At 70.1% G+C, this 112,311-nt stretch carries 110 protein-coding genes (1 of these 110 running past the window's edge); 66 read left to right on the forward strand and 44 right to left on the reverse strand.

The annotated features are described in order from the left end of the window. Positions 1–69: 69 nt before the first annotated feature. Positions 70–639, reverse strand: a complete 570-nt coding sequence (locus MME74_RS01635; protein WP_267416906.1) for a TetR/AcrR family transcriptional regulator — start codon at positions 637–639, stop codon at positions 70–72. Between the two features lie 33 nt (positions 640–672). Here MME74_RS01635 and MME74_RS01640 point away from each other — a divergent pair, with 33 nt between their 5' ends. From MME74_RS01640 to MME74_RS01650, 3 genes are all read left to right on the forward strand, one after another. Beyond that, positions 673–1,896 carry an MFS transporter gene (locus MME74_RS01640; RefSeq protein WP_267416907.1) on the forward strand — a complete coding sequence of 408 codons (1,224 nt, stop codon included), beginning with the start codon at positions 673–675 and terminating at the stop codon, positions 1,894–1,896. Positions 1,897–2,003: 107 nt separating this feature from the next. After that, positions 2,004–2,477, forward strand: a complete 474-nt coding sequence (locus tag MME74_RS01645) for an SRPBCC domain-containing protein (protein WP_267416908.1) — start codon at positions 2,004–2,006, stop codon at positions 2,475–2,477. Continuing rightward, complete coding sequence (locus tag MME74_RS01650; RefSeq protein ID WP_324170124.1) at positions 2,474–2,791, forward strand: metalloregulator ArsR/SmtB family transcription factor; 318 nt, start codon at positions 2,474–2,476, stop codon at positions 2,789–2,791. Before MME74_RS01645 ends, MME74_RS01650 begins: the two co-directional genes overlap by 4 nt. A gap of 3 nt (positions 2,792–2,794) precedes the next feature. On the opposite strand, the gene MME74_RS01655 is transcribed toward MME74_RS01650, so the two are convergent. Further along, a complete protein-coding gene (locus MME74_RS01655) occupies positions 2,795–3,547 on the reverse strand; it encodes an SDR family NAD(P)-dependent oxidoreductase (RefSeq protein WP_267416909.1) in 753 nt (250 codons plus the stop codon). Between the two features lie 148 nt (positions 3,548–3,695). On the opposite strand from MME74_RS01655, the gene MME74_RS01660 reads away from it, so the two are divergent. The 3 genes from MME74_RS01660 (at position 3,696) to MME74_RS01670 (ending at position 6,571) form a co-directional block, all read left to right on the forward strand. Next, on the forward strand, positions 3,696–4,085 hold the full coding sequence (locus tag MME74_RS01660) for an ArsR/SmtB family transcription factor (protein ID WP_267416910.1): 390 nt from the start codon (positions 3,696–3,698) through the stop codon (positions 4,083–4,085). 1 nt (position 4,086) lies between these two features. After that, positions 4,087–5,064, forward strand: a complete 978-nt coding sequence (locus MME74_RS01665; protein WP_267416911.1) for an SRPBCC family protein — start codon at positions 4,087–4,089, stop codon at positions 5,062–5,064. A 154-nt stretch (positions 5,065–5,218) separates the two neighbouring features. Beyond that, positions 5,219–6,571, forward strand: coding sequence for a flavin monoamine oxidase family protein (locus MME74_RS01670; RefSeq protein WP_267416912.1), 1,353 nt, complete (start codon positions 5,219–5,221; stop codon positions 6,569–6,571). Between the two features lie 36 nt (positions 6,572–6,607). On the opposite strand, the gene MME74_RS01675 is transcribed toward MME74_RS01670, so the two are convergent. The 5 genes from MME74_RS01675 to MME74_RS01695 form a co-directional block, all read right to left on the reverse strand. Beyond that, the gene (locus MME74_RS01675) at positions 6,608–7,360 is read right to left on the reverse strand and encodes a Pr6Pr family membrane protein (RefSeq protein ID WP_267416913.1); all 753 of its coding nucleotides are present in this window, start codon (positions 7,358–7,360) and stop codon (positions 6,608–6,610) included. A 43-nt stretch (positions 7,361–7,403) separates the two neighbouring features. Next, positions 7,404–8,183, reverse strand: coding sequence for a ribonuclease H (locus MME74_RS18345; protein WP_324170125.1), 780 nt, complete (start codon positions 8,181–8,183; stop codon positions 7,404–7,406). 56 nt (positions 8,184–8,239) lie between these two features. Further along, positions 8,240–8,485: a hypothetical protein gene (locus MME74_RS01685; RefSeq protein WP_267416914.1), complete on the reverse strand. Its 246-nt coding sequence runs from the start codon at positions 8,483–8,485 to the stop codon at positions 8,240–8,242. A gap of 80 nt (positions 8,486–8,565) precedes the next feature. Further along, positions 8,566–8,871: a protealysin inhibitor emfourin gene (locus MME74_RS01690; protein WP_267416915.1), complete on the reverse strand. Its 306-nt coding sequence runs from the start codon at positions 8,869–8,871 to the stop codon at positions 8,566–8,568. Further along, positions 8,846–9,916: a M4 family metallopeptidase gene (locus MME74_RS01695; RefSeq protein WP_267416916.1), complete on the reverse strand. Its 1,071-nt coding sequence runs from the start codon at positions 9,914–9,916 to the stop codon at positions 8,846–8,848. The genes MME74_RS01690 and MME74_RS01695 overlap by 26 nt, the downstream gene beginning before the upstream one ends. Before the next feature lie 216 nt (positions 9,917–10,132). On the opposite strand from MME74_RS01695, the gene MME74_RS01700 reads away from it, so the two are divergent. Together MME74_RS01700 and MME74_RS01705 are read left to right on the forward strand one after the other, a co-directional pair. After that, entirely contained in the window at positions 10,133–11,377 is a 1,245-nt protein-coding gene (locus MME74_RS01700; RefSeq protein WP_267416917.1) for a hypothetical protein, read from the forward strand. Positions 11,378–11,443: 66 nt separating this feature from the next. Next, positions 11,444–12,652 carry a hypothetical protein gene (locus tag MME74_RS01705; protein WP_267416918.1) on the forward strand — a complete coding sequence of 403 codons (1,209 nt, stop codon included), beginning with the start codon at positions 11,444–11,446 and terminating at the stop codon, positions 12,650–12,652. 53 nt (positions 12,653–12,705) lie between these two features. On the opposite strand, the gene MME74_RS01710 is transcribed toward MME74_RS01705, so the two are convergent. Next, positions 12,706–13,149 carry a hypothetical protein gene (locus MME74_RS01710; RefSeq protein WP_267416919.1) on the reverse strand — a complete coding sequence of 148 codons (444 nt, stop codon included), beginning with the start codon at positions 13,147–13,149 and terminating at the stop codon, positions 12,706–12,708. A 62-nt stretch (positions 13,150–13,211) separates the two neighbouring features. Here MME74_RS01710 and MME74_RS01715 point away from each other — a divergent pair, with 62 nt between their 5' ends. From MME74_RS01715 to MME74_RS01755, 9 genes are all read left to right on the forward strand, one after another. Then, positions 13,212–13,559 carry a hypothetical protein gene (locus MME74_RS01715; protein WP_267416920.1) on the forward strand — a complete coding sequence of 116 codons (348 nt, stop codon included), beginning with the start codon at positions 13,212–13,214 and terminating at the stop codon, positions 13,557–13,559. A 76-nt stretch (positions 13,560–13,635) separates the two neighbouring features. After that, positions 13,636–14,808 carry an ROK family transcriptional regulator gene (locus MME74_RS01720; protein WP_267416921.1) on the forward strand — a complete coding sequence of 391 codons (1,173 nt, stop codon included), beginning with the start codon at positions 13,636–13,638 and terminating at the stop codon, positions 14,806–14,808. An 82-nt stretch (positions 14,809–14,890) separates the two neighbouring features. Further along, complete coding sequence (locus MME74_RS01725; RefSeq protein WP_267416922.1) at positions 14,891–16,378, forward strand: M81 family metallopeptidase; 1,488 nt, start codon at positions 14,891–14,893, stop codon at positions 16,376–16,378. 156 nt (positions 16,379–16,534) lie between these two features. Beyond that, entirely contained in the window at positions 16,535–18,343 is a 1,809-nt protein-coding gene (locus tag MME74_RS01730) for a peptide ABC transporter substrate-binding protein (RefSeq protein WP_267416923.1), read from the forward strand. Positions 18,344–18,355: 12 nt separating this feature from the next. Further along, entirely contained in the window at positions 18,356–19,375 is a 1,020-nt protein-coding gene (locus MME74_RS01735; RefSeq protein WP_267416924.1) for an ABC transporter permease, read from the forward strand. Further along, positions 19,372–20,250, forward strand: a complete 879-nt coding sequence (locus MME74_RS01740) for an ABC transporter permease (protein WP_267416925.1) — start codon at positions 19,372–19,374, stop codon at positions 20,248–20,250. The genes MME74_RS01735 and MME74_RS01740 overlap by 4 nt, the downstream gene beginning before the upstream one ends. Continuing rightward, positions 20,247–21,914: an ABC transporter ATP-binding protein gene (locus MME74_RS01745; protein WP_267416926.1), complete on the forward strand. Its 1,668-nt coding sequence runs from the start codon at positions 20,247–20,249 to the stop codon at positions 21,912–21,914. The genes MME74_RS01740 and MME74_RS01745 overlap by 4 nt, the downstream gene beginning before the upstream one ends. A gap of 32 nt (positions 21,915–21,946) precedes the next feature. Continuing rightward, on the forward strand, positions 21,947–22,855 hold the full coding sequence (locus MME74_RS01750; protein ID WP_267416927.1) for an ROK family protein: 909 nt from the start codon (positions 21,947–21,949) through the stop codon (positions 22,853–22,855). 158 nt (positions 22,856–23,013) lie between these two features. Then, positions 23,014–24,531: an SDR family NAD(P)-dependent oxidoreductase gene (locus MME74_RS01755; RefSeq protein WP_267416928.1), complete on the forward strand. Its 1,518-nt coding sequence runs from the start codon at positions 23,014–23,016 to the stop codon at positions 24,529–24,531. A gap of 10 nt (positions 24,532–24,541) precedes the next feature. Here MME74_RS01755 and MME74_RS01760 read toward each other — a convergent pair whose 3' ends face one another. From MME74_RS01760 to MME74_RS01770, 3 genes are all read right to left on the reverse strand, one after another. Then, a complete protein-coding gene (locus MME74_RS01760) occupies positions 24,542–26,074 on the reverse strand; it encodes a polysaccharide deacetylase family protein (RefSeq protein WP_267416929.1) in 1,533 nt (510 codons plus the stop codon). Next, a complete protein-coding gene (locus MME74_RS01765; RefSeq protein ID WP_267416930.1) occupies positions 26,071–26,634 on the reverse strand; it encodes a hypothetical protein in 564 nt (187 codons plus the stop codon). Before MME74_RS01765 ends, MME74_RS01760 begins: the two co-directional genes overlap by 4 nt. A 145-nt stretch (positions 26,635–26,779) precedes the next feature. Continuing rightward, a complete protein-coding gene (locus tag MME74_RS01770) occupies positions 26,780–27,118 on the reverse strand; it encodes a winged helix-turn-helix transcriptional regulator (protein ID WP_267416931.1) in 339 nt (112 codons plus the stop codon). Positions 27,119–27,194: 76 nt separating this feature from the next. Here MME74_RS01770 and MME74_RS01775 point away from each other — a divergent pair, with 76 nt between their 5' ends. Further along, a complete protein-coding gene (locus MME74_RS01775) occupies positions 27,195–27,851 on the forward strand; it encodes an FMN-dependent NADH-azoreductase (RefSeq protein WP_267416932.1) in 657 nt (218 codons plus the stop codon). Between the two features lie 26 nt (positions 27,852–27,877). On the opposite strand, the gene MME74_RS01780 is transcribed toward MME74_RS01775, so the two are convergent. Beyond that, complete coding sequence (locus tag MME74_RS01780; protein WP_267416933.1) at positions 27,878–28,957, reverse strand: sensor histidine kinase; 1,080 nt, start codon at positions 28,955–28,957, stop codon at positions 27,878–27,880. A gap of 13 nt (positions 28,958–28,970) precedes the next feature. Next, on the reverse strand, positions 28,971–29,642 hold the full coding sequence (locus MME74_RS01785; RefSeq protein WP_267416934.1) for a response regulator transcription factor: 672 nt from the start codon (positions 29,640–29,642) through the stop codon (positions 28,971–28,973). Positions 29,643–29,729: 87 nt separating this feature from the next. Between MME74_RS01785 and MME74_RS01790 the strand changes: the two genes are divergently transcribed. Genes MME74_RS01790 through MME74_RS01810 form a run of 5 tightly spaced genes read left to right on the forward strand, consistent with a single transcriptional unit; the run spans position 29,730 to position 33,954 of the window. After that, positions 29,730–30,398 (forward strand): M15 family metallopeptidase, encoded by a 669-nt coding sequence (locus tag MME74_RS01790; RefSeq protein ID WP_267416935.1) that lies wholly within the window; start codon positions 29,730–29,732, stop codon positions 30,396–30,398. Continuing rightward, entirely contained in the window at positions 30,395–31,519 is a 1,125-nt protein-coding gene (gene alr, locus MME74_RS01795) for an alanine racemase (RefSeq protein WP_267416936.1), read from the forward strand. The genes MME74_RS01790 and alr overlap by 4 nt, the downstream gene beginning before the upstream one ends. Continuing rightward, the gene (locus MME74_RS01800; protein ID WP_267416937.1) at positions 31,516–32,466 is read left to right on the forward strand and encodes a D-alanine--D-alanine ligase family protein; all 951 of its coding nucleotides are present in this window, start codon (positions 31,516–31,518) and stop codon (positions 32,464–32,466) included. The genes alr and MME74_RS01800 overlap by 4 nt, the downstream gene beginning before the upstream one ends. Beyond that, entirely contained in the window at positions 32,463–33,524 is a 1,062-nt protein-coding gene (locus tag MME74_RS01805; protein WP_267416938.1) for an acyltransferase family protein, read from the forward strand. Before MME74_RS01800 ends, MME74_RS01805 begins: the two co-directional genes overlap by 4 nt. A 40-nt stretch (positions 33,525–33,564) precedes the next feature. Next, positions 33,565–33,954 carry a VOC family protein gene (locus MME74_RS01810; RefSeq protein ID WP_267416939.1) on the forward strand — a complete coding sequence of 130 codons (390 nt, stop codon included), beginning with the start codon at positions 33,565–33,567 and terminating at the stop codon, positions 33,952–33,954. A gap of 183 nt (positions 33,955–34,137) precedes the next feature. Here the strand turns inward: MME74_RS01810 and MME74_RS01815 are convergent, their stop codons facing one another. The 8 genes from MME74_RS01815 to MME74_RS01850 form a co-directional block, all read right to left on the reverse strand. After that, positions 34,138–36,666, reverse strand: a complete 2,529-nt coding sequence (locus tag MME74_RS01815) for a DEAD/DEAH box helicase (protein WP_267416940.1) — start codon at positions 36,664–36,666, stop codon at positions 34,138–34,140. 48 nt (positions 36,667–36,714) lie between these two features. Then, positions 36,715–37,425 carry a purine-nucleoside phosphorylase gene (gene deoD, locus MME74_RS01820; protein WP_267416941.1) on the reverse strand — a complete coding sequence of 237 codons (711 nt, stop codon included), beginning with the start codon at positions 37,423–37,425 and terminating at the stop codon, positions 36,715–36,717. Between the two features lie 42 nt (positions 37,426–37,467). Next, the gene (locus MME74_RS01825) at positions 37,468–37,986 is read right to left on the reverse strand and encodes a roadblock/LC7 domain-containing protein (protein ID WP_267416942.1); all 519 of its coding nucleotides are present in this window, start codon (positions 37,984–37,986) and stop codon (positions 37,468–37,470) included. Next, the gene (locus MME74_RS01830) at positions 37,983–38,633 is read right to left on the reverse strand and encodes a hypothetical protein (RefSeq protein ID WP_267416943.1); all 651 of its coding nucleotides are present in this window, start codon (positions 38,631–38,633) and stop codon (positions 37,983–37,985) included. The genes MME74_RS01825 and MME74_RS01830 overlap by 4 nt, the downstream gene beginning before the upstream one ends. Then, positions 38,630–39,001, reverse strand: coding sequence for a hypothetical protein (locus MME74_RS01835; protein WP_267416944.1), 372 nt, complete (start codon positions 38,999–39,001; stop codon positions 38,630–38,632). Before MME74_RS01835 ends, MME74_RS01830 begins: the two co-directional genes overlap by 4 nt. 187 nt (positions 39,002–39,188) lie before the next feature. Further along, the gene (hpaD, locus tag MME74_RS01840) at positions 39,189–40,184 is read right to left on the reverse strand and encodes a 3,4-dihydroxyphenylacetate 2,3-dioxygenase (RefSeq protein ID WP_267416945.1); all 996 of its coding nucleotides are present in this window, start codon (positions 40,182–40,184) and stop codon (positions 39,189–39,191) included. 34 nt (positions 40,185–40,218) lie between these two features. Then, positions 40,219–41,508, reverse strand: coding sequence for a DUF3500 domain-containing protein (locus MME74_RS01845; protein WP_267416946.1), 1,290 nt, complete (start codon positions 41,506–41,508; stop codon positions 40,219–40,221). A gap of 4 nt (positions 41,509–41,512) precedes the next feature. Next, complete coding sequence (locus MME74_RS01850; protein ID WP_267416947.1) at positions 41,513–42,562, reverse strand: amidohydrolase family protein; 1,050 nt, start codon at positions 42,560–42,562, stop codon at positions 41,513–41,515. A 220-nt stretch (positions 42,563–42,782) separates the two neighbouring features. Here MME74_RS01850 and MME74_RS01855 point away from each other — a divergent pair, with 220 nt between their 5' ends. From MME74_RS01855 to MME74_RS01895, 9 genes are all read left to right on the forward strand, one after another. Next, the gene (locus MME74_RS01855; protein ID WP_267416948.1) at positions 42,783–44,309 is read left to right on the forward strand and encodes an ABC transporter substrate-binding protein; all 1,527 of its coding nucleotides are present in this window, start codon (positions 42,783–42,785) and stop codon (positions 44,307–44,309) included. Between the two features lie 63 nt (positions 44,310–44,372). After that, complete coding sequence (locus tag MME74_RS01860) at positions 44,373–45,317, forward strand: ABC transporter permease (protein WP_267416949.1); 945 nt, start codon at positions 44,373–44,375, stop codon at positions 45,315–45,317. Next, a complete protein-coding gene (locus MME74_RS01865; RefSeq protein WP_267416950.1) occupies positions 45,314–47,224 on the forward strand; it encodes a dipeptide/oligopeptide/nickel ABC transporter permease/ATP-binding protein in 1,911 nt (636 codons plus the stop codon). The genes MME74_RS01860 and MME74_RS01865 overlap by 4 nt, the downstream gene beginning before the upstream one ends. Beyond that, positions 47,221–48,078 carry an ATP-binding cassette domain-containing protein gene (locus tag MME74_RS01870; protein ID WP_267416951.1) on the forward strand — a complete coding sequence of 286 codons (858 nt, stop codon included), beginning with the start codon at positions 47,221–47,223 and terminating at the stop codon, positions 48,076–48,078. Before MME74_RS01865 ends, MME74_RS01870 begins: the two co-directional genes overlap by 4 nt. Before the next feature lie 75 nt (positions 48,079–48,153). Then, positions 48,154–49,053: a LysR family transcriptional regulator gene (locus MME74_RS01875; RefSeq protein ID WP_267416952.1), complete on the forward strand. Its 900-nt coding sequence runs from the start codon at positions 48,154–48,156 to the stop codon at positions 49,051–49,053. A gap of 184 nt (positions 49,054–49,237) precedes the next feature. Then, positions 49,238–50,521: an FAD-dependent monooxygenase gene (locus tag MME74_RS01880; protein WP_267416953.1), complete on the forward strand. Its 1,284-nt coding sequence runs from the start codon at positions 49,238–49,240 to the stop codon at positions 50,519–50,521. Beyond that, complete coding sequence (locus MME74_RS01885) at positions 50,518–50,970, forward strand: YybH family protein (protein WP_267416955.1); 453 nt, start codon at positions 50,518–50,520, stop codon at positions 50,968–50,970. The genes MME74_RS01880 and MME74_RS01885 overlap by 4 nt, the downstream gene beginning before the upstream one ends. Then, complete coding sequence (locus MME74_RS01890; protein WP_267416956.1) at positions 50,967–51,809, forward strand: fumarylacetoacetate hydrolase family protein; 843 nt, start codon at positions 50,967–50,969, stop codon at positions 51,807–51,809. Before MME74_RS01885 ends, MME74_RS01890 begins: the two co-directional genes overlap by 4 nt. Continuing rightward, entirely contained in the window at positions 51,806–52,192 is a 387-nt protein-coding gene (locus tag MME74_RS01895; RefSeq protein ID WP_267416957.1) for a RidA family protein, read from the forward strand. The genes MME74_RS01890 and MME74_RS01895 overlap by 4 nt, the downstream gene beginning before the upstream one ends. Positions 52,193–52,198: 6 nt before the next feature. Here MME74_RS01895 and MME74_RS01900 read toward each other — a convergent pair whose 3' ends face one another. Together MME74_RS01900 and MME74_RS01905 are read right to left on the reverse strand one after the other, a co-directional pair. Then, on the reverse strand, positions 52,199–52,867 hold the full coding sequence (locus tag MME74_RS01900; protein ID WP_267416958.1) for a DNA alkylation repair protein: 669 nt from the start codon (positions 52,865–52,867) through the stop codon (positions 52,199–52,201). Between the two features lie 29 nt (positions 52,868–52,896). Then, positions 52,897–53,934 carry an FUSC family protein gene (locus tag MME74_RS01905; RefSeq protein ID WP_267416959.1) on the reverse strand — a complete coding sequence of 346 codons (1,038 nt, stop codon included), beginning with the start codon at positions 53,932–53,934 and terminating at the stop codon, positions 52,897–52,899. A gap of 115 nt (positions 53,935–54,049) precedes the next feature. On the opposite strand from MME74_RS01905, the gene MME74_RS01910 reads away from it, so the two are divergent. The 9 genes from MME74_RS01910 to MME74_RS01950 all read left to right on the forward strand — a co-directional run bounded on the left by MME74_RS01910 (position 54,050) and on the right by MME74_RS01950 (position 63,830). Continuing rightward, positions 54,050–55,108, forward strand: coding sequence for a hypothetical protein (locus MME74_RS01910; RefSeq protein WP_267416960.1), 1,059 nt, complete (start codon positions 54,050–54,052; stop codon positions 55,106–55,108). Between the two features lie 94 nt (positions 55,109–55,202). After that, entirely contained in the window at positions 55,203–55,439 is a 237-nt protein-coding gene (locus MME74_RS01915; protein ID WP_267416961.1) for a hypothetical protein, read from the forward strand. Between the two features lie 56 nt (positions 55,440–55,495). Beyond that, positions 55,496–58,384, forward strand: coding sequence for a helix-turn-helix transcriptional regulator (locus tag MME74_RS01920; protein ID WP_267416962.1), 2,889 nt, complete (start codon positions 55,496–55,498; stop codon positions 58,382–58,384). 74 nt (positions 58,385–58,458) lie between these two features. Further along, positions 58,459–58,662, forward strand: coding sequence for a cold-shock protein (locus MME74_RS01925; protein ID WP_017831237.1), 204 nt, complete (start codon positions 58,459–58,461; stop codon positions 58,660–58,662). 246 nt (positions 58,663–58,908) lie between these two features. Beyond that, a complete protein-coding gene (locus MME74_RS01930) occupies positions 58,909–59,934 on the forward strand; it encodes an iron-siderophore ABC transporter substrate-binding protein (RefSeq protein ID WP_267416963.1) in 1,026 nt (341 codons plus the stop codon). A 33-nt stretch (positions 59,935–59,967) separates the two neighbouring features. Then, positions 59,968–61,011, forward strand: a complete 1,044-nt coding sequence (locus MME74_RS01935; protein WP_267416964.1) for a FecCD family ABC transporter permease — start codon at positions 59,968–59,970, stop codon at positions 61,009–61,011. Then, the gene (locus tag MME74_RS01940; protein WP_267416965.1) at positions 61,008–62,081 is read left to right on the forward strand and encodes a FecCD family ABC transporter permease; all 1,074 of its coding nucleotides are present in this window, start codon (positions 61,008–61,010) and stop codon (positions 62,079–62,081) included. The genes MME74_RS01935 and MME74_RS01940 overlap by 4 nt, the downstream gene beginning before the upstream one ends. Then, positions 62,078–62,878, forward strand: coding sequence for an ABC transporter ATP-binding protein (locus MME74_RS01945; protein ID WP_267416966.1), 801 nt, complete (start codon positions 62,078–62,080; stop codon positions 62,876–62,878). The genes MME74_RS01940 and MME74_RS01945 overlap by 4 nt, the downstream gene beginning before the upstream one ends. Continuing rightward, complete coding sequence (locus MME74_RS01950) at positions 62,868–63,830, forward strand: siderophore-interacting protein (RefSeq protein WP_267416967.1); 963 nt, start codon at positions 62,868–62,870, stop codon at positions 63,828–63,830. The genes MME74_RS01945 and MME74_RS01950 overlap by 11 nt, the downstream gene beginning before the upstream one ends. On the opposite strand, the gene MME74_RS01955 is transcribed toward MME74_RS01950, so the two are convergent. Continuing rightward, entirely contained in the window at positions 63,797–64,771 is a 975-nt protein-coding gene (locus MME74_RS01955) for an aldo/keto reductase (protein ID WP_267416968.1), read from the reverse strand. The genes MME74_RS01950 and MME74_RS01955 overlap by 34 nt on opposite strands. Positions 64,772–64,887: 116 nt before the next feature. Here MME74_RS01955 and MME74_RS01960 point away from each other — a divergent pair, with 116 nt between their 5' ends. The 4 genes from MME74_RS01960 to MME74_RS01975 all read left to right on the forward strand — a co-directional run bounded on the left by MME74_RS01960 (position 64,888) and on the right by MME74_RS01975 (position 69,174). Next, positions 64,888–65,907 carry a hydroxyacid dehydrogenase gene (locus MME74_RS01960; protein WP_267416969.1) on the forward strand — a complete coding sequence of 340 codons (1,020 nt, stop codon included), beginning with the start codon at positions 64,888–64,890 and terminating at the stop codon, positions 65,905–65,907. Positions 65,908–66,019: 112 nt separating this feature from the next. Further along, positions 66,020–67,315 (forward strand): ABC transporter substrate-binding protein, encoded by a 1,296-nt coding sequence (locus MME74_RS01965; protein ID WP_267416970.1) that lies wholly within the window; start codon positions 66,020–66,022, stop codon positions 67,313–67,315. Positions 67,316–67,372: 57 nt separating this feature from the next. Beyond that, positions 67,373–68,311: a carbohydrate ABC transporter permease gene (locus MME74_RS01970; RefSeq protein WP_267416971.1), complete on the forward strand. Its 939-nt coding sequence runs from the start codon at positions 67,373–67,375 to the stop codon at positions 68,309–68,311. Next, positions 68,308–69,174: a carbohydrate ABC transporter permease gene (locus MME74_RS01975; protein ID WP_267416972.1), complete on the forward strand. Its 867-nt coding sequence runs from the start codon at positions 68,308–68,310 to the stop codon at positions 69,172–69,174. The genes MME74_RS01970 and MME74_RS01975 overlap by 4 nt, the downstream gene beginning before the upstream one ends. Positions 69,175–69,203: 29 nt before the next feature. Here the strand turns inward: MME74_RS01975 and MME74_RS01980 are convergent, their stop codons facing one another. After that, positions 69,204–70,241: a LacI family DNA-binding transcriptional regulator gene (locus MME74_RS01980; RefSeq protein ID WP_267416973.1), complete on the reverse strand. Its 1,038-nt coding sequence runs from the start codon at positions 70,239–70,241 to the stop codon at positions 69,204–69,206. A 122-nt stretch (positions 70,242–70,363) separates the two neighbouring features. On the opposite strand from MME74_RS01980, the gene MME74_RS01985 reads away from it, so the two are divergent. Then, positions 70,364–71,809, forward strand: coding sequence for an NAD-dependent succinate-semialdehyde dehydrogenase (locus MME74_RS01985; RefSeq protein ID WP_267416974.1), 1,446 nt, complete (start codon positions 70,364–70,366; stop codon positions 71,807–71,809). A gap of 3 nt (positions 71,810–71,812) precedes the next feature. Then, positions 71,813–72,517 carry a ThuA domain-containing protein gene (locus MME74_RS01990; RefSeq protein ID WP_267416976.1) on the forward strand — a complete coding sequence of 235 codons (705 nt, stop codon included), beginning with the start codon at positions 71,813–71,815 and terminating at the stop codon, positions 72,515–72,517. Positions 72,518–72,623: 106 nt separating this feature from the next. Here the strand turns inward: MME74_RS01990 and MME74_RS01995 are convergent, their stop codons facing one another. Next, on the reverse strand, positions 72,624–73,466 hold the full coding sequence (locus MME74_RS01995; RefSeq protein WP_267416977.1) for an alpha/beta fold hydrolase: 843 nt from the start codon (positions 73,464–73,466) through the stop codon (positions 72,624–72,626). A gap of 96 nt (positions 73,467–73,562) precedes the next feature. On the opposite strand from MME74_RS01995, the gene MME74_RS02000 reads away from it, so the two are divergent. Then, a complete protein-coding gene (locus tag MME74_RS02000) occupies positions 73,563–74,129 on the forward strand; it encodes a TetR/AcrR family transcriptional regulator (protein WP_267416979.1) in 567 nt (188 codons plus the stop codon). A gap of 101 nt (positions 74,130–74,230) precedes the next feature. Further along, on the forward strand, positions 74,231–75,022 hold the full coding sequence (locus tag MME74_RS02005; RefSeq protein ID WP_267416980.1) for a tryptophan-rich sensory protein: 792 nt from the start codon (positions 74,231–74,233) through the stop codon (positions 75,020–75,022). 62 nt (positions 75,023–75,084) lie between these two features. On the opposite strand, the gene MME74_RS02010 is transcribed toward MME74_RS02005, so the two are convergent. From MME74_RS02010 to MME74_RS02035, 6 genes are all read right to left on the reverse strand, one after another. Further along, positions 75,085–75,756 carry a response regulator gene (locus MME74_RS02010; RefSeq protein ID WP_267416981.1) on the reverse strand — a complete coding sequence of 224 codons (672 nt, stop codon included), beginning with the start codon at positions 75,754–75,756 and terminating at the stop codon, positions 75,085–75,087. After that, a complete protein-coding gene (locus tag MME74_RS02015; RefSeq protein WP_267416982.1) occupies positions 75,753–78,314 on the reverse strand; it encodes an ATP-binding protein in 2,562 nt (853 codons plus the stop codon). Before MME74_RS02015 ends, MME74_RS02010 begins: the two co-directional genes overlap by 4 nt. Next, positions 78,311–78,913: a potassium-transporting ATPase subunit KdpC gene (gene kdpC, locus MME74_RS02020; protein ID WP_267416983.1), complete on the reverse strand. Its 603-nt coding sequence runs from the start codon at positions 78,911–78,913 to the stop codon at positions 78,311–78,313. Before kdpC ends, MME74_RS02015 begins: the two co-directional genes overlap by 4 nt. A gap of 75 nt (positions 78,914–78,988) precedes the next feature. Next, positions 78,989–81,271 carry a potassium-transporting ATPase subunit KdpB gene (kdpB, locus tag MME74_RS02025; RefSeq protein WP_267416984.1) on the reverse strand — a complete coding sequence of 761 codons (2,283 nt, stop codon included), beginning with the start codon at positions 81,269–81,271 and terminating at the stop codon, positions 78,989–78,991. Positions 81,272–81,273: 2 nt separating this feature from the next. After that, on the reverse strand, positions 81,274–82,953 hold the full coding sequence (kdpA, locus tag MME74_RS02030) for a potassium-transporting ATPase subunit KdpA (RefSeq protein ID WP_267416985.1): 1,680 nt from the start codon (positions 82,951–82,953) through the stop codon (positions 81,274–81,276). Next, positions 82,953–83,042 carry a potassium-transporting ATPase subunit F gene (locus tag MME74_RS02035; protein ID WP_036292752.1) on the reverse strand — a complete coding sequence of 30 codons (90 nt, stop codon included), beginning with the start codon at positions 83,040–83,042 and terminating at the stop codon, positions 82,953–82,955. The genes kdpA and MME74_RS02035 overlap by 1 nt, the downstream gene beginning before the upstream one ends. A gap of 292 nt (positions 83,043–83,334) precedes the next feature. Between MME74_RS02035 and MME74_RS02040 the strand changes: the two genes are divergently transcribed. The 3 genes from MME74_RS02040 to MME74_RS02050 all read left to right on the forward strand — a co-directional run bounded on the left by MME74_RS02040 (position 83,335) and on the right by MME74_RS02050 (position 85,409). Further along, positions 83,335–83,559 (forward strand): hypothetical protein, encoded by a 225-nt coding sequence (locus tag MME74_RS02040; RefSeq protein WP_267416988.1) that lies wholly within the window; start codon positions 83,335–83,337, stop codon positions 83,557–83,559. 97 nt (positions 83,560–83,656) lie between these two features. After that, the gene (locus MME74_RS02045) at positions 83,657–84,163 is read left to right on the forward strand and encodes a hypothetical protein (protein ID WP_267416990.1); all 507 of its coding nucleotides are present in this window, start codon (positions 83,657–83,659) and stop codon (positions 84,161–84,163) included. Between the two features lie 82 nt (positions 84,164–84,245). Then, positions 84,246–85,409: an SLC13 family permease gene (locus MME74_RS02050; protein WP_267418505.1), complete on the forward strand. Its 1,164-nt coding sequence runs from the start codon at positions 84,246–84,248 to the stop codon at positions 85,407–85,409. A gap of 22 nt (positions 85,410–85,431) precedes the next feature. On the opposite strand, the gene MME74_RS02055 is transcribed toward MME74_RS02050, so the two are convergent. Next, entirely contained in the window at positions 85,432–86,376 is a 945-nt protein-coding gene (locus MME74_RS02055) for an alpha/beta fold hydrolase (protein ID WP_267416991.1), read from the reverse strand. Positions 86,377–86,525: 149 nt separating this feature from the next. Between MME74_RS02055 and MME74_RS02060 the strand changes: the two genes are divergently transcribed. Continuing rightward, positions 86,526–86,978 (forward strand): hypothetical protein, encoded by a 453-nt coding sequence (locus MME74_RS02060; protein ID WP_267416992.1) that lies wholly within the window; start codon positions 86,526–86,528, stop codon positions 86,976–86,978. A gap of 7 nt (positions 86,979–86,985) precedes the next feature. Here the strand turns inward: MME74_RS02060 and MME74_RS02065 are convergent, their stop codons facing one another. Together MME74_RS02065 and MME74_RS02070 are read right to left on the reverse strand one after the other, a co-directional pair. After that, complete coding sequence (locus tag MME74_RS02065; protein WP_267416993.1) at positions 86,986–87,591, reverse strand: FMN-binding negative transcriptional regulator; 606 nt, start codon at positions 87,589–87,591, stop codon at positions 86,986–86,988. After that, on the reverse strand, positions 87,591–88,547 hold the full coding sequence (locus MME74_RS02070; RefSeq protein ID WP_267416994.1) for a DMT family transporter: 957 nt from the start codon (positions 88,545–88,547) through the stop codon (positions 87,591–87,593). Before MME74_RS02070 ends, MME74_RS02065 begins: the two co-directional genes overlap by 1 nt. On the opposite strand from MME74_RS02070, the gene MME74_RS02075 reads away from it, so the two are divergent. Next, positions 88,546–89,952, forward strand: coding sequence for a PLP-dependent aminotransferase family protein (locus MME74_RS02075; protein ID WP_267416995.1), 1,407 nt, complete (start codon positions 88,546–88,548; stop codon positions 89,950–89,952). The two genes, MME74_RS02070 and MME74_RS02075, sit on opposite strands and share 2 nt — an antisense overlap. 15 nt (positions 89,953–89,967) lie before the next feature. Here the strand turns inward: MME74_RS02075 and MME74_RS02080 are convergent, their stop codons facing one another. Then, positions 89,968–90,357: a hypothetical protein gene (locus MME74_RS02080; protein ID WP_267416996.1), complete on the reverse strand. Its 390-nt coding sequence runs from the start codon at positions 90,355–90,357 to the stop codon at positions 89,968–89,970. Between the two features lie 35 nt (positions 90,358–90,392). After that, positions 90,393–92,498: an APC family permease gene (locus MME74_RS02085; protein ID WP_267416997.1), complete on the reverse strand. Its 2,106-nt coding sequence runs from the start codon at positions 92,496–92,498 to the stop codon at positions 90,393–90,395. 83 nt (positions 92,499–92,581) lie between these two features. Between MME74_RS02085 and MME74_RS02090 the strand changes: the two genes are divergently transcribed. Continuing rightward, complete coding sequence (locus tag MME74_RS02090; RefSeq protein WP_267416998.1) at positions 92,582–93,679, forward strand: VanZ family protein; 1,098 nt, start codon at positions 92,582–92,584, stop codon at positions 93,677–93,679. On the opposite strand, the gene MME74_RS02095 is transcribed toward MME74_RS02090, so the two are convergent. Further along, positions 93,642–94,001: a nuclear transport factor 2 family protein gene (locus MME74_RS02095; protein WP_267416999.1), complete on the reverse strand. Its 360-nt coding sequence runs from the start codon at positions 93,999–94,001 to the stop codon at positions 93,642–93,644. The two genes, MME74_RS02090 and MME74_RS02095, sit on opposite strands and share 38 nt — an antisense overlap. Before the next feature lie 107 nt (positions 94,002–94,108). Between MME74_RS02095 and MME74_RS02100 the strand changes: the two genes are divergently transcribed. After that, positions 94,109–94,843 carry a GTP pyrophosphokinase gene (locus MME74_RS02100; RefSeq protein WP_267417000.1) on the forward strand — a complete coding sequence of 245 codons (735 nt, stop codon included), beginning with the start codon at positions 94,109–94,111 and terminating at the stop codon, positions 94,841–94,843. 134 nt (positions 94,844–94,977) lie between these two features. Here MME74_RS02100 and MME74_RS02105 read toward each other — a convergent pair whose 3' ends face one another. From MME74_RS02105 to MME74_RS02115, 3 genes are all read right to left on the reverse strand, one after another. Continuing rightward, the gene (locus tag MME74_RS02105; RefSeq protein ID WP_267417001.1) at positions 94,978–96,351 is read right to left on the reverse strand and encodes a D-alanyl-D-alanine carboxypeptidase family protein; all 1,374 of its coding nucleotides are present in this window, start codon (positions 96,349–96,351) and stop codon (positions 94,978–94,980) included. Between the two features lie 173 nt (positions 96,352–96,524). Next, complete coding sequence (locus MME74_RS02110) at positions 96,525–97,754, reverse strand: amidohydrolase (RefSeq protein ID WP_267417003.1); 1,230 nt, start codon at positions 97,752–97,754, stop codon at positions 96,525–96,527. A gap of 53 nt (positions 97,755–97,807) precedes the next feature. Continuing rightward, a complete protein-coding gene (locus MME74_RS02115; RefSeq protein ID WP_267417004.1) occupies positions 97,808–98,455 on the reverse strand; it encodes a TetR/AcrR family transcriptional regulator in 648 nt (215 codons plus the stop codon). 157 nt (positions 98,456–98,612) lie between these two features. Between MME74_RS02115 and MME74_RS02120 the strand changes: the two genes are divergently transcribed. The 6 genes from MME74_RS02120 to MME74_RS02145 all read left to right on the forward strand — a co-directional run bounded on the left by MME74_RS02120 (position 98,613) and on the right by MME74_RS02145 (position 106,532). Next, the gene (locus tag MME74_RS02120) at positions 98,613–100,286 is read left to right on the forward strand and encodes an ABC transporter substrate-binding protein (protein WP_267417005.1); all 1,674 of its coding nucleotides are present in this window, start codon (positions 98,613–98,615) and stop codon (positions 100,284–100,286) included. 170 nt (positions 100,287–100,456) lie between these two features. Beyond that, on the forward strand, positions 100,457–101,281 hold the full coding sequence (locus MME74_RS02125) for an ABC transporter ATP-binding protein (protein WP_267417006.1): 825 nt from the start codon (positions 100,457–100,459) through the stop codon (positions 101,279–101,281). Further along, the gene (locus MME74_RS02130; protein WP_267417008.1) at positions 101,278–102,084 is read left to right on the forward strand and encodes an ABC transporter ATP-binding protein; all 807 of its coding nucleotides are present in this window, start codon (positions 101,278–101,280) and stop codon (positions 102,082–102,084) included. Before MME74_RS02125 ends, MME74_RS02130 begins: the two co-directional genes overlap by 4 nt. Beyond that, positions 102,081–103,169: an ABC transporter permease gene (locus tag MME74_RS02135; RefSeq protein WP_267417011.1), complete on the forward strand. Its 1,089-nt coding sequence runs from the start codon at positions 102,081–102,083 to the stop codon at positions 103,167–103,169. Before MME74_RS02130 ends, MME74_RS02135 begins: the two co-directional genes overlap by 4 nt. A gap of 1 nt (position 103,170) precedes the next feature. Further along, the gene (locus MME74_RS02140) at positions 103,171–104,286 is read left to right on the forward strand and encodes an ABC transporter permease (RefSeq protein ID WP_267417012.1); all 1,116 of its coding nucleotides are present in this window, start codon (positions 103,171–103,173) and stop codon (positions 104,284–104,286) included. Continuing rightward, entirely contained in the window at positions 104,286–106,532 is a 2,247-nt protein-coding gene (locus MME74_RS02145) for a glycoside hydrolase family 3 N-terminal domain-containing protein (protein ID WP_267417014.1), read from the forward strand. Before MME74_RS02140 ends, MME74_RS02145 begins: the two co-directional genes overlap by 1 nt. A gap of 106 nt (positions 106,533–106,638) precedes the next feature. Here MME74_RS02145 and soxR read toward each other — a convergent pair whose 3' ends face one another. Then, positions 106,639–107,088 carry a redox-sensitive transcriptional activator SoxR gene (gene soxR, locus MME74_RS02150; RefSeq protein ID WP_267417015.1) on the reverse strand — a complete coding sequence of 150 codons (450 nt, stop codon included), beginning with the start codon at positions 107,086–107,088 and terminating at the stop codon, positions 106,639–106,641. 119 nt (positions 107,089–107,207) lie between these two features. Here soxR and fdxA point away from each other — a divergent pair, with 119 nt between their 5' ends. Genes fdxA through MME74_RS02170 form a run of 4 tightly spaced genes read left to right on the forward strand, consistent with a single transcriptional unit; the run spans position 107,208 to position 110,037 of the window. Beyond that, positions 107,208–107,534 carry a ferredoxin gene (gene fdxA, locus MME74_RS02155; protein WP_267417016.1) on the forward strand — a complete coding sequence of 109 codons (327 nt, stop codon included), beginning with the start codon at positions 107,208–107,210 and terminating at the stop codon, positions 107,532–107,534. Then, a complete protein-coding gene (locus MME74_RS02160; protein ID WP_267417017.1) occupies positions 107,531–108,889 on the forward strand; it encodes an FAD-dependent oxidoreductase in 1,359 nt (452 codons plus the stop codon). Before fdxA ends, MME74_RS02160 begins: the two co-directional genes overlap by 4 nt. Beyond that, complete coding sequence (locus MME74_RS02165) at positions 108,886–109,395, forward strand: flavin reductase family protein (protein WP_267417018.1); 510 nt, start codon at positions 108,886–108,888, stop codon at positions 109,393–109,395. The genes MME74_RS02160 and MME74_RS02165 overlap by 4 nt, the downstream gene beginning before the upstream one ends. A gap of 12 nt (positions 109,396–109,407) precedes the next feature. Further along, the gene (locus MME74_RS02170) at positions 109,408–110,037 is read left to right on the forward strand and encodes a superoxide dismutase (protein WP_267417019.1); all 630 of its coding nucleotides are present in this window, start codon (positions 109,408–109,410) and stop codon (positions 110,035–110,037) included. A 27-nt stretch (positions 110,038–110,064) separates the two neighbouring features. Here the strand turns inward: MME74_RS02170 and MME74_RS02175 are convergent, their stop codons facing one another. Together MME74_RS02175 and MME74_RS02180 are read right to left on the reverse strand one after the other, a co-directional pair. Continuing rightward, positions 110,065–111,072: a LacI family DNA-binding transcriptional regulator gene (locus MME74_RS02175; RefSeq protein ID WP_267417020.1), complete on the reverse strand. Its 1,008-nt coding sequence runs from the start codon at positions 111,070–111,072 to the stop codon at positions 110,065–110,067. 93 nt (positions 111,073–111,165) lie between these two features. Beyond that, a protein-coding gene (locus tag MME74_RS02180; RefSeq protein ID WP_267417021.1) for a glycoside hydrolase family 13 protein crosses the window boundary here: on the reverse strand, positions 111,166–112,311 show its 3' portion. Its footprint extends 516 nt past the window's final position; 1,146 of the gene's 1,662 nt are visible here — the last part of the coding sequence; the start codon falls outside the window, past its right edge; it ends in the stop codon at positions 111,166–111,168.

Raw genomic sequence — 112,311 nt, forward strand, 5'->3', positions numbered from 1 at the left:
CCGCCCGGGCGGGGGAGGAACGGGGTTGCGGGCGTCGTCGTCGATGGGTAGGCGGGCCCGGGGCGCGCGTCAGCCGACGCGGGTGATCCGCTCGATCGCGATGCGGGCGACCTCGGGATCGTGCGGAGCGGTGTCGAGGGCGCGGTGCAGGGTGAGGCCCTCGATGAGCGCGTCGATCAGGCGGGCGGTCAGCGGGTCGAAATGGCGCTCGAGGGCGGCGCGGCTGCGCGCCATCCAGGAGCTCGTGAGGTCGCGGTAGTCCTCGTCGCGGGCGGCGAGCGTGTACAGCTCGTGCAGCAGCACCAGGTCGCGGTCGGTGCCGAGCACCACGTCGGTGATGAGGGTCACGACGGCGGCGCGCGCCTCGTCGACGTCGGATGCCGCCTGCATCCGCTCCTCGAACTGCGCGGACACCGACTCGGCGTAGCGCGTGAACGCCGCGCGCAGCAGCTCGTCGAACCCGTCGAAGTGATACGTCATCGAGCCGAGGGGGACGCCGGCGGCTGCGGCGACCTTGCGGTGCGAGGTGCCGGCCAGCCCGCGCTCGGCGATCACGTCGAGGCAGCTGTCGATGATGCGATCGCGCCGCGTGGGGTCGTGTCGGGGGTTCGTCGCGCGACGTTCGTCGACTCCGTTCACCACGCACCCCTCTCCACATGTACGATCGTACACATGTCATCCATCGAATCGATTCGACGACCTGCGCCGGACCGGGCATCCCGGCGCGCACGCATCGCTGTCTCCGCCCTGTTCCTGACCAACGGGGCGCTGTTCGCGAACATCCTGCCGCGGTATCCGGAGATCAAGTCCGCGCTCGGGCTCGACAACCTCGGCTACGGCTTCGCGATCGCCGCATTCCCCGCCGGGGCGATCGCGGCCGGTCTCCTGGCGGCGGTGCTGATCCGTCGGTTCGGTTCGGCGCGTATCGCGGTCATCGGCACGGTACTCACGAGCCTCGGGCTGCTGTCGGCGGCCCTCGCGCCGTCGGGGGTGCTGTTCGCCGTCGCGCTGTTCCTCGGCGGTGCGTCCGACGCGATCACGGATGTCGCGCAGAACGCGCACGGACTCCGCGTGCAGCGGCGCTACGGCCGCTCGATCATCAACGGGTTCCACGCGATCTGGTCGATCGGCGCCGTGCTCGGCGGGGCGATGGCCGCGCTCGCGATCGCCCTGCAGCTGCCGCTGGGTGTGCACCTCGGCATCTCCACCGCCGTGTTCGCGACCGTTTCGCTGATCGCCCTCGGCTTCTGCCTGCCCGGCCGCGACGACGAGGCCGAGGCGGAGGTCACGGCCGAGCCCGCCGAGCTCACCGGGGCGGTGCGCCGCGGGCTGAGCCCCCGGACCGTGATCGCGATCGTCGCGCTGACGCTCATCGCCATGGCCGGAGCGGTCGCGGAGGATGCCGGCAACTCGTGGGCGACGCTCTACCTCGCCGACTCGCTCGGGGCTGCGGCGGCGGTCGCGCCCCTCGGCTTCATCGCCCTCGTCGGGGCGCAGTTCGTCGGCCGCATCATCGGCGATCCGCTCACCGACCGGTTCGGTCAGCGGTGGGTCGCACGGGTCGGCGGGGTCATCGCCGCCGTGGGCATGACGCTCGCGCTGGCCTTCCCCAGCGTGCCCGGCACGATCCTCGGATTCGCGGCGGTCGGCTTCGGCATCGCGACCCTGATCCCGGCGGCGATGCATGCCGCCGACGAGCTCCCGGGGCTCCGAGCGGGCGTCGGACTCACCATCGTGTCGTGGCTGCTGCGTCTCGGCTTCCTGCTGTCGCCGCCGTTCGTCGGATACATCGCCGAGAACGAGAGTCTGCGAGCCGGACTCCTCGTGGCGCCGGTCGCCGCTCTCGTCGCCGTGCTGCTCGCCGGGTTCCTGGGGAAGCGCCGCCCGCGGAGCTGAACTGCAACTTACGGGTTGCTTTTGAGGGTCATGAGTGCAACCCTGGGATTGCAGTTGGTCGACCGGCCGGCATGCACGAGATCCCGAAAGGACCCATCATGGTGAGCATGACCCACAACGACGCATCCGTCGTCGACGAGGAGACCTTCTCCGTCCGACGCAGCATCCAGATCGCGGCATCCGTCGACAAGGTGTGGCGCGCGGTTGCCGAGCCCGAGCACGTGTCGCGCTGGTTCGGACGCACGGTGCTCGACGGCGTCGGCGTCGGTGCGACCGGCACGATGACCTTCCCCGACTACGACGTGATCCCGCTGCGGGTCGAGGAGTGCGACGAGCCGCGGCGCATCACCTACCGCTGGAACAACGACGATGCGCTCGGCACGTTGCCCGACGGTATCGACGAGGCGACATCGACCGTCTTCACTTTCACGCTCGAGGAGTCCGACGGCGGCACGCGCCTCACGGTCGTGGAGACCGGCTTCGAGCGCACGTCCGACCCGCGCGGCAACCTCGAGTCGCACCGCACCGGCTGGGACCTGGAGCTCGACAAGATGGTCGTCCTGGTGGAAGGCGAAGCGTGACCGCAGAGACCCTCATGCCCATGTTCGCGGCGCTCGCGGACGAGACGCGCTGGAGCATTCTGGAAGCTCTCGGCGAGGGGGATGCGTCGGCATCCGCCCTCGCCGGGCGCCTTCCGGTGTCGCGACAGGCGATCGCGAAGCACCTCGCCGTCCTACAGGAGGTCGGCCTCGTCGAACCCGTGCGGGTGGGGCGCGAGGTGCGCTTCCGCGTGGTCGGTGCCGAGCTCTCCGCCACGGCGGCGAAGCTCGACGTGATCGGCCGCGAGTGGGACCGTCGCCTCGCCGCGATCAAGGAGATCGCGGAAGGGCTGTAGGCCTCAGAGGGCGGTGTAGCCGCCGTCGACCAGGTGGTAGCTGCCGGTGATGAAGCTCGCGGCGTCGCTGGCGAGGAACGCGACGAGGTTCGCGACCTCGTCGGCCTGACCCAGGCGTCCGATCGGGTGCTTGCTCACGAGGAACTCCTTCGCCTCATCGCCCATGTTGGCGAGCAGCGGGGTGTCGATGAAGCCGGGGCCCACCGAGTTCACGCGGACGCCCTTGGCGGAGTACTCGAGCGCGGCCGACTTGGTCATGCCGACCACGCCGTGCTTGGCGGTGACGTAGGCCGGGGATCCGGCGAAGCCGACGCTGCCGAGGATCGACGCGATGTTCACGACCGATCCGCCGCCGTTGGCGAGGATCGAGGGGATCTGCGCCTTCATATTGCGGAACACCGCGTTGAGGTTGATCGCGATGACCTTGTCCCACGCCTCGTCCTCGTACTCGGCGGTGGGGGCGGATGCGCCGCCGATGCCGGCGTTGTTGACGCCGATGCGCAGCGGGGCGAGCGAGTTCGCGAGCTCGATGGAAGACGCGATCCAGGCTGCATCGGTGGCATCGCCCACCGAGGCCTCCGCCGTGCCGCCGGCCGCGCGGATCTCTTCGACGACCGCGTTCGCGTGCTCGGCGTTCAGGTCGTTGACCACGACGGATGCGCCGTTCTTCGCCAGCAGGAGGGCGGTCGAGCGTCCGATTCCGCTGCCCGCTCCCGTCACGATCGCCGAGCGGTTCGAGACGTCGTACTGAGCCACGAGGGACTCCACTTCCGGGCGGGCACGGTGCCGGGAGATCTTCTCGGACGGTCCGTCCTTCCCTCCACCCTACGCCCGGAGCGGGGTGGTGGATTCACCTGAATGGACCTCTTGACACATGTTCTCCGCGGGCATAACGTACAACCAAATGGTTGCACAAAGAGAACTGAGCGAAGCGGAGGTCGACCGTGTCTTCCACGCACTGGCGACGTCGACCCGGCGCGACATCCTGCGCCGGACGATCGAGCGGGAGCAGTCCGTCTCGACCCTCGCCGCCGACTACGAGATGTCGTTCGCCGCGGTGCAGAAGCACGTCGCCGTGCTCGAGGCCGCGAACCTCATCGTCAAGCGCGCCGAGGGACGCGAGCGGCTCGTCCGCGCGAACCCCGAGATGATCGCCCGCGCCCGGGCGCTCCTCGCCCGATACGAAGAGCTGTGGCGGTCGCGCATCGCCCGGCTCGACGACCTGCTGGCCGAGACTCCTCGGTCCGGCTCATCCGACAACAGCGATACCGACAAGAACGAACAAGGAGACTGAAATGCCTGTCACCGACGTCACCACCGATGCCGAGAACCTCACCATGACCGTGGTCGCCGACTTCGCGGCTCCGATCGATCGCGTCTGGAACGCGTACACCGACCCGGAGCAGCTCAACCGCTTCTGGGGTCCTCCCGGATGGCCGGCCACTTTCACCGCCTGGGACCACACGGTCGGAGGGCGCGCCGTCTACTCGATGAACGGTCCGCGCGGCGAGAAGTCGTCCGGCGCCTGGGAGTTCGTGTCGATCGACGCGCCGAACGGCTTCGAGGTCATCGACTCCTTCGTCGACGACGAGGGCAAGCCGCTCGAGGGTTTCCCCGCGCAGCGGATGTCGTTCGCGTTCGAGCCCACCGCCGAGGGCACCCGCATGGTCACGACGAGCCACTTCGACTCGGTCGACGCGCTGGAGCAGGTCGTCGAGATGGGCCAGGTCGAGGGCATCAAGATGGCGATGGCGCAGCTCGACACCGTGCTGCAGGACCTCCGCGAGTACGCGCAGGGCAAGGGCACCCGGGTAGAGCTGCTGGACGACACCCACGTGCGCATCACGCGTCTGGTCGAGGGGCCGCGCGAGCTGGTCTGGCGCGCCCACTTCGAGCCCGACCTGATCCGCAAGTGGATGCTCGGCCCCGACGGCTGGGAGATGACGGAGTGCGTCGCCGCCACCGAGGTGGGGCAGTCGTACCGCAACTCCTGGGCGCCGGTCGGCGACACCGAGGGGCAGCCGTTCGGATTCGAGGGCGAGGTGCTCCTGGTCGAAGCCCCGCGCCGCGCGGTCACGACCGAGCGCATGCAGGGCATGCCGACCGAGACGCTCAACGACCTGAACCTCTACGAAGAGGACGGCGCGACCCTCGTCACGCTGCTCATCGAGTACCCCGACAAGGAGACGCGCGACATGATCCTCGCCACCGGCATGGCCGACGGCATGGAGTCCTCGTTCGCCCGCCTGGAGCGGGAGCTGCTCACGGTCTGACGCCGTCGCCGCATCCGCTGCATCGGCACCGCCGACGCCGGGCCGGGCAGATCTCCTCGGAGACCGCCCGGCCCGGCGTTTTCGTCCGCAGGGGCGGGGCCGAGTCGCCGTCCGCCGACGCGGAACCCGCCGGGCGGGATAAAGTGGCGACACGATGAGGATCACGCGCCGCACTCTGCTCCTCGGCGCCGGAGCCGGCGTCGCCTCGGTGCTTCTCGCCTCCTGCACCCCGGAGCCCGCGCCCACCCCGACGCCCACCCGCACGCGTGAGCCCGAGCCGCCGCCGGGTGTGCCGGCCCCGGCCGCCAGCATCCGCAGCACCTGGACCAGCGACCCGTTCGCCCTCGGCGCCGCCAGCTTCACGCCGGTCGGAGTCCTGGGCGCGACCCGCACCGCCCTGGCACGACCGATCGACGACCGGCTGTTCTTCGCGGGGGAGGCGACCGACGAGGATGCTCCCGGCACGGTGCGCGGCGCGATCAGCTCCGGCACGCGTGCGGCGGAGGAGCTCATGGGCCCCGGAGTCCCGGGGGAGCGGGTGGCCGTGGTCGGCGCCGGCCTCTCGGGTGCGACCGCCGCCGCGCTGCTCGCCGCCCGCGGCATGCAGGTCACGGTGTTCGAGGCGCGGGACCGCGTCGGCGGGCGCGTGTTCTCCCGCGTCGACGACGCGTGGCCGGTGCCGGTGCAGCTCGGAGCCTGGCTCTTCGGCGAGGATGACGCCGACGTGCTCGACCGCCTGACCAGCGGCGAGGTCGGCATCCTCGACCTGGCGGGCGAACTGTGGCGCACACCGGACGGAGACATCGATCCGGTCGACCCGAAGCCGTTCACCGCAGCCCTGACCGCGGCGCAGGCCGCTCCGGAAGATTCCTCGGTCGCCGACGCGTTGACCACTGCCGGTATCGATCCGGCCGATCCCGGGACAGCCGCGCTGCTCGCCATCCTCGCCGCCCGCACCGGTGCCGACGCGGACGAACTCTCCAGCTGGTTCGCCCCGCCGCTGCCCACGGGAGACCCCCGGGCCGCGGGCGACAGTCTCACCCCCTTCGTCGAGCACGCGCTCGACGGGGTGCAGGTCGGCCTCAGCTCGCCGGTCGCGCGGGTCGCGTACGACGACACGGGCGTGAGCGTGCGACTCGGCACGGGGGAGGCCCTCTCGTTCGACCGCGTCGTCGTGACGGTGCCGCTGGGAGTGCTGCAGGAGCGCAGCATCGAGTTCGACCCGCCGCTGCCCTTCGCCAACCGCGGCGCGATCTCGGCCCTCGGCATGGGCGCGATCGAGACCGTCTGGCTGCGGTGGGACGAGCCGTTCTGGGGCAGCGAGGAGTCGATCTGGCACGCGGTCGGCGGCCACGTCATGATCCCGACCTGGATCAACCTGCGCCCGGCGACGGGGGAGAACGTGCTCGTGGGCATCGTCGGAGGCGCCTCGGCCGCGGCTTTCGCGGAACTCGACGAGGATGCGGCGCTCGACGCGGCGCTCGCCTCCCTCTCGATCTACGTCTGACCGCGCCTGCCGCGGGTGCGCAGAGGCACCACGTCGCTAGGCGCGCACCGGGGTCTTCTCCCGTGCGTCCTCCGGCTCGCGATCTCCGTCCACCGTGGGGTCCTCGTCCGGCGGGCCGGGCGTCTCGTCGGCGTCCGCGCGCAGCCGTCTCGGCAGCGGCATCCGACTGATCAGCACGAGCAGGGAGGCGACCGCCGCGAAGGTGCCGAGCGCGATGGCGGACGAGACCAGGAACTCCAGCGGCCCGCTCACCTGTCGCGGGTCGAGGAAGTAGTACGGGTACCAGCCGATCAGCGGCCCGCGGATCATGGTGGCCACGCCCCAGAGGATCGGGTACGCGAGCGTCACCGGAACCACGCGCCACGGCACGGACTGGTGCCCCGGCGCCAGCGCCCAGGCCGCGACCGTCACGGCCGGCAGCCAGAAGTGCAGCACCTGATCCGACCAGGGCACGTCGATGCGGATGCCGCGGACCCCCGCCTGCCAGACGAGGATCGCGAACACCAGCCCGGCCGTGATCGTCCACGTCAGCACGAGCGCCAGCGCCACGGTGAGCCAGCGCGGATCCCTGGCGCGGCGCAGGGCGATGATGCCGGCGACCGTCAGGAGCACCACGAACGCGATGTTCGACTGGTTCGTCAGGTAGGCGAAGAAGTTCTGGCTCGCGACCGTGTGCGAGGCGAGCCCCCAGCTGAGCCGGTGAATGAGCGCCACCAGGCAGACGGCGGCCGCGCTGAGGCGGAGCAGGCCGAAGACCGTGCGGGCCTTCACCGCCGCGTCACCGCCCATTCCCTCATCCGCCGAGTCTACGGATCCGGCGCTGCACGGACCCTCAGATCAGGCGGCGGAGCGCCTCTTCCAGCGTGACACCCTGGGCTTCCGCGCGGTCGCGCAGCCGGGCGTGCTCGTCGCTGGAGAGCGGGAGGCTGAGGACGATCGGGTCGTCCTCCGGCGCATCGAGGCCGTCGAGCAGGTCGGAGGCCTCGGCCCACAGCGGCTCCGCGAGCGAGGCCGATGCCGCGGGGGACGGCGTGGATGCCGCAGCCGCGGCGACCGATGCGCCGGACCCGCGCGCCTGACCCGACACCGCGGCGGGTGCGGACGCGGCGACCGGTGCGGAGGCCGCCACCGCAGCGCCGGCATCCGTTCCGAGGGTGAAGCCAGGACCCCGGCGCGGCTCCTGCTTCGCCTGGTACGCCTTCGCGGCGGCGTTCGCGCGTTCGTCGGCGGCTTCGTTCAGCGGGTGCCCGGCGTGGCCCTTGACCCAGGAGAATTCGACGTCGCGCCCGCGGATCGCCTCGTCGATGCCCTCCAGCAGGTCGCGGTTGAGCACGGGGCCGCCGTCGGATTTGCGCCAGCCCTTGCGCTTCCAGCCCGGCATCCACTTCGTCACGGAGTCGATCACGTAGCGGCTGTCGCACTCGATCAGCAGCTTCTCGTCGGTGCGGGCCGTCGCGCGCAGCAGTTCGAGCACGGCACGCAGCTCACCCTGGTTGTTGGTGCCGTGCGGGGAGCCGCCGGCCGCCCAGTTGTCGTCGTCGATGTACCAGGCCCAGCCGTTGGGGCCGGGGTTGCCCAGGGCGGAGCCGTCTGCGGCGGCGGTGATCGTCATCCCTCCACCGTAACGGTGGGGGAACCGCTGCCCCGTCGCCGGGCGCGGACGATCGCTCAGTCGTCCGCGGGCTCGTCGTCTTCCGGCTCGGTATCGGCTGTCGACGCGGCCTCCGGTGCGGGAGGCGCAACCGGGAACAGCACCGAGCTCAGGTCACCGCTGGCTTCCGCGCCGAGGCCGATCGACAGCGGGTCGACGACCGGGGCCGTGTCGAGGACCTCCGACTCGGAGCGCTCGAGCGGCTCAGAGGGCAGCACCCACTGGTTCTCTTCTTCTTCCGACTTCTGCTGGAACAGTCCCATGGGTTCCATTGTGAACCCGCGCTCGCCGGGGAGCACCGGATTCACACGGGATTGATCGGATGCGTCGCCCGCGCCGGTCGTCAGGCAGAAGCCGCGCGCACCGCTTCGACGAGCGCGCGCCACGGGCCGTCGAGGGCGGAGTCGGGCAGCTCGCGCTCCCGGCGCTCCGACGGTGTGCGGGCACGGATGCTCCACACGAACTGGTCGGCGCCGGCGTCGGCATCCAGGTCCTGGTCCCAGGGACAGCGGTCGATCAGGTCGATCCACTCCACCGCATCGTCGGGTGCCGCCTCCACGCGCCACTGACGGCGGACACCGGCGATCCCGCCGGTGCGCACCACCGCGATCACGACCTGCGTGTCAGTCGGTGGAGGGGACTCGCTCATCTCCATAGACTCCCACGGTCGCCCAGGCGCGTCGAGCCGCGTCGGCGGTGGCGGCGTCGATCGCGGTCGCGGCGGCGACGGTGGCATCGGCGAACTGCGTGAAGGTCGCGGTGCTCGACAGGCCGCCGGTGAGTGCGCGGTACCAGACCGTTCCGGCTCGCTCCCAGGGCTTGCCGCCGAGGTCGATCGCGAACAGGGCGAACGCGCGGTTGGGGATGCCGGAGTTGATGTGCACCCCGCCGTTGTCCTCCGTCGTGCGGACGTAGCCGCTCATGTGGTCGGGCTGAGGGTCTTTGCCGAGCTCGTCGTCGTCGTACGCGGTGCCGGGCGCGATCATGGAGCGCAGGGCCGCGCCCTCGACCGCGTCGGTGAAGATCTCCGCGCCGATGAGCCACGTCGCCTGGTCGGCCGTCTGTCCGAGCGCATACTGCTCGGTCAGGGCGCCGAACACGTCGGCGATCGACTCGTTCAGGGCGCCGGGCTGCCCCTGGTACTCGAGGTTCGCGGTGTGCTGCACGACGCCGTGCGCGAGCTCGTGCCCGATCACGGTGAGCGAGCCGGTGAAGTGCTGGAAGACCTCGCCGTCCCCGTCGCCGAACACCATGCGCTCGCCGTCCCAGAACGCGTTGTCGTAGTCGACGCCGTAGTGCACGGTCGCGTCCAGCGGTGCGCCGGCGTCGTCGAGGGAGTTGCGGGCGAAGGCGGCGAGCAGCATCTCGAACGTGGCCCCGAGCCCGTCGAAGGCCTCGTTGACCGCGGTGTCCTCCACCGGGGCGTCGTCTTCGCCGCGGACCACGGCGCCCGGGAGCTGCTGGGTGTTCCCGGCATCGCTGATCGTGCGGTTCGGGGCGTCCGACAACTGCGCCACGAGGTCGCCGTTCTCGTCGATCGACAGGTCGATCCGGGCGCGGAACGGCGGACGGCCCGCGGTGAGCGTCTGCCGTGCGGCGGCGGCCGCCTTGGGGAAGCGACCCGACTCGGCCAGTCGCGCGAGCAGATAGGACGGAACCACTCCATGACGTCGTGCGGATGCTGTGCTGCTCATGGTGCGACCCTACGCCGGGCTGCCGACGTTCAGACCGACCGGTCGTGGGCATGACACGAAATGAAGGAGATCGCGCGCGTCGAAGGACGTGTCCGCCCCGCAGCCCCTTGGTTCCGTGTTTTCTCCTCCAGCCCGTGCGCCGCACCCTCGGCCGTGGCGAGCATGGAGTACTTTCGACTTGATAACGAGAATCGTTCTCAATAAGGTGAGATCGTCATGAACCCTCGCTCCCCTCGCGCCGCCTCCGCATCCCGTACCGCCTCCCGCACCGCCTCTGTCGCCGCCGCGGTCGGGCTGCTGCTGGGGATCACCGCCTGCGCGCCGGCCGCTCCCACGGCACCGGCGACATCGGCCGCTCCCGACGCGCACGGCATCGACGCGGGCGACGCCGCCGAAGTCGCCGCCCCAGCCCTCGCCCTCGTCATCGCGGACGGTCGCGGCGAGCTCACGCTCCTCGACCTCGACACCGAGGAGCGCTCGACTCTCGCGCCGGCACGCGAGGATGTCACCGGCCTCTTCGGCGACGGCCGCCTCGTCTACCGCGCACACGACGCGGAGGGCGGCACCGCGGTCGAGGTGATCGACTCCGCGCGCTGGACCGTGCCGCACGGCGATCACACCCACTCGTTCCGGGGCGGCCCCCGCGCCCTCGGCACCCTCGAGGGCGAAGGAGAAGTGCGGGTCGTCGCAGGGGCGCAGCGGGCGACGGTCACCTTCGCGAGCGGGGAACTGGTCCTGCTCGTCCATGACGCTCTCGCCGATGGACTGGATGCCGCCCCGCGCGCGACCGTTGATGCGTCCGGCCCCGTGGCGTTCCTCGCCGACCATCGTCTCGTGCCGACAGCCGGCGCCGGGATCGAACTGCTCGACCCCGCGGGCTCCCCGGTTCCCGGCGCTGTGACTCCGTGCACCAACCCCTCCGACGCCGACCTCACTCGTGTCGGCGTCGTGTTCAGCTGCACCGAGGGGGCCGTGCTCTTCACCCGCGAGGTCGGCGGCGCCATCGCTGCCGAGACGATCCCGTATCCCGCGGCGGTCGCCCCCGTGACCAGCCTCGCCGGCCGCACCGACCGCCCCGACCTCGCCGGAGTCGCGGGCGAGCAGGGTGCTGGGCTGCTCGATGTGCGACAGCGACAGTGGATGCTGCTCCCCTCGGATGTGCCCCTGCTGCGCGCGGCCGCCCTCGGCGACGACGATAGTCGCACGGTCGTGATCGATGCCGACGGCCGCGTGCGGGTGCTCGCGTCGGACGGCGAGGTGCTGGCCAGCACGGAGCCGCTGCTGGCGGCATCCGTCGGCGACCCCGCCCTGCGCGAGAGCGTGCAGCTGCTCGTCGACGCTCAGCACGCCTACGTGACCGACCCGGCGACCGGGGTCGTGCACGAGATCGACCACCGCGACGGCACCGTCACCCGAACCTTCGCCGACCTCGACCCCCGGTTCGTGCAGCAGGTCGGCTGAGCCCTCGACGACTCCGGTCGTCGCCGCGCATCCCGCGCACCCACCCAGAAGAAGGAGAGACGATCCATGTCCCGACCCCGCAGCCGCCTCGCGATCGGCGCCCTCGGCGTGATCGCCGCCGTGGCGCTCGCCGGATGCGCGACCTCAGGTCCCGCCGCCGAGAGCACCGCAGGTTCCCCGCCCGACGACCATCACGAGGGCGACACCCGCATCGCCGTGATCTACGACGGCGGTGTGCTCGTGCTCGACGGCGAGACCCTCGACGCCGTCGGGCGGGTCGAGCTCGGCGGCTTCCTGCGCGTCAACGGCGCCGGCGATCACGACGGCCACGTCTTCGTCACCGCTGAAGACGGATTCCACGTGCTCGACTCCGGCCTCGCGTCCGGCACGGTCGAGTTCACCGGCGAGGTGTTCGAGGCCGAAGCGGCCGGCCACGCCGTCCCGCACGCAGGGCGCACGGCCCTGTTCGACGACGGCACCGGCGAGGTGCGGATCTTCGACACGGATGCCGTCGGCACCGGCACGCTTCCGGAGGCCGACACGATCACCTCCGAGGCCGCGCATCACGGGGTGGCACTCGAGCTCGCCGACGGCAGCATCCTCGCGACGATCGGCACGGCCGAGGCGCGCAGCGGAGTCCGGCACCTGGCGGCCGGCGGCACCGAGCTCGCCCGCAACGAGCAGTGCCCGAGCGTGCACGGCGAAGGGGCGCTCAAGGGCGAGGTCGTGATGTTCGGATGCGAAGACGGGGTGCTGCTCTTCGACGCGGGGGCCTTCACCAAGATCGACGCGCCCGACGAGTTCGGTCGCACCGGCAACGCGTACGTGAGCGACGCCAGCGCGATCGCCTTCGGCGACTACAAGACCGACCCCGACCAGGAGGGATACCTGCTGTCGCAGCTCGCGCGCATCGACACCGCGGCGCAGGCGATCTCGATCGTCGACCTCCCGGAAGGCGTGGAGTACACCTGGCGCGGGGTCGGGCGCGACGCGCACGACAACGTCGTGGTGCTCGGGGCCGACGGCAGCCTGTCACTGCTCGACGAGTCGGGCGAGCTCGTCGACACCTGGGATGTGATTGACCCGTGGGAGAGTCCGACCGAGTGGCAGCAGCCGCACCCGGGCCTGCACGTGGTCGGCGACATCGCCTACGTGACCGAGCCGGCGAAGGAACGCATCCTTGCGGTCGACCTGCACACCGGTGAGGTCTCGGCCGACGCGACGCTGGATGTCGTGCCGAACGAGTTCGTGGTGGTCGGCGCCGCTGGGCACTGAGCGAGAGCAGGAGGGCGGGTCCGCGCGCGGGCTCGCCCTCCTTCGTGCGGGGCTCAGTCCTGTTCGATGCTCAGCACGGTCGTGCGCATGCCGTCGGCCTCGTACTGCACCGGCATCCCGGGGTGGTCGACCGAGAACCAGAAGACGCCGTCATCGGTGTCGTAGCGACGGCACGTGAGCTGCCCGAGCGGCGTCGTCAGTGTCACCGTCGACACGCTCGTCGTCCCCGCATCGAAGGCCGCGTGCCCCTGCAGTTCGACCCAGGTCACCCGGTTCGAGACGACGGCCTTCGGGTCGTCGTCGGCCCACCGATCGAGGGTCGCGCCCTCGTCGTCGGTGTCGTGGAAACGGTTGACGTGTTCCCCCAACGGGCCATCCGGTCCTTCGAGCAGTAGCCGGATCGTCTTCCCCGATCCGGTGGCATCGCGGATCTCGGCGGCGGTGAACGGCGTCGGCAGGAGTCCGGGGCCGAGCAGGTATGGGTCGGAATCGGTCATGGTGCCAGTCTGCGCCCTGCGCGGCCCGTGCGTCACATGCCGACTCCCGTACCCTGACCAGGGTGAGCACCCCCGACCTCGCCGAGTTCCTCGACCACCTGGCGCCGCGAGACGAACCCGCTGCCTGGCTGGCGTGCCGTCTGCTCGAGAGCGGGTGGTCGGTGTTCGAGCTCACCGGTCCGGTGCAGATGGACGTGTGGCAGTTGCTTCTCGAGCACGGACCACGCCGGGTCAGATTCGGGATCGAGCGCGGCCGTTCGGATGGAGTGCTCGTGAGAGACGACGCGGGTGCCTATCGCCCGATCCTCGACGCGATGGGCGTGAACGGGGAGTCGCGCGGTTCCCTCGCGGCGAACCGGGTCGCGGCGCTCAACTGGCTGAACCCGGAGTCGGACGGCGTCGAAGAGTGACGCATAGGGGGTGACACTCCTCCAGTCCTGGGGCTATCTTTGTTTGACTACCGAAACAAGATGATTCGAGGACACCGTGGCGCCGGCTACCCAGACCGTACATTCCGAGGGTGAGATCTTCCGGCTGGTGCGCACCGGAGCGGCGCAGTCCCGCGCCGACCTCGCCCGCCTGACCGGGCTCTCCCCGTCGACCGTCGCCCTCCGGGTGGAGGAGCTGATCGCCCACGGATACATCGAGGAGAACGGCGAGGGCGAGTCGCGCGGCGGCCGACGACCTCGCGTGCTCACGGTGAAGGCGGGCGGCAGCGTCGTCGCCGGCGTCGAGCTCGGCGAGCAGCACGCGACCGTCGCGCTGTTCGACCGCCGGGCCGAGGTCGTCGCATCGACGGTCGCCCAGGTGTCCCTCCTCGACGGCGTCGAGAGTGTCGTGAGCCAGGTGTGGGAGTGCGCGCAGGGTCTCGCGAAGGACAACGGCGGACTACGGCTCGAGGGCATCGCGATGAGTCTCCCCGGACCGGTGGACTCGCGCACCTCGCGCCTGCTCGCACCGATGCGGATGCCGGGATGGAACGGCGTCGACGTCGGCGAGGTCCTCGGCTCCGTCACGGGGCTGCCGTTCCTGATCGACAATGACGCGAACGCCATGGCCGTCGGCGAGTTCATCGAGCGGGGCGGCGAGCAGGAGCAGCTCGTGTTCGTGAAGGCCGGGAGCGGCATCGGCTGCGGCATCATCCTCGAGGGCGCCGTCTATCGCGGGTTCCGCGGGGTGGCCGGCGACATCAGCCACGTGGCGCTGCACAACGCCCCGCCCATCATCTGCTCGTGCGGACGCGTCGGCTGCCTCGACGTGGTCGCGAGCGGGGCCGCGATCGTCGACGCCTTGAAAGAGGCGGGCGTGGCCGTGGAGTCGCTCGACGACGTGCTCGCGCTGGCGCAGGACGCGCACCCCAAGGCCACGTCGGCTCTGCGGGAGGCGGGCGCGCGAACGGGCGAGGTGCTCGCGACCATCATCAACTTCTTCAACCCGCAGGCGCTCGCGCTGGGCGGGCGCCTGGCCACGGCCGACGCGTTCGTGGCGGGCGTCCGCCAGGCGCTCTTCACGCTCTGCCTGCCGATGTCGACGGATGCGCTGGAGATCGGGGTGAGCCGGGCCGGTGCGCTGGCGGGGGCGCGCGGTGTCGCCTGGGAGCTGCTGGAGCGGATGCTCGACCCTGCGAGAATCGATGAGGAGCTGCGCAGCGCCGCCTAGTAATTTCGGCAATCGGCTCAAGTTTGTACCAATTCGGAACAAGTTGCCTGGTTTGCTTCGACGTGCGATCTAGACTCGGAGCATGACCGAGACCTCCACGCTCCCGCGCATCGCCATCGCCGGCATGGCCATCGAGTCCAGCACCTTCTCGCCGCACCGCGCCGGCGAGCGGGACTTCCTCCGCCTGGAGGGCGACGATCTCGTCACCCGCTACGACTCGCTGCGCGAGGGCGAGATGCGCGGCCGCGCGGAGTGGCTGCCGGTCTATTACGCCCGGTCGATCCCCGGCGGTGCGGTGCTGCGCGAGGTCTACGACAGCATCAAGGCGCGGATCTGCGACGGGCTGCGGGCGCTCGTCGCCGACGGCGAGAAGCTCGACGGCCTGTTCTTCGACATCCACGGCGCGATGAGCGTCGTGGGGCTGGACGACGCCGAGGGCGACCTGATCACCGCGATCCGCGAGGTGATCGGATCCGACGTCGTGGTCTCGGCCTCCATGGACCTGCACGGCAACGTCTCGCGCACCCTGATCGAGAACGTCGACATCATCACCTGCTACCGGCTGGCCCCGCACGAGGACACGTGGGAGACCCGCGACCGCGCGATCCGCAACCTCGTCGAGGCGCTCGAGAGCGGCGTCACGCCGCGCCGCGCCTGGGTGCGGGTGCCGATCCTGCTCCCCGGTGAGAAGACCAGCACGCGCGTGGAGCCGGCGAAGAGCCTCTACGCCCGCATCCCCGAGATCGAGTCGCGCCCCGGCGTCACGGACGCGGCGATCTGGATCGGCTACGCCTGGGCCGACGAGCCGCGCTGCCACGCGACGGTGGTCGTGACCGGCACCGACGACGAGGCGACCGCGGCTGCGGCGGCCGAGCTCGGCCGCGCGTTCTGGGACGTGCGCGACGAGTTCGAGTTCGTGGGCCCTCCCGGCACCCTCGATGAGGGCGTCGCGGCCGGTCTCGCCGCCACCGACACCCCGTATTTCATCAGCGACTCGGGGGACAACCCCGGCGCCGGCGGCACGGGTGACGTCACCTGGACCCTCGCCCAGCTGCTGCAGAAGCCCGAGCTGACGGCCGATGACGCGCCGGTCACGCTCTGCGCCTCGGTGTTCGACAAGGGCGCCCTCGACATCCTCCGCGGCCACGCCGTGGGTGAGCGGGTCTCGGTCGAGGTCGGCGCGCGCGTCGACAGCGGTCCGCACGGGCCCGTGCTCGTCGAGGGCGTGCTGCACAGCCTGCACGAGGGCGACGTGGATGCCGGCGGGATCGCGGTGATCCGCGTCGGCGGTCTGCACGTGATCGTCACCGAGTTCCGCAAGGCGTACCACGACGTCTCCGACTTCACCTCGATCGACCTCGACCCGACGGCGGCGCAGATCGTCGTCACGAAGATCGGCTACCTCGAGCCGGAGCTCTACGCGATCATGCGCGGCTGGACGCTCGCGCTCACCCCCGGCGGCGTCGACCAGGACCTGGAGCGCCTCGGGCATCACCGCATCCAGCGCCCGATGCATCCGTTCGACGCGTTCGAGGTCGCGCCCGATCTCACCGCCGAGATGGTCGGCTGAGCCGCCCGTCCTGCTTTTCGCTGGAATCGAAGGAAGTTAGTTACTTAAACGTAACAAGAGCGACTTCTGTCCCTGACTTTGTTCGGGCATGATTCAAAGTACGTCATAAATCGGACGAACGCTTCGGGTGACGGGGCGTTGAACAAGGAGGTTTACATGCGATCTCAGTCGCTGCGCCGCCGGCTGCTCGCCCCCCTGGGTGCGCTCGCCGTCGCGACGCTCGCCCTCACCGCCTGCCAGGCCGGCACCTCGGGCGACAACGGGGCAGGCGAGAAGGACACCGTCAGCTTCGCGCTCCAGGTCGGCACCGGACCCAACTGGATCCTGCCGATCTCGTCGCCGGACAAGATGGCCACCCACAACAGCGCCATCAAGGCGACGATGTGGCCGCGTCTGTTCGAGTACAACGGCGTCGACGGGGAGATGGGCTGGGACGAGCTGGCTTCCGCCGCCAAGTCCTACGAGTTCTCCGAGGACCGCAAGACCATCACGATCACGCTGAACGACCTCGACTGGTCGGACGGCGAGCCCGTCACCTCGCGCGACGTGGAGTTCTGGTACAACCTGGTGCGCTTCAACGGCGAGAAGACCGGTGGCTACTCCGCCGGCCTGATGCCGGACAACATCACCGAGTTCACCACCATCGACGACAAGACGTTCTCGCTGACGATGGACAAGGTCTACAACGAGGAGTTCCTCCTCGGCAACCAGCTCAGCCTCATGTACCCGATGCCGCAGCACGTCTGGGACAAGACCAGCGCCGACGGCGAGATCGGCGACCACGACCGTGACGCCGCGGGTGCCGCCGACGTCCTCGACTACCTCTTCTCCGAGGCCGAGGACATGAAGACCTACGCGACCAACGACCTGTGGAAGACCGTCGCCGGTCCCTACACGGTCAAGAGCTGGTCCGACTCGGGTCTCGTCGAGCTCACCGCCAACGAGAAGTACACCGGCGAGGACAAGCCGAAGATCGACAACGTGCGGTTCCTCCCCTTCACCTCGGCCGACGCCGAGATGAACGTGGTGCGCTCGGGCGACGTCGACTACGGCTACGTCACGAGCTCGCAGCTCACGAACGAGAAGCAGTTCACCGACCTGGGCTACAGCATCGAGCCGTGGGCCGGCTGGTCGATCACGTACATGCCGTACAACTTCGCCAACCCGGAGAAGGGCTCGTTCTACAAGCAGCTCTACGTGCGCCAGGCGCTGCAGCACGCCGTCGACCAGGAGACCATCTCCGAGGTCGTCTGGCACGGCGCGGCGACGCCGGACTACGGTCCCATCCCGCAGACGGCCGACTCCAGCGGTCTGTCCGACGTGCAGAAGGACAACCCGTACCCGTTCGACCTGAAGAAGGCCGAGAAGCTCTTCACGGACAACGGCTGGGTCAAGGGCTCGGACGGCACGCTCGAGTGCGCCGACGCCGGTGCCGGTGCGGGCCAGTGCGGTGAGGGCATCGCCGCCGGTTCGAAGGCCGAGATCGTCGTCACTACGCAGAACGGCTCGCAGGAGACCGACAACATGATGGCGGAGATCCAGTCGTCGCTCGGCAAGATCGGCGTCAAGATGACGATCGACTCCAAGCCGCTGGACACCGTCCTCACGCAGGCGCAGGAGTGCAAGACCGGCAGCGCGTGCACGTGGGAGCTCGTCTTCTTCGGCACCGCGGGCAGCTGGTACTTCCCGCCCTACGCCACCGGTGAGCGCGTCTTCGCGAAGGACACCAAGTGGAACGCGGGCCAGTACGACAACCCCGAGGCGGAGGAGCTCGTCCAGGCGATGGCCTTCTCGACCGACCCGGAGATCGCGAAGAAGTACTCCGAGTACCTCGCGACCGACCTCCCGGTCATGTGGATGCCGAACCCGGTCTACCAGGTCTCCGTCGTCCGTGACGGACTCGACATCGCCCACCAGGACCCGGGTGCGTCGTTCCTTCCGCAGCGTTGGTCCTGGACCAAGTAACAGGCAGGTGACATGAGCGTGGTGGAAGCAGCGCAGAACGCGCAGCAGAAGAAGGAGAGGGCCGGCGGCCCGCGGTTCTGGTGGTACCTGTTGCGACGGGTCGGCCAGGGCGGGATCGTCATCCTCATCGTGACGCTGATCGTGTTCGCGCTGCTCCATCTCGCCATGCCGCAGGGGCCGGCCGCCGGCATCCTCGGCATGCAGGCCTCGCAGGAGCAGATCGACGCCTTCAACAAGGAGAACGGCTTCGATCTGCCCCTGTGGCAGCAGTACTTCCACTTCCTCGGGCAGCTCGTCCAGGGCGACCTCGGAGACTCCTTCAAGCTGAACCGACCGGTGGCGGACGCCATCGGCCAGCGTCTCCCGAAGACGCTGATCCTCGCCCTGATCTCGATGCTGTTCGCCCTGATCATCGCGATCCCGATGGGCATCTTCCAGGCCGTGCGCCGCGGCAAGGCCGCCGACTACGCGCTCACCACCTGGAACTTCATCGTCTACTCGACGCCGTCGTTCTTCCTCGGCCTGATCCTCGTGATCGTGTTCGCGCAGTGGCTGCGCCTCGTCCCGGCCCAGGCGCCGCAGGGCGAGACGGTGGGCGACGTGCTCGCCAACCCGGCCGGTCTCGTGCTGCCGGTGCTCACCGCGGCACTCGGCATCATCGCGACCTTCTCGCGCTACATGCGCTCGGCCACGATCGACAACCTCTCCGAGGACTACGTCCGCACGGCGCGTGCGAAGGGGACCTCGGTGCCGGTGGTGATCACCCGCCACGTGGTCCGCAACTCTCTGACCCCCGTGATCGCCATGCTCGGCTACTACCTGCCGGTCATGTTCGGCGGCATGATCGTCGTCGAGTCGCTCTTCAACTACCCCGGCATGGGCCTGCTGTTCTGGACCTCGGCGCAGACCTCCGACTACCCCGTGCTGATCGGCTGCATCCTGGTGATCGCCCTCGCGACCGTCATCGGATCGCTCCTCGCCGACATCATCCAGGCGCTGCTCGATCCGCGCACCCGAGAGGAGCTCTCGTGAGCACGACGACCATCGTGATGCGCACGCTGACCCCGCGTCAGCGCGGCATGCGCCGCTTCCTGCAGAACAAGCTCGCGGTCTTCGGCATCGTGACGATCGTGCTGTTCCTGCTGTTCTGCTTCCTGGGTCCCCTGATCCACCCGACGGACCAGATCCACACCGACCTGCGCAGCACGATGCTGCCCCCGGGAAGCCCGGGCCACCCGCTCGGCACGGACGACGTCGGATACGACGTGCTCGGACGGCTCATGATGGGCGGTCAGATCTCGATCCTGATCGGACTCGCCGCGGGCATCCTCGCCACCGTCATCGGCACGCTCTGGGGCGCCATCGCCGGATACGTCGGCGGCGCCGTCGACACCGTGATGATGCGCGTCGTGGACGCGGGCATCGCGATCCCCGCGACGTTCCTGCTGCTGATCCTGTCCGCGATCCTGCGCCCGAGCGTCCCGCTCATGATCTGCGTCATCGGCCTCGTCTCGTGGCTGGTGCCCGCCCGTCTGGTGCGCGCCGAGTCGATCTCGCTGAAGTCCCGTGAGTACGTGCTCGCGCTGCGCGCCATGGGCGGCACGCACTCCCGCGCGGTGCTCAAGCACATCGTCCCGAACACGGTCGGCACGATCGTCGTGAACGCCACCTTCCAGGTCGCCGACGCCATCCTGCTCGTCGCCTACATCTCGTTCCTCGGGATGGGCCTGCAGAAGCCGGCCACCGACTGGGGCGCCATGCTCACCAGCGGCATCACCTACACCTACGCGGGCGCCTGGTGGCTGATCTTCCCCGCCGGATTCTGCATCGTGCTGACCGTCTGCGCCTTCAACAGCATCGGCGACGGCCTCCGCGACTTCTTCGACGTGAAGGGGCGTGCCGCATGAGCGCCGCACTGCTGTCGATCTCCGACCTCCGGGTCACGTTCCGCACCGAGGACGGCGCGGTCGAGGCCGTCAAGGGCATCGACCTCGAGGTCAAGCCCGGCGAGGTGCTGGCCCTGGTCGGCGAGTCCGGCTCCGGCAAGTCCGTCACGGCCATGGCCATCCTGAAGCTGCTGCCGAAGTCGGCGACCGTCACCGGATCGATCCGCCTCGCCGGCCGCGAGCTGCTGCCGCTCCCGGAGAGCGAGATGAACGCCGTACGCGGCGCCGAGATCTCGATGGTGTTCCAGGAGCCGATGACCGCGCTCAACCCGAGCATGCGGATCGGCGACCAGATCACCGAGGCCATCCTCAACCACCGCCAGATCTCGAAGGCCGACGCGTGGGAACGCGCCGTCGAGATGCTCCAGCGCGTGGGCATCCCCGACCCCGCACGGCGGGCGAAGAGCTACCCGCACGAGCTGTCCGGTGGCCAGCGCCAGCGCGTGGTCATCGCGATCGCGCTCGCGTGCGAGCCGCAGCTGATCATCGCGGACGAGCCGACCACCGCGCTCGACGTGACCGTGCAGGCCGAGATCCTCGACCTCATCCGCCGTCTGGCGGCCGAGTCGGGCACCGCGTTCCTCCTCGTCACGCACAACATGGGCGTGGTCGCCGACATCGCCGACCGGGTGGCCGTGATGTTCCGCGGCACGATGGTCGAGGTGGGCGACACCCGCGCCGTGCTCACCGCACCGCGCGAGGACTACACGAAGAAGCTCCTCAGCGCCGTGCCCTCGCTGCCGGACATCGCGAGCGTCGTCGAGCGGGACGAGGAGCCGGAGCCCGCGGCCGCCGTGCTGGAGCTCGATGCCGCGAGCGTGACCTACCGTCGCGGAGGGCGCCCGTTCCTCGCGCTCGACGGCGTCAGCCTGCGCATCGCCCCGGGCGAGATCCTCGGCCTGGTCGGCGAGTCGGGGTCGGGCAAGTCGACCCTCGGCCGTGCGGCACTCGGACTCCTGCCGCTGTCGAGCGGTGGCATCACGCTGTTCGGCGAGAAGGTCGGCCGCGGCGGCGTCTCCGGACGTCGGGAGCGCGAGCTGCGCGGTCGTGTCGGCGCCATCTTCCAGGACCCGGGTTCGAGTCTCGACCCGCGCATGACGGTCGGCGAGGCCATCGCGGAACCACTGCTCGTGCAGCGCCGGCGCTTCCCGACGAGCGGCAGTCAGCGTCGCGCCCGGGTGGCCGAGCTCCTCGAAGCCGTCGAGCTGCCGAGCACCTACGCCTCGCGGTACCCGCATGAGCTCTCCGGTGGCCAGCGTCAGCGCATCGGCCTCGCCCGGGCCATCGCCCTGGAGCCCGAGCTGATCATCGCCGACGAGCCGACCTCCGCGCTCGACGTCTCGGTGCAGGCCGCGGTGCTCGAGGTGCTGCGCACCCTGCAGGCGAAGATGCACTTCGCGTGCCTGTTCATCAGCCATGACCTCGCCGTCGTGCACGAGATCTCCGACCGGGTGGCCGTGATGCTGAAGGGTGAGATCGTCGAGACCGGATCCGCCGACGAGGTGCTCCTGGCTCCGCAGCATCCGTACAGCCGGCGCCTGCTGGCGTCTGTTCCGGTGCCGGACCCCGACAAGCAGGCTCTGCGGCGGGAGGCCCGCGCGGCCGCGCGGGTGGCCACCCCGTGACCCGGGGCGAGCCGACCCGATCGACCAGGAGAGTGCAGGAAGGCGCCCCCGTCGTGCTCGGGCTCGACGTCGGGGGCTCGAGCGTCAAGCATCTGCTCGCGTCCGCGCGCGCCTCGCTGGACACCCCGCCGAAGCCCCTCGATCGGGGCCGACATGCGACGCCCAAGTCGTCTCCCGTGGAAGGGCTCGCCGCGATCGCGTCGTCCCTCCGCGGTGATGCCGACCTCGAGCGCGTGGTGCTGTCGATCCCCGGACTCGTCGACGAGGCGGCCGGCGTGGTCGTGCGCTCGACCAACATCCCGGCGCTCGACGGCCGACCGCTGGGCGCACAGCTCAGCGCCGAGCTCGGCATCCCCGTCGACGTGATCAACGACGGGCATGCGGCCGCCGTCGCCGAGGCCTCGTGGGGTGCGGGTGCCGGTGTCGACGACGTCTTCGTGCTCGCGCTGGGCACGGGCATCGCCGGCGCGCACGTGGCGCACGGACAGGTCGTCCCCGGAGCACATGGCTCGGCGGGCGAGCTCGGACACATCACGATCGAACCCGAGGGGAGCATCTGCTCCTGCGGGCGCCGCGGCTGCCTCGAGACCATCATCGGCGCTCCCGCCCTGCGCAGGGCATGGGTCGCGGTCGGGGGCACCGGCGGGCCGGAGGGGCTGCTCGCGGCGCACTCCGCGGGGGATGCCGCGGCCACGGTCATCGTCGAACGGGCGTCGTCGGCGCTCGCGGAGGCGATCCTCACCCTGTGCGCGCTCGTCGATCCGGGCTGCATCGTGATCGGCGGCGGGCTCGCTCAGGCGCCGCATCAGCTGGTGACCCTCGCCGAGCGCTACGTGGGCGAGCGGGCCTCGTTCCACCGGGTGCCGCCCATCGTCCCGGCCACGCTCGGCGAGTGGGCCGGCGCGAACGGCACGGTCCTCACCGCCCTCCGCCGCCGCTGACCCCCCACCCCCACCCCAGTCGAGAGCACGGGATCTCGCCGAGTGCACGGCTCTCCGACGTCGATGCGCCGTGCGCTCGGCGACATGCCGTGCACTCGGCGCCAGCGCTGGCGCCGTGTGACGGCGGATGCCCAGGACACTCGCGTAAAATCGGCACAATGACCGACGCGCCCCTCGAACCCACCGACCCGGGTGCCGGTATCGACCCCGACGATCTCGCCACGACGCTGCGCGTGCTGGCCGAGCTGCATGAGATCGACAACGAGCACCCGGACTTCGTCGCCGTGCGCCACGCGACCGCGGCGATGTTCAAGGCCGTCAAGCGCGTGCGTCGCAAGGAGATCCGCGACGCGATCGCCGAGGCCGACAAGGCCGTGGTCGCCCGCACCGCCACCGGGGCACCCGACCGCATCGATGACGAGACCCGAGGCAACGACCTCGCCACCAGCGTGGTGGACGCCCCGATCGCGGGCGAGCTGCTCAAGCCCCGCAACTGCTACATCTGCAAGCAGCCGTACACGCAGGTCGACGCGTTCTACCACCAGCTGTGCCCCGACTGCGCGCGCTTCAGCCACGGCAAGCGCAACGCCCGCACCGACCTGACGGGCAAGCGTGCCCTGCTCACGGGTGGCCGCGCCAAGATCGGCATGCACATCGCGCTGCGGCTGCTGCGCGACGGCGCCCACACCACGATCACGACCCGCTTCCCGCGCGATGCCGTGCGGCGTTTCTCGGCTCTGCCCGACTCGGCCGACTGGCTGCACCGGCTGCGTGTCGTCGGCATCGACCTGCGCGATCCGGCCCAGGTGATCGGTCTCGCCGACTCGGTCGCGGCTCAGGGCCCTCTCGACATCCTGATCAACAACGCCGCGCAGACCGTGCGTCGCTCGCCCGGCGCCTACTCGCTGCTGGCGGATGCCGAGCTGCAGCCGCTGCCCGACGGGCCGCTGCCCGAGATGGAGACCTTCGGTCACACGGCCGACCCGCACCCGCAGGCGCTGCAGGCATCCGTCGACGCGCATCCGCTGCTGTCGGTCGCGGCCCTCGGCGGCACGGTCGCCGAGCAGGGCGGACAGGCCCTCACAGCCGAAGACCTCGCGCGGCTCGCCATGGCCCCCGGGTCGTCGTCGCTCGAGAAGCACGCCGACGGCACCGCGATCGACGCCGGCGGACTCGTGCCGGATGTGAACCGCGTCAACAGCTGGGTGCAGTCGATCGAGCAGGTCGACCCGCTGGAGATGCTCGAGGTGCAGCTCGCGAACACCACGGCGCCCTTCCTGCTGATCAGCCGCCTGCGTGCGTCGATGGCGGCGTCCGACTCGCACCGCAAGTACGTGGTGAACGTGTCGGCCATGGAGGGGCAGTTCTCCCGCCGCTACAAGGGTCCGGGGCATCCGCACACGAACATGGCCAAGGCCGCGCTCAACATGCTCACCCGCACCAGCGCGGGCGAGATGCTCGAGAAGGACGGCATCCTCATGACCGCCGTCGACACCGGCTGGATCACCGACGAGCGTCCGCACTACACGAAGGTGCGCCTCGCCGAGGAGGGCTTCCACGCCCCGCTCGACCTGGTCGACGGCGCCGCCCGCGTGTACGACCCGATCGTGCGCGGCGAGGCCGGCGAGGACATCCACGGCGTCTTCCTGAAGGACTACGAGCCCAGCCCCTGGTGACGCTCGCGGGTCAGCCCAGCGGGCCGTACCGCACGATGCCGCTCGGCACCTTCCCTCCGAAGAGGGCGTCGACGGTGACGAGCGCGAACCCGCGATCGCGGAGACCGGTGACGACCCGGTCGAAGACGCGCGCCGACCCGGCCTGGATGTCGTGCATGAGCATGATGGTCGACACAGCGGGCCGCTCGATCGCGTAGCGGGCCAGGTCGTCGTCGGCGGGCTTCTCCCAGTCGCGGGTGTCGACGCTCCACAGGATCGCCGGCTCGGCGGCGATCTCGATGACGTCGGCGTCGACGAACCCGCCGGGCGGGCGGAACGTGCGCACCGGCTGACCGGACAGCGTGCGCAGCAGTGCGGCCGTGCGGCCGAGCTGGTCTTCGATCTGCTCGTCCGTCAGATCGGTCAGGTACGGATGGCTCCACGTGTGGTTGCCGATCTGGTGTCCTTCTGCCGCGACGCGTCGGACGGTGTCGGGGTGCTGCTGGGCATTCTGTCCCAGCATGAAGAACGTCGCGGCCGACTGCTCGTCGCGCAGCACGTCGAGGAACTGCGGGGTCAGCGTCGAAGGGCCGTCGTCGAGCGTGAGCGCCATGCACGGGACCAGATCGCACGGGATGCGCTCGAAGCCCGCGCCCGCGGAGGGTGTGCCGACGAAGTCCCCCTCCGCGCGGGTGATCGCCTGCGCGAAGGGAGTGAGCGCGCCCGCGGCCCGGGCGGCGCTCAGCGCGACGGCCGAGGGATGCTCGGGCGACCGCTCCCGCCATCCGGCCAGGCCGTCGAGCTCGGGGGCCGACAGGTCCGCCGGAACGGGGATGACCAGCTCGCCGGCGTTCAGGTCGCTCGACAGCAGGGCCTCGCGGAGGACGTCGAGCTGGGCGTCGGTGGGCACGTCGACGGGAACGAGGCTGAGGCTGCCGGCGTCACGACGCAGGGTGTCGATGTAGGCGGGCCACAGCGACGCCACGTCCGTGAAGAGCTCGGCCTCCGTCGCGACCTCGCCCGTGGCGACATCCGTGTAGATCGTGGTCGTGGTGTCCGTCGCGGCCCCGTCGGTCGGCGCCGAGACGATGCGCAGCCGTTCGCCGAACAGCGATCCGCGGGCCAGGACGATCTCGCAGACGACGACGGCCCCGGTCCGGTCGCCGAGGATGTCGGCCGCGGGGGCGGTCGTCGCTCCCGGGGAGCATCCGCGGTCGCCGAGGCCGGCACCGGTCTCGTGCGCCGTCGGGCGGTAGGGGTGGCCGCTGAGGCGCGACTGCGTCGTGACGGCCTCGCGCACGACCGCTTCGACCGCCGTGTTGAACGGCGAGGTCCCCGGCAGCGCGGCCCAGCGCGCGTCGATGCCGACCTCGTCGTTCCGCAGTCGCATGTCGACGGTCGGCGACTGCTCCGGTCCGGGTGGGGCCGCAGCCGGCACGATCGTGCCGCTGACGGACCACTGGCGCGGCTTCCAGCCGCTGACCGGTTCCGGTGCGCATGCCGAGAGCACGAGCGCCGCCCCGAGGACCGCGGCGAACAGGCGGGCCGACTTCGGTGCGTTCATCGCGTCACCTCGACCGTGGCCAGGAGGTCGGCGAGTTCCGCGTCGTAGGCGGGCGACGGGGTGGCGCGGAAGGTGAGGATGACCGGACCCTCGGCGATGGCGCCCACGACGGTCTCCTGGTCCACCACGCGGGCGTGCAGGACCGTTCCGACGCCGGCGGCGCCCGGGGACAGCGTCTCCTCGCTGGTGGGTCCGAGTGGACCGGGGGCGACGCGGAGGAGGGCCTCCGGCACATCGGAGCCGGACACGAGGGACAGCTCGACGGTCATGAGGCGATCGGGGCTGCCGGCCACTCCGCGGGACTCGTCGCCGAAGTGGCTGCGCCACGACCATCCGCCCGGCAGCAGGAGCGTGGCCTGTGCGGTCTCGTTCGTCAGGCGGACCGTGCGCTGCTCCGCGGAGACCGTGGGGGTGAGGCCTCGGACGACCACCGGCACGACCATCACCGCGAGCAGTCCGAGGGTGACCAGCACGGTGATCACGACGACCGGAAGCAGTCGCCGTCGTGGCGGATGCGGCCGCGGCGGGGACACCGTGTCGGTCGGCAGGGAACCGGTCATGTCGTACGGAGCCTTTCTGCGAGAAGGGTGCCGATCCCTCGCAGACAGCGGCCCCCCGACCAGCTTCGAGCCTACTCCGGAGTGCGCCGCGCACCCCGAGGACACAGCGCGCTCGGGTACAGCGCCCCGGGCAGGAGAGCCGCGGTCAGACGGTGCGGTGCTCCAGGTTCGCGGACGCCCATCGCCCGAGCTGATCGAGGATCGGCAGCAGTCCGCGGCCGCTCGGGGTGAGGGCGTACGACACCGTGATCGGCGGACCCGCGTCGACCGTGCGGGCCACCAGGCCGGCGTCGGCGAGTTCCGCGAGACGGTCCGAGAGCACGGTGTCGCTGATGCCGGCGACCGCGCGGCGCAGCGCGACGAAGGTGGAGGGACCGCTGCCGAGCGCGGACACGATCATGCCGTTCCACCGTTTGCCGAGCACGCTGAAGGCCAGTGTGACGGCGGCGTCGCACATCTGGATCTCTTCGTGGACCTCGGCCATGACCCCATCCTACCGTGCTACATTAACCGATGCCGCTAAGAAAAACCTAGCGACTACGAAAACGAGAGGTAGGCCCATGTCCCTGTTCCGCCTGGATGCCAGCATCCTTCCCGCGTCGTCCGCCAGCCGTGAGCTCGCGGACCTCGTCGAGGCCGAGTGGACCGCATCCCACCCCGACTCGACCGTCACCCGCCGCGACCTGGCGAGCGACCCGGTCCCCGCGACCGCGTGGGCGGATGCCGTGACCGGCGGTTTCGCCGACGAGGCCCAGCGCACCCCCGCGCAGAACGACGCCCGCGCCCTCGCGACCCGGTTCGCGGACGAGCTGATCGGCGCCGACGCGCTGCTGTTCGCGGTGCCGCTGTACAACTACGGCGTCTCGCAGCACTTCAAGACCTGGTTCGACCTGGCCTACACCGACTCGCGCATCGACCCGTCCGGTACCGCGCTGCAGGGCAAGCCCGCGACCCTGGTCACCGTGCTCGGCGGCAACTACGCGCCGGGTTCGCCCAAGGAGGGCTGGGACCACTCCACCGGCTGGCTGCGCCGCGTGCTGGCGGATGTGTGGGGCCTCGACCTCCGCGTCGTGCAGCGTCCGTTCACGCTCGTGGGCGTGAACCCCGCGCTCGACGCGTTCGCCGACACCGCGCGCGAGCTCAAGGAGAACGCCGAGACCGACGCCCGCACCTTCGGCCGCGAACTCGCCGCGACGCGCGAGCCCCGCGTGGCCTGAGACCCGGCATCCGCCCCCGGACGGCGTCAGCCCAAGGGGGGCGGGTACGGATGCGGCAGCCACACCGTCACGATCAGCCCGCCGTCCGTGCGCGGGGTGAGCACCAGGGTGCCGTTGTGCGCCTGCGTGATGCGGTCGGCGATGGCCAGGCCGAGACCCACCCCGGCATGGTCTTCGTCCCGCGTGCGCTCGGACCCGCGCTGGAACGGCTCGGTGAGCATCGCGGCGCGGTGGGAGGGGATCACGTCGCCGGTGTTCTCCACGACCAGCGCGACCGCGTGCGGCATCGCGTACGTGCGCACCGCCACCGCACCGCCGGACGGCAGGTTGTGCACGATCGCGTTGAGCACGAGGTTCGTGACCAGCTGCGGCAGGAGCGCCGCAGACCCGAGCACGGGAGCCGGGGCACCGCCCACCTCCATGGCGACGCCGCGACGGTCGGCGAGGGGGAGCAGGCTCTCCACCGCCCCCTCCGCCAGGAGCGAGAGGTCGACGATCTCGCGCGTGAAGGTGCGGCGATCGGCACGGCTCAGCAGCAGCAGCGCCTCGGTCAGGTCGATCGCCCGGGTGTTCACCTCGCGCAGACGGGAGATCAGGGCATCGACGTCGCGGTCGGGATCGTCGCGGGCGACCTCGAGCAGGGTCTGCGAGATCGCGAGCGGGGTCCGCAGCTCATGCGAGGCGTTCGCGGCGAACCGCTGCTGCTCGGACACGTGCGACTCCAGCTGCTCGAGCATCGAGTCGAAGACGTCGGCGAGGTCGCGGAACTCGTCACGCGGCCCCTCCAGCGAGACCCGGTGCGACAGGGAGCCCTGCGCCGCGAGCCGGGCGGCATCGCCGATGCGCTCCAGCGGTGCCAGCATCCGTCCGGCGAGCAGCCATCCGACGCCGAGCCCGAGGGCGAGCAGGACCACCATGACCATCGCGGCGACCGGCACGAAGGCCCGGATCAGGTCACTGCGGTTCGGCACGAAGAACTCGGTGACGGGGATCTGCACGTCCGGCACGTATCGGAGCAGATACGCGGCCACCGCGGCGAGCAGCAGCCCTCCCGACACGACGACGACCGCCGCGTAGCTCAGCGTCAGCTTGAGACGGGCGCTCATCCCGCGGCGGCGCCTACGCATCGGCATCCGTCCCGATCCGATAGCCGACGCCGGGGACGGTGAGGATCAGCCACGGCTCGCCCAGGCGCTTGCGCAGCGATGACACCGTGATGCGCACCGCGTTCGTGAACGGGTCGGCGTTCTCGTCCCAGGCGCGCTCGAGCAGCTCCTCGGCGCTGACCACCCCGCCCTCCGCGTCGACCAGCACCTCCAGCACGGCGAACTGCTTGCGGGTGAGGGCGACGTAGCGGTCGTCGCGGTACACCTCGCGGCGGAACGGGTCCAGCCGCAGGCCCGCCATCTCCAGGACCGGCGGGCGGCTGCGCTGTCGGCGACGGTCGAGCGCGCGCAGACGCAGCACCAGCTCCCGCAGCTCGAACGGCTTCGTCAGGTAGTCGTCGGCGCCGATCTCGAAGCCCGACGCCTTGTCGTCGAGGCGGTCGGCCGCGGTGAGCATCAGGATCGGGATGCCGCTGCCGGAGGCCACGATCCAGCGGGCGATGTCGTCACCGGAGGGGCCGGGGACATCGCGGTCGAGCACGGCGATGTCGTAGGCGTTGATGCTCAGCAGCTCGAGGGCGGTGTCGCCGTCGCCGGCGACATCGGCCGCGATCGCCTCCAGCCGCAGACCGTCCCTGACTGCGTCGGCGAGGTAGGGCTCGTCCTCGACGATCAGTACACGCATGGCTGCGATCCTACGCAGTGCGGTATATCGGGAGCGTATGGAAAAGCGCATACGCCCCGGCAACCGGCGCTCTTCTTCACTGGGAGCATGAACACCAGCACCATCCCCCTCCCGCCGCGGAAGCGTCGTCGTCGCCGGTTCACCGTCGTGGTCGTCGCGCTCGCGCTGGCCGTGATCGTCGTCTTCGCGGTGCAGCAGTCGCTCTCCGCGGCTTTCGCCGATGTCCCTCGGGGCCTGCCGTCGCCGGGGTCCGGACAGGCGGCGGCCGGCGAGATCACGGGACCGGTCTCCGCCCCGAGCGAGGCCGACGGCGTGATCCGCGACGGCGACCAGCCCACCGTCTTCGACGTGGACCGGGTCGCCGTCGGCAACCTCGACCCGGCACTGCTCACGGCGCTGCAGCGAGCAGCCGGCGATGCCGAGCGCGACGGCATCACGTTCCGCGTGAACAGCGGATGGCGCACGCCCGCGCTGCAGGAGCGGATGCTGCAGGACGCGATCGTCCAGTACGGATCGGAGGCGGAGGCCCGGCGCTGGGTGGCCACCCCGGAGACCTCGGAGCACGTGACGGGCGATGCGGTCGACCTCGGCCCGTTCCCCGCGCTCGACTGGCTGGCGCAGCGGGGCTGGCGCTACGGCCTGTGCCAGATCTACGCCAACGAGTCCTGGCACTACGAGCTGCGGCCCGAGGCGGTCGACGACGGCTGCCCCGAGATGCTCCCCGACCCCACCGCCGACCCGAGGACCCAGCGATGACCGCTCTTCTCGCACCCGAGCGTGCGACCCTCTCCCGCCTGCACGCGCCGACGCTGTGCACCCTCCCGGATGCCGTGGCGGAGAACGTCCGTCGCGTGCGGACGGCGACCTCCGCGCGCATCATGGCCGTGGTCAAGGCCGACGGCTACGGCCACGGGGCCGTCTCCGTGGCCAGGGCCGCGATCGCCGCCGGTGCCGAGTGGCTCGGCGTGACCGACGTCGCCGAGGCCACCGCGCTCCGCGAGGCCGGACTCGCGGTGCCGATCCTCTCGTGGCTGAACCCGGCGGGCGTCGACGCGGCGACCGCGGCGGAGCACGACATCGACATCGCGGTCGGCTCGGCCGAGGAGCTGCGCCAGCTGGTCGCGGATGCCGAGGATCCGGTGCGCGTGCACCTGCATCTGGACACCGGCATGGCCCGGGGCGGGAGCCCGCTCGACGAGTGGCCCGAGCTGTTCGCGGCCGCGCGGGCGGGTCGCGGCCGCGTCGAGGTGGTGGGGGTGATGGGGCATCTGCCCCGGGCGGACGAGGGCGACCCCGAGGCGAACGCGGCCGCCGTGCTGCGGATGCGGCAGGGGAGGGACGCGGTGCTGCGGGCCGGGCTCGGTCCGGTGCTCGTGCACCTCGCCGCCACGTCCGGCGCGCTGACCGACCCGGCGACGCACTTCGGCATGGTGCGGATCGGCGCGGGACTCGTGGGCATCGACCCCTCGGAGCGGACCGTGCTGACCGGAGCCTCCCGGTGGACGGCGCCCGTCGTGCACAGCGCGCTCGTGCCCGCGCGGACGGCGGTGGGTTACGCCGGCGCCTACGTCACCGACCGGGAGACGCACCTCGTCGTCGTCGGCGTCGGGTACGCCGACGGCATCCCGCGCGAGCTGGCACCGGGGGCCGGAGTCGAGATCGGGGGGATGCGGCATCCGATCGTGGGGAGGGTCTCGATGGACCAGATCGTGGTCGACACGGGGGAGGCGGGGTTCCCCCGCGGCACGATCGCGACCGTGTTCGGGCCGGAGGGCGGCGCGGTGCCCTCGGTGCAGGAGTGGGCCCGGTGGGCGGACAGCATCCCGCACACCATCGTCACCGGCATCGGAACACGCGTGCAGAGGAGTGTGGCATGACGACGAACGTCCTGGTCATCGGCGGCGGACAGAACGCCGAGCATGAGGTGTCGCTGGCCTCCGCGGCCGCCGTCGCCGCAGCCCTCCGGATGGGGGACCACGAGGTCACGACCGCGACCATCGACCGCGACGGCATCTGGCGTGTCGACGGTCGCCCGAACGGGGCATCGGCCGCCGAGTCGCTGGCGCTCGCCCTGCCGCTGCTCACGCGCACCGACGTGGTCTTCCCGGCCGTGCACGGCACGCTCGGGGAGGACGGCGCGCTCGCGGCGCTGTGCGCGCTCGCCGGGGTGCGCGTGGTGGGCTCGGGGCTGCGCGCCGGGGCCATCGGCATGGACAAGTGGACGACCAAGCTCGTCGCGGACGCGGTCGGTCTCGGCACCGCCCGGGGGCGTCTGGTCGCCGCGGACGACATCGGGGATGTGGAGTTCGACGGCGCGGTGGTGGTGAAGCCGGTCTCGGCCGGATCGAGCCACGGGGTGAGTCTCGTGAGCGAGGAGGGCGAGCTGCTCGCGGCGCTGCGGGAGGCGGCGCGCTTCGACCGCCGCATCCTGGTCGAGGAGGTCGTGCGGGGGCGGGAGATCGACGTGGCGGTGCTGCGCGAGAAGGGCGGCATCCGATGGGCGGCCCCGCCGCTGGAGATCCACGCGACCGGCCTCTTCGACACGGCCACGAAGTACGACGGCAGTGCACGGTTCACGGTCCCGGCCGAGCTCGATGCGGCGGAGGTCTCGTCCCTCAAACGAGCCGCGATCGCCGTGTTCGACGCCCTCGGCTGCGACGGGGTCGCACGGATGGACTTCTTCCTCACGGACCGCGGTCCGGTGCTGAACGAGGTCAACACGATGCCGGGGCTGACGGCCGCGTCGCAGGTGCCGCGGATGTTCGCGGCTGCGGGCGTGACGTACGTCGACCTCGTGTCGCGGCTCGTGCGCGCGGCGTCGTGACCGGCGCGGAATCGTCGCGCGTCGGGTGGCCCGACGTCGCGAAGGGCATCTGCATCATCCTCGTGGTGCTGTGGCATGTGGTCACGAAGGTCGCGATCCACATCCCGGGTGCAGGGCCGGTGACCGACGCCTGGGCGATGCTGAACGCCCAGCTGCTGCCGCTGCGGATCCCGCTGTTCTTCCTGGTGTCCGGGATGTTCGCGGCGCGGGCGGTGCTCGGCCGGGACGCGACTTCCTGGCGGCGGCGGGCGGGACGGCTCGCGCTGCTGTACATCGTGTGGGTGCTGATCCAGACGTTCGTCCTGGCGATGACGCCGGACTTCGACACCGCCAGGGCGACCGACGGGTGGGAGCTGCTCGCGCAGCTCACGATCAGTCCGACGAACCTCTGGTATCTGCTCGCGCTCGCGGCGTACCTCGCGATCGCGCGGCTCACCCGGGGGCTCCCGACCGTGGCGGTGCTGGCGGTCGCGTTCGTCATCGCGGCGGTCGCCGGGGCCGGGGTGATCCCGGATCTCGGCAATCTGTGGCAGCTGGTGCAGAACCTGTTCTTCTTCCTCGTCGGGCTCCGACTGCGTGCCGTGATCGAGCGGTTCACGAGGAGCGTGGGCATCGGCGGGGCACTCGCGCTCGCGGCCGTCTACGTCGGGGCGCTCGCGGCCGTGGCGGCGCTCGGCATCCGCCTCCTGCCGGGGGTGTGGCCGGCGCTGGCGCTCGTCGCCGTGGCGTTCGGGGTGGCGCTGAGCGTGCTCCTCGACCGGCACGCGGGGGTCGTCGCGCGACCCCTGCGCTGGATCGGCCGGCGGACCCTGCCGATCTACGTGCTGCACATGATGCCGCTGGCGTTCGTCGGCGCGGGGCTGGAGGCCGTCGGGTGGCGGCCGACGCCGGTCCTGGAGGGCATCGGCCCCGTGGTGCTGACCGCGGTCGTCATCGCGACCTGCCTGGCCGTGCACGCGCTGCTGGTGCGCTGCGGCCTCGGGGCCCTGTTCGACCCGCTGCGGGTCACGGACCGTCTGGGGCGGGGCCGTCGCCGCACGGCCGAGCCTCGCGCGTGAAGGCCTCGACAATCGGCCCGACGCGGCGGATGCTGGAACCATGGCGGCCTTCACAGCGGACAACGCATTCAGCGGATTCAGCGTCGACGACATCGACGCGGCGAAAGAGTTCTACGGCACGACCCTCGGGCTCGACGTCGGAGTCAACGCGATGGGGTTCCTCGACCTGCGGCTGCCCAGCGGCGGATCGATCCTCGTGTACCCGAAGCCGAACCACACGCCCGCGAGCTTCACCATCCTGAACTTCCCGGTGGCGGATGTCGACGCCGCGGTGGACGAGCTCATCGAGCGCGGTGTGCAGACCAAGATCTACAGCGACGACGAGTTCCCCTCCGATGCGCGCGGCATCGTCCGCGGCAACGGCCGGGGCCCGGACATCGCCTGGTTCCGCGACCCCGCGGGGAACGTGCTCGCGGTGATGCAGGCCTGACGCGGGGCGTGAGTTCCGTCGATGAAGGGGTACGCGCTCGCGTCTACGACCCAGCCGGTCGCAGTCAGCCGTTACGAACTGACAGAGGACGCGCAAAAAGCGCTTCCCGATGAAGACGTGATCACCCGGGCCTTCGCCGACGGGTTGTCCCGCAGCGCCTAGGATCCGAGCGGAGTCGGAGCGCTACAGCCGGTCCACGCCCGTCACGGTGACGACGGCCTGGCCGGCCTCGTCGGAGGCGGCGAGGTCGATCGTCGCGGAGATGCCCCAGTCGTGGTCTCCGGCGGGATCGTCGAAGATCTGCCGGGCGGTCCACGCGGTGGTGCCCTCGGTGAGGATCAGCAGTTTCGAGCTGCGGGCGTCCGCACCGGTGAGGATGTCGTCGTGCTCCGCGAAGTATCCGTCGAGCGCGTCCGACCAGGCATCCGCCCCGAAGCCCGGATCGAGCTCGGCGAGAGCGGCGACGTCTTCCCGCGCGGCGAGCTGCACGCGACGGAACAGCTCGTTGCGCACGAGGATGCGGAAGGCGCGGATGTTGCTCGTGAGCCGCTTGGGGGCGGGGGGCACGATCGGCTCGTCGGGGGCGTGCGGGTCGAAGCGGCCGTTGTCGGTTCCCGCGACCAGCTCCTCCCACTCGTCGAGCAGGCTGGAGTCGACCTGACGGACGAGTTCGCCGAGCCACTCGATGAGGTCGCGCAGATCCTCGTCCTTGAGCTCCTCGGGGATGGTCTGCGACGCGGCCCGATAGGCGTCCGAGAGATAGCGCAGCACCACGCCCTCGGAGCGGGCGATCTTGTAGTACGCGACGTATTCCCCGAACGACATGGCCCGCTCGTACATGTCGCGGACGACGGACTTCGGATGCAGCTCGAAGTCGCGGATCCACGGCTGCGCGGCGCTGAACGTCTCGAACGCGGCGCTCAGCAGCTCGTCGAGGGGCTTCGGGTAGGTGATCTGCTCGAGCAGCTCCATCCGCTCGTCGTACTCGATGCCCTCCGACTTCATCGCGGCGACCGCTTCGCCGCGGGCGAGGAACTCCTGCTGGCTGAGCACGGCGCGCGGGTCGTCGAGGGTCGACTCCACGATGGAGATCATGTCCAGGGCGTACGAGCCGGTGCCGGCGGCCGGATCCGGGTCGAGCAGCTCGAACGCGGCGAGGGCGAACGGCGACAGCGGCTGGTTGAGGGCGAAGTTCGGCTGCAGGTCGACCGTGAGGCGGATATCGCCCTCGGGCGTCTTCTCGACGATTCCCGATTCGCGGAGCGTGCGGTAGATGCCGATGGCGCGCAGAGCCAGTTCACGCTGTCGCTTCCGCGGTTCGTGATTGTCATATACCAGCGAGCGCATATTGGCGAAGACGTCGCCGCCGCGGGCGATCACGTTGAGCATCATGGCGCTCGTGATCTGCATGTGCGAGGTCAGGGTCTCCGGCACCGCATCGATGAGCTTGCGGAACGACGGCTCGCCCCACGACACGAACCCGTCCGGTGCCTTCTTGCGCACGATCTTGCGCTTCTTCTTCGGGTCGTCGCCGGCCTTCTTGACCGCCGCGACGTTCTCGCTCTCGTGCTCCGGAGCCTGCGCGACGACCGTGCCCGCGGTGTCGTAGCCGGCGCGGCCGGCGCGACCGGCGATCTGATGGAACTCGCGGGCGTTCAGCTGCCGCATGCGGGTGCCGTCGAACTTGGTGAGCGCGGTCAGGAGCACGGTGCGGATCGGCACGTTGATGCCGACGCCGAGGGTGTCGGTGCCGCAGATGACGCGCAGGAGTCCGCGCTGGGCGAGCTGTTCGACCAGACGACGGTACTTCGGCAGCATCCCGGCGTGGTGCACGCCGATCCCCGCGCGCAGGAAGCGCGAGAGCGTCTTGCCGAACGCGGTGGTGAACCGGAACTCGGCGATCAGTGCCGCGATCTCGTCGCGCTGCTCGCGAGTGGCGACCTTGGTGCTGGAGAGCGCCTGTGCCCTCTCCATCGCGGCGGCCTGCGAGAAGTGCACGACGTAGATCGGCGCCTGGCCGGTGTTCAGGAGGTCGTCGATCGTCTCGTGGATCGGCGTCGTCTCGTAGAAGAAGTGCAGGGGGACGGGACGCTCGACGCCGGTGACGGTCGCCGTCTCGCGGCTCGTGCGGCGGGTGAGGTCGGCGGCCAGCTCGGTGACGTCACCCAGGGTCGCCGACATCAGGATGAACTGCGCCTGCGGCAGCTCCAGCAGCGGCACCTGCCACGCCCATCCGCGGTCGGGGTCCGCGTAGAAATGGAACTCGTCCATCACGACCTGGCCCACGTCGGCGTCGGTGCCCTGCCGCAGCGAGAGGTTCGCGAGGATCTCGGCGGTGCAGCAGATGATCGGGGCGTCGGCGTTCACCGAGGAGTCTCCGGTGACCATGCCGACGTTCTCGGCGCCGAACACGTCGACCAGTGCGAAGAACTTCTCGCTGACGAGAGCCTTGATCGGAGCGGTGTAACAGCTGCGACGTCCGGCGACGAGGGCGCTGAAGTGCGCGCCGATCGCGACGAGCGACTTCCCGGTGCCGGTGGGCGTCGAGAGGATCAGGTTGTTGCCGGAGACGATCTCGATGACCGCCTCGTCCTGCGCGGGGTACAGGCTGATGCCGGTGGACTCCGCCCATTCGACGAACGCGAGGTAGACGGCATCCGGATCCGCGGCGTCCGGAACGAGGGCGGGGTCGAGCCGCGGAGTGGAAGTCATGATCCCTCGATCATCCCATCCGGGGGCGGCGCCGACCTGCGCCCCCGTTCAGGCGGTCGCAGCGCGCAGGGCGATGCGGATCATGTCGCCGAAGGTCTGCTCGCGCTCCTGGGCCGTGGTCTCCTCGCCCGTCACGATGTGGTCGCTGACCGTGCAGATCGCGAGGGCGCGTCGACCGTAGTACGCCGCGAGCGTGTAGAGCCCGGCCGCCTCCATCTCGACGCCGAGGATGCCGTGCTGCACGAACGGCTCCGTGAGCTCGGGGCGGGTGCTGTAGAACTGGTCGCTCGAGAACAGCTGCCCCACATGCACGGCAGACTCCAGGGGCTCGGCCTCGCTCGCCTCGACCGCGGCGCGCAGCAGCGAGAAGTCCGCCACGGGCGCGTAGTCGAGTCCGTGGAAGCGCACCCGGTTGATCCCGGAGTCGGTGCTCGCGCCGTTCGCGATGATGATGTCGCGGATCTTGACCCGCTCGGTCAGGGCTCCGCACGAGCCCACCCGGACGATCGTCTGCACGTCGTAGGAGTCGAACAGCTCGTTCGCGTAGATCGCCATCGACGGCTGGCCCATGCCCGAGCCCTGCACCGAGACGCGGTGCCCTTCCCAGGTGCCGGTGAAGCCCAGCATGCCGCGCGTCTCGGAGTACAGCTCCGCCTCGTCGAGGAAGGTCTCGGCGATCCACTTCGCCCGCAGCGGGTCGCCGGGGAACAGGACGATGGGGGCGATCTGGCCGGGCTCTGCGGCGATGTGCGTGCTCATGGCCTCAGCGTAGCCAGCCCGGTCATGCGCCGCCCGAGGGGCTCACCCGGGAGCCCCGGTGAGCCCCAAGGCGGTGATGAGCTCGTACGCGGCGGAGCGCGCCTGCACGATCACGGTGCCGATCTGCACCCCGGTGGCCGACACCGACAGGAGCAGCTGACCGTAGGGGGCGAGGATGAAGCTGAGCAGTGACGTCTGGCTCTCGGCGATCGACACCGAGACGACGGCGGACAGGCTCGGCGCCCCGCCGCCGGAGATGATCTCTGCCTCGGCTCTGGCGACCCCGAACAGTGAGCCGTTCATCGCCGCCAGACGGTCGCCGGTCTCGCGCGCGACGCCGACCGAGGCGATCTGGAGCCCGTCCGCGGTCGACAGCACGGCCGCGGTCATCTCGGGGAACCGCTCCTCGAGATGGCGCAGCCGCGTCGCCGCGGCCTGCCCGACCACACCCGACCAGACCGTCCAGTCGGCTGCGAGGTCGGGATGCATGAGCGCCGGGTCGGTTCCGGGCGTGGAGTCCTTCGAGAGACCCGATGCATCGGGTCGGATGTGTGCTGTCACGACTCTTCCTCCGGAAGGTCAAGGGCCACGCAGGCGACGCGCATCACGCAGGCGCGGTCGCGGGCGTCGGCGGTGAGAACGCGGGTGGAGGGGATGCCGTACCGATCCAGCAGGCAGGCGAGAGATCGCCGCACAGCGTCGAGGTCGTCCTCGGCGCAGTGGCTGACGGCGATCACGAGACGGTGGCCGTCTTCCGCGAACCGCGGGATCCAGTCGCCGGCGTCGGCGACGAGGTTCCCGCGGTCGGCGCGCAGCCAGAGCAGGATGCGCGTGTCGGACGAGGACAGGGTTCGCCGCGCGTGCGCGAAGCGGTCCTGCCCCGGCACACCGATGAGCGCCACCGAGATCTCGGGCGTGGGCTTCCACGCGCCGTAGTCGAGTCCGACCGTGGTGGTCGTCTTCTCTCCGTCGCCGTACTCCGCGGAGCCGGCCGAGATCGGGACGTCGGTGTCGACCGGCGGGACGTCGCTCAGCGCGCGGACCGCAGTGGTCTTCCCCGCATCGACAGGCCCCGCGAAGACGAGCCGGTAGCGGTTCGGCAGGTTCACGCGTCGCCAGCGCGCACGCCGCATCGCGCTCTCCGGCGAGGCGGCGTGCGCCCACGAGCGGCCCCCGAGGCCAGCACTCGTGAGGGCCTCGTCCGTCAAGCGTTCAAGGCCGCCACATGGCGGTTCACGGCGGACCGGAGAAGAGCGAGGTTCGTCGCCTGACGGTCGGCCGCCAGGTAGAGGAACATCTCGTCGGTCACCATCTTGAGCAGGTGCAGCTGCGTGTCGAGCGTGAGCAGCATGTCCTCGAGGCTCGCCTCGAGACCGAGCGCCTCGATCGTCCGCTTCTTGTTCTTCACGATCTCGCTGTTGTAGGCGCTCGCGACGTCGAGGTCGAAGTTCGGTCGCGTCGAGCTCGATGCGAGCGGCAGCCCGGATTCGAGATCGACGACGGACGCGCCGATGAACCCGTTGATATCGTGCGCGATGTCGGCGATGAGAGCGTTCAGTTCGTCTTGCGTGGCCATGGTGGTGTCCCCCAGTTCGAGTGCGGATGCCAGAGACCGCCCCTTGCGGTCACCCCCGGTGCATCGGCAACACATAAAGTGTATAACGTTACCGACTCAGGACGCGAGGTCTGCCTCGACACGCTCGACGCACGCGCGTCGGCGGTCGCTCGGGGCGACCGCCGACGGGGTGGGCGGGTGGGGATGCTCAGTGCAGGCTGAGGTACTCCTCGAGGGTCTCGGGGCTGGCGGAGAGCAGCGGTTCGCGCACCGCTTCGCCCGGGAACTCACTGGCCTCGAAGAACCAGCGCCGCGAGGCCGGCATCCCCCACAGCTGTGCGCGCTGCGGGTCGCTGACGTCCCAGCGGATCGGAGGAGTCTCCAGATCGATGAACTGGTAGTGCGTCGTGAAGAGCTCGATCCGATGCTGGTCGGGGTCGCGCACATACAGGAAGAGGGCATTGCTCAGTCCGTGCCGTCCAGGTCCGCGGTCGATCTCGCGGCCGAGCCCGACGGCCCCGCAGACGTCCGCGGCATGCAGCAGGGCGGAGGCGTCCGGCACGGTGTAGGCGAAGTGGTGCAGGCGGGGACCGCGGCCGTTGGTGAAGACGAGGTCGTGGGTGTTGCCCTTCACCTCGAGCCACGTCCCCCAGAGCTCGTCGGTGCCGTCCGCGGCCGTGTACTCGGCCATCCGCATGCCGAGGCCCGCCCAGAAGTCGGTGGCCGCCTGCACGTCGTACGTGACGACCTGGAAGTGGTCGAGGCGCTGGGGGAAGGCGGAGCGGAACTCGTCGAAGCGCTGCATCTTGCGCTCGACGACGTCCATGGAGCTGGTGAGCTCGATGTGGGTGCCGACCGTGTCCCGGAAGCGCAGCGTGGGCCCCTGGTGCGGCACCTCGACCCGCTCGTGATCGACTCCGGTGGCGGCGAAATGCTTCTCGGCGGCCAGGATGTCCGCGTCGGAGCGCACGCGGAGCCCGACGTGGAGGGCCTTGGCCTCATCGGCCCGCACGAGGACGAGGCTGTGATGCGCCGCCTCCTCGAGACCGCGCAGATAGATCGCGTCATCGGTCTCCTCGGTCACCACGAGTCCGATGACGTCGCGGTAGAAGTCACGGCTGGCCTCGAGGTCGGTCACGGCGAGGGAGACGTGGCTCGCCCTGGTGAGGATGAAGGGCGGGGTGTCACTCGTGGTGGGGAGCATAGATCCTCCTTGATCGGATGCGGTGCGTGCGGACTCAGCGAGACGTCGCGGCGATGAAGGCCGCGCCGTAGTCGTTGCCGTTGGGCAGACGCAGGGTGGTGTGGACGTGGAAGCGCGCGGGCAGGCGGTTGCTCAGCCAGACCCCTGCATGGTGGTCGAGCTCGGCGAGGATCACCGGGCTCTGGACGCGGAAGTAGAACGGCTCGGTGCCATCCGTGGCTCCGTACCAGCCGAACCAGGTCTCGTCGCGGTGGGTCTCGACCTCGACGAGGGCGAGGGCACGCTGGTCGGCAGGGAGCAGGAGATGGAAGTCCTCGACGATCGCCAGGAGCAATTCCCACTGGGCATCCGTCAGGTCGGAGCCGCGGATGCCCTCGGGCGGCACCACACGGTTGTCCCGGAACGCGCCCGCGACGTGCCGCTCGTCGGCGGGATGGCGTCGTCCGTCCGGCATCTCCGGGTCGAGCACCGATCGGTAGACGATCGCCTGGGCGCGTTGGGCGTCCGTGAACGACGACGCGAGCGCCAGTGCCGTCTGCTCCCGTGCGTCGAAGAGGGGAGGGCGCTCGTCATCGGTGAGGGCCGGCTCGGCGCCCAGGAACACGGGCGCGACGACCTGACGGGAGCCGATGAACACCGAGTGCACGGCGACGTGGTGGCCGAACAGCTGCCACCCCCAGGGCCCCTCGCCCGGGTCGCCGTAGAGGGCGAACCAGTAGCTGCGCTCGTTCATGATCGTGGGCAGGTCGACGAGGCCGCCGAGATAGCCGTTGAGATCCATGGCCTCGCGCACCCGGGCGAAGCCCTCCGGGCTCAGCGACGCCTCGATCACGTCGAGGACCGCCGCCACCACGGCATCCGTCTGGTCCTCGAGTCGCAGTCCCGTGCGGAAGAACACGAACTCCGGGTTGCTCCAGCTGCGCCACTCCGGGGCATCGATCGGGTGGCTCAGCGTCGCGCGCCGGTCAGGGGTCAGCGCCGTCAGCAGGGCGGAGGCCGCATCGGCCGCCGCCCCGCCGGTCGCCTCCCCGTCGCCGAGACGCCAGACGTCGCGCACGGTTCCATCGGACGTGATGCCGACGAACGGCTCGTCGTAGAGAGCCTTCCAGTGGTCCAGCAGATCGCGCAGGAACGGAGCGCTCCGGCGGTCGGCGGTGAACTCCTCGTAGTCCATGCCGCGCACGTCGGCGAGAGTCGGATCGTCCAGCGGGATCAGGTGTTCGCGGAACGAGGAGGCCTCGAGCACGACGGCCTCCTCCCGCCCGGCGACGCGGTCGCTGGAGAAGAAGTCGTCGATGTCGTTGTGCTGCGCGTGCGAGGACATGGGATCAGATCGGGAGGTTGAACAGCCGCTTGGCGTTGCCCGACAGGATGAGCTCGCGGTCGGCGTCGCTGATGTCCAGCTGGTTCTGCACGAAGTCCACGCCCTGGCCCATCCAGCTGTAGAAGACGGGGAACGACGACCCGAACAGGTAGTGGTCGGCGCCGTTGATCTTCAGCGCCGCCTCGACCTGGTCCTTGCCCCAGGAGTGCGGGTGCGTCATGTCGAAGAAGATGTTCTCGTCGAGATACTGCTTGATCTTCTCGCCGCCCGTCGGATCGAGACGCTGCATGGCCTCGGTCTTGTTGCTCGCATGCGGGGTGAGCAGCGCGGTGTTCGCGAACCAGTTGCCGCCCATCATCGTGTGGATGAAGCGGAGTCCCGGCATCCGGTCGAACATGCCGCTGAAGAGCTCGCGGCCGACGGCGATGCCCTGATCGATGATCCGTCCGTACTCGCGGCGCAGGTTCGTGTAGTCGATGACCGACTTGTACTCGACCGGCAGCGGGGTGTGGTGCACGATGACGGGGATGTCGAGCTTCTCGATGACCTTGAGGTAGGGCTCGAAGACCTCGTCGTCGAGGTACAACTGCCCGTAGTGGCAGGCGAGCTGCACACCGACCGCGCCGAGCTCCTTCACCGCGCGCTCCAGCTCGTAGATGTTCTCCCTGCCTCCCCACGGCGGCACGCACGCGGTCGCGAAGAGTCGCCCGCCGGATCGGGCGACGATGTCGGCGGCGTTGTCGTTCACGGCCTTGCAGGTGTCCAGGCCCAGCCACTCCTGCCAGACCGGCACGCGCATGATGCCGTAGTCGACTCCGGCCTCGTCCATGGCGGCCAGCTTGGCCTCTGCGGAGTAGTCGCCCTCGACGTAGTTGAGGTTCTGGTAGCCGGCGGGCTTCTCCAGGATGAGCTGCTTCTTGCCGCTGTCCATCGTGATGACCCGGGCGATCTCGCCGAAGCCGCGCGGGGCGGAGTCCAGGAACCCGTTCAGGATCCTCTCGTTCGTGAAGAGATCCTCGGGGAGGTGATGGATGTTGATGTCGACGACGGTCATTGTCGGCTCCTGCTTTCCTGGGCGTGCGTGAGGCGTCCTCACCCGCGGGTGGTCATCACTCACGATAGGCAGTTCCGCCCCTCCTCCGATCCCCCCGATCCTGCACAGTTATGTTGCACGCCATGGCATATGCCGGTGAATGCACTCGTGGTTATGGTGAACGAGTTCCGGGTCGCCGACTCCCGATCGGCCGGCCCCGCAGACAGCCAAGGAGGCAAAGGTGCCATACAAGAGCGCAGTACTGAAGACGGCCGCGGTGTTCGCGGCCGCCGGTCTGTTGCTGACGGGTTGCTCGGCAGTGACGCCGGACGACGCCGACAGCTCCGCAGCCCCGGCGACGGACGCCACTCTCCGAGTGAACTTCGGACAGTTCCCGGAGAGCTGGGCGCCGGGCCAGGAGATGGAGGGCGGAGTGCTCCGCATCCCCTACGAGACCCTGCTCGCACCCGGCGAGGACGGTCAGCCGACGGAGTCCCTCGCGACCGATTACGAGCTGACCGACGAGTCGCTCACCCTGACGCTGCGCGAGGGCGTGACCTTCCACGACGGCACCCCCTTCGACGCGGAGGCCGTCAAAGCCAACGTGGAGTACGTCAAGTCCGGAGCCACGGCCTACGCCGGCTCATTCCAGACGGTCGCCTCGGTCGACGTCGTCGATGACCGCACCGTACGGCTCAACCTCTCCAGCCCGAACCCCTCGCTGCCGACGACTCTGACCACGCGCGCACTCCCGATCGCCAGCCCTGCGGCCATCGCCGACGGATCGATCGCGCAGACCCCGGTCGGCACCTCGCCCTGGGCCTACGACGATGCGAAGTCGATCGTCGGCACGAAGATGACGTTCAGCGCCTTCGACGACTACTGGGGAGACAAGCCGGGGTTCGCGAACGTCGAGCTCTTCGCGATCGATGAGCCGGAGTCCTCCGCGGCTGCGCTCCTCGCCGGAGATCTGGACGTGACCGACACCGAGGTCACCACGCTCCCGCGTTTCGAGGGCAGTGACATCGAATCGCTGCAGTACCCCGCGATCCGCAACAACCTGTTCTTCTTCGATCGCGGCCCCGGCGGTGTGTTCGAAGACGTCTCCCTGCGCCAGGCGGTCTGCTATGCGATCGACATCGACCAGATGATCAAGGTCGAGGGCGAGGGAGAAGCGGCGACGCAGCACTTCGCCGAGGGCGAGGTCGGCTACAACCCCGACATCACCGGATACCCGACCGACCTCGACCGCGCGCAGGAGCTCTACGCGGAGGCAGGAAGCCCCACGGTCGACGTGGAGATGGCCGCCGCTCCGTACAACAACACGCAGATCGAGGTCTACATGACCCAGGCCGCGGAGATCGGCGACTTCTACGTGACGGTCACCACGCTGCCGCCGCCGCAGTACAACGGCGAGTGGAACAGCGGGAAGTACCCGCTGGGACTGTCGAGCAATGACGAGCTGACCCCCTTCGAGTGGTACAGCGCCTGGTTCGCTGCGGATGCCCCGGGCAATCCGTCCGGCATCGAGAGCGACGAGCTCAAGGCCGCAGCGGCTGCCGCGCAGGCCGCGGGCGACTCCGAGGAGGCGGGCGACCTGTGGGCGGAGGTGACGAAGATCATCGCCGACGAGGCACTGACCTGCGCTCACCTTCGCGGGGTCGAGACCCTCGCCTGGAACAGCGCCACCGTGGCCGGTGTGGATGCCCCCACCGAGCCGTGGGAGCCGAAGTCGGTCAACTACCGGGATCTGACCCCGGTCTCCTGACGTCGAGATGTCCGTGAAGAAGTCGATCCACCCGCCGGGGCGAGCAGAGAGGGGAACCCGCTGATGCTCAAGCTCATCCTCTCCCGCCTCGTCCTGGCGGTGCCCCAGCTGATCCTGCTGTCGCTGTTCGTGTTCCTGCTGACCTACCTGGTTCCCGGGAGCCCGGCCGCCGCGGTGCTCGGCGCCGCCGCGAACCCGGAGAGCATCGCGCGACTCGAGGCCCAGCTGGGGTTGGATCGGCCCTTCTTCGAGCGCCTCGCCGACTACTACGCCGGCCTGCTGCACGGAGACTTCGGCACCTCGTTCAGCTCCGGCCGTCCCGTGTCGGAGCTGTTCGCGGAGCGGATCCCGGCGACGATGTCGCTGATGGTCGGCGGTCTGCTCGTCGCGGTCGTGCTCGGCCTCGCTCTCGGACTGATCGGCGGCACCAAGCCCGGGTCGATCAGGGATCGGATCGCGACGGCGATCACCAGCTTCACGATGTCGGTGCCCGAGTTCTGGGTCGGCATCGTCCTGATGCTCGTGTTCGCCGTGCAGCTGCGACTCGTCCCGGTGATCGCCTACGTGCCGATCGGCGCCGACCCCGCCGCGTGGGCCCGGGGGCTGATCCTCCCCTCGATCGCCCTCGGCATCGCCGGTGCCGCCCTGATCGCGCGGCAGACACGCACGGCGATGGCGGAGACCCTCTCGGCGCGCTACGTGAACACTCTCGTCGCGGCCGGCGTATCGCGGCCGCGGATGGTCTTCCACTACGGCTTCAAGAACGCTCTGGTCCCGATCCTCGCCTCCACCGGGATCACGGTGAGCATCATGCTCGGTGCGAGCTTCGCGATCGAGAAGGTGTTCGCCTTCCCCGGTATCGGCTCGCTCATCATCCGCAGCGTCACGGCCAAGGACTTCGCCGTCATCCAGGGCGGAGTGCTCCTCGTGGCCACGATGGTGATCGTCGTCAACCTCCTTCTCGACATCAGCTACGGGCTGATCGACCCGAAATCGCGACCGCAATGAGTGACACCCGCACCTCCACCATCCAGGCCTCGCCTCGACCGAAGAAGCATGCGACCACCGTCGGACGCGTGCTGGGCAGGCTGCGTCGTCAGCCGGGCACGATCGTCGCCGCGGCCTTCATCCTGCTGCTCGTCGTCGTGGCCGTCGCCGCGCCGCTCCTCGCTCCGTTCGACCCGAACCAGGCGCACTTCGACCACGTCCTGCAGGCGCCGGACTCGCAGTTCCTGCTCGGCACGGACGACCTCGGGCAGGACCAGCTGAGCCGCCTCATCTACGGGGCGCGCATCGTGCTCCTCGTCGCCCTCGGCGCCGTGCTCATCGCGATCGCGATCGGGGTCCCCCTCGGGCTGGTGTTCGGCTTCAACGGCGGCTGGTGGGACCGCATCGGCATGCGCTTCGTCGACATGGGGCAGTCGCTGCCCGGCATGCTCATCGGCATCACGGTCATCACCATCCTGGGGCGGAACATGTTCATCCTCATGCTGGCGATCGGCATCATCTTCTCGATGGCCTTCGCCCGCATGACCCGTGCGACGGTGCTCTCCGAACGGAAGAAGCTCTACGTCGAGGCGGCAGAGGTCACCGGGCTCCGTCGGGGGCAGATCATCTTCGGTCAGGTGCTGCCGAACCTCGTGGGCGGCATCATCACCCAGGCAGCGGTGTTCCTCGGATCGGCGATCATGATCGAATCGGCGATGAGCTTCCTCGGCATCGGCCTCGACCGGACGACTCCCACCTGGGGTGCGATGCTCAGCTTCGCCGTCGAGAAGCAGAACGTGGCGCCCTACCTCACGTGGGCGCCCGGCATCGCGATCGTGCTCACCGTGCTCGCCTTCAGCGTGTTCGGCGATGGGCTCAACGATGCACTCATCGGCGAGCGTCGCCGGCTGCCGCGGCTCGGCCTCCGCAGCGGCCCCGCGGCCGAGGAGACGCCCGTGCAGACCGCCCGACGCGCCTCGGGGGGTGAGGCATCCGTCCCGGCCTCCGCTCCGGCACCGGACCCGGCTCCCGACGCGATCCTGCACACCCGCGGCGTGACCGTGTCCCTCGCCCGACCCGACGGTGAGCAGGTGGAGATCGTCAAGCGCGTCTGCCTCGACGTGGCGAAGGGGGAGATCGTCGGACTCCTGGGCGAATCGGGTTCCGGCAAGTCGACGTTCGCCCGTGCCGTGCTGGGCATGCTCCCCGCCGGTACCTGGCTGTCGGGCGGGTCGATCCGTATCGCGGGGGCCGAGATCGCGGGCCGCCCCGAGCGCGAGCTCCGGGGCATCCGCGGGTCCGTGGTCGGCGCGGTGTTCCAGGATCCGGCGACCGCGCTCTCGCCCGTGCACACGGTCGGCGCGCAGCTCGTCGAACCCCTCCGCATCCACCAGGGGATGAACCGGGCGCAGGCGCGGGCGCGGGCCGTCGAGCTGCTGGAGCGGGTGGGTGTGCAGCGTGCCGCCTCCCGCCTCGACGACTACCCGCACCAGTTCTCGGGAGGCATGGCGCAGCGCGTCGCCATCGCGATGGCGCTCGCCGCCGACCCGGAGCTCCTGATCGCGGATGAGGCGACCAGCGCGCTCGACGTGACCACGCAGAGCCAGGTGCTCGACCTCATCCTCGACCTGCGGGCGGAGTACGGGATGGGAGTGCTGATGATCACGCACAGCCTCGGCGTGGTCGCCGAGACCTGCGACCGGGCGGCGGTCATGTACCGCGGACGGATCGTGGAGGATGCCCCGGTCGGACAGCTGTTCGACGCTCCGGGTCACCGGTACACGCAGGCCCTCCTGGCCGCGAACCCCATGAAGGCGGCCGGCTCCGCACGGCTCTCGGTCATCGACGGGTCGCTCCGGGCGGAGATCGACGCCGACATCGACGACCTCGATCGACAGGATGCCGTCGCTGCGGGAGGTGTGCGATGAACGCGCTGCTCGAGGTGCGCGACCTCTCGGTCGGGTACGAGGTCGCGGGCGGGATCCTCGGCCGGCGCCGCATCGTCCCCGCGGTGGAAGGCGTCAGCTTCGACATCCGGCCCGGTGAGACGCTCGCCTTCGTCGGAGAGTCGGGCTCGGGCAAGAGCACCACGGGGCGGGCGATCCTGCGGCTGGTGCCCACGCTGTCCGGGAGCATCCGGTTCGATGGGCAGGATCTCGCCGAGTGGGGCACGCGCACTCCGCTGTCGTACCGGCGACAGGTCCAGGCCGTGTTCCAGGACCCGAGCGCCTCCCTGAACCCGCGCCAGCTGGTGTCGCAGGCGCTGGACATCGCGCTCGCCCGGCACGGCATGGGGGATCGGATGGCCCGTCGGCGGCGGATGTCGGAAGCCATCGAGATGGTGGGTCTCACGACCGCGCACCTCGACCGCTTCCCCAGCGAGCTCTCCGGAGGACAGCAGCAGCGGGCCGCGATCGCGCGCGCCCTCGTGCTCGAGCCGCGTCTGGTGGTGTGCGACGAGGCGGTGAGCGCGCTCGACCTCTCCACCCAGGGGCAGATCATCAACCTGCTGGCCGACCTGCAGCAGCAGACCGGCGTGAGCTACCTCTTCATCGCGCACGACCTCGCCCTGGTCCGCCACATCGCCCACCGGGTCGGCGTGATGAGCAGCGGACGTCTCGTGGAGCTCGCCGACACCGATCGGCTGTTCGACGCCCCGCAGGACCCCTATACGCGCCGTCTGCTCGAAGCGACTCCCGCGTCCCACCCCGCAGGGCGCGAGGAGCGGCGAGCCGTGCGCCTCGCCGATCGCGCGCTCGCCGCCGAGGGGGCGTCACGATGACCCGCCGTGCCCTCGATACACTCGTGACGACGCGGGCGACCCCCGAACCCGCGGACGCTGCGCGGGAGGATCACCGTGGACCGACTGGTCGTGATGAGGACCTTCGCCGCCGTCGCGCGCGCAGCCACCTTCAGCGGAGCCGCGGTGGATCTCGGCATCTCGCCCTCGATGGTGTCCCGTCACGTGGCCGACCTCGAAGAGCAGGTCGGTGTGCGGCTGGTGAATCGCACCCCGCGGTCGGTCTCGCTGACGGCCGCCGGGCTGAAGTACGCGGAGTTCGCGGAGCGCATCCTGCAGGAGATCGACGACACCGACGCGCAGATGAACGACACGCAGGACTCCGCCGAGGGCCATCTCTCGGTGATCAGTCCGAAGTGGATCGGCCTGATGGATCTGGGCACGGCGGTCGGGGCGTTCGTCGAAGCGCACCCGAAGATGCGGGTGCGGCTGGAGCTGGGCGGGATCTCGGATCGGCTGTACGACTTCCTGGACCGCGGCTTCGACGTGGCCTTCCATGCCCGCGATCCCCGCGACTCGCGGGTGCGGGTACGACGGATCTCGGAGCTCCCGTTCGTGCTCGCCGCGTCGGCGGCGTATCTGGAGCAGCATGGGACGCCGCGCACGGTCGCCGACCTGGCGGACCACGAGCTGATCAGTCACACCAGCGATCCGGCGTGGCGGCTCGGCGAGGGGAGCGACCTCCTGCACTACAAGGTGCAGGACCCCGTCGTCTCGACGAACGCCTACCTGATCATCGAGCAGCTGATCGAGTCCGGTCGCGGCATCGGGATCATCCCGCGGCGCTCGGCCCGACGAGCGCTCGAGACCGGCGTCGTCGTCGAGGTGCTCCCGGAGTTCCCGGTGCAGTCACGGTCGCTGTACGCGGTGCACGGTCCCGGAGGGCAGACGCCGGAGCGGGTGAAGGTCTTCCTCGACTTCATGAGCGACTGGTTCCGCCGCACGCGCGTCGACTGAGCCCCTCCCCGTGGCGATGCGCGATCGCCCACGACTCTCGACCCGTCGCCCGCGTCGGCGATGACGTCGTCCCCAGGATGCCGGTGGCGCCGGCATCCTCTTCCGGCCTGCCCTGCGCCCGGTCGACCCCCGCTCTCCTCACCGAGCTGCTCGGTGAGCAGGAACCCCAGAGATAAGAGGAATCATGTCCGACATCGCGATCATCGGCGCGGGCCCCGGCGGGCTCGTCACCGCGCTTCGCCTGCATCAGCAGGGCATCCGCCCCACCGTCTACGAGTCCGTCCCCGAGCTCAAGCCGCTCGGCGTCGGCGTCGACATCAAGACGGTCGGCACGAAGGAGCTCGACGAGCTGGGGCTGCTCGAGCAGTTCCGGGCCATCTCCGTCGACGCCGAGGACTCGATCTTCTACAACCACTTCGGCCAGGAGATCTACGCCGAGAAGTGCGGCGTGCACATGGGGTACCTCCACGAGCAGCGCTTCGTGCACCGCGGCATCCTGCAGATGCTCCTGTTCCGCACGGTGATCGAGCGGCTCGGCGAGGATGCCGTCGTGCTCGGCGCGCGGGTCGTGCGGTACTCGCAGGATGCCGAGGGCGTCACGCTCGACGTCGAGCACCGCGACGGACGCGCGGAGCAGGTGCGTCATGCGGCGGTCATCGCGGCCGACGGGATCAAGTCGGCCGTGCGCCGGCAGATGCACCCGAACCTCGCGGAACCCGAGTTCTCCGGCATCACGATGTGGCGGGGCACCACCCTGCGAGAGCCGTTCCGCGGCGGTCACACGATCCTGCACCTGGGCGACCCCCGCATCTCCACCATGGTCGTGTATCCGATCGCCGAGAACTTCGAGGGCAGCGGACTCGACCTCATCAACTGGGTCGTCGAGACCAACGGCGAGGAGACCATCGAGGACTGGAACCAGGTGGCGGACCCCGAGCAGATCATCCCCGCCTTCGACACCCTGACCCTGCCGTTCCTCGACGTCCAGCAGCTGATCCGCGATGCCCGGGAGGTGTACCTGTTCCCGCTGATCCGGCACTTCCCGCTCGACAGCTGGGTGGACGGACGGGTCGTGCTGCTCGGAGACGCGGCGCACGCCATGTATCCGCGCGGGGGCAACGGGATCACGCAGGCGATGCTCGACGCCAGGGTGCTGACCGAGAAGCTCGCCGCGCACACGGATCCGGCGGAGGCGTTCGCGGCCTATGACGGCGTCCGCCGGGAGGTCGTCAACCGCATCGCCGACAACATGCGCGGGGAGGGATACGAGGTGATCCGTCGCATGGTCGCCGAGCGCACGGACGGCAAGCCGTTCGACGACATCGAGGACGTCCTCCCGCTTGCCGAGGCGGATGGGATCTTCAGCCGGTATCACGCGCTGGTCGGAGCGCCGCGGCCCGGACACGAGGTCGGAGAGGCGACCGGATTCCGCACCTGGCTCGTCTCGGGTGAGGAGGTCCCGTCGTGAGCACGACCGAGGAAGTGGACCTCGGCGTCCGCGCGGAGATCCTCGCCGTCGAGGCACGTCGCCAGCAGGCGCTGATCGAGGGCGATCTGGAGACCCTGGACGAGCTCTTCGACGAGGAGCTCGTGCACATCCATGCCCCGGGGCTGACCCACACCAAGGCACAGCTGCTCGAACACGTCGGCACCCGCCGGGCCTACCTCGACATGTCGCGGGGCGAGCTCTCCATCCGGACGGTCGGCGACGTCGTCATCATGACCGGACCGATCACGAACCGGCTGCGGAACCCGGACGGCTCGGAGCGCACCCTCAGCGGCGTCGCGACCCAGGTGCTCCGGCGTGGTGCCGACGGCGCCTGGCGCTTCGTGAGCTTCCAGATGACGCCGATGGGCGAGCAGGTCTGGGGTGCGCTGCCCAGTGAAGTCGCGCCCGACGGGGAGGAGCAGGCATGAGGCTCGCCCGTTTCCGCATCGGCGACTCCCAGCCGCGGTTCGGCAGGGTCGACGGCGACGCGATCGTCGACCTCACCGAGGAATTCGGGCCCTCGCTGCGGGCCGTGCTTCCGACGCTCCGGGAACGCGGAGCCGAGATCCGCGCCGCCCACGGACCACGGCATCCGCTGACCGACGTCACACTGCTGGCGCCGATCGACGACCCGCAGAAGTATCTCGGCATCGGCATGAACTACGCGCAGCATGCGGAGGAGGCGCGCGCCGCCGGCATCCCGATCCCGACCAGCCAGCTCTGGTTCAACAAGCAGGTGTCGTGCCTGAACGACCCTTTCGGCGACATCGTGAAGCCCGCCGTGTCGGACGAGCTCGACTACGAGATCGAACTCGGCGTGGTGATCGGCGTCAGAGCGAAGGACGTCGCGGTGGAGGATGCCCGCTCGGTCATCGCCGGATACGTCGTCGCGAACGACGTGTCGGTGCGGGACTGGCTGCAGAAGCTGTCGCCGACCTTCACGCTCGGGAAGTCCTTCGACACGCACGGACCGATCGGCCCCTGGCTGACCACGGATGACGAGATCGAGGACCCGCTCGCGCTGCGGATGACCCTCAGCGTCAACGGAGAGGTGCGTCAGGACGCGGACACGAGCGACATGATCCACGACATCTACGCCCAGATCGCCTACCTCAGCCAGGTGATGACGCTGATGCCCGGCGACATTCTCGCCACCGGCACACCGTCCGGGATCGGCGCACCCACGCGGAACTTCCTGAAGGCGGGCGACGTGGTCCGCGCCGAGATCGAGGGGTTGGGCGTGATCGAGAACACGGTCGTGGCGTGAACGGGCGTCGGTCCGTCGACGTGCCCGGCTACACGCACGCCAATCCGGTGCCGGCCGCCAGCCGGATCGGTTCCCTCCTCGTCTCCGGCGCTTTGACGGGCCGCGATGCGGAGACCGGGGAGATGCCGCGGTCGCTCGACACGCAGTGCGTCAACGCGTTCTCACATCTCCGGGCGCTGATGGATGCGGCGGGTGGATCGACCGACGACGTCATCAAGGTCACGGTGCTGCTCGGCGAGTATCGCGACCGTGGGGCGTTGAACCGCGAGTGGCTCGCGATGTTCCCCGACGCCGCATCCCGCCCCGCCCGACAGGTGCTGCACGCGTCGCTCGACGGCGACGCGGTCATCCACCTCGACGTGATGGCCGTGCTTCCCGACTGAGGCGGCTCAGCCCTCGCGCCGCCGCACGATCTCACCGATCCAGAGCGGGGCGAAGGGCGAGGTGCATCCGGGCGCCGTCGGATAGTCGGCGAGTACCTGCAGCCGTTCGCCGATCTCCAGCGCCCTCGTGCGGTACTCGGGATGATAGATGCCGATGTTGGCGAGGGTCTCGTTCATGGCCCACTGCAGGCGCGACGGTGCATCCTTCATGTCCCGCTCGATCAGATCGAGCAGGTGTCGCAGATCCAGACCCTCGGGATCTTTCATCACCCGCACCGTCGTGAGCGACCAGGCGGCCGCCGCCACGGTCGGGTCGGCGTCGTCGAACCAGCGCAGCCGCAGCTCTTCGGCGAGCGGGGTCTTCTTGGCGACGTAGTTGACGAACCAGTCGTTCACCTTCGGCGGGCGCGTCTCGCGCAGCATGGCGTCGAGCTCGTCGGCGGTGAAGTCCCGCGGACGGCAGATCAGCAGCGCGAGCAGTCGCGCGGAGGTCTCGCCGGTCGCCCACAGCTCCTGTGCGAGGGGCTGGTCGGTCTTGATCCGCTTGGCGAGCGCACGCATCCGGCTGAGGTTGATGCCGTGGTCGTCGCCGCGCTTCTCGTTGGCGGCGCGCATCTTCGGGTCTTCGAGCGCCGCGAGCTCGCCCAGCGCCTCCGGGACGGTCATGTCGGACATGCCTCCAGCGTAGGCCGGAAGGACGGCCATCACTCCTCGTCGAGCAGTTCGCCGCGGATGCGACGGAGGTCCTCCATGAGCGACCCGATCAGGATCCAGTGCTGCGACGAGGGCGGGCGGATGACGAGCGGCGCCGTGAGGGCGGGGATCGCCGAGGTCAGGGTGTCGGGTTCCGGCGATGCGGCCGCCTCCTGCACGGCCAGCCGCACATCGTGACCGGCTCGGCGCAGCTGCTCGGCGATCGCGGTGACCGCCGGTTCCTCCCCGAGGGTGTCGTCGTAGTGGTCGAAGTAGGCGCGGGTCATGCCGATCGTCTGCGTCACGATGGGGGAGAGCCGTTCGAGCAGCTCCCGCATCTCGCGCAGATCCTCACGATGGGTCGAGCGCCGCGGGTTCAGGGTCAGCGACTCCTCCCCGGCGGCGATGGCGGCGTCCGCGGCGTCCTTCATGGGACGCAGCAGCCGCACCTCGAGCATCAGCTCCTGCAGCGCGGCCGGCGTCTGCGGTTCGGGGAGCGCGGCGGCGAGTCGTTCGAGGCTCGCCGCGAGCTCGCGCCCGAGCAGGCCCACATCCCGCCGGGCCGGCTCGACCAGCACCGGCGGCACGATGAGCGCGTTCACGACGATGCCGATCACGACGCCGATCAGCGTCTCGACGATGCGCGCGAACGCGTACTCGGGGCTGGAGGAACCCAGGGCCAGCACGAGCATCGCGGAGATCGCGACCTGGTTGCCGGTCCCGGGCGAGGCCCGGAAGATCCAGGCGACGAGCATCGCGACCACGATCGCCAGCAGCACGATCCAGCTCGGGGAGCCCAGCAGCAGCCCCAGGGCGACGGCGATCACGACGCCGGCGATCACCCCGATGCTGCGCTCGAGAGCCTTCGACAGCGACTGGTTGACGCTGGGCTGCACGACGAGGAGCGCGGCGATCGCGGCGAAGACGGGCAGCTGGGCGGGGAACACCCATCCGGCGATCAGCCACGCGGCGATCGTCGCCGCGGCCGACTTCACGACCTGCAGCAGCGGGGAGCGCTTGGTGGCGCGGATCGCGGCGGGGATGCGCATGGGGTCAACGCTAGTCGTGCGGATGGCGTCGCCGCGGACCGGTGTCCGTGCGCCGGACGGCCCCGAGCGCGCCAGGGGGTTCCCGCGCGTCCGGGGTGCGTGCTTGCATGAGCACATGGAGCGGGACGCGATGCTGCGCGACGAGACGAGGGCGGTCTGGGCGACCGTGATCTGCCTCGTGGTCGGCACGGTCGCCGGTGTGCTCCTCCTGGGCGGTGACCCGCGACCGCTCACCGGCGACGGCTCGCTCGCGATGCCGGCGGCGGTGGTCGCGGGAGTGATCGCGGCCGGCGCCTTCCTCACGAGCACGCTCCTGCATCGCCGCGGCGAGACGGCGCCGATGCCGCGCTGGCAGGCGGTGGTGTCCGACCTCTCGGCGTTCGCGCTGACCGTCGCCTTCGGTGCCGTCACGGTGATGGGCGTCCTCCTCGCCTCCGAGATCCTCGCCGTGGGGCTCCAGGGGCTGCGGCTCGCGGCGATCGGGGGCGGGCTGCTCACCGGGGTCGCCTCTGCCGTCGGCGGGCGGTTCGCGTTCGGCGCCGGCATCGGGCTGCGCACGGCCGACCTCGCCGCGCTCCTGTTCGGATTCCTCGTGATCGGCACGCTGTTCGCCATGGTCACCGCGGCCGACCCGCGCTGGTGGGAGGCCAACTTCTCGCAGCTCGGCTCCGGATGGGCCTTCAACGGCACGCTCGTCGTGGCCGGGCTGCTCGTGGCGACGGTCGGCTCCTACATCGGCCGGGACCTGCACCGGATGCGCGGCGACTCCGCTCTCGGACGCATCGCCGTCGTCGTCGCGCTGTGGGCGGCCACGGGCCTCGCGCTCGCGGCCGTCGGCCTGCTGCCGCTGCATCGCGTGCCGCTCCCGCACGACATCGCGGCGTTCGCGACCCTCGTGCTGTTCGTCGCCGCTGCGGGAGCGACCGTGGCGGCGATCCCGGGTGCTCCGCGGGCGCTGCTGATCACCTCGGTCGGCGTCGGCCTGCTCGTGGTCGTGGCCGTCGTGCTGTGGCTGCCGTTCGGCCTCTACCGGGCGACGGCGCTGGAGGCGATCATCGTCGGACTCGGGCTGCTGTGGATGGCCACCCTGGTCCGCGTGCTCGCGATCCTCGCGCCGGAGCAGTCCCGCCCGTCGGCTCGTCGGACCCTGCGGCGCTCCTCGCGGCATCCCTAGTCGCCTCGGCCGGAAAGATAGGGCATCCGTCCGATGTCGTCCGGGGGCCTCAGAGCGGACTGTAGGGATACAGCGAACCGTCGAGGAGAACCCCATGTTCGAGCACCCGTACTTCACCCAGCAGATCGCCGCCCACGAGCAGCAGCAGATCGAGCGCGCCGCCGAGCGGCGCCGCTTCCTCGCCGAGCACGCCGATCGGATCGTGCCGCGTTCCGAGGGAGCGGTGCGGCGGATGCTGCGCCGGGTCCTCCGCGGATCGGGTCGGACGCGCGGCGCGGCGTCCGGCCGCGAGAGCTCCGGATGCGAGCCGATCGCGGCTCCCGCACGGTGAGCGACGCCCGCGCGGGGACCGCCCCGAATGTCGGTCGGGAGTGGGACGATGAATCCATGCCCCCATCCGCTCCGAGCGCCGCGATGGTCGGTCGCGAGGCCGAGCTCGTCGAGGTGCGCCGACTGTTCGCCGGGGTCCGCGACGGCGTCCCCGCGGCGCTGCTCGTCGAGGGCGAGGCCGGTATCGGCAAGTCGCGCCTGGTGCGGGAGTTCGCCGCCGAGATCGCGCAGACCGCCGACGTGCACACGGGCTGGTGCCTCGACCTCGGGGCTTCGCGCACGCCGTACGGTCCGCTCACCGGCATCCTCCGCTCGATCGTCACGCACATGGGCGTCGATCGGGTGCGCGAGTCGGTCGGGGTCGGGGCCGAGGCGCTCGGCATGCTGCTCCCCGAACTCGTCGACGCCCCGACCGATCGCGAGCGCACGAGCCCCGAGCGTCTCCGCGATGCCATCGCGTCCCTGATCGAGGCGGCCGCCGAACGCGCCCCGCAGGTGCTCGTGGTCGAAGACCTGCACTGGGCCGACGAGTCGACCCTCGCGATCCTCTCCTTCCTCCTCCGTGCCCTCGGGCGCGGCCGCGTGCTGCTCCTCATCACCTGCCGCACCGACGACGTGCGCCGCGGCGATGCCGTGAGCCGCTTCATCGGCGAGGCCACGCGGGCCCGCCTGCTCGAGCGCCTCACACTCGCCCGCCTCGACGAAGACGCCGTGCGCGAGCTGGCCGAGCAGATCACCGGGCATCCGCTCTCGGAGACGGCCCTCGACCGTATGCAGGTGCGGGCCGAAGGCGTCCCCTTCTTCGTCGAGGAGATCGCGGGCTGCGCGAACGGGCCGCTCCCCGGCGGGCTCCGCGACCTGCTGCTGGCCCGCTTCGACCGGCTCGGCGACGACGCGCAGCACGTCGTGCAGGTCGTCTCCGGTGCGGAGCGCCCGCTGTCGCATCCGCTGATCACGCGCCTCACCGACCTGCCGGAGCAGCGCCTCGACGAGGCGATCCGCGAGGCGACCCGCAGCGGCATCCTCGTCGTGGTCGACGACGACTACCGCTTCCGGCACGCGCTCCTGCGCGAAGCCGTGCACGACGATCTGCTCCCCGGCGAACGGGCGCGCCTGCATCGCTCCTACGCCGAGACGCTCGAGGCGCAGTGCGCCGGACCGGACAGCGGCGATGCCGCCGCACTCGCCTACCACTGGCAGCTCGCGCAAGACGATCGGAAGGCCCTCATCGCCGCCGCCGATGCGATGCGCCATGCGAAGGCCAGATACGCGTTCGCCAGCGCGGCGCGCTTCGGGGAGCTGGTGCTGGAGCTGTGGCCGCAGGTGCCCGATGCCGCGGAGGCGGCGGGCGTCGAGCGCCTCGATCTGCTCCTCGTGCTCGGCTCGATCCTGCGCAACGCGGGCGACGGTGAGCGTGCGCTCGCCGTGGCGAATGTCGCGCTCGCCGAGGTCGACCCGGAGACCGTCGATCCGCGACTGCACGCCCGGCTCCTGCGCAACAAGGCGCTGTACCTCGTCAACCTCGGGCGGCTGGGGGCGATACCGCTGCTGCAGCAGGCCCTGGCCATCGCCGAGGAGCGTGTCGGCGACGAGGTGTTCCGCGCCGAGCTGCTGAACCAGCTCGCGAGCCGCCGCATGATCGCGGGAGACCGGGAGGAGGCGATCCGCCTCGCCGACGAGGCCGAACGCGGTGCCGCGGGGGCGTCGTCCACGGATCAGCTCTCCATCGCCGCGAACGTCCGCGGCGGCTCTCTGGCGCACCTCGGCCGGGTCGAGGAGGGCGTGCGCGAGTACGAGCGGGCGCGCGAGCTCGCGACCGGGTCGAACGCCGAGATGCGCTACCGCGTGAACTACTCCGACCTGCTCACGCTGCTCGGCCGCTACCGCGAGGCCGTCGAGGTCGCCGAGGAAGGGCTGCGTCGGGCTCGCGAGCTGCGCGTCGAACGCACCTCGGGGTCGATCATGGCGCAGAACATGGTCGTGCCCCTCCTCGAACTCGGCGAGATCGCCCGGGTCGAGGAGATGCTGTCGCGCGATTTCGTGCAGGGGACGCTCCGGGTGTTCCGGATGTACATGAGCATGACCCGCGTGCGCGTGCTGGCCTGGCGCGGCCGCTCGGCGGAGGCGGCGGATCTGCTGCGCGACTGGCTGCCCGCGTTCCAGGAGACCGGCGTCTCCGAACGGCAGATCTGGTACGACCGGGTGATGATGACGGTCGCGGTGGCCGAGAGCGAGGGCGACCTCCGCGGCGCGCTCGACACGATCCTCGAGATGCTGCAGGACGGGCAGCCGGCCCTGCTCCATCAGCGTCGACTGCTGCTGGAGGGCGGGGCGATCATCGCCGAGCTGCGTGCCGACGGGGCCGAGGTGGCGACGGACTCCGACGCGCTGCGCGCCGCCTGGCGCGCGCAGCCCGCGCAGCTGCAGGACGATGCGTGGTCGACGATCATCGACGCCCTGCTCGACCCGCGCCCCGAGGCGATCGACCGGGCGATGCGCTGCGCGGACGGCGACGACGTGCCGGTGACCTTCCGGGTCGTCCTGCGCCTCGAGCGGGCGCGGCTGCTGGTGCAACAGGGAGATCGCGCCGCGGCGTCGGCCCTGCTCGCCGAGGCGGCCGACGCGGCCGAGGTCCTCGGCAACGCACAGCTGCAGAGCGCGGTCGCGCGGTTCGCCACGGACGCCGGTCTCGGAGCCCGCTCTTCGGGCGGAGACCCCTCCGGCACCGACCCGCTCACGGCGCGGGAGCGCCAGGTGCTCGAACTCATCGCCGAGGGGCTGAGCAACCGTCAGATCGGGGAGCGGCTGTTCATCAGCGTGAAGACCGTGAGCGTCCACGTGTCGGCCGTCCTGCGGAAACTCGGGGTGAGCACGCGCACCGAGGCGGCGGTTCTGCAGAAGAATCCGACGTTCAGTGCTGGCCGTCAGCCTGCCGTGGTACCGTGACAGAGCGCGCGTGTCGGATGTTCCGATTCGGCGTAGGCCGTGTAAACGGCTAAGTCAACAGAAAGTAGAAACACATGGCCACTGGCACTGTGAAATGGTTCAACGCGGAAAAGGGCTTCGGCTTCATCGCTCCCGATGACGGCTCGGACGACCTCTTCGCCCACTACTCGGCTATCGCCGGCTCCGGTTTCAAGGAGCTCCGCGAGAACCAGAAGGTCGAATTCGACGCTGAGCGTGGCCCCAAGGGCATGCAGGCGGCGAACATCCGCGCTCTCTGAGCGCGCGCTGACTTCCTGAAGCCGGTCGGATCCTCACGGATCCGGCCGGTTTTTTCGTGCGGTCGCATGGCCGTCGAACGCCGCGAGGGGCTCCGTCCAGGTGCTGTGGGCGGCGATCCGACCGGTGCGAAGGCAGGAGATCGGGAGTGAGGTTGCCCTAACCTCCGTGTTAGATTAGGCCAGGCTTACCAAAGGCTGGGCGCTCTTCTCGCCCGAACCCCCTCCCCCCGAACGAAGGGAACGCCTGTGCGCACCTCTCGAATCCTCGCCATCGGCGCGGCCGCCGCGCTCGCCGTCGGCCTCTCCGCCTGCGCGTCCTCCGCCCCGGAGTCGACAGCGACCACCGGCGGCAACCCCGCGTCCGACGATGCCTTCCCCGTCACCGTCGAGCACATCTACGGCGAGACCACCATCACCGAGAAGCCCGAGCGGATCGCGACCGTCGCCTGGGCGAACCACGAGGTGCCGCTGGCCCTCGGCATCGTCCCGGTCGGCATGAGCAAGGCCGCCTGGGGAGACGACGACGGCAACGGCGTGCTGCCCTGGGTCGAGGACAAGCTCGACGAGCTGGGCGCCGAGACCCCGGTGCTGTTCGACGAGACCGACGGCATCGACTACGAGGCCGTCGCCGACACCCAGCCGGACGTGATCCTCGCCGCGTACTCCGGCCTCTCCCAGGAGGAGTACGACACGCTCTCCAAGATCGCGCCGGTCGTGGCGTTCCCCGAGGTCAAGTGGGGGACCTCGCTGGACGACATGATCGAGATGGACTCCCGGGCCCTCGGCCTCGAGAAGGAGGGCGAGGCGCTGATCGATCAGCTGCACGCCGACGCCGAGAAGGCGCTCGAGGCCCACAGCGTGCTGAAGGACAAGAAGGTCCTGTTCTCGTACATCGATCCGACCGACCTGAGCCAGGTCGGCTACTACACGGCGATCGACACCCGCCCGGGCTACCTGCACGACCTCGGCCTGCCGTTCCCCTCGATCGTCGAGGAGAACAAGGACAGTGACGAGTTCTACCTGACGGTCAGCTCGGAAGAGGCGCAGAAGTTCGACGACGTCGACCTGTTCATCACCTACGGCGACGAGTCGATCATCCCGCTGCTGCAGGCCGACCCGCTGCTGTCGAAGATCCCGGCCATCGCCGAGGGCCGCATCGCGGTCCTCCCGGATGCCACGCCGATCGCGGCCTCCGCGAACCCGTCGCCGCTGTCGGTCCCGTGGGGTCTCGACGACTACTTCGCGATCCTGGCTGCACCGCTCGAGAAGTGATCCCCCGTCCGCAGCAGCGGAGTGGATGACGCAGTGACCTCAGCAACCGCCATCGCACCGGGAGCCGCCGACCTGCGGCGCCCGGTGCTGGTGCGCACCCTCTGGCTCGTCGTCGGCGTGGTGGTGCTGCTCGTCCTCAGCGTGCTCTCCGTCTCGTTCGGCGTGCGCGCGGTCTCGTTCGACGACATCGTCGCGGCCCTCGGCGGTCACACCGACACGATCGCCCAGGCCGCCATCGTCAAGCGCATCCCCCGCACGGTGCTCGCGCTCCTGGTCGGCGCCGCGCTCGCGCTCTCCGGGGCGACGATGCAGGCGGTGACGCGCAATCCGATCGCCGACCCCGGCATCCTCGGCGTCTCCAACGGCGCCTCGCTCGCCGTCGTCTGCGGCATCGCGTTCTTCGGCCTCACCGACCCGTACGGGCAGATGGCGTTCGCGATCGCCGGCGCCGGGCTCGCCGCGGTCTTCGTGTACACGGTCGGCTCGCTCGGACGCGGAGGCGCGACGCCCCTCAAGCTCGCGCTCGCCGGCGCGGCCACCTCGTCCGCCTTCGCCTCGCTCATCAGCGCGGTGATGCTGCCCCGCGTCGATCTCATGCAGACGTTCCAGTCCTGGCAGATCGGCGGCGTGGGCGGCGCGGAGTGGCCGCGCATCGCGCTCACGGCTCCGTTCCTCGCGCTCGGCGCGCTGATCTGCTTCCTCTGCGCCCGCGGCATGAACTCCCTGGCCCTCGGCGACGACATGGCGAAGGGGCTCGGCGAGCACGTGCTCCGCACCCGCATGGTGTCCGCGCTGGGCGCGGTGATCCTCGCCGGCGCCGCGACGGCCATCGCCGGGCCCATCGGCTTCGTCGGCCTGATCATCCCGCACGTGTGCCGGATGCTCGTCGGCACCGATCACCGCTGGCTGCTGCCGTTCTCGGCCCTCGCCGGGGCCGCGCTGCTGACCGCGAGCGACATCGTCGGCCGCGTGATCGCCCCGTCGTCGGAGGAGATCCAGGTCGGCATCATCACCGCGATCATCGGCGCCCCGTTCTTCATCTGGATCGTCCGTCGGCAGAAGGTGCGTGAGCTGTGAGGACGACCGAGCACACCCTCGATCGGGTCGACGAGCCGGCCTCCGCGCGGCTCGCCCGGATCGTGTCCGGCCGCCGATCCCGCCATCGTCGTCACGCGATCGCCACGATCGTCCTCGGTGTCCTCGTGCTCGCGCTCTTCGCCGTGGCGCTCATGGTGGGCAACACCTTCTACACGCCCGACGAGGTGATCCGCGTGATCCTGGGCCAGACCGTGCCCGGCGCCTCCTTCACGGTGGGCGACCTGCGGCTGCCGCGGGCGATCCTGGCGGTCCTCACCGGCATCGGCTTCGGGATGGCGGGTGTCTGCTTCCAGACGATGCTGCGCAACCCGCTCGCCTCGCCCGACATCATCGGCATCTCGAACGGCGCCGGGGCGGCGGCGGTCTTCGGCATCGTGGTGCTGTCCGTCAACGGCCCGGTCGTGTCGGTGCTCGCGCTCGGCGGCGCGATCCTCACCGCCTTCACGATCTACCTGCTCTCGATCAAGGGCGGCTTCGCCGGCACGCGACTGATCCTGATCGGCATCGGCGTCGCGGCGATGCTGCAGAGCGTCGTCTCCTACCTGCTCTCGCGCGCTCCGAACTGGGACATCCAGACCGCCATGCAGTGGCTGACCGGAAGCCTCAACAACGCGTCCTGGGAGCGGGTGCTGCCGATGGCGATCGCCGCGGCGATCATCGTGCCGCTGATGCTGTCGCAGGGTCGTGCGCTCGGGACGCTCCAGCTGGGAGACGACTCCGCGGCCGGCCTCGGCGTGCGCGTGAACACCACGCGCCTGCTGCTCATCCTCGGCGCGGTCGCGCTGCTCGCGTTCGCGACCGCGGCGACCGGACCGATCGCGTTCGTCGCATTCATGGCCGGGCCCATCGCCGCGCGCATCACCGGCCCCGGTGCCAACCTGCTCCTGCCGTCGGCATTCGTCGGCGCCGTGCTGGTGCTCGGTGGCGATCTGATCGGCCAGTTCGCGTTCGGCACCCGCTACCCCGTCGGCGTCATCACCGGCGTGGTCGGCGCGCCCTATCTGATCTACCTCCTCATCCGCACCAACCGTTCCGGGGGTTCGCTATGACCGTCTCGCACAGCCTGTCCGCTGACGGGGTGACGCTCGCGTACGGGGACCGCACCATCATCGACGGTCTCGACCTGCAGATCGCGCCGGGCCGGATCACGACCATCGTCGGAGCGAACGGATGCGGGAAGTCGACGCTGCTGCGCTCACTGGCCCGCCTGCTCTCGCCGACCGAGGGACAGATCGTCCTCGACGGCAAGTCCGTGCACGCGCGTCCCACCAAGGAGGTCGCGCGCATCCTCGGCCTGCTGCCGCAGTCGCCGGTCGCGCCCGAGGGCATCGCGGTCGCCGACCTGGTCGGGCGCGGCCGCCATCCCCATCAGAAGATGCTCGCGCGCTGGAGCACGCACGACTACGAGGTGGTGGCCGACGCCCTCGACGCGACCGGCATCTCCGACCTCGCCGACCGCAGTGTCGACGAGCTCTCGGGCGGTCAGCGGCAGCGCGTGTGGATCGCGATGGCCCTGGCGCAGGAGACCGACATCCTGCTGCTGGACGAGCCCACCACGTTCCTCGACGTCGCGCACCAGGTCGAGGTGCTCGACCTGCTCACCGACCTGAGCGTCTCGCGCGGCACCACCATCGTCATGGTGCTGCACGACCTGAACCTGGCCGCGCGCTACGCCGACGAGCTGGTCGCCATGAAGGACGGCAGGGTGCACGCGACGGGCGCACCGCAGGATGTCGTCACCGCCGAACTCGTCCACGAGGTCTTCGGCCTCGCCAATCAGATCACCATCGACCCGGTCTCCGGGAAGCCGATGGTCACACCCATCGGGAGGCACCATGTCCGCTGAGACGACCACGACCGAGCGTCCGACCTACATCCTCACCCGCGCCGAGGTCCGCGCCGTCGTGCGCATCTCGCCGTCGTTCGTGCGGGTGACCTTCGGCGGCGACGAGCTGTTCGAGTTCGGAACTCCCGGCGAGGTGTTCGACAGCCGCATCAAGCTCGTCTTCCCCCCGGCCTCCGGCGTGCTGCCGGAGCTCGACCGGGCCTCCGACAACTGGTGGCAGGCGTTCCTGGCGGTGCCGGAGGAGGAGCGCGGCTCCATGCGCACCTACTCCGTGCGCGAGCTGCGCGTCGACCCGGAGACCGGGACCGAGGTGGACGTCGACTTCGTGCTGCACCTGGAGCCCGGACTGACCGGTCCCGCATCGCTGTGGGCGAGCCAGGCGGCGGTCGGCCAGGAGCTCTACCTGGTCGGGCCGCGGCGAGGGGTCGAGGCCGATGCGCACGGCGGGGCCGAGTACGTGCCGGGAACCGCGTCGTCGGTGGTGCTCGCGGGCGACGAGACGGCCGCTCCGGCGATCGCCCGGATCCTGGAGGACGCTCCTCGCGACCTGCGCGGTGTCGCGTTCATCGAGGTGCCGTCTCCGGCCGACATCCTGCGCATCGACGTGCCCTCGGGCGTCGAGGTGCACTGGCTGCCCCGCGACGCCGGCGAGCCGCACGGGCGGCGACTGATCCCGGCCGTGCTCGCCCACCTCGGGGATGCCGACGCCGCGGACGAGATCCGCGTGAAGGACATCGACGGCGAGGACCTCGTGTGGGAGACGCCGGAATACTCGGGGCTCGGTGAGGACATCGCGGCGGCCGAGGCCCCGGCCGAACGCTACTTCTGGATCGCGGGGGAGAGCGGCGTGGTCACCACGCTGCGCCGGCATCTCGTCAAGGACCTGGGCATCGACCGCGGGCAGGTCGCCTTCATGGGCTACTGGCGCCGCGGTGTCGCCATGCGCGGCTGAGGGGGAGCGGAGGGTCGGTCTGCGGGCGGATCCTGCCAGCCCCGCGGGTCCGAGTCGAGCCCGCGCAGCGCGTCGAGCAGCTCATCGTCGACCGTCACCTCGAGGAGCTCCCTGGTGGCCCGCAGGTCGTCCACCGTGCGCATGCCGATGATCGTGCGGTCGATGCGAGGATCCTCGGTGGAGAACGCGAGGGCTGCGGCGATGAGCGGGACGCCGGCTGCGGTGCAGAGCGCGGCCGTCTGCTCCGCCGTCCGGCGCACGCTCGGTGCTGCGGGACCATAGGCGTAGCGCTCGGTGGGCGGCGGCCAGGCGGTGAGGAAGCCGCCTCCGTAGGGGGAGGCGTTCGTGACGTGCACGCCGAGCGCGTGCGCGTGGTCGAGCAGACGGTCGGCGCTGCGGTCGGCCAGCGTGTAGCGGTTGTGGGTGATGAGCGCCTCGAAGAGACCGGTGTCGAGATAGCGCCGCATGAGGTCGGGGGGCCCGCCCGCGACGCCGAGGGTTCCGATGATCCCCGCTTCGCGAGCCGCGACCAGCGCGGCGACCGGACCGTCGGCGGCGAAGGCCTGCTCCCAGCTGATGTTCTCGGGGTCGTGCAGGTAGACCACCGGCAGACGGTCGAACCCGAGGCGGGTCCGGCTCTCGTCGAGGGAACGGCGCACGCGGGCGCCGGAGAAGTCCCCGGTCGTCATGTCGCGGTCCGCCTTGGTCTGGATCGTGAAGCCGTCGGGGACGATGCCGTACTCCCGGATCGCCATGCCGATCCGCTCTTCGCTGGCTCCGAAGCCGTAGTTGTTCGCGGTGTCGAGCACGCGCACGGTCGGGTCCTCGAAGAGCTCGTGCACGAGGTCGATCGACTCGGCGAGGGGAACGTCGTCTCCGACGCTCGCCGGGTTCCACTGCACCCAGCTGCCGGAGCCGGCCGCGATCTTCGACGTCGTCACCGCGATCGTCTCCCTTCGTGTGCGTCACGTGATTCCGGATGCTGGTACATTCTCGGAATGCGGTTTCCCGCGGACTGATCGTAGCCCGCCGCCGCCGCATCCGACAAGGAGAATCGATGATCCTTCCCCCGAGCCAGGCGGAGAGCGCGCGCCCGCCCGCGCAGTTCGTGATGCGACGCGGTCTCGTGACCCAGCTGTTCGCTCCCGAGCAGTTCGCGGCTCTCGGCGCCCTGCTGGACTTCGGTGATCGCCCGGTGACGCAGACCCTGGACGATCCGCGCCTCGACACGGTCCACACGCTCATCACCGGATGGGGCTGCCCGCGGATCGGGCCGGAGGAGCTGGACCGCATGCCGGCCCTCCGTGCGATCCACCACGCGGCGGGAACGGTCAAGGAGCATCTCGACCCCGAGGTCTGGCATCGCGGGATCCGCGTGACGTCCGCGGCCGCGGCGAACGCCGTGCCCGTCGCGGAGTACACGCTCGCCATGATCCTTCTCGAGGGCAAGGGCGTCGCGGCGGCCGCGACCGCCCACCGCCGGGATCCCGCACGCGACCTCTCGCCCCTGTTCGAGGGCATCGGCAACCATCGGCGCCGCATCGGCATCCTGGGCGCATCGAAGATCGGGCGGCGGGTGATCGCGCTGCTGCGCGGCTTCGACCTCGATGTCGCGGTGAGCGATCCGTATCTGCGTGAGGACGATCCGATCCGCGAGGACGCCCGGGTGGTCGACCTCGACGAGCTCTTCGCGAGCAGTGACATCGTGAGCGTCCACGCGCCGCTGCTCCCCGACACCGTCGGTCTCGTGAGTCGCCGACTGCTCGGGCTGATGCCCGACGGAGCGACCCTGATCAACACCGCGCGGGGTCCGATCGTGGACCATGCGGCCCTCGTCGACGAGGTCCGGGCCGGGCGGCTGCGGGCCGTGCTCGACGTCACGGATCCGGAGCCGCTCCCCGCGGGGCATGTGCTCCTCGAGTCGCCGTCGGTGATCGTCACCCCGCACATCGCGGGCGCGCTGGGCAACGAGCTCCGCCGTCTGGGGGAGTCCGTCGTCGGCGAGGTGCAGAGGGTCTCCCGCGGTGAGGACGCGGCGCACGCCGTGTCGCTCGGCGAGCTCGCGGCGATGGCGTGAGCAGCGGCTTGACAGCCATGCGACGTATCCTTATTCTCTAGGGAAAGCGCATTCCGACATCGCTTTCCCTCCGTCTACCCGAAGACATTCCCCCCATCAAAGGAGATGCACCATGAGAAGGACCCTGTTGGCCGCCGGGGCGATCGTCGCCTCTGCCGCGCTGCTCGCCGGTTGCGGCGCCGGAACCGGAACCGAGAACGAGAGCAGCGGGCCCGTCACGCTGCAGATGTGGTCGTGGGACCCGTCGATGCCCGAGATCGCGAAGGTCTGGAACGAGTCGCACCCCGACATCCAGGTCGAGGTCACCGACCCCGCGGGCGGCAACGAACTCGTCAGCCGCATCCTCACCGCGCACAAGTCCGGTGACGCCGCCGACATCGTGAAGGTCGAGTACCAGGCGCTGCCGGCACTCGTCGCGAACGGGGTCGCCGCCGACATCACCGAGTACACGAAGGACGCGGCGGACAGCTTCACGCCCGCGGCCTTCGACCAGGTGTCGTTCGACGGCAAGGTCTTCGGCCTGCCCCAGGACTTCGCGCCGCTGGTGTTCTTCTACCGGCACGACATCTTCGAGCAGTACGGCCTCACGCCGCCTACCACGTGGGACGAGTACGCCGACGTCGCCCGCAAGCTGCACGAGGCCGACCCGAGCAAGTACCTCGGCACGTTCAGCTCGGCGGACCCGGGCTGGTTCACCGGTCTCACCCAGCAGGCCGGAGCGAACTGGTGGTCCGCCGAGGGCGACACCTGGAAGGTCGCGATCGACGACGCCGACTCGGTGAAGGTCGCCGACTACTGGCAAGGCCTGATCGACGAGGGCGTCATCAAGGGCGAGCCGTTCTGGTCGCCGCAGTGGAACAAGGAGATGGACGACGGCACGTACGCCGGATGGATCTCCGGTGCCTGGGCCCCCGCCCAGTTCGGCGGCATCGCCCCCAACACCAAGGGCAAGTGGACGATGACCGCGCTTCCGGACTGGAACGCGGGCGACGCCACCACGGGAATCTGGGGCGGGTCGGCGACGGCCGTCACCACCGACTCGAAGCACCCGAAGGAGGCGGCCGCGTTCATCGACTGGTTCAACACCAGCGACGAGGCGCTCGCTCTCCAGGTCGAGAAGATCAACATCTTCCCGGCGGCCATCAACGGGCAGAAGCTCGACGCCCTGCAGACGCCTCCCGCGTACATGCCGAACCAGCCCGACTACTACTCGACGGTCGCGAAGATCTCCGAGGGTGCGCGCACGTTCGACCTCTGGGGTCCGAACGCGACGGTCACGTTCGGCGCGTACAACGACGGCTTCGCCGCGGCCATCGAATCCGGCTCGTCCTTCTCCGACGTGTTGAAGAACATGCAGGAGACCACGGTCGCCGACATGAAGAAGCTCGGCTTCACCGTCGAGAAATAGCATTCCCGGTGGGTGGGGCGCAGTCGCCCCACCCACCGTCCCGAGAGAAGGACAGACGTGACCACCACCACCGCCCCGCGGCGATCGAGCCGGCGGACCGAGGAAGAACCGCGCGGCCGACGTCGACAGAGGACGAACGCCGGCTTCGCACTCGCGCTGCTGACGCCCGCTCTGATCCTGCTCGCCCTCTTCACCCTCGCCCCGGCGATCTACGCGCTCATCCTCAGCCTGATGCAGCGCCGGATCTCCGGTGGACTGCTGGGCGGGGACTCGACGCTCGAGTTCGTCGGGATCGAGAACTACGTCGCCGCCTTCCTCGACTCCGAGCTTTGGGCGGGCCTCGGGCGCATGCTGATCGTCGCGGGCATCGGCGTGCCGGGCACCATCATCCTCGCCGCGCTCTTCGCGCTCTGCCTGGATGCGGACCGCACCCGCCTCATCGGCGTCTGGCGGATCCTCATCTTCCTGCCCTACGCGGTCCCCGGTGTGATCGCCTCCCTGCTCTGGGGCTTCCTCTACCTTCCGGCCACCAGTCCGATCGGCGGCGAGGTCATCGACTTCTTCGGGGGGACGGAGATCTTCTTCTCCGTCGCGAACATCGCCGTCTGGGGAGTGGTCGGCTTCAACATGGTGATCATGTACACGGCCCTGCGCGGGCTGCCGCAGGAGATGTACGAGGCCGCGAAGCTCGACGGTGCCGGCGAGCTCCAGATCGCGCTGCGCATCAAGCTGCCGCTGATCCGGCCGGCGATCGTGATGTGCTCGCTCTTCTCCGTGCTCGGCGCCCTGCAGCTGTTCAACGAGCCGACGACCCTGCGCCCGCTCGCGAACGCGATCTCGTCGACCTGGGTGCCGCTGATGAAGGTCTACACCGACGCCTTCGTCAACGACGACATCCACCGCGCCGCGGCCACCTCGCTGCTGCTCGTGGTGCTCACGGTCGGGGCATCCGTCCTCGTGAACCGTGTCGGAATCCTGATCGGAAAGAAGCGATGACCGCCGTCGTGTCCAGCCCTCGGCGTCGGAGCCGCACCAACCTCTTCTCCACGATCGTCCTGTTCGTCGGCGCGCTGTACTGCGTGCTGCCGGTGCTGTGGATCGTGATCGCGGCGACCAAGAGCAGCACGGAGCTGTTCTCCACGCCCACCGCGCTCCCGTCGTTCACCGGCGGCCTGTTCGAGAACATCGCCGAGCTGCTCGCCTACCGCGACGGCATCTTCGGGCGCTGGATGCTCAACTCCGCGCTCTACGCGGGCGGCGGCGGCATCGCCTCGACTCTCATCGCCGCAGCCGCGGGGTACGCCCTCGCCAAGTACCGGTTCCGGGGGAGCACGTCGATCTTCCGGATCATCGTCGCGGCCGTGCTGCTGCCCCAGATCATGCTCGCGATCCCGCAGTACCTGCTGCTGGCGCAGTTCGGCATGACCAACAACTACTTCTCGGTGATCCTGCCGCTGCTGGTGAGTCCGTACGCGATCTACCTGTGCAAGATCTACGCCGAGGCGTCGGTGCCGAACGAGATCATGGAGGCCGCGCGCATCGACGGGGCCACGGAATGGCGCATCTTCCTGTCGACGGGTCTGCGGCTGATGTCACCCGCCCTGGTGACCGTGTTCCTGCTGCAGTTCATCGCGATCTGGAACAACTTCCTGCTGCCGTTCATCATGCTGACGGACGACTCGAAGTTCCCGCTCACTCTCGGGCTCTACGCGATGCTCCGCGCCGGCGCCTCCCAGGCCGCGCTCTACTCGCTCGTGATCACGGGTGCGGCGATCGCGATCATCCCGGTCGTCGCCCTGTTCCTGTCGCTGCAGCGGTTCTGGCGTCTCGACCTCATGTCGGGCGGTGTCAAGGCATGACCCGCCGGCGCCGCACGTCGCCCTCGGACTCAGCGGGGCGGTGTGCTCGCGCGCACCACCGGGTGGGTGGGGATGACGCGTCGGCGCAGGTCCTCGGGCGCGGCCGTGGCGCGGTGGATCGCCTCGGCGGCCACCTCGTCGAGCGGCACGTGCACGCTCGTGAGGGGCGGCACGACATCGCGCAGCGTCGTGATGTCGTCGAACCCGGCGACGCCGATCCGCCCCGGGGTCTCGATGCCGCGCTCGCGGAGGCCGTTCAGTGCGCCCAGGGCGAGGACGTCGGTCACGGCGAACACGAGATCCGCCGACGCGAGGACGTCGTCGTCGAGCGTCGCCAGGAGTTCCCGCGCGCCGTCCCAGTGGAACCCGGGCCGCAGCACGCGCGACGGCGGGATCGCGATGCCGGCCTCCGCGAAGCCGGCCGTGAAGCCGTCGATCCGCTCCTGCATGGAACGCAGCGGCAGGTCGCTCCCCAGGAGCAGCGGCGAGCGGTAGCCACGCGCCACCATCTCGACCGCGAGGCGACGAGCGCCCTCGAAGTTGTCGAAGTACACGGTCTCGAACGGCATGTCGGTGCGGCTGATCAGCACCACGCGCCCGCCGGTCTCCTGGTAGCGCAGCAGCTCGGCCTCGACGGCCGGATCGGAACGCGAGTCGGTGTAGCCGGTGCCGGCGAGGATGATCGCGCGCGGCTGCTCGCCGCGGAGCTCGCGGACCAGCTCGAGCTCGCGCTCGGTGCGGCGCGAGCTGACGGCGAGGGAGACGCGCAGGTCGATCTCCTCCGCCGCGTTCATGATCGCCGCGGTCATCGCCGAGAAGTAGGCGTCCGCGATGCCGCCCGTGATGAGGGCGATCCGGTGCGATGCGCCCCGCGCCACGGCCTGCGCCGCGATGTTCGGCGCGTAGCCGAGCTGACGCGCCGCGCCGAGCACGCGTTCGCGGTATCCATCGTCGACGCGCCGAGCCGAGCCGTTCACGACGCGCGACGCGGTCGACTGGGAGACGCCGGCCAGGCGTGCGACGTCCGAGAGGGTGGGCGGTCGTCCGCCACGCGCATCGAGAGTCATCGTGAAGAAGACTATCGCGAACCATGCAGGAATGCGCTTTCTGCTTCTATCAGGCTTACCATTGGTAACAATCAAGACATGTGGGACAGCGCATTCCCACCCAGAGGATCTGAGGTGCTTCCATGACGTCAACGGAATCCGGATACCCGGAGATCGAGCTTCTGGTGGACGGACGGCGCATCGGCGCCGCCGACCGTGAGACGGCCGCCGTGGAGAACCCGGCGACCAGGAAGGTGATCGGGCGGGTGCCGCTCGCGACGGCGGAGGACATCGCCGATGCGCTCGCCGGCGCCGGTCGTGCCGCCGAAGCGTGGCGGGACACCTCGCCGCACCACCGCGCCGCGATCCTCATGCGTGCGGCACAGCTGCTGCGCGACCGACGCGAGCCGATCGCCCGTGCCATGACGCTCGAGAACGGCAAGCCCTACGGCGACTCGCTCGGCGAGGTCGACTACACCGCCGACATCATCGACTCCCTGGCCACCGAGGCGCCCCGCGCCTACGGGGTCGTCCTCCCCACCGCCGGAGACGAGGGGCGCACCCTGGTCGTCACCGAGCCGGTGGGTCCGGTCGCCGCCTTCACGCCGTGGAACTATCCCCTCACGGTGCCGGGGCGCAAGGTCGCCGCCGCCCTCGCCGCCGGCTGCACGGTCGTCATCAAGCCCGCGGAGGAGACCCCCGCCAGCGCCGTCGCCCTCGCGGACGCCCTCGTCGACGCCGGTCTGCCCGACGGCGTGCTGAGCATGCTGTTCGGCGACCCGGCGCAGATCTCCGAGACGCTGATCGCCTCGCCCGTCATCCGCAAGGTCTCGTTCACGGGGTCGATCGGCGTGGGCAAGCACCTCGCCCGCCTGGCCGGAGACGCGGCGAAGCCCGTGATGCTCGAGCTCGGCGGACACGCACCGGTCCTGGTCTTCGACGACGTCGACGTGGAGGAGGTCGCGCGGCAGGCCCTCGGCGCCAAGCTCCACAACACGGGGCAGTCGTGCGGGTCTCCCGTGCGCTTCTACGTGCACGAGTCGGTCCACGCGCAGTTCGTCGCCCGCTTCGGCGAGCTTCTCGCGGCCGCACGCACCGGTGACGGCTTCGACGAGGCGACGGAGATGGGCCCGCTCGCGAACTCGCGCCGCTACGACGCGATGGCCCCGTTCGTCGAGGACGCGGTCGAGCGCGGGGCGACGGTCGTCGCCGGCGGTTCGGGAGACGACAGCGTCGGCTACTACTGGCCCGCCACGCTCCTCGCCGACGTCCCGGACGACGCCCTCGTGATGCACGATGAGCCGTTCGGACCGATCGCGGCCACGAGCGTGTTCACCGACGAGGACGAGGTGATCGCCCGGGCGAATGCCCTCCCGTACGGCCTCGCCGCCTACGTGTTCACGAAGGATGCCGACCGGGCGCTGCGTCTGCCGCGTCGCCTGGACGTCGGGATGGTGAGCGTCAACAAGTTCGGCGTCGGTGCCCGGGACACGTTCTTCGGCGGACGCAAGGAGAGCGGCTTCGGCTCGGAGGGCGGCCCCGAAGCCGTGCACGAGTACCTGGTCAAGAAGCTGATCTCGCAGGGATAGATCATGGTCGATGCGCTCATCCTCACGGGGACCGGACGGTACGCCGATCCGTGGCACCCGTATCCGGAGACCAGTCCGCTGCTGGCCGAGCTCGTGCGCGCCGCCGGCTTCTCCCCGCGGATCGAGACCGATGTCGACGGAGCCCTGCGTCGACTCGACGACGGCGTGCGGCTGCTCGTCGTCAACGCGGGCGACCCCGAGGGCCCGGATGCCGGCGATCCGACCGATGCGCAGGCGCCGGGGGTCGAGCGGGAGGAACCGGTCGCGTCCCTCGCGGAGGGGGATGCCGCCCTCGCGGCCGGGCTCGAACGCGGCATCGGCATCCTCGCGGTGCACTCGGCGGCGGCGAGCCTGCGCGACTACCCGAGCTACGAGCGCGCCCTCGGCGGACGATGGGTGCGCGGTCGGTCGTGGCATCCGGACTTCGGCGCGGCGCAGGTGCGGCTGGATCCGGAGCACCCGCTCGCCACCGGGCTGCATGACTTCGCCGTCGACGACGAGCGCTACACCGACCTCCGGCTGGATGCCGAGATCGACCGGCTGGCGTGGCACGAGCACGACGGCGTGCGGCATCCGCTCGTATGGACGCGCGAGCTCGGCCCGTCGAGGGTGGCCTACGACGCGCTCGGGCACGACTCGCGCTCGTATGCGTCGGCGGGTCATCGCGAGCTGCTCGCCCGCACCCTGCGGTGGCTGCGCGAGGTCTGACCCGACGCCGAAACGGAGACGATCCGCCCGCTCGTCGGCGTGTCATCGAGTGACATGCCGACGGCGAGGCGGATCGTCTCCGTTTCAGCCGGAGCGTCGAGCGGGACTACTTCGCCAGGAAGTCCTTCAGCGCGGCGTTGACCTCGTCGGCGTGGGTCCAGAGGAGGCCGTGCGGCGCGCCCTCGACCTCGACGTAGTCGGCCGCGGGCACGGCCTGGTGGAACCGGCGGGCGGTCGCGTCGATCGGGAGGATGTTGTCCTTCGTGCCGTGCAGGATCAGGGTGGGCTTCGCCGCGGCGGCCACGGCCTCGACGTCGGCGCGGAAGTCCTCGATCCAGGACGACACGACGGCGTAGGCGGCGACGGGGGCGCTGCCGATGGCGACGTTCCAGCTGCCGGTCACGGCCTCCTCGCTGATGCGCGATCCGAGGTTCTCGTCGAGGTTGTAGAAGTTCTTGTAGAAGTCGGTGAACCAGGCGAAGCGGTCGCCCTTCGCCGCGGCCTCGATCCCGTCGAAGACCTCCTGCGGCACGCCCTCGGGGTTGTCGTCGCGCTGCACCAGGAAGGGCTCGAGCGAGGCGAGGAAGGCCAGCTTGGCGACGCGCTCGTGTCCGTAGCGGCTGACGTAGCGGGCGAGCTCCCCGGTGCCCATCGAGAAGCCGACGAGCACGACGTCACGCACGTCGAGGGTCTCGAGCACCGTGTTCAGGTCGGCGGCGAAGGTGTCGTAGTCGTACCCGGCGTTCACCTTCGAGGACTGCCCGAAGCCGCGACGGTCGTAGGTGATGACGCGGTAGCCCTGGTCGAGCAGCTCGCGCGTCTGGCGCTCCCAGCTGTGGCCGTCGAGCGGGTAGCCGTGGATCAGGACGACGGGCTGGCCGGCTCCCTGGTCTTCGTAGTAGAGCTCGATCGGGGTGCTGTTCTCGTTGCCGACGGTGATGTAGCCCATGATCCTGATCCTTTCGGTCCCGGTGAGAACGATCGTTCTCGCTCGATATGACCAACATAGAGAACGTACGTTCTCGTGTCAAGTAAACTTCTGGGTATGACCGAAGACGAGGCTCGCGAGCGCATCCTCACCGCCGCGGAGGAGCTCTACTACCGCAAGGGGTATGCGGCTGTCGGGATGGACGAGCTGCGCCAGTCCGCCGGCGTGTCGCTGCGCCGCCTGTACTCGCTCTTCCCCGCGAAGACCGACATCGTCGCCGCCGTGCTCGCGCGCAAGCACGCCGAGTGGGAGGCGGGGCTCTCCGCCGCGGTGGCCGATGCCGGTGACGACCCCCGCGCCCGCCTCCTCGCGGTCTACGGCTACCTCGAGAACTGGTTCTGCGCGGACGACTTCCGGGGGTGCGCGTTCATCAACGCCTTCGGGGAGCTCGGCGGGACGAATCCGGATGTCGCCGAGATCGTCCGCGCGCACAAGGCGTCCTTCCAGGAGTACATGGCCGCGCTCGTCGCCGAGACCGGTGCGCCCGATGCGCTCGCGGCGCAGCTGTCGATCCTCGCGGAGGGGGCGCAGAGCACGGCCGCGATCTCCGCGGATCCCGCCGTGGCCGTCCAGGCGCGCGGGGCCGCCGAGGTCCTCGTCGACGCGGCGTTCGCCCGGGTCTGAGCGGGATCCGCAGTCCGCGGATTGGCTAACCTGGTTAGCGAAAGCGTTTCGCGGTGTCAACCCCGGTGCGGTTCGGCCCCTGCGCCCGTAGCCTTCGGGACATGGAATCACGGACGAGGGGCATCGCCCGGCAGAGCCTGATCATCGCGGCGGCGTCGTTCATGCTGATCGCGGCGTCCGTCGGCGCCGGGGCGTTCGGCGGGGCGTCGGTCGACGATCTCCAGGACGGTGCGCTCTCCGCGCAGGGCTCCTACCTCGCTCCCGCCGGTCCCGCATTCTCGATCTGGTCGCTGATCTACCTCGGCCTGATCGCCTACACGGTGTGGCAGGCGTTCCCGGCGCAGCGACAGGACCCGCGGCAGCAGGCCGTGGGCGGATGGATCGCCGTGTCGATGGTGCTGAACGGCCTCTGGCTCGTGACAGCCCGGTATCTCTCCCTCTGGCTGACGGTGGTCGTGATCGCGCTGCTGCTGGCGGTTCTCGCGCGGGTCATCGTGGTGCTGGGGCGCTTCCCGGCGCGCAGCATCGCCGACCGCGTGCTGACCGACGGAGCGAACGGCCTGCACTTCGGCTGGGTCACGATCGCGACCGTCGCCAACACGGCCGCCTGGCTGACGCAGATCGCTCCCGACGGCTGGGCGCAGCAGGCGGACGTCTGGGCCGTTGCCGTGCTCGTCGTGGTCCTGGTGATCGGCGCCGCCGCGGCGTGGGTGACCGGCCGCCTCGCCCCTGCCCTTGCGACGGCCTGGGGTCTGGTGTGGCTCGCGATCGGTCGCCTCACCGGGCAGCCGGAGAGCACCCCCACCGCGGTCGCCGCGATCGTCGTGGCCGTGGCGCTGGTGGCCGTGGCGGTCATCGCGTCGGTGCGCCGGCGGGCTCGCGTACGGCGCTGACACCTCGCATCGGAAGGCGCGGGGGACGGCGCCAGCGGGTGCCGTCCGGGGCATCCGGCCCCTCAGAGCACGAGGCGGTAGCCCATCCCGGTCTCGGTGAGCAGATGCGCGGGAGCGCCCGGCTCCTGCTCGAGCTTCTTGCGCAGCTGTGACATGTACAGCCGCAGGTAGCCCGAGTCGGACACCTGCTCGCTGCCCCAGATCTCCTTGAGCAGGTCCTGCCGGGTGACCAGGGCGCCGGGGTGCCGCGACAGGTGCTCCAGCATCCGCCACTCCGTCGGGGTCAGATGCACGCGCGTGCCGCCACGGGTCACGGTCTTCGTGGCGAGGTCCACCACCACGTCGCCGAACGTCACGGCCGACTCCCCGTTCGCCGGCACGGATCGACGCGAGAGCGCCCGCAGCCGGGCGAGCAGCTCGTCGACCTGGAAGGGCTTCGTCACGAAGTCGTCGGCCCCCGCGTCCAGGGCCTCGACCTTGTCGGCGGAGCCCGTGCGGCCGGACACCACGATGATCGGCACGTTCGTCCATCCGCGCAGCGCCTGGATCACCTCGATGCCGTCGAGCCGCGGCATCCCGAGGTCGAGCATGATGAGGTCGGGATGCGTCTGCGCGGCCGCGGCGATCGCGGCGGCACCGTCGGCGGCCACCACGACCTCGTACCCGTGGGCGGCGAGGGTGATCCGCAGCGCCCGCACCATCTGCGGGTCGTCGTCGGCGATGAGGAGCTTCACTCCGTCCCCTCCGTGTCGGTGAGCCCTGCGCCGAGCGGCAGGGAGATGACCATGGTGAGTCCGCCGCCAGGGGTGTCCTCGGGTGTCAGGGTACCGCCCATGCCCTCGGTGAAACCGCGCGACAGGGCGAGTCCGAGACCGAGTCCCGTCGTGTTGTCGGTGTCGCCGAAGCGCTGGAACGGCTGGAAGATGCGGTCCCGTCGCTCGGGGGAGACGCCCTCCCCGCGGTCGATCACCCGGATCTCCGCGTGGTCGCCGAGCGCGCTCGTGGAGATGATCACCCGGCTGCCGTCCGGGGCATGGCGATGCGCGTTGGCGAGCACGTTGACCAGCACGCGCTGCAGCAGCACGGGGTCGGCGAACACGGGCGGCAGATCGGGGTCGAGGGCGAGTTCGACGTCGGCCGGTCCGAGTCCGAGCTCGTCGACCGCGGCGAGAACGGTGCCGGCCGCGTCCATCCGCGAGGCCGAGACGGCGAGCACTCCCGCCTGCACGCGGCTGACGTCGAGCAGGTCGGTGACCAGCGTCGACAGGGTCGCGAGGCTCTCGTCGGCCGTGGCGAGCAGCTCCTCGCGATCGGAGGCCGAGAGTTCGTGGGCGCCGCGCAGCCCGCCGATCGCCGCGACGGCCGAGGCCAGCGGGCGCCGGAGGTCGTGACTCACGGCCGAGAGCAGGGCGCTGCGCACCTGGTCGGTCTCGGCGAGGGCCTCGGCCTCGCTGGCGGTCGCCCGCAGGTCGGTGTGCTCGATCGCGGCGGACAGCTGCGCGACGATCGCGTCGAGCAGTCGCCGCTCGGGTCCGGCGAGCGCCTCGCCGTTGAGCTCGAGCACCGCGCGGGGGCCGCCGCCGGGGCCGATGCCGACCGGGATCGTGGTGGCGCGGCCGTCCGCCACCGGCTCCCCGTCGCTCGCGAGCACCTCGCCGTCGGGCGCGAGCAGTCGCACACCACTGAGTCCGAACGCCTCCCGGGTGCGGCTCACCAGGGCCAGCACCGCGTTGTCGCCGCGCAGCACGTTGCCCGCGACGGCGGCGAGCAGCTCGGCCTCCGCGGCGGCGCGCTGGGCGATGCGGGCGCGCCGGGCCGCCTGGTCGACGATGAGGCTCACCAGGATCGCGATCACGACGTACAGCGTGAGGGCGAGCACGTGCAGCGGGTGGGCGATCGTGATGGTGAACAGCGGGGCGACGAACAGGAAGTCGAGCGTGATCCCCGACAGCACCGCGGCGAACACCGCCGGGCGGATGCCGCCGATGAGGGCGACCACGACGACGAGGAGCTGGTAGGCGAGCACCTCGGCCGTGATCGACTCCGGACTGCGGAACGTGAACATCACCCAGGACAGCAGCGGTCCGAAGACGAGCGCGACCGCGAAGCCGAGCACCTGACGTCGCCACCCGAGCGCGCCGCCTGTCATCCGCGGCAGGGCCAGCCGTCCACCCGCGGCGGCGTGCGTCACGATGTGCACGTCGATGTCGCCGGAGCGGCGGATCACCTCCGAGCCGATGCCGGGCCCGGTGAGCGCGGCGGTGAGCCGACCGCGCCGGCTGACGCCGATCACGAGCTGGGTGGCGTCGGCTCCCTGCGCGAACTCGACCAGGGTGGCGGGGATGTCATCGCCCACGACCTGGTGGTAGGTGCCGCCGAGCGATTCCACGAGGGCGCGCTGCGCGGCGAGTGCTCCGGGTGTCTCGTCGCGCAGTCCGTCCTGCGCCGTGACGTGCACGGCGAGCAGCTCTCCGCCGGCGGAGCGAGCGGCGATCCTCGCACCTCGCCGCAGCAGGGTCTCGCCCTCCGGCCCGCCGGTGAGCGCGACGACGACCCGCTCCCTGGCCTGCCACGTGCCCTCGATGCCCTGCTCGGCGCGGTAGGTGCGCAGGGCGCTGTCGACCTCGTCGGCGAGCCAGAGCAGAGCGAGCTCGCGCAGGGCGGTCAGGTTGCCGAGCCGGAAGTAGTTCGACAGCGCGGCGTCGATCCGCTCGGCCGGATACACGAGCCCGGCGGAGAGCCGATCGCGCAGGGACTGCGGAGCGAGGTCGACCACCTCGACCTCGTCCGCGGCCCGCACCACGGCATCCGGGATCGTCTCCTGCTGCGCGATGCCCGTGATCTTCTCGACCACGGCGTTGAGCGATTCGATGTGCTGCACGTTCACCGTGGTGATCACGTCGATGCCGGCATCGAGCAGGTCGTCGACGTCCTGCCAGCGCTTCCGGTGTCGCGAGCCGGGACTGTTGGTGTGTGCGAGCTCGTCGACGAGCGCGATCTCCGGGGCGCGGGCGAGCACGGCATCGAGGTCGAGCTCGGTGAGGGCGACGCCACGGTGGTCGTCGATGCGACGGGGGACCTCGGGCAGCCCGACGGTCTGCGCCAGGGTGGCCGCGCGCTCATGCGTCTCGACGATCGCGATGACGACGTCGTGGCCCTCCTCCCGCAGCCGACGTCCTTCGGCGAGCATCTCGAACGTCTTGCCCACGCCGGGAGCCGCGCCCAGCAGGACGCGAAGGCGTCCGCGGCGCGGCTGCTCGGGTGTCGAGCGATGCGTCCGATCTGCGCTCACGCGCCCTCCCCGTCATCCAGAGCGAGGTTGAGTTCGGCGACGTTGATGCGCTCTTCGCCGAGGAATCCCAGATCCCGCCCTTGAATCCTAGACTCCACGAGGCCGCGCACCTTCTGTTCCGAGAGGCCGCGCGCCTCGGCCACGCGCGGCACCTGGAGCAGGGCGTAGGCGACGCTGATGTGCGGGTCGAGGCCCGAGCCGGAGGCGGTGACCGCATCGGCGGGGACCTCGGACGGATCGACGCCCTCGCGCTCCGCGATCGCGGCCTTGCGCTCGCTGATGGCGGCGACGAGGTCGGGGTTCTCGGGGCCGAGGTTGCTGCCGCTGGAGCCGGCGCCGTCGTAGCCGTCACCGGCTGCGGAGGGCCGTGACTGGAAGTACTCGGGCAGGGCATCGCCGTCGGCATCCGTGAAGGACTGGCCGATCAGCGCGCTGCCCCGGTCGCCGGGCAGGGGCGAGCCGTTCGCCTGTCCGGGGAGCGCGAGCTGACCGATCCCGGTGACGAGGAGCGTGTACCCGACGCCGAGCACGAGGGTGAGGACGAGCATCGCGCGGATGGCGACCCCGGTGGTGCGGAGGGTGATGCGAGAGGAGGACATGTGATGCCTTTCAGAGCTGACCGGTCGTTGAGCGAGCGAAGCGAGACGAAACGCAGAGACGAAACGCAGGCCCGGTCAGAAGCCCGGGATGAGGCTGACGACGAGGTCGATGAGCTTGATGCCGATGAACGGTGCGATCACACCGCCGAGGCCGTAGATGAGCAGGTTGCGCTGCAGGATCTGGGCGGCGCTCGCCGGGCGGTACTTCACACCGCGCAGGGCGAGTGGGATGAGGAAGACGATCACGATCGCGTTGAAGATGATCGCGCTGGTGACGGCGGATGCCGGGGAGTGCAGCTGCATGATGTTCAGCGCCGCGAGGCCGGGGAAGACCCCCATGAACATCGCCGGGATGATGGCGAAGTACTTCGCGATGTCGTTCGCGAGCGAGAACGTGGTGAGTGCTCCGCGCGTGATCAGCAGTTGCTTGCCGATGCGGACGATGTCGATCAGCTTGGTCGGATCCGAGTCGAGGTCGACCATGTTGCCGGCCTCCTTCGCGGCCGAGGTGCCGGTGTTCATCGCCACGCCGACGTCGGCCTGGGCGAGGGCCGGAGCATCGTTGGTGCCGTCGCCCGTCATCGCGACCAGGCGTCCGCCCTCCTGCTCGCGGCGGATGAGGGCCAGCTTGTCCTCCGGCGTCGCCTCGGCCAGGAAGTCGTCGACGCCGGCCTCCGCGGCGATGGCCTTCGCGGTCAGCGGGTTGTCGCCGGTGATCATGACCGTGCGGATGCCCATGCTGCGCAGCTCGTCGAAGCGCTCGCGCAGGCCGTCCTTCACGATGTCCTTGAGGTGCACGACGCCGAGGACGCGTCCGTCGACGGGGCGTCTCGTCTCGCTGCGCTCGCTCGACGACCGGGCCTCGGCCGACCGGGCACCGTCCGACAGCGCATCGTCCGACCGGGCATCGTCCGACCGGGCATCGGTCGTTGAGCGAGGAGCGGAGCGACGAGACGAAACGTCCGCACCGCGAACGGCGACGACGAGGGGAGTGCCGCCGCTGGAGGCGACGGAGTCCGTGCGGGCCGTCAGCTCCGCATCCTCCGCGTCGAGCCCGAGCCAGGCCCGCACCGCGGAGCCGGCGCCCTTGCGGATCTGCGTGCCGTCCGCCAGGTCGAGTCCGCTCATGCGGGTCTGCGCCGTGAACGGGACGACCACCGCATCCTCCGGGGCGATGACCCGGATGCCGTGCGCGGCGGCGAGCTCGACGATCGAGGCGCCCTCGGGGGTCGGATCCGCGAGCGATGACAGCGCCGCGACGCGCAGCAGCTCGTCGGCGTCGATGTCGGGGAGGGGCAGCACCTCGTGCGCGCGGCGGTTGCCGTAGGTGATGGTGCCGGTCTTGTCGAGCAGCAGCGTGGTGACGTCGCCGGCGGCCTCGACCGCGCGTCCGGACATCGCGAGCACGTTGCGCTGCACGAGCCGGTCCATGCCGGCGATGCCGATGGCCGACAGCAGGGCGCCGATGGTGGTCGGGATGAGGCAGACGAGCAGGGCGATCAGCACCGGGATGCTGACGGGCGATGCGGCGTACGACGCGATCGGGTTCAGCGCGAGCACGACGACCAGGAAGATGATCGAGAGGCTGGCGAGCAGGATGTTCAGGGCGATCTCGTTGGGCGTGCGCTGACGGCTGGCGCCCTCGACGAGCGCGATCATCCGGTCGACGAAGGTCTCGCCGGGCTTCGAGGTGATGCGCACGACGATCCGGTCGGACAGCACGCGGGTGCCGCCGGTCACGGCACTGCGATCGCCGCCGGATTCGCGGATCACCGGAGCGCTCTCGCCCGTGATGGCCGACTCGTCGACGGTCGCGATGCCCGAGACGATGTCGCCGTCGCCGGGGATCAGCTCGCCGGCGGTGACGATCACGACGTCGTCGCGCTGCAGCTCGGCCGAGGAGACCTGGGTGGTCGCGGCGTGCTCGGCGGCGGCATCCGCTCCCTGGTCGTAGGCGACCACCCGCCGGGCCATGGTGCTGGTGCGGGTCTTGCGCAGGCTTGCGGCCTGGGCTTTGCCGCGGCCCTCGGCCACCGACTCGGCGACGTTCGCGAACAGGACCGTGAGCCACAGCCACGCGGCGATGCCCCACGTGAACGGTGCAGGGACCGGCGTCCCGCCGGAGTCGGCGGGGCCGCCCAGGAACGGCTCGGCGATCGCGAGCACGGTGGTGAACGCGGCGCCGACCCAGACGAGGAGCATGACGGGGTTGCGGACCAGTGCCGCCGGGTTCAGCTTGCGCAGGGCCCCGGGGAGCGCCTGCACGAGCTGTGCCCAGCCGAAGGAGCGGGGGTGCTGCGCGGGCGGCTCGGTCGTCGAGTGATCGGCGGGAGTCGAGGCGTCGGTGATGAGGGTCATGGTCAGACGAGTCCTTCAGCGAGGGGGCCCAGTGCGAGCACGGGGAAGTAGGTGAGCGCCGTCACGACGACCGTCACGGTGAGGAGGAGGCCGACGAACTGCGGCCGGTGGGTGGGCAGTGTGCCGGTGGTGGCCGGGACGCGCTCCTGCGCCGCGAACGAGCCGGCCAGTGCCAGCACGAGCACGATGGGGAGGAAGCGTCCGAGGAGCATGGCGACGCCGAGCGCGGTGTTGAACCACGGGGTGTTCGCGGTGAGTCCGGCGAACGCCGAGCCGTTGTTGTTCGCGGCCGAGGTGAACGCGTAGAGCACCTCGCTCATGCCGTGCACGCCCGGGTTCAGGATGCTGGTGGACTCCACGTCCTCCCGGATGCCGGGGATCGCGAAGCTCAGGGCGGTGCCGCCGAGGACCAGAGTCGGGACGACGAGGATGTACAGGCTCGCGAGCTTGATCTCCCGCGGCCCGATCCGCTTGCCGAGGTACTCGGGTGTGCGTCCGACGAGCAGCCCGCCCACGAAGACGGCGATGATCGCGAGCACGAGCATCCCGTAGAGACCCGAGCCGACCCCGCCGGGGGCGACCTCGCCGAGCATCATGTTCAGCATCGGCATCATGCCGCCGAGTGACGTATAGGAGTCGTGCATCGAGTTGACCGCGCCGGTGGAGGTGAGCGTGCTGGCGCTGCCGAACAGCGTCGAGCTGAGGATGCCGAAGCGCACCTCCTTGCCCTCCATCGCCGCGCCGGCGAGCTCGGGGGCGGTGCCGCGGCCGGCCAGCTCGAGGGCCGAGAGCGCGAACGTCGAGATGAGGAAGAGCGTGCCCATGACGGCCGCGATCGCGTAGCCCTGTCGGTGGTCGCCGATCATGCGGCCGAACGTGCGGGGGAGCGCGAACGGGATGACGAGGATCAGCAGCACCTGCACGAGGTTCGTGAAGCCGATCGGGTTCTCGAAGGGATGCGCGGAGTTGGCGTTGAAGAAGCCGCCGCCGTTGGTGCCGAGCAGCTTGATCGCCTCCTGTGAGGCGACCGGTCCGCCCGGGATCGTCTGCGTGCCGCCCGACACCGTGGTGACATCGGTGAAGCCCGCGAAGTTCTGGATCACGCCGCCGGCCAGGAGGGCCACCGCGCCGATCAGGGCGAGCGGGAGCAGCAGACGCCCGAGACCGCGGATGAGGTCGACCCAGAAGTTCCCGATCGTCGACGAGCCGCGGCGGGCGAGTCCGCGGATCAGCGCGATCGCGATCGTGAGACCGACGGCCGCCGACACGAAGTTCTGCACCGTGAGCCCGGCGAGCTGCACGGTGTAGCCCATGGTCTGCTCCGGCGAGTAGGACTGCCAGTTGGTGTTGGCCACGAACGAGGCTGCGGTGTTGAACGCCAGCCCCTCCGGCACGGCAGGGAGCCCGAGCGACTGGGGCAGGAACGCCTGGAGTCGCTGCAGTCCGTAGACGAGCAGGACGCCGACGACCGAGAAGGCGAGCACGCTGCGGGCGTAGGCGCGCCAGGTCTGCTCGGAGGACGGGTCGACGCCGATGAGTCGGTAGACGCCGCGCTCGACCCGGAGGTCGCGCGCCGAGGTGTACACGTGGGCGATGTAGTCGCCCAGGGGGCGGTAGAGGAGTACGAGCACGACCACGACGGCCGTGATCTGCAGGATGCCGAACCAGACGGACGCGTCCATCAGAACCTCTCCGGTGCGACGAGCGCGACCACGAGGTAGACGACGGCGGCGACGGCGAGGACGGCGGCCAGGATCTCGAAGACGATCATGCGCGATCCACCCCCTTCGCGACCAGGGACACGAGGGCGAACAGCGCGAGAGTCAGCGCGATGTAGATGATGTCGAGCACGGAGTCGATACAACTCCCGCACAGCGCTCGCGGCTGCCATCCTCACGCTTCCCCTACGCCTCCGGAGCGGATGCATGCGGGTTGCTCACAGCGGCCGTGCTCCCGTGGCCGCCGAGCGCACCCGCCGCCACCGCGCACAGACATATCGCGAATCGTCACTCCGTCCTCGCATGAGGACATAGAGTGTTCGTGCGGAGACCGGAGGTGCATCGATGACTGCTGTCGACCTGTTCTACGACGATCTCGACGCGTGCGCTGCCGACCTCACGGAAGCGGCGACGCAGCTCCAGCTCGACGCGTCCCGTCTCCGCGGCGATGATCCGGGCGTCGGGGCTCCCCTCGGCCGGTATCAGCTGAAGGCGGAGCTGAACCGCAGGATGGATCAGCCTACCGGGACGTCCCGGTCAGGCTCCCGCCCGATTACCTCCGGGTGCTGACCGAGAATCACACCCTCATCGCGACGGATGATCCGGACAACAGGGGCGCGCTGCAAGACATGCGAAGGCTGGTCCAAGAGTGACGTGGTTGGCGAGGATGGCGACTGTCGGCACCTTGGCTCTCGTGCTGGCACTGGCTGGATGCGCGCAGCCGCAGACGCAGCATCCTGAGAAGGCAGAGAGCAGCATGACCTGGGAAGAGGCGAAGGCGGCCGCGAAAGCCAAGACCTTGGAGATCGTGGCGCTCATTCCGAGCGAGGACGTCGTCAGCGTGGATCAGCATGAGACCGGATCATTGTTCAGCTGCGATGAGACTCGACATGCCTGGACCGGAATCACCTATGTGACGCTGGTCTCCGGCGCCGACATCGAGGCCATCACAAAACAGGTGGAGAAGCAGCTGGCGGATCTGCTTCGTGACCGAGGTGATTTCGAGGTGACGAATCGGCGGGACATCTTCGACGATTACGCCGTCACCGCGCAGTCGACGACTACGGCCGAGGCCTACCTCCTCGGTGCGAGTGAGCCCGGGGCGATTGCGATCGATGCGTGGTCGGTGTGCTTCACGCTTCCGGAGGGTACGTACCCCGGCGGGAGCTTCTGATCCGTGCCTGCCGTCGGCATGACCGCGGCCGCGCTCGAGGCCGACCGAGCGGGTCTATGCTCGCGAGGTGAGTGCGCGACGGGTGCGGATCAGCGCGGGGATGGTGGTCGTCCTCGCGCTCGCGGCGCTGGCCGTCGTGACGGTCGCCACGGGCCTGCTGCCGCGGGCGGATGCGGGAGCTCTCGGGCTGCGGATAGCGCCGGTCCTGGGGTTCGTCGTGGCGATCACGATCGTCGCCGAACTCGCCCGCGACGCCGCGGTGTTCGATGTCGTCTCGCAGCGGCTCGCCCGGTGGGGTCGAGGCCGCGTGCTCGCGCTGTGGGCGCTCGTCGTGGCGCTCGCCGTGGTGAGCACCGTGTTCCTGTCCCTCGACACGACGGCTGTGATCGTCACCCCGGTCGTCGTGGTCCTCGCGCAGAGCATCGGCGTCTCACCCCTGCCGTTCGCCTTGGCGACCGTCTGGCTCGCCAACACGGCATCCCTCGCGCTCCCGGTGTCGAACCTCACCAACCTGCTCGCCGCCCCCGCGATCGGCGACGGACCCGGAGCCTTCATCGCGCTGAGCTGGGCACCGACGCTCGTCGGCATCCTCGTCCCCGTCGCGATCCTGACGATCCTGCACCGGCGCACGGTGTTCGGCACCTACGAGACGCCGGTGCCGCGGCGGCCCGCCGATCCGACGCTGTTCTGGAGCGCCACCGGCATCCTCCTCGTGCTCATGCCGTTGCTCGCCCTCACGCACGATGTGTGGATCCCGGCCACGGCGGCCGCCCTCGCGCTGATCATCCTGTTCGCGGTGCGGCGACGGCGGGCCCTGCGCCTCTCACTCGTCCCGTGGCAGGCGCTCGCGCTCGCCGCGTCGCTGTTCGTGCTGGTCGAGGCCGCGCATGCGCAGGGTCTCCTCGACTTCCTGACCTCGCCCACCGCGAACGGCGACTCTCCCGGCGACCTCTTCCGGCTGGCCGCGCTCGGGGCCGTGAGTGCCAACGCGATCAACAACCTCCCGGCATACCTCGTGCTCGAGCCGGCCGCGGGCGATCCCGTCGCGCTCATGGCCCTGCTGATCGGCGTGAACGTCGGCCCGCTCATCACCCCGTGGGCCTCGCTCGCGACGCTGCTCTGGCACCACCGGATCGTGGCCCTCGGGGTCACGATCCGGTGGAGTCGCTTCATGCTCTGGGGAGTGGTGGCCGCCGTCCCGACCGTGCTCGCCGCCGTGCTCGTCCTGATGCTCGTCTCGGGCTAGCGCTCGGAGCACGGGCAGCCGGTCAGTCGGTCGCGAGCGAATCCAGGAAGGCGCGCGTCTGGGCTGCCAGCTCGGGCGACTGCGTGTGGTGGAGGTAGTGACCGCCGTCGATCCTGACGACCTCGCCGCGGTCGACGCTCGCGGCCTGGACCTCGTGCAGCTCCAGCCATCCGGGAACCTCGGCATCCTCGTCCGCCACGAACAGCAGCACGGGAAGGTCGGCCGGGAACGTCAGTCCGCTGACCGCGGCGAAGTTGGCGGGGGCGTTGTCCATCTCGTCCAGCAGGGTCGGGGCGGCCGCGTTCCTCGCGCTGAGCACCTGCATCTGCTCCTTCGTCTCGTCGTCGTAGGGCAGCCCCTCGTAGGGGTCGCCGGCGATCCCGCTCAGCACGCGGGTCAGGCCGAGAGTCGAGAGGGTACTGATGACCGAGGTCGGGATCGGCTCGTCCCATCCGGGCTGGTCGGGCACGCTGCTGTCGATGCCCACGAAGGCCGAGACCTCGTCGGCGTAGGCGGCCGTGTAGGCGAGGGCGTAGATGCCCGAGATCGAGTGCCCCATCAGCACGTACCGGTCGACGCCGAGCTCCTGGAGCGCCGCGTGCACCTCGCGGGTGATGTTGTCGGCGGTGCGCGCGACGTCGGTCTGGTCGCTGAGTCCGGTGCCGAACGGCTCCACCGCGACGACCCGGTACGTGTCCTGCAGCTCCGCGATCAGCGGCTGGAAGTCGAGAGCCGGCGCTGCCGTGCCGAGGCCGGGGAGGAGCACGATGGTCTCGTCGCCGTCACCCGCCACCACGACGTTCATGGACTTCCCGTCGACGGTCACCGATTCGCCGTAGGGGGTGAAGACGGAGGCCTCGACCTTCGTGGCGATCACGTTGCCGATCGCGGTCGCCGCTATGGCGAGGACAGGGACCGCCACGATGGCTCCGACGGTGATGAGGGCGACTTTCCAAGGCTTGCGCATGGTGCTCTTTCTGGATCACGGATCCGGGTTCCCGCATCCGTGATCCAGTCCACTTCACTCCTGCGTTCGCGGGAAGTGTCGCCCCGTCATCGTCTGCGGTGACTTGTGTCATGGACGCGGTCGGCCGACCGGACTGACAGGATGGCGGCATGGGTGTTCTCTACGACTACTTCTCCGCGCCGAACGACGAGGAGGCCGCGAAGGTCCTCACGGTCGAAGGAGGTCCCGGTGCGCCGGACTCCGGGTACGACGCCGTGGCTCTCAAGGGCATCGACCCCGTCGTGCAGCTCGGCACGCTCGAGTCGCTGCTGACCGCGACCCCGTATGACGATGTGATCGACGACCCGCGCAGCGGCAGCATGCTCGCGGCGGGCGAGGACTACGAGCAGTTCGTGGTCACGCTCACCGGCTCCCTGGTGGCCGCGCTCGCGGCGGCCGACGACGAGGGTCTCGCGCAGGTGGCGGCGCCCTGGTCGGAGACCGACGAGTTCGGCGGGCACGTGTCTCCGGAGGAGCTGACGCCGGTACTGAGAGACCTGGCCGCGCTCGCACGCCGCGCCGAGTCGTCGGGCGCGCTCGTCTACTGCTGGGTCTGCGTGTAGCTGCCCGTCATTCCGGTCCTCGCACGCGTCGCATCTCCGCCGCGAGCGCTCCATTGGTCTCCGTGAACCGCGTGGCGATGTTCTCGCGCACCTCCGGCGTCTTGTTCTGGCTGAGCTTGGCGCGCGCATCGAAACGGGTGACGCGCATCTGCAGACCGACCGTGCCCTTCGCCGCGCGGCGGGTACCCTCCTCGTCCTCCGACAGGCTGCGGCCGTGCGGCTGCCGGCTCTCGAAGTGGTCGGTCAGCCGGGCGAGCATGGCGTAGTTCTCCTCCTCGCTGAGGATCTCGGGGACGCCGTACAGGTGTGCGGTCACGTGGTTCCACGTCGGAACCAGGTCGCCGGGCGCGTACAGGCTCGATGACACGTAGTCGTGCGGCCCCTGGATGATCACGAGCACCTCGTGCCGGCCGAGCTCGTGGAGCTGCTCGTCCGGTCGCCCGAAGTGACTGGCGATCACGATGTCGTCCTCGTCCTCGAGCAGCAGGGCGGGGTAGTGCGAGGCGACGAGTCCGCCGCTCGCGGGGGACACGAACGTCGCCCAGGGATTTCCGCGGATGAGGCGCTTGACCTCTTCCGGGTCGGTCATCAGGTAGCGGGGTGTGTGGCGCATCAGGACTCCTTCTCCTCGGTGGACGATCGGTTCGTTCGGCGGCGGTCGATCAGACGGGTGCGCACGGCGAGTGCGGCGCAGGCGATCACGGCGAGTCCGCCGACAGCGGTGGCCCAGCCGATCGGCTCGTGCAGCAGCAGGGCGGCCCAGGCGATGCTCATCACGGGCTGGACGAGCTGGATCTGACTCACCTGCGCCATCGGTCCGATCGCGAGCCCGCGGTACCAGGCGAAGAAGCCGAGGAACATGCTCACCGCGGCGAGGTAGGCGAACGCGAGCCACTGCACCGGCGTCGCGGTGGGTGGCTGCTGCACGGCCGACGCCACGGTCAGCACGGTCATCAGGGGAGCGGCGACGATCAGCGCCCACGACACCGTCTGCCAGGATCCGAGTTCGCGCGCGAGCAGGCCGCCCTCCGCGTAGCCGATCGCCGCGGCGGCGACGGCACCGAACAGCAGCAGGTCGGCACCGGTGAGCGATCCGAGTCCGCCGTTCTGCAGCGCGGCGAACACGACGGCGGCGACCGCTCCGAGGATCGCGAAGACCCAGAACGAGCGGGCCGGGCGTTCCCGGGTGCGGAGCACCACGGCAACCGCGGTGGCGGCGGGAAGCAGCCCGATCACGACCGCGCCGTGACTGGCCGGTGTCGCGGTCATGGCGAACGAGGTCAGCAGCGGGAAGCCGATCACGACCCCGCCGGCGACGACGGCGAGACGCCCCCACTGCGCCTTCGTGGGTGGGCTCTGACGGGTCGCGGCCAGGGCGATGCCCGCGAGGAGGGCTGCGACGACCGCGCGCCCCGACCCGATGAACAGCGGTGAGAGCCCGCCGATCGCGATGCGCGTGAACGGGAGGGTGAAGGAGAAGGCGGCGACGCCGAGGAGCCCCCACCAGAGTCCCGCACGGGTTGATAGCACTGGTCGCGTCGAGTCGATAACGCTACTCTGTTCTTTCATGAGTCAGGATAGCAGTGATCGGATCGTCGCCGGGGTCCGTGCGTGGATCGCCACCGCATCCCCGGGCGCGCGGGTCCCGTCGAATCGCGCGCTCATGGCGGAGTACGGGGCGAGCCCGGTGACCGTGCAGAAGGCGATGCAGCACCTCGTCCGGCTCGGGCTGGTCGAGTCGCGGCCCGGCGCGGGGACGTTCGTCCGTGCCGTCCCCACCGCTCGCGCGGTCGACTACGGCTGGCAGACCGCCGCGCTCGGCACCGCGCCCGCCGGACTCGCCGGCCTGTCGTCGACACAGCGCACCGTCGCACCCGACGCGATCGGGCTGCACTCGGGCTATCCCGCGGTCGACCTGTTGCCGGAGCGTCTCGTGCGCCAGGCGCTCGTGCGCGCCGCACGCACCGATGCGGCGCTGACCCGCTCTCCGGCCGCCGGGCTGCCCGAACTCCAGGCGTGGTTCGCGGGTGAGCTCGCAGCCGCTGCTCCCGCAGGCGTCACCCCGGCCTCGGCGCGGGATGCCCTGATCATCTCCGGGAGTCAGAGCGGGCTGAGCTCGATCTTCCGCGCGGTCGTGGGTGTCGGCCAGCCGCTGCTGATCGAGTCGCCGACGTACTGGGGCGCGATGCTCGCGGCCGCACAGGCCGGGGTGGTCCTGGTGCCGATCCCGTCGGGCCCGCATGGACCGGACCCGGACGATGTCGAGCGCGCGTTCGTCCAGACCGGGGCTCGGGCCTTCTACGCGCAGCCGACGTTCGCCAATCCGACGGGCGCGCAGTGGCCGATCGCGACGGGCCAGGCCGTGCTCGAGACCGTGCGTCGTCACGGCGCCTTCCTGATCGAGGACGACTGGGCGCACGACCTCGGGATCGACGCCGACCCGCGTCCGATCGCCGCCTCCGACGACGACGGTCACGTCGTCTACCTGCGCTCCCTCACCAAGAGCGCCTCGCCCGCCCTGCGCGTCGCGGCCGTGATCGCCCGAGGCCCGGCCCGAGACAGGATCCTCGCCGACCGCGCGGCCGAGTCCATGTACGTGAGCGGGCTGCTGCAGGCCGCTGCGCTCGACGTGGTCACCCAGCCCGCTTGGCGCACGCACCTGCGCGGGTTCCGTGAGCATCTGCGGGTGCGTCGCGACCTGCTGATCTCGAGCCTCGCCGCGCATGCTCCCGCGGCACACGTGGAGGGTGTCCCGGTGGGCGGCCTGAATCTGTGGGTGCGGCTGCCCGAGGGGACGGACGTCGTGCAGGTCGTCCGTGCGTGCGAGGTGCGCGGACTGATCATCGCGCCGGGGTCCGAGTGGTTCCCGGCGGAGCCCTCCGGCTCCTATGTGCGTCTCAACTACGCGAACGCCGACCCCGGTCGGTTCGCGGAGGCGGCCGGCATCCTCGGTGCCGTGCTCGACGGCGTCTGACGGCGCTCCGCCACGTCAGGCGAAGGCGGTTCCGAGGAGCAGGAGTATCGCCGTCGCCCCGACGATGTAGATGAGGAACATGATCGTGGAAGCGATGGTGACGCCGGCGAAGAACCGGTAGAGACGATCCTTGCGGTCGATGCCGTCGAACGACCTCACCCATGCCGTGAAGACGATGACGAACACGGTGATGACGCCGAGGGCGATGCCGAACCCGGTGCTGAATCCCCAGATCTGCGGGAAGAGGAAGGGGAGAACTCCGGTGCGTGTGGTGGCGCCGATCGTGGCCAACACCAGCCCGACCACGTTGACGGCCGTGAGGGGCCACAGCCACCGGTGCTTCGGGCGCGCGCGCTCCGTTGCACCGTGCGCGTCGTGCGGAGCAGGAGAGGGCTGCGAGCTCATCGGTCCAGCGTACGGGCCCGACCTGCCGGATCCGACTACTCCTGCGGCGGGCCGGCCGGCCGGTGAGCCCGCCGACCGTTCACGACCACGGGCCGTCCGGCACGCTCCTGGCCGGGCAGCGGGCGGGAGCGACGGCCGTAGATGAGCTCGGACGAGTCGAGCAGCCACGGCACGAGCGTGATCGACACCCCGTGCACGAGCATGAGCTGGTTGGCGAGGCGGCGGGCGCGACGGTTGTGCAGGAACGACTCCCACCAGTGGCCGACGATGTACTGCGGCAGATAGACCGTCACGACCGAGGAGCCGTGCTTCTGCCGATACTGCTTGATGAACTGCGTCACGGGCTGCGCGAACGAGCGGTACGGCGACTCGACGATCACGAGCGGGATCGGCACGAGGTGGTCCGCCCACTCGCGCTGCACCTTCGCGGCGTCGTCGGCCGAGACGGCCACGTGCACGGCGAGTGTCTTGTCGTGCTTCGCGGCGATGGCGTAGTCGATGGCCTTCATCACGGGCTTCTGCAGGTGGTTCACCAGCACGATCGCCACGTCGCCGGACGCACCGAACTTGGTGGTGTCGTCGATCGCGATCTCGTGCTCGACGTCCCGGTAGTACCGCTTCACCCCCAGCATCAGGAACGCGAGGATCGGGATCGCGAAGAAGACCAGATAGGCGCCGTGCGTGAACTTGGTGATCGTCACGATCACGAGGACGAGCACGGTCATCACGGCACCGGCCGAGTTGATGATGAGCCCGATCTTGGCCGAGCGGCGATCGGCTGCCGAGGCGCCGTCGATCCCCGAGCCCGCCGTGTCCTCCGCCGGTCCTCGCAGCACGCGCCGCCAGTGCCGCACCATGCCGATCTGCCCGAGCGAGAACGACACGAAGACACCGATGATGTACAGCTGGATCAGGGTGGTGAGACGGGCCTGGAAGACGATGAGCACCGCGATCGCGGCGATGCCGAGGAGGATCATGCCGTTCGAGAACACGAGGCGGTCGCCGCGGGTGTTGAGCGACTTCGGGGCGTAGCCGTCGCGGGCGAGTACGGCGCCCAGCAGGGGGAAGCCGTTGAACGCGGTGTTCGCGGCGAGCAGCAGCACGCACGCGGTCGCAGCCTGCACGATGAAGAACGCGATGCTCCCCCCGCCGAACGTCGCCGCGGCGATCTGCGCCATGAGGCTCGGCTGCGGGGTGGTGCAGTCGAACCCGATCAGGTCGCAGGGGTTCTCGGCGTAGTGCACGCCGGTGATCAGCGCGAGGGCGGTGAGTCCGGCGAACAGGCAGATCGCGATCGACCCCATCAGCACCAGTGTCGACTGGGCGTTGCGCACCTTGGGTGCGCGGAAGGCGGGCACGCCGTTCGAAACGGCCTCGACGCCGGTGAGGGCCGAGCATCCGCTCGAGAACGCGCGCAGGATCAGCAGGATCACGGCCGCCTGGCCGAGGCTCTCGGCCTGCACCGTGAAGTCGTGGCTCGAGGCGACGGGCGCATCGCCGAGGAAGGTGCGGATGAGGCCGGTCACGATCATGATGCCGACCGACCCGATGAACACGTAGGTGGGGATCGCGAAGACCAGGGAGGCCTCACGCACCCCGCGGAGGTTCACGACGATGATGAGGATCACGAAGCCGACCGCGAGTTCGACGCGGAAGGGGTCGAGGCCGGGGACCGCCGAGATGATGTTGTCGACACCGGAGGCGACCGACACGGCCACGGTCAGCACGTAGTCGACCAGGAGCGCGGCGGCGACGATCACACCCGGGATCTCGCCGAGGTTCTTCGACGCGACCTCGTAGTCCCCACCGCCCGACGGGTACGCCTTGATGAGCTGCCGGTAGCTGAGCACGACCACGATCAGCAGCACCACGACCGCGATGGCGACGAGCGGCGTGAACGACAGGAACGTGAGTCCGCCGATCAGCAGGATCATCACGAGTTCCTGCGGGGCGTAGGCCACGGAGCTCAGCGCATCCGACGCGAAGATCGGCAGAGCCATCCGCTTCGGGAGCAGCTGGTCGTCGACCTGCTGGCTCGTCAGCGGTTCTCCGATGAGGATGCGCTTGGCGAGCGGCGGAGCGTCCGCGCCCTCCCTGTTTTCGTCTGACACGTCCGGCGACACTACGCCTCCTGATGGCATCCTCATGCGATCCTCACGGAATCCCTACGCGTGGATGCGCCGTCCTCACGAAATCCTTACGGGCAAAGCTACACTGGCACGCTGTGGAAGATCAGGTGCTGCTCGGGTTCATCGCCATCGCGATCGGAGTGGCTTTCGGCATCCTCCTCTTCGTGCCGTTCGTGGCGATCAGCTACCGCCGGCGTGGGCGCCTCGGCCTCGGACGAACGCTGCTCTGGCTGGCGGCGCTGATCTACTTCTGGGCGATCTGGACGTACACCCTGCTTCCCCTGCCCGACCCCGACACGATCCGCTGCGTCGGGGCGATCACCGATCCGATGTCCGTGGTGCGCGACGTGCGGACGGCGCTCGCGGCCCCGGGGAATCCGCTGCGGCATCCGGCACTGCTCCAGCTGGTGTTCAACGTGCTGCTGTTCCTGCCGCTCGGGTTCTTCATCCGGGTGCTGGCCGGCCGCGGCATCCTGGTCGCGTTCGCCGCCGGGTTCGGTCTGTCGCTGCTGGTGGAGACGACGCAGCTGACCGGCGTGTGGGGGATCTATCCCTGCGCGTACCGCTTCTTCGACGTGGGCGACCTCATGACGAACACGCTCGGCGCGGTCATCGGCTGCATCCTCGCGCTGGTCGTCCCGCGGTCGCTGCGCGGTGCCCAGGCGAGTCCCGACGCCGACCGTCCGCGGCCGGTCACCCGCGGACGCCGGGCGCTCGCCATGCTGTGCGACGCGCTCGCCTACGGATTCCTCAGCGTGGGAGTCGGCGTCACGGTCCAGGTCTGGCTGGAGTACGTGGTCGACGACCGTGCGGCCGTGCTCGACGGCGGTCTCGCATCCGCGGCGGGAACCATCGTCCCCTCGGGCGTCTTGCTGCTGCTGATCCTGATCGGCGGACGCTCGGTCGGCGACATCGCGGTGCAGCTCCGGTACGCCGGGTCGCGTCTGCCCGCACCGTTCGCGCGCCTCCTCCGCTGGGCGGGCGGCATCGGCGGTGTCGGCGCCCTCGCGCTGCTCGGGGGATGGTTCGACGTCGCCTCGTCGGTCCTGATCCTCGTCGCGATCGTGCTGCTGTTCACCACCCGCTACGGGCGCGGGCTCCCCGGCATCCTCTCCGGCCAGCACCTCTCCGATGCCCGGGCGAATGCGGCTGCGGTCACGCCTCGTGCGGGCGGGGCAGGTACCACTCCGTGAACTCCGTCGCGCGACCGTCGGGTGCGAGCCGGATGATCCAGAGGTTGAGGTAGTCCCGCTCGGCCGGATACTCGGTGCGACCCTGGACCACCACGAAGCCGTCGACCTCGTGGAGGATCTCCCACGCGAACGTCCAGGTGCCCGGTTCGTCGAGGTCGTCGAGCCAGCCGGCGACGATCGCCTCTCGCCCGACGCGCGGCTCGGAGTCGGGACTCGTGAGGTAGCGGGCGTCGTGGCTGAACAGCGCCCCGATCCGCTCCGGGTCGTTCGACTGCCACGCCTCGATGTACGCCCTGGTCCAGTTCTCGCCTGCTGTCGTCATGTGCTCCGTTCTAGAGCGCCTCGGCGGCGGCGTCAACCCGTTCGTGAACCGTAGGGACAGGGGGGATCCACAGCGGTTTCCGATCACGAACCCGTAACGTCGAGGGCATGACGACCGTTCACGTCACCGAGGACACGATCAACCAGGCCCGCGAGCTGCGCGACGAGCTGCAGCGGTTCCTGCGCGAGTACGAGTTCGGGATGCGGGAGGTCGAGACGAAGATCTCGATCCTGCGCGACGAGTTCACGCACGACCACGCCTACAACCCGATCGAGCACGTGAAGAGCCGGCTCAAGTCGCCGGACAGCATCGTCGAGAAGATCGCCCGCAAGGGCATCGAGGAGCCCGACTTCGATCGCATCCGCACCGAGATCACCGACATCGCGGGCGTCCGGGTCACCTGCAGCTTCGTCGCCGACGTGTACCGCCTGTTCGACCTGCTCACCGCGCAGGACGACATCACGGTGCGCACGGTCAAGGACTACATCGCGCACCCGAAGGCCAACGGCTACAAGAGCCTGCACGCGATCATCGAGGTGCCCGTGTTCCTCTCCACCGGTGCCCTGTCGGTGCCGGTCGAGGTGCAGTTCCGCACGATAGCGATGGACTTCTGGGCGAGCCTCGAGCACAAGATCTACTACAAGTTCTCGAACCAGGTGCCCTCGCACCTCGTCGACAGCCTGTCCGATGCCGCGGATGCCGCCGCCGAGCTCGACAGCCGCATGGAACGCCTGCACCGCGAGGCGCACGGCATCCCGCTGCGCCAGCTCGCGCCGCCTCCTCCTCCCGCGCCGCCGGCGATCCCGGACGCCCCCACCGATCCGCGGGTCGTCGGGGTCTAGACGGCGCGAGACCGCGCGAGACTCCGCCTCCCCCTCCACCCCTGCCGAGACATCGGAGCAGCGGGCGCGGCAGCGGGGGTGTCGACCGTAGCCGGGTGTCTCAGAGTCAGCGCGCGAAGATCGGCCCGAGCCCCTCAGCCTTCGGCGTCCGTCGTCGAACCGAGCTCGGAGGGGTGGGTGAGCCGCCACCACTCGGACGGCGGGTCGATGCTCCCCTCGATCACGACCGGAGCGGTGACCGTGTTCGGGCCGGCGGTCCAGCTGACGCTCCCCACCACCGTTCCATCCCGATACGTCGGCGGGGTCTCGATGTCCATCGACACGACGATCGGCGTGTCCGACCACGTGAAGATCGTCGCGGTCTCTCCGATGACGAGCCGGGCGGAGGACCCCCACGGGGTCGAGATCGTGCCGACCTCCTCCCCGGACTTCGCGACGGGCACCTCATGGAAGCCGGCACGGACGCTGTCCAAGGTGGCGATCACGCCGTCGTTCACGGACTCGCGGGAAGATCCTCCGAGGACGACACCGGTCACCGCCAGTGGAGCGGAGGCACCCACGTCGAGCGTGGCGGTGTACAGCAGGCTGTACGTGCCCTCGCCCAGGGTGCCGGTCTTCAACCCCGTGATCCCGGCGGTGCCGAGGAGACCATTGGTGTTGTAGAGCTGGCCGGCGCCGGGAAGTGAGATCGACGGGATCGAGACGATCCGAGCGATCGCCGGATGCGCGGCGGCGAGCTTCCCGATCGCCAGGAGATCGGCAGCGGTGCTCGTGTTGCGAGGGCTGATGCCGGTCGGCTCGGTGATCGTGGTGCCGCTCAGCCCGTGGGCGGAGAGCCAGGTGCGCGTCGCGCCGAGGAACGCGTTCTGAGATCCGAAGATCCGGGACGACAGCGCTTCGGCGTAGTTGCTCGCGGAGGGGATCAGCATGGCGGCCAGCGCATCGTGCAGCGACATCGAGGTGCCCGTGGGCATGGGGGCGATGGTCGCACCCTGCACGTAGTACCGGTCGTAGAGGTCGTGATCGGACTTCGTGAACGTGATCGTGGGTCCGGGGTCGTCGGCGGAGGCGAGCGGGACGGCGTCGAGGATGACCAGCGCGGTGATGAGCTTGGTGATGCTCGCGATGGGGAGGGGGTCGCCGGTGCCGCTCGTCGACCAGACTCCGCTCGCCTCCTCGCCGAGGTACGTGTCCGCGCCGGAGATGCTGATCGCGGAGGCGGCCACGGGGACGTCGGCGAGGGACGCGGCACCGACGGCCGGGGCCTGCGGCACCCGCGTGGACACGGCCGGGGGATTCACCGGAGCGGTGAGAGCCCACCCGACATATGCCCCGCACGCGGCCAGGACCAAGAAGACGCAGGCGGCGGCGATGAGGAGTCCCCGACGCCGGCGTGTCCGGCGCACCTCCGGGTCGATTCGCTCACGCCGGGAGGGGAACTCCTGCTCGCGCGTCATCAGCTCCGCGAAGTCGGACAGCCCGTCCGTCGATTGATCCGGCGCCTTCAAGGAGAAGGCCTCTCACCGATCGCGCCTGGCGTGAGCAACGAAGTACCTCCGATGAAGGTTCACCGCTGCCTCGTGGCAGGGACCGCCCGGGGGACGATGCCTCATCATCTCTAACAGCCGACGCGTGCGGTATCGGCCATTCGGGGGACACGCTCGCGAGCGCCGTCCGACCTCTAGCCGAGGAACTCCCGCGCCGCGGCCGAGAGCGCGGTGACGCCGACCTCGATGGTCGGGTGGATCTCCGGCGCGAAGAACGGCGAGTGGTTGGTCGGGATCTCCTGCTCCAGGCGACCCGCCGCCGCGGCCTCGGCGAAACGGGTCGGGTCGACGCCGCCCCAGAACCAGAACACCAGGGGAGCGCCGGCGTCACGGGCGAACCACGACACGTCCTCACTCCCGGTGAACATGCCGGGGTCGATGACGGATGCTTCGCCGAGGGCCCGCTGCAGCGCCGCGGTCACCCGGGTCGTGGCGTCCTCATCGTTGATGGTGGCGGGGAGGGTGTGGTCGGTGCGGATCTCGGGCTCGCGCTCCGCGCCGGACGCCGTCGCCTCGGCGCGCACGATGCGCTCGACGCTCGCGAGCACCTTCTCGCGCGCCTCCTCGTTCGGGTAGCGCAGGCTCAGCTCGAGCTTCGCCTCCGCGGGGATGATGTTGTTCTTGAGCCCCGCGTGGATCGAGCCGACCGTGACGACGGCCACGCCCTGCGGGTCGATCTCGCGCGAGGCGATGGTCTGCAGGCGCATCACGGTCGCCGCGGCCATGACGACCGGGTCGATCGTGGCGTGCGGGCGGGAGCCGTGACCGCCGCGTCCGTGCAGGGTGACGGTGAGCCCGTCGGAGGCCGCCATCTGCGTGCCGCTGCGCACCCCGATGATGCCGGCGGGCAGGGGGGTGACGTGCTGGCCGAGCACCACGTCGGGCTTCGGGTAGCGGTCGAGGATGCCGTCGTCGAGCATCGCGCGCGCACCGGCGCCGTACTCCTCCGCGGGCTGGATCAGCACGACCAGGGTGCCCGACCATTGGGAGCGCTCGGCGACGAGCTTCTCCACCGCGCCGATCATCGCCGTGACGTGCATGTCGTGGCCGCAGGCGTGCATGACGGGGACGGTCGTGCCCGCGGGGTCGACGCCCTTCGCGGTGCTCGCGTACGACAGACCCGTCTGCTCCTCGACGGGGAGCGCGTCCATGTCGGCGCGCACCCAGACGACGGGCCCGTCGCCGGACTCCGTCGAAGGGTTGCGCAGCACACCGACCACGCCGGTCACCCCGACGCCCTCTTCGACCTCGAGGCCGAGGTCGCGCAGATGCTGGGCGGCGATGCCCGCGGTGCGCGTCTCCTGGAACGAGAGCTCGGGGTGCTGATGCAGGTCGATGTAGAGCGCTTCGAGGTCGATCGTCATGGCCCGAGCCTAGCCCGGCGCCCTCTCGTTGCCGAGGCCTCTCCGCCCGCGGATCAGGCCGGATGCACGTAGGTCGACAGCGTCGGCCCGGGGCGCAGCACCGCGTTCACGATCGCCTGGATCGCGAACTCGCTCGCCCCGCCGAGCTCGATGGTGTCGGGGTGCAGGAGCCATTGCATCTGCAACCCGTCCATCACGGCGAGGATCGCGGCGGCGGCGTCGGCGATCGTGTCCGGATCGGACACGCCCTCCTGCACGCAGAGCTCGTGGAACGCGGCCGAGACCTCGCGACGCAGCGTCGTGTAGCGGTCCTCGAAGAAGCCCCTGGCGGGGTGGTCGTCCGTCACCGACTCGGCGGACAGCACGGTGTACGCCTGGACGATGCCCGGACGCTTCTCGTTCGCGAACGCCGTGCGCACGAGGTGCAGGAACAGCTCGGGGCCGTCGGGGATGTGCTTCTTGGCGAGACCGGCGACGTCGGACTGGTCGCGGTACGCGAGCACCTCGAGGAGCAGCTTCTGCTTGGAGCCGAAGTGGTGGAGGACCCCGGCGTGGGTGATGCCCACCTGCTCCGCGACATCCGCCAGCGTGCCGTTGGTGGATCCCTTGTTGCCGAAGATCTCGACGGCCGCCTTGAGGATCTGCTCCCGCTTGGCGAGGGTCGCCGGGCGCACGCGTACGGTCTGGTCGCTGTCTGCCACCGCGGCCTCCTCTCCATGTCGGTCTGTGGTTGCGATCTAACTTACTACTCGGTAACCTCACGAGAGCTTACTTTCTCGACAGTAAGCAAATCACGACGGCCGGCGGGCTCCCGTCCACCGGCGACACAGCACAATGACCCGTGCCCTAGGAGAAGCAATGAAGCTCAGAAAGTCTCTGATCGCCGCGACTGCGATCACCGCCCTCGGTATCTCGGCACTGGCCGGATGCTCCGCCGGAGGAGGGAACGACGACGGCGCCGGCAACGGCGCCGGCACCGCCTCCCTCACGATCGCGAAGCCCGACGGCGCCATCACCACGGAGTCCAACAACCCGTACGTCGGCGACTCCTCCGCCTCGAAGTACGGCTACGGCAAGGTGATCTTCGAGACCCTCGGACTCGTGAACCAGACCGGCGACCGCGGCGTCACCCCGTGGCTCGCCGAGAGCATCGAGTGGAACGACGACTACACCGTCCTCACCGTCGTGCCGCGCAAGGACGTCACGTGGAGCGACGGCAAGCCCTTCACCGCCGACGACATCGTCTACTCGTACGAGCTCGTCTCGACCCCCGCGCTCGACACCGCGGGCCTCCAGTTCGAGGGCGCCGAGATCGACGGCGACGCGGTCGTGCTGACCTTCGCCGAGTCGAAGTACGTCAACCAGGCCCGCGTGCTGCACGTCCCGATCGTCCCCAAGCACATCTGGGAGAACCTCGACGACCCGGCCACCGACCCCGTCAAGGGCGACGACCTGGTCGGCACCGGCCCCTACGTCCTGTCGAACTGGTCGACCGAGTCGGTCACGCTCGAGGCCCGCGACGACTACTGGGGCGGCGACCTCGCCGTGCCCGAGCTGCACTACGTCTCCTACGGTGACAACACCGCGCTGACCACGGCCCTCGCCAACGGCGACGCGGACTGGGCGCAGGCGTTCATCCCGCAGATCGAGGAGCAGTTCCTCTCGGCCGACCCCGAGCACAACAAGTTCTGGGCTGCCCCGACCACCGGCTCCGCGACGCTGTTCATGAACCTGCAGCAGAAGCCGTTCGACGACCCGGCCTTCCGTCAGGCGCTCGCCTGGGTGATCGACCGCGACGCCTACGTCGACATCGCCCGCGAAGGCGCCAGCGAGGCGGTCTGGTCGGTGACCGGTCTGTCCTCCATCCTCGAGGACGAGATCCAGCCCGAGTTCAAGGGCGAGGACTACTCGGTCGATGCCGAGAAGGCCCGCGACCTGCTCGAGACCGCCGGCTACACCTGGAAGGACGACGCGCTGATCGACCCCGACGGCGCGCCCGTCTCCTTCACCCTGTCCGTCCCCTCCGGATGGAGCGACTGGAACACCGCGCAGGAGCTGATCGCGGAGGACGTGACCGAGGCCATCGGTGCCGAGGTCAAGATCGACATGCCGGACTGGGGCGGCTGGGCCGACCCCCGCGACAACGGCACCTTCTCGGCGATCATCCACTGGCTCGAGGACAGCGGCACGGCCTACGGCCTCTACACCTCGACCATGGACCCGCGCTGGATCTCGCCCGAGGGCAAGGCCGGCTTCAACTTCGGTCGCTTCGACGACCCGGAGGCGACGGAGGCCCTGAACTCGTACGCGAACGCCTCCTCGGACGACGAGCGCACCGCAGCACTCGACACGCTGCAGACGATCTTCTCGGAGGAGGTTCCGGCGATCCCGCTCGGCGCGCACCCGCTGCTGGGCGAGTTCAACACGCGCAACTACGTCGGATGGCCCTCGGACAAGGACCCGTACGCCTCTGCTGACCCGACTCAGCAGAACATCGTGCAGATCCTGACGAAGCTGAAGCCCGCCGAGTAAGCAGGTTTCGTCCCCGCGGGGCGTTTCGTCTCGTCGCTTCGCTCCTCGCTCAACGACCGGGTTCCGTTTCCGGTCGTTGAGCGAGCGCAGCGAGACGAGACGCCCCGCGGATCCTTCCGGTCGTTGAGCGAGCGCAGCGAGACGAAACGCCCCACACGAAAGACATCCCCATGCCAGACCCCCTGCTCAGCGTGCGCGACTTCTCGGTCGTGTACGACGTCGATCCGCCCGTCGAGGCGGTGAAGAACGTGACCCTCGAACTGCAGCGCGGTGAGATCCTCGGTCTCGCCGGTGAGAGCGGCTGCGGCAAGACGACGCTCGCCTACGGCGTGCAGCGTCTGCTGCGCGCACCCGCCGTCATCACGAACGGCAGTGTGACCTTCCACGACGTCACCGGCGTCGACATCGACATCAACGCGCTCGACGTGGATGCGATGCAGCGCTTCCGCTGGGACAAGGTGTCGATGGTGTTCCAGGGGGCGATGAACGCCCTGAACCCGGTCGCGACGATCGGCTCGCAGCTGGAGGACGTCTTCGAGATCCACCGTCCCGACATGAACCGCAGGCAGCGGCGTGCCGAGGCCGAGGAGCTGCTCGAGATCGTCAAGGTCGGACGCCAGCGCGTGCGCTCCTTCCCGCACGAGCTCTCCGGCGGCATGCGGCAGCGCGTCATGATCGCGATGGCCCTGGCGCTGCGCCCGCAGCTCATGGTGATGGACGAGCCGACCACGGCGCTCGACGTGCTGGTGCAGCGCGAGATCCTCAAGCAGATCTCGCAGCTGCGGCACGAGTTCGGCTTCTCGGTGATCTTCATCACCCACGACCTCCCTCTCCTCCTGGAGATCAGCGACCGGATCGCGATCATGCGCGAGGGCGAGATCATCGAGCTCGCCAGCGCCGAGCACATCTGGACGCAGCCCGAGCACGAGTACACGAAGACGCTGCTGTCCTCGTTCCCCCGCCTGACCGGGGAGAGAGGAGTGCTGGTGCGATGACCACCCTCGAATTCCGCAACGTCACGAAGGCGTACAACGTCCGCGGGGCCGGCCAGATCAAGGCCCTCGACGACGTGAGCTTCACCCTGACCTCGGGTCAGACGATCGGCCTGGTCGGGCAGTCCGGCAGCGGCAAGTCCACGATCGCGAAGATCCTCACCCAGCTCGAGACCCCGACCAGCGGCGAGGTGCTGCTCGACGGCAAGCCCATCCCGCGTCGCGGCAAGGGCCTGCGCACGTACCGTCAGCAGCTGCGCATGGTGTTCCAGGATCCGTTCGCCTCGCTCAACCCGTACCACTCGATCCGCTACCACGTGGAGCGACCGATCCGTCTCGACAACGTGGTGCCCAAGAAGGAGACCGAGGATGAGGTGCGGCGGCTCCTCGAGCGCGTGCGCCTGGATGCGGATGCCGTGATCGACCGTCGCCCGCACGAGCTGTCCGGTGGGCAGCGGCAGCGTGTCGCGATCGCGCGCGCCCTGGCCTCGCGCCCCTCGCTCCTCGTCGCCGACGAGCCGGTCTCGATGCTCGACGTCTCGATCCGCCTCGGCGTTCTGAACCTGCTCGCCGACCTGCAGCGCGAGGAGGGGCTCGGCGTGCTCTACATCACCCACGACCTCGCCACCGCCCGCCACTTCAGCGACGAGATCATGGTCCTCAACCAGGGCCGCGTCGTGGAGTACGGCGCCGCCGACGACGTCATCCTCAACCCGCAGGACCCGTACACACGAGAGCTGCGAGCCGCTTCCCCCGACCCGGACAAGCACTTCGCGTCGGCGACTCCGACGGGAGGTGCCCTGTGAGCACCGCATTCCCCCAGCTCGACGACAACGACCTCGTCGCCCGCGACGCGCTCGAGGTCGGCACCACCGCGACCACCGCCGAACGCGGGCGCCGGAAGTTCCCGTGGCGCTTCTTCGCCGGCCGCGCGGGCTTCTACCTGTTCACGCTGTGGGCGGCCATCACGATCAACTTCTTCCTGCCGCGCCTCATGAAGGGCGACGCGGTCAGCTCGTATCTCGCGCGCAACCGCAACGTCAGCCCCGAGGCGGCCGATGCCCTGCGCATCCTGCTCGGCATCGACACCGACAAGTCGCTCTGGCAGCAGTACATCGAGTACTGGGGGATGCTGCTGCGCGGCGACCTCGGCATCTCGACGCTGCACGGCCTGCGCCCGGTCGCCGAGGTGCTCGCCTCGGCGCTGCCCTGGACGCTCGGACTCGTCGGCATCGCGACCATCATCTCGTTCGCGATCGGCACGGTCGCCGGCGCCATCGTCGGCTGGAAGCGCGGCAGCAAGCTCGACGCGATCATCCCCGTGACGACCTTCTTCAACACGATCCCGTACTTCTGGCTCGGCCTCATCGCGATCGCGATCTTCTCGTCGACCCTGAAGTGGTTCCCCTCCTCGCACGCCTACGACAAGGGGCAGTCCCCGGAGTGGAGCTTCGACTTCATCGGCCAGGTGATCATGCACGGCACCCTGCCGGCGCTGACCATCGTGGTCGCCTCGCTCGGCGGCTGGGTCCTCGGGATGCGCAACATGATGCTCACCGTCCTCGACGACGACTACATCACGGTCGCGCAGGCCAAGGGCATGCCCAACAAGCGGGTGCTGTGGGGCTACGCCGCCCGCAACGCGGTGCTGCCGCAGATCCAGAGCTTCGCGCTGTCGATCGGCTTCATCGTCGGCGGCACGATCGTGATGGAGATGGTGTTCAGCTACCCGGGCGTCGGAAAGCTCCTGCTCGACGCGACCAACGCCAAGGACTTCGCCCTGATGCAGGGCGTGTTCCTGGTGATCACTCTGTCCGTGCTGGTGGCCAACATCCTCGCCGATGTGGTCTACGCCTACCTCGATCCGCGCACGCGCCAGATGGAGTCCTGACATGACTGTTCCCACCACCGCAGCGAGCACCGCTCCCGACGGATCGGCCGTCGTCTCCGGCATGCCCGAGACCGCGACCCTGCGCACGCCGCCGGCCGGCGAGCCGCCGCGCAAGACCTTCTGGTCGCAGCTCGGCCAGGCGTTCGCGATGTTCCGCAACCCCAAGTCGGTCGCGGGCCTCATCATCCTCGGCGTGTTCGTGCTCATCGCGATCCTCGCACCGTGGATCGCCCCGTACGGACCGACCCAGAAGGACCGCACGGCGCTCCGGCAGCCGCCCTCCTGGGAGCACTGGCTGGGCACGACGCACATGGGCGAAGACGTCCTGAGCCAGATCATCTTCGGCACCCGCGGCGTGATCGTGGTCGGCTTCCTCGCCGCCTTCATCGCCACGATCATCGCGATCACGATCGGCGTGATCGCCGGCTACGTACGCGGCTGGAAGAGCGAGTCGCTGTCGGCGCTGACGAACGTGTTCCTGGTGATCCCCGGCATCCCGCTGATCATCATCATCGCCTCGCAGTTCGAGAACCCGCCGCTCATCGTGATCGCGGCGGTGCTCGGGATCACCGGCTGGGCGTGGGGTGCGCGTGTGCTGCGCGCCCAGACCATGTCGCTGCGCAACCGCGACTTCATCCAGGCCGCGCGCGCCAACGGCGAGCCGCTGCGTCGCATCATCACCGTCGAGATGCTGCCGAACCTCATGGCGCTCATCGCGTCGAGCTTCGTCGGCACCGTGACCGCCGCCATCCTCGGACTCACCACGCTGGCGTTCATCGGCGTGATCCCGGTGAGCAACCTGAACTGGGGCACCATCCTGTTCTGGGCGCAGCAGAACGGCGCGTTCCCGCGTCTGTGGTGGTGGTACGTCCCCGCTGGCCTCTGCATCGCGATCATCGGCGTCGCCCTCTCGCTCATCAACTTCGGCATCGACGAGTACGTCAACCCGCGCCTGCGCTCGGCCGGGGAGCGGGCCAGGGCGATGAAGAAGAAGGGGCTGAACGTGAACGACGCCGTCACGGTCGTCCGCAGCGTGCCGCTGCCGAAGAAGACCCCCGATCCCGTAGCCTCGACGGCTTCCGACTCCTCGACGACCTCGACCCAGAACACGAAGTGATGACCTCTCAGACCCTGACCACGGTTCTTCCCTACCAGGACCCCGCCCTCTCGATCCCCGAGCGCGTGGCCGACCTCCTCGGACGCATGACCCTCGAGGAGAAGGTCGGGCAGATGCTCCAGCTCGACGCCCGCGACGACCTCGATGACCACATCGGACGTCGTCACGCGGGGTCGATCCTGCACACCTCGCCGGAGCGCATCATCCGCGCCAACGAGCTCACCGCCCAGACCCGCCTGCGCATCCCGCTGCTGGTCGGGGAGGACTGCATCCATGGTCACTCGTTCTGGCCGGGTGCGACGATCTACCCGACCCAGCTGGGCATGGCCGCGTCGTGGGATGCGGATCTGCTCGAGCGCGTGGCCCGCGCGACGGCGGAGGAAGTCGCCATCACCGGCATCCACTGGACCTTCTCGCCGGTGCTGTGCATCGCCCGCGACCTGCGCTGGGGCCGCATCAGCGAGACGTTCGGCGAAGACCCGTTCCTGATCGGCGAGCTCGCGTCCGCGATGGTGCGCGGCTACCAGGGCGAAGGGCTGGAAGACCCCACGGCCATCCTCGCGACGGCGAAGCACTTCGCCGGCTACTCCGAGACGCAGGGCGGACGCGACGCCAGCGAGGCCGACATCTCGCGCCGCAAGCTGCGCTCGTGGTTCCTGCCGCCGTTCGAGCGCGTCGCCCGCGAGGGATGCCGCACCTTCATGCTCGGCTACCAGACCACCGACGGTGTGCCGATCACGACGAACGACTGGCTGCTCAGCGATGTGCTGCGCGGCGAGTGGGGCTACACCGGCACGCTCATCACCGACTGGGACAACGTCGGCCGGATGGTGTGGGAGCAGCGGATCCAGCCCGACATCACGCACGCCGCCGCGGCGGCCGTGCGAGCCGGCAACGACATGATCATGACGACGCCGTCGTTCTACGAGGGCGCCCTGGATGCCGTCGCCAAGGGCATGCTCGCGGAGGACGCCTTCGACGAGGCCGCCGCCCGCATCCTGACGCTGAAGTTCGAGCTCGGACTCTTCGAGAACCCACGCCTGCCGGGAGCGGAGCTGGATGCCGTCGTCGGCAGTGCCGCGCACGCGGAGCTGAACCTGGAGACGGCCCGCCGCTCGATCGTGCTGCTCGAGAACGACGGTGTGCTGCCGCTCGACCCCGCTGCGGCGCTGAAGGTGGCCGTGGTGGGACCGCTCGCCGACGACGCGCAGACGCAGCTCGGCGACTGGGCGGGTGGATCCGGGCAGGCCGGGTGGCTCGACGGTCAGCCGCGCGAGATGATCACGACCGTGCTCGACGGCCTGCAGGGCATCGACGGCTGGAGCGTCACGCACGCTCGCGGCGCCGACATCCTCACGCTGGAGGAAGACCCGCAGGGTCCGTTCTTCCCGGACAAGCAGCCGCGTCCGCCCGTCGTGAAGCCGTGCGCCCCGGACGCCGAGCTGATCGCCGAGGCCGTGGCCGCAGCTTCCGACTCCGACGTCGTGGTGGCCGTCGTCGGCGACCGGATCGAGCTCGTCGGCGAAGGGCGCTCGACCGCGACGCTCGAGCTCATCGGCGGGCAGAACGCTCTGATCGATGCGCTCATCGCGACCGGCAAGCCCGTCGTCGTGGTGCTGCTCGCCTCCAAGCCGCTCGTGCTCCCGGCATCCGCCTCGCAGGCCGCCGCCGTGATCTGGGCGGCGAACCCGGGCATGCAGGGTGGGCGCGCGATCGCCGAGATCGTCGCCGGTGCGGTCGAGCCCTCCGGTCGCCTGCCCATCTCGTTCGCGCGCCACGTGGGCCAGCAGCCGACCTACTACAACCAGATCCGCGGACAGCACGGCGACCGGTACGCCGACCTCACGCAGTCGCCCGCCTGGGCGTTCGGCGAGGGGCTGTCGTACACGACGATCGAGTACTCCGACCTGGAGCTGGAGTCCCTCGAGCTCGGCCGCGACGACACGATCGTCGGACACGTGACGGTCGCGAACACCGGCACACGCCCGGCCCGCGAGACCGTGCAGGTGTACGTGCGGGACTCCGTGACGAGCGTGAGCTGGACGGACAAGGAGCTCAAGGCCTATCGCCAGGTGGACCTCGCCCCGGGGGAGTCCGCCCGTGTGCGCGTGGAGCTCCCGGTCGCGGACTGCACCATCGTCGACGGGGCGGGCGACCGCATCATCGAGGCGGGCGACTTCGAGTTGCTGGTCGGCCCGAGCTCGCGCGACGAGGTGCTGCTCTCCGCCGACTTCTCCGTCGCCTGACCCGCATCCGGTTCCGCACCGAGACCCACGTCGGTCGCCGATACCCCGCCGCCCATGTGCGGCGCGGGCCCCTGGGTGACGTGGGTCTCGGCGTCGACGGACGGGGTCAGTCCTGCAGGCGCTGGGGGCCGGAGCCCTGGGTGCCGAGCGCGTCGTCGGGGTTGAGCAGGCCGCACGCCTTCATCGACAGGCAGCCGCAGCCGATGCATCCGGTGAGCTCGCGTTCGAGCCGCTCGATCCCTTCGCGCCGCTTCTCCAGCTCCCGCTTCCATCGGCGCGAGGCCCGCTGCCAGTCGGCATGGCTCGGGGTCTCGGTCAGCGGCACGTCCGCGAAGGCGGTCTGCACGTCGGACAGCGGGATGCCGAGGCGCTTGGCGACCGTGATGAGCGAGACCCGCCGCAGCATGTGCCGCGCATAGCGGCGCTGATTGCCGGGCGTGCGGGTGGAGGCGATGAGCCCGAGCGTCTCGTAGAAGTGCAGGGCGGAGGCGGCGACACCGGTGCGCCGGGTCATCTCGCCGATCGTCAGAGCTTCGTCGGGTGCGTGCGGACTCATCCGGCTGCCTTTCCCTCGATTTGACTTCAAGTGTACTTGAGGTTTTACGGTGGACGAGTGGCTCAGGAATGGGCCGATCGACCGAACGAGGACAGCGTGACCCGAACGAAGACCCCGCGATGACCTATGTGATCGCCCTGCCGTGCGTCGATGTGAAGGACAAGGCCTGCATCGACGAGTGCCCCGTCGACTGCATCTACGAGGGTGAACGGTCGTTGTACATCCACCCGGACGAGTGCGTCGACTGCGGCGCCTGCGAGCCGGTGTGCCCGGTCGAGGCCATCTTCTACGAGGACGACCTGCCCGACGAGTGGCAGGACTACTACAAGGCGAACGTCGAGTTCTTCGACGAGCTCGGATCCCCGGGAGGCGCAGCCAAGACGGGGATGCTCACGTTCGACCACCCGATCATCGCGGCGCTCGCACCGCAGGGGGAGCACGCATGACCGTCCACGAACCGCGCATCGCCATCGTCGGGGCGGGACCCGCCGGCATCTACGCCGCCGACATCCTCCTCGGGCTCGCGCCGACCGCATCGATCGACCTGTTCGAGAAGCTGCCGGCGCCCTACGGGCTCGTGCGCTACGGCGTCGCTCCCGACCATCCGCGCATCCGCAAGATCACGGATGCGCTGCACGACGTGCTCGTGAATCCGCGCATCCGGCTGCGCTGCAACGTCGAGATCGGCGTCGACATCACGATCGACGAGCTCCGTGCGGCGTATGACGGCGTGATCGTCGCGACCGGTGCCGACCTCGACGTCAGCCTCGACATCCCCGGCATCGACCTGCCCGGCTCCTTCGGCGCGGCCGACTTCGTCGCCTGGTACGACGGGCATCCCGATGTGTCGCGCACCTGGCCGCTCGCGGCCGAGTCGGTCGCCGTGCTCGGGGCGGGGAACGTCGCGCTCGACGTCACGAGGATCCTCGCCAAGCACGCCTCGCAGCTGACCCACACCGACACCCCGGACGCGGTGCTCGACCAGCTCGCCGCCAGCCCGCTGCGCGACGTGCACCTGTTCGCACGCCGGGGACCCGCCGATGTGCGCTTCTCCGCGCTGGAGCTGCGGGAGCTCGCCGAGCAGGACGACGTCGACGTGATCGTCGACCCGGACGAACTCGCCCTGGACGAGCACGCCGAGCGGATGATCGCGCAGTTCTCGCAGCGCCGCATCATCGTGCGCACCCTGACCGAGTGGGCGGCCCTCGATCCCGCGAGCCGCACGGCCTCACGCCGCATCCACCTCCACCTGCGGCAGCGCCCGGTGCGCCTGCTGGGCACGGACCGGGTGACCGGCATCGAGATGGAGCGCACGGCCTCCGACGAGCTGGGCCGCATGGTCGGCACCGGCGAGCTGCTGCGCTACGACGTCGGAGCGGTCTACCGGGCTGTCGGATACCGTTCCACCCCGGTTCCGGGGATGCCGTTCGACGCCGATCTCGGCGTCGTCCCGCACGCGGAGGGCCGGGTCCTCGATGCTGCGGGCGCACCCATCCCGCGGCTGTACGCGACGGGCTGGATCAAGCGCGGACCGGTCGGCCTGATCGGCTCGACGAAGTCGGATGCGGCGCAGACCGTCCGCCACCTCGTCGACGACCTCGAGGCCGTCGAGGGCGCGGGGAGCGATGCCGATCCGTCCGCACGCCTCGCGCACGAGATCGACCTCGACGGCTGGCTGCGCATCGACGCGGCCGAGCGCGGGGCGGGAGCCGCGCGCGGGCGCGAGCGCACCAAGATCGTCGAGCGCGGAGAGATGCTCGAACACGCGAAGCAGGAGCAGATGACGGAGGCCGGCCGATGACCGCGACACCAGTACCCACCACTGTCGGCGAGGGGCTCAAGGACGCGTTCCGCACGCACCCCGCCGGCGTCGCCATCATCACGGCATCGACACCCGACGGTCCGGTCGGACTCACCGCGTCGAGCGTCGCGTCGGTGGCCGTCGACCCCGCCGCGATCGTGTTCTCGGTCACGAGGGCGACCGGTTCCGCCGGCGCGATCCTCGGGGCGGCCACGTTCGTCGTGCACCTCATCGACGACGAGCACTCCGCCCTCGCGCAGAGCTTCGCGGTCAGCGGCTCGGAGCGCTTCACGCCCGATCAGGGCTGGTCGACGCTGCCGACCGGCGAGCCGCATCTCCCGGAGGCCCGGGTCGCGCTGCGCTGCCGCACCCTCCAGACGGTGCCGGTCGGCTCGTCGACCGTGGTGATCGCCGAGGTGCTCGAGGTGCTGCCCGGTGAGCCGGGCCGTCCGCTCGTCTACCTCGACCGTCGCTTCCACGCCCTTCCGCACGACACCCACCACTGAAAGGAAGACGTCATGTCCACTCTCTACACGCTCCCCGAGCTCCCCTACGACTACTCGGCGCTGGAGCCGCACATCTCCGGCAAGATCATGGAGCTGCACCACTCCAAGCACCACCAGGCCTACGTGACGGGCGCGAACACGGCCCTCGAGCAGCTCGCGACGGCCCGCAGCGCCGGTGACCTCGCGAACGTCAACAAGCTCGAGAAGGACCTCGCGTTCAACCTCGGCGGCCACATCAACCACTCGGTGTTCTGGCAGAACCTCTCGCCCGAGGGTGGCGGGGCTCCCGAGGGCGAGCTCGAGGCCGCGCTCGTCGACGCGTTCGGTTCGATCGACGCCTTCCGCGCGCACTTCACCGCCACGGCGTTGGGCGTGCAGGGATCGGGCTGGGCCGTCCTCGCCTGGGACAGCGTGGGCGCCCGCCCCGTGATCTTCCAGCTGTTCGACCAGCAGGGCAACGCGCCCCTGGGCGTCACCCCGCTGCTGCAGCTCGATGTCTGGGAGCACGCGTACTACCTCGACTACCTCAACGTGCGCGCCGACTACGTCAAGGCGTTCTGGAACCTCGTGAACTGGCCCGACGTGCAGCGCCGCTTCGAGGCCGCCCGCACCGCGACCCAGGGCCTCATCGTCGCGAGCTGACGCTCCGGGCGATCGCCCGTCTCCGCGCTACAGGAGGCGGGCGGTCGTCCCTCGTACGTTCAGCTCGTAGGGCAGGGCCGAGGGGATGTGCACGGCATCCGGGGCGGTGAGCTTCGCCAGCACCGCATCCGCCGCGCGTTCCCCCTGCCCGAGCGGGAACTGGTCGACAGTGGTGAGGCGGAAGAACTCGCCGAGCTCGTGGCCGTCGATGCCCACGATCGACAGCTCCTCCGGCACGCTGAAGCCGAGGTCGCGTGCGGCGAGGAGAGCCCCGATCGCCATCTCGTCCGACGCGGCGAACACCGCGGTCGGCCGGGGGCCCGGTCGTCCGAGCAGCTGCTTGGCTGCCCGATAGCCGCCCTCGACCGTGAAGTCCGCCGGCTCCAGGAAGGCGTGATTGAGCGGGATGCCGGCCTTCGCCAGAGCCCTCTCGAAGCCCAGGCGGCGGTTGGTCGGGATGTGGAAGTCGATGTCGAACTCGGGGTTGGCGCCGATGTGCGCGATGTCGGTGTGACCGAGGCTGATCAGGTGCTCGGTCGCCAGCTGCGCCACCGCCACGTCGTCGACCGTGAGGGTGTCGAGCTTCGGGTTCGGGCCGCCGATCGCGATCACGGGGAGCCCGAGGTCGAGCAGGTGCTGCGTCTCGTCCTCGTCGAGCTCGATCGACACGGCGATCACGGCGTCCACTCGCTGTCGGCGCAGGAAGGTGTCGAACACATGCCGGCGCACGTCCTTGTCGGCGGTGATGTTGTAGAGCGTGATGTCGTAGCCCGCCCGCATGAGCGCGGCCGAGACACCGGACAGCACCGTGCTGAAGAACCACCGGTCGAGGAACGGGACGACGACCCCGATGTTGCGGGTGCGTCCGGACGCGAGGCTCGATGCGCGCGAGGAGACCACGTAGCCGAGGGACTGGGCCGCGGCCTGCACCCGCTCCCTCGCGGACTCGGATACGTGGCCACGGCCGCTGAGCGCGCGCGAGACGGTCGCGGTGGAGACCCCGGCGAGCCGGGCGACCTCATCGATGCTGGCCATGTGTTCCTCTGAGAAGTCGTTCCGGTCGCGGTTCCCGTCGTCTCACGATGGGCGAGGGACGGGATCCGCGACCGGAACGCGGTGTTCGGCGGGTCAGACCGTGGTGTACCAGACGGCGGTGTCGACCGGGATCGACGAGCCGTCGAACGGCTGGCTCTTCAGCATCACGCTCGCGTCGGCAGGCAGCTCGATCGGCTCGGTGCCGAGGTTCGCGACCACGTGCACGTCGCCGCGGCGGAAGGCCACTGCGTCGGCTCCGGCATCCTCCCAGATGAGCGAGCCCAGGCCGAAGCCGTGCTCACGACGGGCGGCGAGCAGGCGCTTGTACAGCGCGAGCGTCGAGCCCGGGTCGACCTCCTCGACGTCGCGGGCGTAGGTCGCCCACTCCGCCGGCTGGGGCAGCCACGACAGACCGGTCTCGTTGAAGCCGAAGGCCGGAGCCTCCGCCTCCCAGGGGAGCGGCACGCGGCATCCGTCGCGCCCGTAGCGCTCGCCGTTCGTGCGGAACCAGGTCGGGTCCTGACGGAACTCGTCCGGGATCTCCATGGCCTCCGGAAGCCCGAGCTCCTCGCCCTGGTACAGGTACGACGAGCCGGGGAGGGCCAGCATCAGCGTGGTCGCGGCGCGGGCGCGGGCCAGGCCGATCGCCGTGTCGGGCTTGTCCGGGGTGTTCGGGCCGATGCCCTCGCCCTGCGGGTTGTCGGCCGTGAGGGCCAGGCGCGAGGCGTGGCGCACCACGTCGTGGTTCGACAGCACCCACGTGCTCGGGGCGCCGACCGCGCCGAAGTCGTCGAGGGACTCGCGGATCACGTCGCCGAGTGCCTTCGCGTTCCACGGCGTGAGCAGGTACGGGAAGTTGAAGGTCTGGTGCATCTCGTCCGGACGCACCCAGAGGGCGGTCTGCTTCAGCGTCGGCATCCAGGCCTCGCCGCACAGGGCGCGGTCGCCGTCGTACTCCGCGAGGACCTTGTGCCAGTCACGGTAGATGTCGTGCACGCCGTCCTGACCCCAGTACGGCACGTTCTGCTCGCCGCCGCCCATCGAGTCGGCGTCGGCCGGGGGCGTGTAGTCGGGCAGGCCGTCGGCCTTGATCATGCCGTGGGCGACGTCGACGCGGAAGCCGTCGACACCGCGGTCGAGCCAGAAGCGCAGGATGGAGCGGAACTCCTCGCGCACCTCCTCGTTGGTCCAGTCGAAGTCGGGCTGCGTGGCGTCGAAGATGTGCAGGTACCACTGTCC

It is taken from the genome of Microbacterium oxydans, assembly GCF_026559675.1.
In the GTDB taxonomy this organism is placed as follows: domain Bacteria; phylum Actinomycetota; class Actinomycetes; order Actinomycetales; family Microbacteriaceae; genus Microbacterium; species Microbacterium oxydans_D.

What these genes read in the sequence shown, in the direction of transcription:
- MME74_RS01760 (WP_267416929.1), bottom strand. Translation starts at nt 26,074, where the DNA reads ATGAACGCACCGAAGTCGGCCCGCCTGTTCGCCGCGGTCCTCGGGGCG.
- MME74_RS01790 (WP_267416935.1), top strand. Translation starts at nt 29,730, where the DNA reads ATGAACACCAGCACCATCCCCCTCCCGCCGCGGAAGCGTCGTCGTCGC.
- MME74_RS01675 (WP_267416913.1), bottom strand. Translation starts at nt 7,360, where the DNA reads ATGGGCGGTGACGCGGCGGTGAAGGCCCGCACGGTCTTCGGCCTGCTC.
- MME74_RS02125 (WP_267417006.1), top strand. Translation starts at nt 100,457, where the DNA reads ATGCCAGACCCCCTGCTCAGCGTGCGCGACTTCTCGGTCGTGTACGAC.
- MME74_RS01765 (WP_267416930.1), bottom strand. Translation starts at nt 26,634, where the DNA reads ATGACCGGTTCCCTGCCGACCGACACGGTGTCCCCGCCGCGGCCGCAT.
- MME74_RS02110 (WP_267417003.1), bottom strand. Translation starts at nt 97,754, where the DNA reads ATGACGATCGACCTCGAAGCGCTCTACATCGACCTGCATCAGCACCCC.
- MME74_RS01920 (WP_267416962.1), top strand. Translation starts at nt 55,496, where the DNA reads ATGCCCCCATCCGCTCCGAGCGCCGCGATGGTCGGTCGCGAGGCCGAG.
- MME74_RS02035 (WP_036292752.1), bottom strand. Translation starts at nt 83,042, where the DNA reads ATGATCGTCTTCGAGATCCTGGCCGCCGTCCTCGCCGTCGCCGCCGTC.
- MME74_RS01915 (WP_267416961.1), top strand. Translation starts at nt 55,203, where the DNA reads ATGTTCGAGCACCCGTACTTCACCCAGCAGATCGCCGCCCACGAGCAG.
- MME74_RS02170 (WP_267417019.1), top strand. Translation starts at nt 109,408, where the DNA reads ATGTCCACTCTCTACACGCTCCCCGAGCTCCCCTACGACTACTCGGCG.
- MME74_RS01910 (WP_267416960.1), top strand. Translation starts at nt 54,050, where the DNA reads ATGGAGCGGGACGCGATGCTGCGCGACGAGACGAGGGCGGTCTGGGCG.
- MME74_RS01780 (WP_267416933.1), bottom strand. Translation starts at nt 28,957, where the DNA reads ATGAGCGCCCGTCTCAAGCTGACGCTGAGCTACGCGGCGGTCGTCGTC.
- MME74_RS01900 (WP_267416958.1), bottom strand. Translation starts at nt 52,867, where the DNA reads ATGTCCGACATGACCGTCCCGGAGGCGCTGGGCGAGCTCGCGGCGCTC.
- MME74_RS01965 (WP_267416970.1), top strand. Translation starts at nt 66,020, where the DNA reads ATGAGAAGGACCCTGTTGGCCGCCGGGGCGATCGTCGCCTCTGCCGCG.
- hpaD (WP_267416945.1), bottom strand. Translation starts at nt 40,184, where the DNA reads ATGCTCCCCACCACGAGTGACACCCCGCCCTTCATCCTCACCAGGGCG.
- MME74_RS02055 (WP_267416991.1), bottom strand. Translation starts at nt 86,376, where the DNA reads ATGCGCAAGCCTTGGAAAGTCGCCCTCATCACCGTCGGAGCCATCGTG.
- MME74_RS01670 (WP_267416912.1), top strand. Translation starts at nt 5,219, where the DNA reads ATGAGGATCACGCGCCGCACTCTGCTCCTCGGCGCCGGAGCCGGCGTC.
- MME74_RS01905 (WP_267416959.1), bottom strand. Translation starts at nt 53,934, where the DNA reads ATGCGCATCCCCGCCGCGATCCGCGCCACCAAGCGCTCCCCGCTGCTG.
- MME74_RS01845 (WP_267416946.1), bottom strand. Translation starts at nt 41,508, where the DNA reads ATGTCCTCGCACGCGCAGCACAACGACATCGACGACTTCTTCTCCAGC.
- MME74_RS02140 (WP_267417012.1), top strand. Translation starts at nt 103,171, where the DNA reads ATGACTGTTCCCACCACCGCAGCGAGCACCGCTCCCGACGGATCGGCC.
- MME74_RS02175 (WP_267417020.1), bottom strand. Translation starts at nt 111,072, where the DNA reads ATGGCCAGCATCGATGAGGTCGCCCGGCTCGCCGGGGTCTCCACCGCG.
- MME74_RS01815 (WP_267416940.1), bottom strand. Translation starts at nt 36,666, where the DNA reads ATGACTTCCACTCCGCGGCTCGACCCCGCCCTCGTTCCGGACGCCGCG.
- MME74_RS01950 (WP_267416967.1), top strand. Translation starts at nt 62,868, where the DNA reads ATGTCCGCTGAGACGACCACGACCGAGCGTCCGACCTACATCCTCACC.
- MME74_RS01640 (WP_267416907.1), top strand. Translation starts at nt 673, where the DNA reads ATGTCATCCATCGAATCGATTCGACGACCTGCGCCGGACCGGGCATCC.
- MME74_RS01730 (WP_267416923.1), top strand. Translation starts at nt 16,535, where the DNA reads ATGCGATCTCAGTCGCTGCGCCGCCGGCTGCTCGCCCCCCTGGGTGCG.
- MME74_RS01865 (WP_267416950.1), top strand. Translation starts at nt 45,314, where the DNA reads ATGAGTGACACCCGCACCTCCACCATCCAGGCCTCGCCTCGACCGAAG.
- MME74_RS02080 (WP_267416996.1), bottom strand. Translation starts at nt 90,357, where the DNA reads ATGAGCTCGCAGCCCTCTCCTGCTCCGCACGACGCGCACGGTGCAACG.
- MME74_RS01870 (WP_267416951.1), top strand. Translation starts at nt 47,221, where the DNA reads ATGAACGCGCTGCTCGAGGTGCGCGACCTCTCGGTCGGGTACGAGGTC.
- MME74_RS01775 (WP_267416932.1), top strand. Translation starts at nt 27,195, where the DNA reads ATGTCCCTGTTCCGCCTGGATGCCAGCATCCTTCCCGCGTCGTCCGCC.
- MME74_RS02060 (WP_267416992.1), top strand. Translation starts at nt 86,526, where the DNA reads ATGGGTGTTCTCTACGACTACTTCTCCGCGCCGAACGACGAGGAGGCC.
- MME74_RS01945 (WP_267416966.1), top strand. Translation starts at nt 62,078, where the DNA reads ATGACCGTCTCGCACAGCCTGTCCGCTGACGGGGTGACGCTCGCGTAC.
- MME74_RS02045 (WP_267416990.1), top strand. Translation starts at nt 83,657, where the DNA reads ATGGCGACTGTCGGCACCTTGGCTCTCGTGCTGGCACTGGCTGGATGC.
- MME74_RS01745 (WP_267416926.1), top strand. Translation starts at nt 20,247, where the DNA reads ATGAGCGCCGCACTGCTGTCGATCTCCGACCTCCGGGTCACGTTCCGC.
- MME74_RS02040 (WP_267416988.1), top strand. Translation starts at nt 83,335, where the DNA reads ATGACTGCTGTCGACCTGTTCTACGACGATCTCGACGCGTGCGCTGCC.
- kdpB (WP_267416984.1), bottom strand. Translation starts at nt 81,271, where the DNA reads ATGACCCTCATCACCGACGCCTCGACTCCCGCCGATCACTCGACGACC.
- MME74_RS01860 (WP_267416949.1), top strand. Translation starts at nt 44,373, where the DNA reads ATGCTCAAGCTCATCCTCTCCCGCCTCGTCCTGGCGGTGCCCCAGCTG.
- MME74_RS01850 (WP_267416947.1), bottom strand. Translation starts at nt 42,562, where the DNA reads ATGACCGTCGTCGACATCAACATCCATCACCTCCCCGAGGATCTCTTC.
- MME74_RS02000 (WP_267416979.1), top strand. Translation starts at nt 73,563, where the DNA reads ATGACCGAAGACGAGGCTCGCGAGCGCATCCTCACCGCCGCGGAGGAG.
- MME74_RS01690 (WP_267416915.1), bottom strand. Translation starts at nt 8,871, where the DNA reads ATGAGCGAGTCCCCTCCACCGACTGACACGCAGGTCGTGATCGCGGTG.
- MME74_RS01645 (WP_267416908.1), top strand. Translation starts at nt 2,004, where the DNA reads ATGACCCACAACGACGCATCCGTCGTCGACGAGGAGACCTTCTCCGTC.
- MME74_RS01685 (WP_267416914.1), bottom strand. Translation starts at nt 8,485, where the DNA reads ATGGGACTGTTCCAGCAGAAGTCGGAAGAAGAAGAGAACCAGTGGGTG.
- MME74_RS01755 (WP_267416928.1), top strand. Translation starts at nt 23,014, where the DNA reads ATGACCGACGCGCCCCTCGAACCCACCGACCCGGGTGCCGGTATCGAC.
- MME74_RS01990 (WP_267416976.1), top strand. Translation starts at nt 71,813, where the DNA reads ATGGTCGATGCGCTCATCCTCACGGGGACCGGACGGTACGCCGATCCG.
- MME74_RS01995 (WP_267416977.1), bottom strand. Translation starts at nt 73,466, where the DNA reads ATGGGCTACATCACCGTCGGCAACGAGAACAGCACCCCGATCGAGCTC.
- MME74_RS02095 (WP_267416999.1), bottom strand. Translation starts at nt 94,001, where the DNA reads ATGACGACAGCAGGCGAGAACTGGACCAGGGCGTACATCGAGGCGTGG.
- MME74_RS01890 (WP_267416956.1), top strand. Translation starts at nt 50,967, where the DNA reads ATGAGGCTCGCCCGTTTCCGCATCGGCGACTCCCAGCCGCGGTTCGGC.
- MME74_RS02005 (WP_267416980.1), top strand. Translation starts at nt 74,231, where the DNA reads ATGGAATCACGGACGAGGGGCATCGCCCGGCAGAGCCTGATCATCGCG.
- MME74_RS02160 (WP_267417017.1), top strand. Translation starts at nt 107,531, where the DNA reads ATGACCGTCCACGAACCGCGCATCGCCATCGTCGGGGCGGGACCCGCC.
- alr (WP_267416936.1), top strand. Translation starts at nt 30,395, where the DNA reads ATGACCGCTCTTCTCGCACCCGAGCGTGCGACCCTCTCCCGCCTGCAC.
- MME74_RS01735 (WP_267416924.1), top strand. Translation starts at nt 18,356, where the DNA reads ATGAGCGTGGTGGAAGCAGCGCAGAACGCGCAGCAGAAGAAGGAGAGG.
- deoD (WP_267416941.1), bottom strand. Translation starts at nt 37,425, where the DNA reads ATGAGCACGCACATCGCCGCAGAGCCCGGCCAGATCGCCCCCATCGTC.
- MME74_RS02085 (WP_267416997.1), bottom strand. Translation starts at nt 92,498, where the DNA reads ATGCCATCAGGAGGCGTAGTGTCGCCGGACGTGTCAGACGAAAACAGG.
- MME74_RS02075 (WP_267416995.1), top strand. Translation starts at nt 88,546, where the DNA reads ATGAGTCAGGATAGCAGTGATCGGATCGTCGCCGGGGTCCGTGCGTGG.
- MME74_RS02065 (WP_267416993.1), bottom strand. Translation starts at nt 87,591, where the DNA reads ATGCGCCACACACCCCGCTACCTGATGACCGACCCGGAAGAGGTCAAG.
- MME74_RS01695 (WP_267416916.1), bottom strand. Translation starts at nt 9,916, where the DNA reads ATGAGCAGCACAGCATCCGCACGACGTCATGGAGTGGTTCCGTCCTAT.
- MME74_RS18345 (WP_324170125.1), bottom strand. Translation starts at nt 8,183, where the DNA reads ATGACGATCACCGCCGCCGCAGACGGCTCCGCCCTGGGCAACCCCGGC.
- MME74_RS02120 (WP_267417005.1), top strand. Translation starts at nt 98,613, where the DNA reads ATGAAGCTCAGAAAGTCTCTGATCGCCGCGACTGCGATCACCGCCCTC.
- MME74_RS01880 (WP_267416953.1), top strand. Translation starts at nt 49,238, where the DNA reads ATGTCCGACATCGCGATCATCGGCGCGGGCCCCGGCGGGCTCGTCACC.
- MME74_RS01660 (WP_267416910.1), top strand. Translation starts at nt 3,696, where the DNA reads ATGGTTGCACAAAGAGAACTGAGCGAAGCGGAGGTCGACCGTGTCTTC.
- MME74_RS01710 (WP_267416919.1), bottom strand. Translation starts at nt 13,149, where the DNA reads ATGACCGATTCCGACCCATACCTGCTCGGCCCCGGACTCCTGCCGACG.
- MME74_RS01835 (WP_267416944.1), bottom strand. Translation starts at nt 39,001, where the DNA reads ATGGCCACGCAAGACGAACTGAACGCTCTCATCGCCGACATCGCGCAC.
- MME74_RS01800 (WP_267416937.1), top strand. Translation starts at nt 31,516, where the DNA reads ATGACGACGAACGTCCTGGTCATCGGCGGCGGACAGAACGCCGAGCAT.
- MME74_RS01705 (WP_267416918.1), top strand. Translation starts at nt 11,444, where the DNA reads ATGTCCCGACCCCGCAGCCGCCTCGCGATCGGCGCCCTCGGCGTGATC.
- MME74_RS01985 (WP_267416974.1), top strand. Translation starts at nt 70,364, where the DNA reads ATGACGTCAACGGAATCCGGATACCCGGAGATCGAGCTTCTGGTGGAC.
- MME74_RS01810 (WP_267416939.1), top strand. Translation starts at nt 33,565, where the DNA reads ATGGCGGCCTTCACAGCGGACAACGCATTCAGCGGATTCAGCGTCGAC.
- MME74_RS01980 (WP_267416973.1), bottom strand. Translation starts at nt 70,241, where the DNA reads ATGACTCTCGATGCGCGTGGCGGACGACCGCCCACCCTCTCGGACGTC.
- MME74_RS02130 (WP_267417008.1), top strand. Translation starts at nt 101,278, where the DNA reads ATGACCACCCTCGAATTCCGCAACGTCACGAAGGCGTACAACGTCCGC.
- kdpC (WP_267416983.1), bottom strand. Translation starts at nt 78,913, where the DNA reads ATGTCCTCCTCTCGCATCACCCTCCGCACCACCGGGGTCGCCATCCGC.
- MME74_RS01665 (WP_267416911.1), top strand. Translation starts at nt 4,087, where the DNA reads ATGCCTGTCACCGACGTCACCACCGATGCCGAGAACCTCACCATGACC.
- MME74_RS02165 (WP_267417018.1), top strand. Translation starts at nt 108,886, where the DNA reads ATGACCGCGACACCAGTACCCACCACTGTCGGCGAGGGGCTCAAGGAC.
- kdpA (WP_267416985.1), bottom strand. Translation starts at nt 82,953, where the DNA reads ATGGACGCGTCCGTCTGGTTCGGCATCCTGCAGATCACGGCCGTCGTG.
- MME74_RS01975 (WP_267416972.1), top strand. Translation starts at nt 68,308, where the DNA reads ATGACCGCCGTCGTGTCCAGCCCTCGGCGTCGGAGCCGCACCAACCTC.
- fdxA (WP_267417016.1), top strand. Translation starts at nt 107,208, where the DNA reads ATGACCTATGTGATCGCCCTGCCGTGCGTCGATGTGAAGGACAAGGCC.
- soxR (WP_267417015.1), bottom strand. Translation starts at nt 107,088, where the DNA reads ATGAGTCCGCACGCACCCGACGAAGCTCTGACGATCGGCGAGATGACC.
- MME74_RS01960 (WP_267416969.1), top strand. Translation starts at nt 64,888, where the DNA reads ATGATCCTTCCCCCGAGCCAGGCGGAGAGCGCGCGCCCGCCCGCGCAG.
- MME74_RS02145 (WP_267417014.1), top strand. Translation starts at nt 104,286, where the DNA reads ATGACCTCTCAGACCCTGACCACGGTTCTTCCCTACCAGGACCCCGCC.
- MME74_RS01770 (WP_267416931.1), bottom strand. Translation starts at nt 27,118, where the DNA reads ATGGCCGAGGTCCACGAAGAGATCCAGATGTGCGACGCCGCCGTCACA.
- MME74_RS01925 (WP_017831237.1), top strand. Translation starts at nt 58,459, where the DNA reads ATGGCCACTGGCACTGTGAAATGGTTCAACGCGGAAAAGGGCTTCGGC.
- MME74_RS02100 (WP_267417000.1), top strand. Translation starts at nt 94,109, where the DNA reads ATGACGACCGTTCACGTCACCGAGGACACGATCAACCAGGCCCGCGAG.
- MME74_RS01700 (WP_267416917.1), top strand. Translation starts at nt 10,133, where the DNA reads ATGAACCCTCGCTCCCCTCGCGCCGCCTCCGCATCCCGTACCGCCTCC.
- MME74_RS01725 (WP_267416922.1), top strand. Translation starts at nt 14,891, where the DNA reads ATGACCGAGACCTCCACGCTCCCGCGCATCGCCATCGCCGGCATGGCC.
- MME74_RS02070 (WP_267416994.1), bottom strand. Translation starts at nt 88,547, where the DNA reads ATGAAAGAACAGAGTAGCGTTATCGACTCGACGCGACCAGTGCTATCA.
- MME74_RS01785 (WP_267416934.1), bottom strand. Translation starts at nt 29,642, where the DNA reads ATGCGTGTACTGATCGTCGAGGACGAGCCCTACCTCGCCGACGCAGTC.